This is a genomic window from Lentimonas sp. CC4 (assembly GCF_902728235.1).
GTDB lineage: Bacteria > Verrucomicrobiota > Verrucomicrobiia > Opitutales > Coraliomargaritaceae > Lentimonas.
Genome location: NZ_CACVBO010000002.1, coordinates 57,672 through 173,014, shown reverse-complemented (window position 1 = coordinate 173,014; position 115,343 = coordinate 57,672). Strand labels below are relative to the sequence as shown.

The window sequence follows — 115,343 nt, the reverse complement described above, 5'->3', positions numbered from 1 at the left end:
CCTGCTGTGGTTCAACCTGATTCCACCCGTCTAGCTCTGTATCCACAAAAAGGCCCTCGGATAATTTCCGAGGGCTTTTTGAAAATGTATCGACCTACGATCGAACTACTACGACCGACGACGGCGAAGCATCACAGCGCTCAACCCGAAGCAACCAGCGATCAATGCGTAAGCGCGCTGCTCAGGGATTGAGACTCTGACAGACATGCGATCGTCATCATACTCAATGGAAGCGCTCCGACCAGCTAAGCCAGTGTAGGTAATATTGTCTGTCCGATACGATCCAGTCACAGAACCAAATGTCACAAGATCGAACACACCCGATCCTGCAAAATGCGTCAGGTCGATATTCAACTCTGCACTCGACGCACCGATAGTGAATACGCCGCTTGTCGCAATCGAGCTAATGCCTGTGGAATCAAAAATGAAATTGACGCGACTTCCGTTTTCAAAGGAGGTATTTCCCACTGAAAAAGTCGCGGCATCACCCGTGAGCGTAAATAGTCCGAGTGCGTTCACATCGAAGCTGTCAGTGACTAGCCGTCCACCAGTGACCGTCAAGCTAGAGTCAGACGTCGCCCCAGCAGCGCTCGCCACCAAAAGTTCGCCACCATTCAATGTGCCTCCATTGAGAACTAGATGCCCACCACCGTGACCATTATTCCCTCCTAAGCGCCAGACATCGAAACCACTGATCGTGACATTATTGATGGTCAGAGTCACCTCTGCTCGTAAATTCACATCCGCTCCGCTGTCAGCAAATGTAAAATCGGCCGTCGGTGTATTCGAATCTTCTGCACCTACAAACAGTGCATTATCGTCTACAGCCAAGCCCGCAACCTCTCCATTCAGCCAATTCGCGGTATCATTCCAGTCGTCCGCGGTGCCACCACCAGTCCAAGAGGATGCCTGAACCAGCGAAGCGAGCGTAATGGCCAGAATGGAAATGATATACTTAGATCTTTGATTCTTCATAGAAAAATCAATAGTATCCGTTAATAGTAACATACGATACCCCAATATCGTGGGATAAATTCAAAAAAACGCTGTCGCTTCGTCGAAAAGCCTGAATACTAAGGATGCCTGCTAGTTCTGCCACGCAAATCATGCACTTCTTCCCTCTACTCTCAGTTTTCAAGCGATTCGCACACATTTGTTTTAAATGTTCGCTACTACTCTTCGTATTGATTCAGGTAAAAGGCGCAGACAAAGAGGCAATCGCGTTACAATCACTCTCGATCAATCAACTCGAAACGCAACTCGCGGATATGGAGAGTGAACACCAGCGACTCGCCAGTTTGAGTCTACGTAGTGGTTCTGGAACGATTGGCTATCGTTCGATGTGGCATCTGACGCCCCTGCAGAAGGAATGGGTCGAGATTGAATTGGGAGAAATATCCGAGATCGACCAAATCGTGCTTGTGCCTACTTTATGGCGTTCGTCACATATAAACTTTGATGCAGATGCGTTTCCTAAAAAATTTAAGATCATAGCTGGAACAGCTCGCACGTATCCAGAAGGAACGGTGATAGCCGAATACGATGGTGAAACTGCGAAAGAAATTGGCATCGCTCCCGTCATCATTCCCATCGAACCAACGACGATGGCCTCTTGGGTGCGCATCGAGACGAGTGAACTCTCACTCCGAGAATTCGATGACCGTTACATTTTCCAGCTCTCTGAACTACTCATATTTAGCGGCAATAGAAATTTAGCTCTCAAGCGTCCTGTGAAATACGCCAGTCAGACAGGAGATATACAACAACAAGCATGGGATGCACAGAATCTAACGGACGGCGCCACTCCTTACATGATGGATGCAGGTCATGGCTTAAATAGCTTAGCCTATATCACGCACCTTGAAGTCAACCCGACCTTTAACATAGACTTAGGTGAGTCCTATCCGGTTTCTCAAATCCATCTGCACGTCACCGAGCAGAGCGATACGGTGCCCCGAGCATCCGGCAACGAACCGGGCATCCCTAAACACTTAAAAATCGAAGGAGCCAACCAGGCAGATTTCTCGGATGCCATCTTACTCATCGATGAGCCCGAGATGCGCACACGCCCAAGTGCCCCGATATTGATGTGGAATCTACCACAGACCGAGTGTCGCTACATCCGTATTTATGATGGCAGCCAATCAACATCAACGAATGACGTGGATCGTCTCGGATTTGCCGAAGTCGAGATATTCTCAGGCGACCAAAATGTAGCTTTAGGCTCAGAAGTTACGGTCGATCTACTGCAACACATTGAATACCGAAAACCTCAGAGCCTAACTGATGGGAATAATCTTTACGGTGCGATATTACCGATTCGTCAGTGGATGGAAGAACTGTCACGCGGTCAGGAGTTGGAATATGCAATCCCTCGCGTGCAAGCGGAGCTCACCCAACGCTACCGCCATCAAAAAGCACAGTTGCGGATCATGGGGTGGCTGATCACTGCGCTCATTGCCGCAGTGATCATCGTATTTTTAATCAGTCATAACCTTCGGTTACGCCAATTCAGCTCGTTAAAGAAACGCATCGCTGCCGACCTGCACGATGAGTTAGGTGCCAACATTCACACGATTGGTTTACTCAGTGATGCCGCACAAGTCGCGCATGAGTCTCCCGACCAATTAAAGATGCTACACACTCGAATTCGTAATATTACCGAAAGCACGGGGCGCGCCATCGAGCACAGCACCAACATGCTGGAATCGACCGACATGAATATGGAACTCATTGAAGAATTCCGCCGCACCTCACGACGTTTCAGCGGGCAGGTCGCCTATCAACTGACAGTCACAGGAGAAGACGACTTAACAAACCTAAAGCCGAAGTCGTGCATGGATCTGCTGCTGTTCTATAAGGAATGCTTGGTCAATATTACACGCCACTCCTCTGCCACACAGATGACTGCTGAGCTGATCGGGGAAGGGAACCTGATTACACTCATCGTCACCGACAATGGCACGGGAATTGCCGAAACCAGCGACTCGGTAACGCCTTCTTCCTTGAAGCGCCGCGCGGATTTAATGAAAGCTCAATTAAGATCTGAAGGTTTACCCGAAGGCGGGACACGCATCACCCTTATTTACAAATCAAACAAACTCGGCTACATTCGATAACCCCCTCACCGCTCCAACTCCCAAATGAAGAAACCGATTTCCATCATCATCGTCGAAGATCATTTCGACTATCGCGACACACTTGAGCTGCTGTTAGGCAATATGCCTGAATTTGAAATCGCAGGCTCGTTCAACAGTGCCGAACAAGCACTGCGCGAACTAGAGAGCAATCAAAGCCAACCAGATCCTGAGATCATCTTATTAGACCTGAATTTACCAGGGATGTCGGGTATCGAGTTCATTCCATGGTGTCAGAAGTATTCACCCAAAAGTAAAATACTCGTCCTCAGCCAATCCAACCGTGAGTCCGATGTATTACGTGCCATTCAAAAAGGTGCTGATGGTTATCTGCTAAAATCATCTACCATGCATGTCATCGCCGAGGGCCTCAAAGCCGTGAGTTCAGGGGGCGCGATACTGGATCCTAATTTGGCGTCATTCATACTTAATGAGCTCAAAGCAAAAGCACCTCAAATTACAGTCTCTGGAGCGGATATCACCAAACGGGAATTGGATGTGCTCACACTGATTGCCGATGGCCACTCCCAAAAAGAAATAGGTGATCAACTAGCGATTACCAAATATACGGTGACCGATCATTTAAAGAGCATCTACGCAAAGCTCGGCGTCAAGAACGCGCCCCAAGCGGTGGCGGTAGCGTATAGACATGGGCTGTTCAAAGAGGATGGCGATCGCGACGGATAAAGACTAGCGTAGCGAATACTGACTTGGTTTCCTGTAGCGGATCCACGAAGCGGTTTCGGCTCACGTCGTGCTCGTGCTGAGGCTACGCAGGCCGAAACGGGGTTCCCCGTTCCGCTACACTGGGTTGCTGTCACAAATACGGACGTGTTTCCTTGTAGCGGACCCGCGAAGCGGTTCCGGCTCACGTCGTGCTCGCGCTGAGGCTCCGCAGGCCGAAACGGGTTCCCCGTTCCGCTACGCTGGGTTGCTGTCACAAATACGGACGTCCTTCCTTGTAGCGGATCCGCGAAGCGGTTTCGGCACACGTCGTGCTCGTGCTGAGGCTACGTAGGCCGAAACGGGGTTCCCCGTTCCGCGACGCTGGGTTGCTGTCGCGAATACGATCGTGTTAGCTTGTAGCGGATCCGCGAAGCGGTTTCGGCACCACATCGTGATCGCGATCCCGAAGAATGCTTGCCCTACGATTATAACGTTGGATACTACAAATTATGTCTCCAAACGAGTCATCTGCCCACAAGCAACGGCTACACCGCTTAGATCCCACGTTTTATAAGGATAAAGCATATGTCCACTGGACCTTCACGACTCACAAGCGACGAACAGGTTGGTTAACAGATTCCTTCTACCAATCCTTTCAGACTCAGTTCGCACACTTACTCGTGCGCTACCATCAGTGCTGCCCTGTTTACTGCTTCATGCCAGATCATGCACACTTCCTATTCGTTGGGCTAAACCATCGAAGTAACCAACTAGCGCTACTCCAGCAACTCACGCGGCAGTGGAATGAACTCATACAGCCCTATGAATTATCGCGTCAGGCCTACGACAACGTCCTAAGGGAACGCGACCGTCAACAAAGTGCCTTTGCAGATCTGGTGGGATATATTCTGAGAAAACCCGTTCGCAAAAATTTAGTCGAGCACTGGCAAGACTGGCCCTACAGCGGTTGTTCGCTCCCTGGATACCGAACCCTTGATCCAAGAAAAGATTATTTCTGGGAAAATTTCTGGAAAGGCTATCGCGAGCAAGCTGACTAGCTGAGCCTCCGCAGGCCGAAACGGGGTTCCCCGTTCTGCTACGCTGGGTTGCTGTCGCGAATACGGACGTGCTTCCATGTCGCGGATCCGCGAAGCGGTTTCGGCTCACGTCGTGCTCGTGCTGAGGCTACGCAAGCCGAAACGGGTTCCCCGTTCCGCTACACTGGTTGTAGACGTCGCTGATTCCGATGCGTATTCCTTTGTAGCGGATCCGCGAAGCGGTTTCGGCTCACGTCGTGCTCGTGCTGAGGCTACGCAGGCCGAAACGGGTTCCCCGTTCCGCTACACCATGCGTATGCAACCGCACCCTTAAAATCTAAACTACTGACTTAGTATTACTTCCAACGCGTAACCGTTTGCACCGGATTCCACTCCAGATAAATCGACCTTCAGCGCGTTTTCGGTCTGCTTCCAAGACAGGCTGACATCGCTGCCTAGCAAGCGAACTGCAACGACTTTGCCAGCCGATGCGTTGAGCGACTGAACCATTGCAACACCCTCTGCAGGCACCAGCGACATCACGTAAACCTTGTCCCCCTTGGCACTGAACCAGAACTCAGTCGGCTTCGATTCGCTGTCCTTCACCTGCTTCACGCCTTCACGGAAAGTCGTCCAACGCGTTGTGCCGAAAATCGCGTCGCGGTTCACCTTCACCCACTCTCCCACTTCGAGGAAACTTTGCACGCACGGTTCAGGCACTTTACCTTCACTGGTTGGACCAATGTTGAGCAAATAGTTGCCGCCTTTAGATACAATATCAACGAAGTTGCGTAGCAGTTGATTGCCGCTTTTCCAGTGGTGATCATATGCTTTAAAGCCCCAGGAGTGATTGGCGGTGCCACAGGTCTCAAAATGTTTTGCGGCCAGCTCACTGCCGGCAGGCGTCTTATTGTCGCCCGCGTCGATGTAATCGCCGAAGTCATAACCGACGCGACGATTTACCACAATGTTGGGGTTGAGATCATACACCAATTTATAGAAATCAAATGCCTGTCGCTCACTAATCAAACCATCACCATCGAACCAAATGAGACGTAAGTCGGGCAGCATTTCGACGAGTTCCTGAATCTGAGGATAAGCCTTCTGATCCAAATATTCGGCGTGCGTGTTGGGGCTGGGATCCCAGAGGTTTTTACCATTGGGCCGTGTCGGCACGCCATAGACATCGTTGGCTGCTTTGACATTGGCATAGTTGCCGTCACCGCCGTCGCCCCAGTCATTGCCATGCGAGTAATACACGCCGAAGTCGATGCCCTCGGCGCGGCAAGCGTCGTAGAGCTCTTTCACTAAATCGCCGTCATAGTCCGTCGCATCCGCAATGTCCCACTCCGAGCAGGCCGAGTCAAACAGCGCAAAGCCATCATGATGCTTCGACGTGATCACCACGTAATTCATGCCCGTATCCTTCGCGAGCTTGGCGATATTGACGGCAAAGGATTTGTCCGGATTAAAATTCTTCGCGTATTCGCGATACTCTTCGCGCGAAATTTGAAAGGCGAATTGAATCCATTCAGCGACACTAGGCCCCTGCCCTTCTTCAATACGTTGCCCCTCCCATGAGCCTGCGGCTGCCGAGTAAATGCCCCAGTGTATAAACATGCCGAAGCGCGCCTGTTGATACCACTCCATCGCAGCGACCTTGGCCGGAGACTGATGCATCTTCAACCAAGCGTCGTAGTATTTGTCCGAACTCAGGAAGATACGGCTACTGGTGTAACCATAGGGCACTAAGCGCGCCTTGATGATCGGCAAACTAGACTCCACGGTTAAGGTGTAAGTGCCAGCCTCCTCAATCGTCACTGGCTTCTTAAATTCCGAAACCAGCCCCTCTTCGATGATGTAAGTCTTCGTTAAGACATCGCCAACAAGTTCACCGTCCAGTCGTGCGACTCCGACGTGCTCTGCTTCTGCGCCATCGAGCGCCACCACCAACTGTAAGGTATATTTACCAGGATAGGTTAAGTCGAAGTCCCAACTGAGCTGACTTCCCTGCAGCTCAGCCTGAGGCGCTGGCATGATCACCGAGCTGTCTGCTCGCTGAGACACCGCTTCGGCTCCAAATAATGGATTTATCAAACAGAAGGAAAAAGCCAGCAACGCCGACTTCATGGATAAATTAGAGAGGGTTTTCATGTGTTTTAAAATCGATGCAGTTGCAGCATATATGAACTAGGGTGTAAATGTGTCATTGCGGAATGGATACGCAGGCAAGCCCGCACCATTCACTAGGTTCACTGTCGGTTTACCAGCAAAGGCGTAGCGCACATAGAGCGGCTGGTTGAGCTCGGCAGCACTCAATACGACCGTTTCGCCTTGAATCTGCGCAGTCGCAGGCACCCAGTTCGCAGAATCATCCGCGATCCAGAAACCAGAAGGCGCAGCGCCATCCGTCGTTGTCATGCCTGCAGCGTGTGTGAACTGCACCACGAGCGTGCCGCCCGTAGAGCTCACCTGCTGCATCACTGGCCCCTCAGCTTCAACCTCGATGCCCAAGGTATCGCGAGCGGCCAATAATGCGAGGCGCTCTCCTACCGGGAATTTGTCTCTGGGGTGAATGTTTTTCACATCTCCGAGGTCGATGGTGTTGGCGACTCCGGTGTTGGGTAATTCGAGTGCTTGCAGCTGCGACTCACGCATCCACCCCCACGAATGAGCGATGGGGCTTTCTGCTCCAGTTTGTGGGCCGGTCGGCAGTGCCTTGTAATAGCCAGGTAGCATGACAGCCAGAAATTGGAATTCATCCTGCCCCCACTCCTGCCGAGTGCGCTCGATCCATGCCTTCAAGGTGGCGCCATATTTAAGCATGCCGGAATTCCGCGAGAACCAGGGCGTCTCGATCATACCATGCATGGACTGCGTGTTGCGCTCCCCTTGATACCAGACGAGCCCACGGGCTGCATACGGTGCAAGTGGAGCCAGCATCGCGTTATACAATACATTCGTCTGGCGGCGCAGGAAGACGTCATCTCCTTTGGACCATGGCTTCTTGCCGTCGAGGATCGACTGTATGCGTTTTTGCGTCACCTCATCTGCATCAAACTCAGCCATCATGGTTTTAAAATGCGGCACCGTATCGACCATATCGCGTGGCATCCAGGCCTCCAGCGAGGAGCTCCCCCAGCAGGTCAGTAGAATGCCGATCGGCACATCCGCTTGTTGCTGCAGGCAATGCGCAAACGCGAAGGCGACTGCACTCGGCGGCGGAGTGTCACTCCACTGCCCTTCGCAACGTTCTTGCTCGGTAAACGCGACGGTGCGCTTCACCTCAAAACAGCGAATGTTTTGAGCATGTGGCACGAGCGCTTTTACTTTAGGCACGGAATTCACCGAAAATTGCATATTCGACTGACCGGAACAGATCCAAACCTCGCCGACCAACACGTCCGACAGGACTACTGGCTCATCATCCGATGCCGACGACGACACCGTCATCGCCCGCGGCTCAACACTCGCGGAGAGCGGAGACAATTTGAGCATCCACTTGCCATCCGCATCGGCAGTCGTCGCTTGCTCTTGGTCCGCAAAAACAACGGTGATCGATGTGCCTGGATCTGCGTTGCCCCAGACTGGAACAGGCATATCGCGCTGTAGGACCATGTGATCAGTGAATAGTGAACCTAAGTCCAGCGAGGCATAGATCGTATGCGCACCTAATAAGTAGGCCGCACAGAGTGAGAAGAGTCGTATTTTCATAATGGTGATCATTGTAGGGCTCGTGCTTACACGATGCCGTCACATGCTGCGGCGCTTTGCAAGCACAGGCCCTACTTTTTGAATTATGTGGGTTATTCGCCGTCCCATCGGTCAATCTTTAGGATGTAGCCTGCAGTCGAATCTTTGTCATGACACGCCAGAAATAGATATTCTGGTTCTCCATCCTTCCAGAGGATGTGTGGCCGCTCACTACGTGCCAATTCATGGCCGTAATAGATCTCGTTGGTCTGATAACCGACCTCAGGAATGCCCCAGTCAATCCCGTCCTCGGATTTATATATCAGCCCCGGGCGAAAGCCTCCGGACTTGATTTGATCGCCAGGCAACTGCCGCCCTTCAAGCATGGCCTTCACATCACGACGATCTTCTACGATCATGTAATAGGAATCGTTGTAATAAAACACATAAGGATCTTCGATATCGAGTTCTTGCTCGGCGTAGCTGATTACTGGATTGTTTGCGTAATTTACATACGGTCCATCCAGTTGATCGCTCTCAGCGAAAGACATTTCTCGGAAACTTTTCTTACCGTATTTATCCGTCATCGATTTGTAATAGATGCGGTATTTTCCCTCAGGGGTGACAACGAACGTGGGATTGGACGCATGCACAATATTAGCGCCATACATTTGACCGGAAGCTGGGATGATTGGATTATTCGGATTCTCCGTCCATGGACCGTCCGGCGATTTGGCCGTGGCCATACCAACCTCTTGCATCGATCCATTCGCATCTTTGTAGGGGTTATACAAATACACTAATACATAGGTGTCACCGACCTTAGAAATCTGCGGATTATGGTAGCCGATTTCATCACTGGCAAACAGATCGCCGACCAGCGTGTAAGGACCCTCAGGCTGATCCGCAGTCCAATGCACGATCCGGCTGTTACGCACCCAAACGCCATCATCCGGAATGATTGAGTTAAATACATGCAGCTTACCCGCGTCATCGTAGATCGGTGCCATGCACCAAGTCCACTCGTGCGCTTCAGAGGGCAAAATAAATGGGCCAGGGACCAGTGATTCGGAGAAAGAGGATTCCTCAAGCTCCGTTGCATTCAGTGAGATGGCTGAAGTCATCGCAGCTGCGAGCAGTAAAATTTTGTATTTCATATTCCTGATTCTATATAAGTGATGCGAGTCATCCCTCAAAGTAGATGAGAGCCCCGTAGCCTGAAGCTGTTGAATCGTCATTTGAACAGTGCCCTTAAGCAGAACTTCGATGCTTCGCGTATCTTACCTAACTCTAGCGAAGATCTGTATCCCCCATTTACGTTATATTTCAATGACTACGTGGAATGATGCTCACCGGCTCACAACGACAGGCCACGTCACGTATATACGTGATAGAATCCACTGACAACAACGGCTACAATGCAAACGATACGAACTGTAAGCGCACTACCACATCCGTAATCTCTCGGATCGGCCATCTCAACTCGTAACAGCCCCAACACTACCCACCTGAATTACGCCCGAGCGCGTAGCAGTGCTCTATGTCTTACAAAATCAAGCGATTGATTCTTACAGTTATTTGTGTCGCCGCACTGATTGCTCTAGTAGTCACGCAACTCGACACTCTCCCCAAAGCAGCCGAGCCAGTGCGCTCTGCTGTGCCTGAGTCGCTACCTGAACCCTCCGCATTGCGGGTAAAGGAGCCAATCGTCGCCCTTTTGCCTCAAGCAGACATGCAGCCGTTTCTGGATGAGCACTGCATCTCCTGTCACGGCCCCGAAAAGGAGAAAGGCGACCTGCGCCTAGATACAGTCGCATGGACACTTGATACTTTCGATACAGTGCAAGTATGGCAACATGTGCTCGAAGCGCTACAGGAAGGTGAAATGCCACCGGAGGAAGAGCCACGCCCTGCTTCAGATCAATTAAGTGCATTCATACAGTCACTCGACACTCAGTTAGAGTTGGCCGCGTTACACATCAAAGACCGCCCAGAGACGGCACCGGTAAACTTGGATGCTGATACAGACGAAGTGGATCATGTGATACACACCGAACTCGCAACCGCTCAACCAACGAATATCGAGCGGTCGGAATTGGAACCATTTATCGAAGCCAACTGCATCGCCTGCCATGGCCCGGAGAAGCAGAAAGGCGAAGTCCGTTTTGATACCATGTCCTGGCAAATCACAAACAACGACGAAGCCCAAAGGTGGCAGGACGTGCTCGACGTCCTCAACGCAGGTGAAATGCCCCCCGAGGAGGAACCTCGCCCCGAAGAGGAAGCACTGCTCAATACTCTCAATTCGCTCAATCGCACAATCGTCACTGCACGCAAACGGCTCACAGACCACGGCGGCGAGATTACGATGCGGCGTCTAAATCGTCGAGAGTATGCCAACACGATTCATGACCTATTCGGGCTCAAACTCTCTGTGCACGCCCTACCAGAAGACGACGATGCAGAGACCTATGATACCATCGGTGCGGACCAATTCTTCAGCTCCATACACTTCGATCGCTACCTAAGTTTAGGCACAAAGATCGCGCAAGAAGGCTTCAAATGGTCCAATCGACCACTCGAAAAACCAAAGACAAAGCAACACGAGCCCGAATCAGTCACCAAGAACTTACGAAAAAGCGTAAGTAAAGCAGATGAACAAATGGCCATGGTCAAAGCTGGAAAGACCTGGCAAGAGATCGGGTTCGCAGATGCAGGCGCCATGAAAATCTTCACCAGCCAATACAAAGGTCGCAATGCAGCACCTCGGAAATACATCTCCCAGCCAAATGCCGATACAGGCCAATATATTTATAATAACATCCGCAGCACAGACGACATCAGGGTGACTCTAGGGAATGACCCTCGTGGCACCTATCGTATCAAAATTCATGCAGGTGTCGTCGATGGCTCTCCAGCAGTTCGACAGTTTCTCAACATTCGAGACGAATCACCTCTAGGAGTCATAAAAGTTGAGGGCACAGAGCGTTCACCTCGGACAATTGAGATCTTAAGCGCACCGTCCATATTATCGCCGAGTAATCGTCCTAGCGTCACAATTTCAGAGTGCTCCCCTTACGAGAGCTTCTCGCGTGCGTTCGCAACGTATCTAGAGAAAATCCAAAGCGACAATACCTTCGCATCCATCTGGGTCGACTGGGTCGAGGTCGAAGGCCCCTTCTACTTTCAAAAAGAAAATTTCTTCGGCCAATTACTTAGCCCGAAAGGCCAAGACCTCGCTAAGCCCGCCCGCGCCCGAGAACTCATTACTCAATTTGCCTATGAAGCCTTCCGAAGAAGGCCTCCAGAGCCCGAATATATTAATCAATTGGTCGCCTTTTTCGAACAACGCATGCGCAGTGGTCAAAAATACCAAGACGCAATGAGCGAGACATTGGGGGTCGTCCTCACATCACCGAGCTTCATCTTCATCGAAGAAACCCCACAAGCACCAAGCTCTCGTCAACTTGATGCACGCGCCTTTGCCATACGCTTGGCATATTTCCTCTGGAGCTGCCCGCCGGATGACGAGCTCTACCGTGTTGCCGAGAATGGCTCGATTTTCGAACCGAATGCGCTGAAGAAGCAAATTCGCCGTATGCTCAATGACCGAAAGGCTGACGCATTTTATAGCGGATTCATGAGCCAATGGGCAGAGCTGGACCGGTTTGAAGCCATCTCCGTGGATCAGCATGAATACTACAGATTCAACCCCGGCATTCGTGACTCAGCGTATAAAGAAGTGATCGAGTTCTTCAAAGTGCTAGTCAAAGAAAACCTCCCCGTTCACAATCTAATCGACTCCAATTTTGTCGTGGTGAATGCACACCTTGCCAACCACTACGGGTTTAAGGGAGTCGACTCCAACGAATTCCAAAAAGTCTCAATCCCCGCCAACTCCTCGCGAGGCGGGCTCATTACACAAACCGCATTTCTTACAATTGGGTCGAATGGCGAACGTTCCTCGCCCGTCATTCGCGGCACCATGGTGCTCGATAAAATCCTCAACGATCCACCACCACCGCCGCCGCCCAACGTGCCAGAGCTCGGATCGACCGCCACTCGACAACTCACCAACCGCCAGATGGTGGAGTTACACCAAAAGCAGACTGTCTGTGCCTCCTGCCATAGCCGCATCGATCCGATTGGGTTCGGCATGGAAAACTATGATGCCATCGGCCAATGGCGCTACGAAGAGAGAGTCGGCGACGAAGCACTGCCCATTGAACAAGGCGGCAAGCTAGTCAGCGGCATGCACTATCAGGACATCAACGACCTGAAGCGCTTACTCACCACACAGAAGCACAAGTTAGCAAAAGGCATCATCGAATCCATGCTCTCTTACGGGCTGGGCCGCACCATCGAATTTTCTGATCACGAGCAAATCGACGAGCTCGTTCAACGCTGCCAACATGACGACTATGGGATGCAGACCATGATCTTTAAAGTCGTCACCAGCCCAATGTTTACCACCAAATAGCCGAAACCACATGAGCCAGTTCATCACCAACTCCATGACACGCCGCTCCTTCCTCAGGGCCAGTGGCACACTACTGTCCCTACCCTTCCTCGAAAGTGTGGCCTCAGCCCAGACCACTTCGACCACTCAAACCGCTGCGCCGAAGCGTATGATCTTCCTTGGTGGTGGCTTTGGCTTTACCAAGCAAACATTCTACCCCAAAGCTGCGGGTCGCTTTGCCGACATCGGTTTGACCGATGGCCTCATGCCATTGGAACGCCACATCAATGACTTCACCATGGTCTCGAACTTAACCAATGTGGGTGCAACCAACCCGCACGGAGGTAGCACATCCTACTTAACCGGCGCCAACGTCACAGGCACACCAGGAAAACGCTTCTATAACTCGATTTCCTGCGATCAACTCGCAGCGCAACAACTCGGGCAAGAGACACGCTTCGCATCGCTGGTGCTGTCTGCAAAGGAATCGGATGGCATGCAAAATTCAGGACATGGCAATGGCTTATCACTTTCATGGGACGACGTCGGCAAGCCAATGCCAGGCATGAATAAGCCAATAGAATTCTACCATAAAATATTTGCCAGCAATCAAGATTCGCGTGCCGAACTAGACGACCGACTAATCAAGAAGCAAAGTATTCTGGATATCGTGCGTATCAATGCCAGCGGGATGAAGCGCACGCTGAGCAAGAACGATCGCGAAAAGTTGGATGAATACTTCCAAGGCCTACGCCAAATCGAGCAAGGTCTACAGCGCCAAGCCAAATGGGCAGACATCGCCAAGCCGGATGCGCCCTATAATGCGCCTGGCAATGAGATCATGGGCGAAGAAGAAATCAAGCTGATGTATGATATGATGATCATCGCACTTCAGACTGACTCCACTCGTGTGATCACTTACCGTCAACCCGTGTGCTCGATGCTACTCAGTATCGGCCTCGCACTCAAAGCCCACTCGCTCAGTCACTATGGCTTTTCCTCCGCGCGCAGGCAGGCGTCCGAACAGCGCGATAAAAAGTGTATGGATCTATTTGCGCACTTCATCGATCGCCTCAAAGAGGCAAAGGACGTCGATGGCAGTCGTCTCTACGATAACTGTATCGTCAGTTACGGCAGCAATCTACGATCAGGGCACGAGCTCAAGAACGTGCCGGCCCTACTCTCCGGCGGAGGCGCGCAAAACATCAAGCACGGCAGTCATATCATACTCCCGAAAAAGGATACGCCCTTAGCAAATTACTGGCTCACACTCATGCAAGAAGCCGGCGTGAAGGTCAACCGATTCAGCCATAGCACTGGTCACTTGCCGGAGTTAGTCGGCGCTTGATTTGTGGAAAAAGCACAACGCAAAGTAGTCCGCATTGCTTTAGCAATGCGGGACCCATTGCTACCAACTGCACACCATCGCACTGCGAGTGATCAGCTAGATAAACCTCTCACACGATCATCATTTATGCTCTAAAATAAAGTCAATCGTGCTCTGAATGATTACAGTGCGGCCCGGTTCGATCGGAGTTTTACCGTCGGCTTGACGCCAGTTGTGTCCCGCATTCTTGATGATCATGATCTCGACGGGTGCATCGATGGTCTCTAATGCCTGCTCCATACGGTAAGCCTGCTTTACAGGAATCGTCGTATCGCCATCGCCCTGAATCATCAATAGCGCGGGACTGTCTTTGGTCAGGTAGTTCACAGGGCTCATCTCGCGGTAACGCCCCAACTTGTCTTGTGGCCCTGTATCCGAGCCCATGATACGTGGCCCGAAGCGATCTCTAAAGTTCTCACGATCGTCGTGGTTAAACAACTGCTCGTCTTCGAAATCGCATGGCCCATACCAGGAAACACCCGCCACGGTCTTATAGCTGTATTTCGCCAGTTCCGGATCACCCTGCAGACTCTCGGGCGGAGCCAGTAGCACCATTTGTGCGAGATGCCCACCGGCAGAATCGCCGAAGGTGTAGATCTTATTCGGATCAATTCCGAGCTCTTTACGATAAGCGGAAACGAAGCGAAGTGCATCCTTCGCATCGATCACACAGTCACGCATCGCAGTGTCCCCGCCCTTCTTAACCAATCGATAGCCAACCGAGAGCACGCAAAAACCCTCCTTTAGTAGCGCCTTGTGCACGACATTAAACGATGCATTGCCAGCGCCATGTTTGCTGCCAGCAGCCCACCCGCCACCGTGAGTATAAATAACCACAGGTTTTTCAGAACTGTCATCCACGTCTGGAAAATAGAAATCCAAAAACACATCTGCGTCCTCAGTTCGCTTAAACAAAACGTTACGCAGCTGCTTACCGGGACTGTCGATGTAGGCCAGCGGAATATGTCTCAGTTCTTCAATATCCAGTGCTCCATCCTTATTCGTATCGTGACGACCATTGCGCTTCCATTGGTCGCCATACTCATCCGCTTGAATCAGGCCATCTTGGTTCTTATCCAGACTAGCGAGGCGTTTCTGCACCTGTATTTCATTATACAGATCCGACGAATCCTTCAGAGGTTCAAGTGCATGAACACTCACTACACTAAGAAGTGCGAGTAAGGGTGTGAGGGTGTGTGTTAAATATTTCATGAGAGGTAGGTTCAGTTTAATCTTATATTCAGGAGTTAAAAGTAAGGAGTCAGAAATTAGTCTTTGGTAATGAAGCGCTTAGAGATTCGTCTGCCGTCGCGCTACCGAGCGCAGCGACACTTATTATGCCCTTGGGTGCAACCGAAGGGCGAAGCCATTTGGCGAATGGTGGATGGTTCATAAATCACTGATGATCAGCTCCTAAATCCTATCTTCTAACTACTCTTTTTAGTTTAATTCAGACCAAATGTGTTACAGTTTTCAGGTAAAGCCTTCACCGGGCCGACAATGGCCGATTCGACATCTTTTGCGTAGAAAATCGCTGCTTCGCCCTGCTTCAAATCAACCGCGAAGCGCCCATCGTCCAAACGCGTGACGGCTGACTTCGCAATGCCTTCAACGCGCGCCGGCTGGAAGTCTAACTTTAAGATGCAGGGTTCACCAGCAAGACTCTTTACAGACACAAACTGCGTGCGTCCGTCTGTGCGTGTCGCGCTCATTTCAAAACCGCCTTTCGCTAAGAGTCCTTCGAAGGAAAGGTTCTTCCATGCTTCAGGAACGGCAGGAAAGACGCGAATCGTATCGCCCCAGCTCTGTAGTAACATGAGTTGCATCGAATCGCACAGCGATAGTGGCGTCTCGGTCACTGGTTGAATGCGCCCCGTTTCGGTATACATTGTCGTCGGGTGAATCATTGCAGGATTATCAGGATATAGCTCCTGCATGTTCATAAAAATATCCAAATACTTCGCTGCCGTTTCGCCGTCGGCCTGCAAGGCATACATCGCGGCTGCCCCACTCCAGGAATAGCCCGCATTACCTCTGCCTGGATAATTGATCCAGTGATCGACCGAGTTCGCAATGAGTTCACGGTTCTCAGGCTGATCGATGTTAATCTCGCAGAGTGGATAAATCATCATCAAGTGCGAATAGTGACGGTGTGATTTCTCAAACGGAAAATCCTTTGCCACCATATATCCATCCTCATTGGTTGGATAGTCGACGAGACGAGCGACGACGTCCTTCCATTTAGGCAGCAGTGGATCGTTGAGCCCATAACGCTCATCGATTTCGATCAGCGTGTTACAGCCCCAGCGAAAGAGCGATAAATTGAAGTTACAATCCTCGCCAGAGCCATATTCGGGCGAACGTGTATAGGGCAAATGGATCTGTCCATCCTCCCCTTCCACCATAAAGTGCAGATAGGTGTTCACCGACTTCTTCAACAGTGGAAAGAACTGCTCCGTGGTGCGCTTGGCATCCATGGTGCGCTCCAGCATGAGCCAATAGTCATGACAGGTCCACAGCAGCTCGCCAGTAAAGCCAAGTCTCCCGGCAGGAAATGCACTCACAAAGGTCTGTGGCGCAATAGTCGACATCCCCGCACAATCATCGCCGTATTGCTCCGGCATGTTGGCAACCAACTGAGGTAGGCATTCATCGAGTTTTGTAAATAAGCTTTCGGCCACTTCCATACGGTTCGCTGTCGAGAGGAACCAGTAGGACAGCTGCGTGTTGAGATTAAACCAGCCATTCGCCCATGCGGTATTCTCGACCATCCATGGCCCCATCGTGTCCATATAGGCACGGCCTTGACGCGCCCCTGAGCCAAATTTGTAAACTTGAATCCAATAGAAGCTCTCCATTCGAGTATCATCTAGGCTGATGAAACTCTTCGGATAGTATTGATGCCACCACACACGGTGGCGCGTGACCAGGCTATCCAAGGACTCGCCTTCGATCGCCTGTAGGTGTGCAATCGCATCCTCCGTCGCGGTCTGCTCGGGATAGCTGTGCTCGATCGAGACGCGTAATTCTGTATGCCCATTCGCCTCGGCCTGAATAGTCCATGCGGTTCCCGTTTCCCCGCCCGCAGTCAACAACTGGCGTGATGTTTGAACCCCAGAGATCTCACTCAAAACTGGGTCTGGATTGTAGTTATACTTTGCAGACGCCCAACTTTTACGAGACGATGGTGCTTTGTCGCCTTGCAGTTTCACGGCGATCTCTGCCTGTAATCGCGCCGGCGCAATCGCCTTAAGCGGCACAAAGTCCAATTGAAGCGCTGACTCCGCCGCAGAGGGCTGCAGGTCGTAGAGAATCACCATATCTTCACTGTGCACAATCGCACGTAAATCAATATGGCCCTTATCTGTCAGCACACGTGCACGAGTCTCGGCATTATACAGATCCAAGCGCCCGTCAAAGCCGGTGATCTTCCCCACCGTTTTCAGCGTAAAATAACCATTTGGCAAACGAGACTGCGCGATAAAAGGCGTGATACCCTTTTGGTGATCTTCGACATCCGTGCGGCCGAGGCTAATGCGCAAGGTATGATCGTCCAATTGATGCAACATTGAGCCCAGCATCCCGTTGCCCATAAATGGCCCATCCTGCCAGGCTGTCGGCATTTCAGTCCAGACGAGGTCATGGCGCTCTAAAAACTTCGGCCAGTCCACTTCTGAGCGCACGGACGCGTTTGACGATAGGCACGTGAGGAGACTCACACAAACAAGGGATAAGGTAGCAGATAATTTCATGATAAAGTGCCCCCGACATGATCACACATAGGGGCGTTTATACTAGATCAACTACAGAAAACCGCTATCACGCGTTTACTCGATATCAAATCTATCTGCCTACTCGTGAATGGGCACTCCCGTGAAGCGATTGGCATCATATTCGAATCGTTATGCCAATGTAACCGCAAGATCACACTCGACACCAGAGCCCATCGAAATGGAGTAACTGTTAATCAGCATTAATTGATCAATTCCCCAGACACTCATTGCTTCGCTTTTATTTGTCTAATTCTCAGGCGTAGCGACCTTTATTATTTAGTTACTTTGTCACAGTTAAGGCAACTTGGTCGAACGGGGTCTTACGACTCGTAATCTCAGGATAACTGATCAGAAAGCCATTTTCGTCGGTCAGGTTGATAAAATAATGAGTGGTGCCTTCAGGCAACTGCACGAGCACCTTTCCATTGCCGATCAATTCTGCTGGTGCACGAAACCATTCTTCATATTTCTGCGCGCCATTGAGTGTATAAATCAAATCAGCGCGAATAACCTTTGCACCGTGCTCTTCATAGCGCACCCCAACCATCGCCCCCTGCTGCTTGGTTTCGAGCACCACTGGCACACGATCCTTGTTTGGTAACGCCTGCGCACAGTTCGGGTTCTTCCCCGGAAGGCTCGCATCCATTTCGGTCAGCATTCCAGTCAGCAAGCGGTTCATCTCCTGTGTTTTTTCAGGCATGGCCTTCGCTAGGCTTTTGGCTTCTTCGATATCGACGCGTTCTTGAGAACCGTTGCTTGAATCGTAGAGACGGTAAAGCTCGAGTGGCTCCAGGTTGAGCAAGGCATCGTATTTACGGATCAACTTGTAATCCCCCACACGCACTGTGCTCTCCATCGCGTAACCATGTGGGAAGTGCCACATCATCGTATCACGCACACTGCCATCGGCCTCTTTGACGAGTGTCGGATCCGTCGGGTCTTGGGTCAACAGTGGCAATAGATCGAGTCCGTCGAGGTTCTTTCCCTCAGGCTTTTCCGCACCGACCATCGATAGAATCGTTGGGTAAAAGTCCAAGCCATTAGCCATCACATCTGTCTGCACACCGGCAGGAATATTTGGCCCAACAATGATCAAAGGCACACGTGTGCCACCTTCTTTAGCGGAAATCTTACCACGATCCAGTGGGTTGTTGTCCGTATAGCGTTCCTTCGGACCGCCTTCCATGCCGCCGTTGTCGGAGGTGAAGATAATGAAGGTGTTTTCGCTCAACATATGCCCTGGCCAGCGCGGATCTTCAGTTGTCTCTAAGTATTTGAAGACTTGCCCCACATAGTAGTCCAGTGATTCCACCATCGCACCGTAGAATGGATTGAGTTGGCCGGCATCCTCCCGCTTTAAAACATGCTCGGGATCGGCTCCCATCTTATCAACATACTTCTGCAACAGCGCTTCGTTACGGGTGACCATCGGTGAGTGCACCAACCAAGTCGCATAATAGAGAAAGAACGGCTTATCCTTATTCTCTTTGATAAAAGTGAGCGCGTCATCGTTGGTCTGGTGAAATGGAAAACCATTCTCGTCGAGACGGAACGGATCATCCGCTGCGTCCGTGGCAAAGCCAGAGAGGCGATTCTTCATGCCACTGTGCGCACCACGTGAGCTACGCGTATAATCGAACCCGACATCCTCCGGCTGAGGAAAGGCATGGTGGTCGATTGCGATATGCCACTTCCCAGAGTGCCCCGTTACGTAGCCTTCTTGTTTCAATGCACGTGCGAGGGTAAACTCATCGGCTGGCATACGCCCGCTATACCAGGGGTCCATGGTCGCACGGTTCTTATTCAGGGCATACGGTGGATGTCCGCCGACGACGTGGGTCTTTTGCGCGCGGGCTGGATGGTTGCCGCTCATGATGGCGCAGCGTGACGGGGCGCAAGTCGGTGCCGGCGAATAGCCCTGCCAAAACATCACGCCCTTCTTGGCCAGCGCATCGATATTCGGCGTCTCATAAGGAGATGGCTCATCAATATCATAGCATTTCACATCCTGCCAACCGAGATCGTCGGTCAACAAGAGTAGAATATTGGGCTGCGCTGGGCGCGTGCTGGCTACAGATGTAGAGACCGCAGCCAGAAGAATTAGAATAGAACGCTTTAACATCATAAAAAGTAAAATTATTAAACGGGTAAACCGACGAGCCCATCATCCCAATGATCTCACCTATCCGATCAAATCGCTATCGCGCATTTACATGACAAAGCTTAGATTCTGAAAAATGGATCCTCATATTATATTCAGGAGTTAGAAGTTAGTAGTTAGGATGATTCGGTTCGGGAGGGATGAGCTCCGCCTCGTCTTGCGGTGTGTGGGTGCTTTGGTTGAGTGCTTTGGTTGAGTGCTGAGGCTCGGCTGACGGCAGCGTAGAACGCGGCAGGCAGCAGAGGCCATCCCTCCCCAAGTAACCCACACATTCGGGAGGGATGAGCTCCGCCTCGTCCTGCGGTGTGTGGGTGCTTTGGTTGAGTGCTGAGGTTCTGTGCTGAGGCTCGGCTGACGGCGCAGAGGCCATCCCTCCCCAAGCAACCCACACATTCGGGAGGGATGAGCTCCGCCTCGTCCTGCGGTGTGTGGGTGCTTTGGTTGAGTGCTTTGGTTCTGTGCTGAGGCTCGGCTGACAGCGCAGAGGCCATCCCTCCCCAAGCAACCCACACATTCGGGAGATGGCTCCGCCTCGTCCTGCGGTGTGTGGGTATCTCTCAGAGCAACCTCTCCACTTCTAAACGAATAAACACAGTTGAAAGGCCCGTGGTGTCGACAGTGCAAGTGACTTGCTCATACGCATCACCTAAATCCTCGGAGTCGACTTCGACGATTCCAGCACTCGACCACACTGAATCACTCAAATTTAATTTCATTTTGGGTGTATAAGTTAGTGGATCACTCTCTCCATCATCCTGTAAACGTCGATAGATGAAGGTGAGTGTATTAATTTCTTCAGTATCAACTTCAACAGATGGAAGCACCCCCGAGTCTGGTTGGTTCGGGTCGCCCCCTAAACCGTATTCTAAAAGATTTACAATCCCATCCAAATCTGGATCTGCAGTGATGGTTGCATCATTCAATCCACTTTCGTGCGCCCACACCACATAGCCATCGCTATCTGGAACAGTGACCTTCACATTGTCGATCGTTGCGGCTGGTGCGCTGCCGCTGAAGTTACGGGTAAAGCCCAATACGAGATAGTCATACGCTCCAAGCGTGCTTGGAGCCGTGGTAAACTCCGAGAGATCAAATGTTTTGGCATAGGAGTTCAGGCCTTGAAACCCCGACCGTGCCACGGCTGCATCAGCGGCGATGCCTTCCTCGCCAATAAAAGCTCCATTCAAATTCCCAAAATTATAGCCAGTCATGTAAGCCGGAGACGCCTTTTCCCACGCATTTCCATTAGACGCCCCATCGTTAATCATCGAGGTTGTCGCAGTCGAACTGTGGTCGACATACCCCCAAACATGCACGTAAAGCGTTTCATTCGCTTCAGCTAGCGTATAGTCAAAGCTCAGAGTAAACTGATCCACAGAGGCGTCATCCAAGGTCGAAAGATCGATAATGCATGCGGCAGCTCCTTCGCTTACCGTTGTATTTACCAGGCTGGAGTTACTCAGTTTGCCACTGGAAATAGTCCATGCGCTTTCACTTCCGACACAAAACCCCACACTATCTCGCTTGAGACCGTTTTTATCGAGTGATGCGATCGAGAAATCTTCACTAAAAATAGTAGTCTGTGGCGCAGGGTTTACATAAGGAAGTTCGACATATGGGAGTGCAAAACTCGAATCGAGCAAGCCATCGCTTGAAGTTCCGACATCTGGATAACTGACCAAAAAATCATTTTCATCAATTAGGTTAAACACATAGTGCGTCGTGCCCTCAGGCACGGTTGCCTCGGCGTGGCCGAGTTCTGTAATCGTTGCTGGCAATCGAAACCAAACTTCGCCACTTCCACCATTCAATGTGTATAGCAAATCGACCCGCGCCATGGCCGCTTTATCAGTCTCATACTCGACAAATACCAAACTTCCAGAGCCTCCAGTTGCAATCACTGCGGGAACAAACTCCTGATTGGGCAACGGAGTGGTGCAGTTTGGATTGTAAGACGGTATGTTGGCCCCAACTTCGGTGAGCCATGCGTCCAGCTCGTCGGCCAATTCAGTGGTCTTAGCTGTATTGGAATCCCACTGGTCGTTGACCTCTTCGATATCCACCCGATCACCATTAGTATCGTATAATTCATAGAGCCGATGCTGGTTGTTCGACGCATTATTCACATAATCGTAGTTTCTAAAGAGCTTCCATCCGCTCTTACGAATGGTGGAGTTCAGACGTGAGTTCGGAAAGTGCCAATACATGGTATCGCGCACTGCATCGTCCGCATCCGTCACTAACTCAGGATCTTGGGGATCGTCGAGCAGCAAGGTCGAGATGTCACAACCGTCCATCCCTTCGGGAATCGTAAGGCCTGCGAGCGACAGCATGGTCGGCATAAAGTCTAGTCCGTTGATCATCACTTCGCTTTCCGTGTTCGCAGCAATGCCGGGACCGATTGCAATAAACGGCACACGCAATCCGCCCTCCTCTTGAAAGATCTTTCCTTGATCCAAGGGATAGTTGTCCGTCACTTTCCCTTGGGGATCGCCATTTTCCATGCCGCCATTATCTGAGGTCAGGAAGACGTAGGTATTTTCAATCAACTTATGCCCCGGCCAGCGCGGGTCATCGGTCTCCTCTAAGTAGGTCATGATACGATGCACGTTGTAATCAAACATCTCCACCATCGCTGCGTAATAAGGATTATTCTGCCCAGGTGCAAAAAACTCATCGCCCGTGAGTGGATACTCATAGCCCATTTTGGCGGCATATTTGATCAGTAGCCTCTCAGTGCGAATATGCCAAGGGGCGTGCACCAGATAGGAGGCATAATAGCAAAAGAAAGGCTGATCCGCCGCGACCGCTTGATCCATGAAAATAAAGGCATTATCCGTCGTCTGATCCTGCGCGAATCCATTTTCGTCGAGATCCGAGGTAAAACCAGTGGTGCGATCCCCGAGAGTAAGCGTTACGCCGCGATCACCATCAGAATAATCAAATCCATGCTGTGTCGGATCATCCCCTTCAAGGTGCCACTTTCCGATATGACCGTTCATATACCCACTGGATCGAAGTAATTCCGGTAGGGTGACCTGCTCCAATTCCAATCGCCTCGTATGATATGGGTCCATCATACGGCTACTCAATGAGCTCGGCTGAGGGACAGTGGTGCCTCCACTCACAGTGGTGAAATTAAGACGCGCAGGATGATGGCCAGTGAGAATCGCAGCGCGACTCGGAGCGCAGACACAAGCTGGCGAATACGCCTGGAGGAACTTCGTGCCTTCCGTCGCCATTTGATCCATATACGGCGTTTCAAAGACCGAATACGGCGCTTCCGTGTCGTAATTCTTTATATCCTGCCAGCCGAGGTCGTCGGCCAAGATCATGACAAAGTTGGGTTGCTCAGGGCGATCCTGAGCAGACAGAACCGTATAGGATGCAGAGATCGCACACACAGCGACCAGACATACTTGGAACCGTCGAAATATCGATGGATGTATATTTATATTAGGTTTCATTAATGAGTTTAGACGATGCTAAAGCTTAAAGGTTCGGGCTGGTAGCCTGAGATCACAAGAGGAACAAAAAAGCCAGTGCATGAAAACATACACTGGCTAAGTAAAAGAATGAATGAGCAGTCTATCGGCGACGGCGCACCATCACTGCAACCAGTCCAGTCAAACCAGCGAGCAGTGCGTAAGTGCCTGGCTCGGGGATGGCTGTCAGATTGAAATTATCAACCGTAATCGACCCACTCGTTAATGTCGTGTCTACTCCGAAGACGACGGTCATGTAATCAAAATCCGTGATGTTAAATCCACCACTACCGAAACCAGAGATGTCGTAGGTCTGACTAAACGTGCCCGAAATATTGGTTAATGACGCAAGCGCTGTCCCAATACCCCCTGTAGGCGTCCCGCCGGTTCCCAAGAGGTAACCAGTTCCCAAATGCCCGTTAAAGTCATCAGCGGAAGTAGTCAGATATGAGCCATTCGTGCCAGTCAGACGAGATTGAAGACCTGACGTAAGAGGCCCTTCGTATCCGGCTACATAGAAATAGAGAGTGGCATCATCAGGCACTGTGTAGTCGAAAGAAATCGAGATTTCCGTCAAGCTCGTGTCCGACTCACTCACCGAAAACAAAAGCTCGACCGGAGTTTCATTATTTCCCTGACTCAAATCAGCGGTCAGCGCTCGTGCAGCGTCCGTTCCTGTGGTGTTCCAGTTATCATAACGTGACACCCAGTCGCCGACATCGGCCTCATAGTAGCGAATGCCAGAAGTAACGTTTGAAGATGAAAAATCATCATCGATAAGAACGGCTGCGGCATTCGAGACTTGAACCAGCGCGAGCGAAGCAGCGGCGAACATTATGCAGGTTGGGATATTTTTTTTCATAAGGTTTTTCGTTATTGTTATTCGTGTATTAAGTAGGAGTGAGACACTCTGAGACGGCTTTCTCATACGACTGTTACATAATAACATTATTGAAAATATACGTCTATAGAACGTATGTTCTATTCTGACTTGTTTTTCGCGATTCATAGGATGCATGGGGGCTCAAAACAGGTTGAGGTGGCGTCCTGCACGCCATTCGTAATCTGGGTTCAATCGATAGGACGCTAACGATCAAAGTCCAATGGACTTGCAGCATTCGTTGCCCTTCGTATGTGATCGACAAAAAGCCGACAGGGAGACCACTGCGCACCGGCGTTTTTTTATCCCTTAAAACAACGATGAGTAGCGACGACGGCCGAGAACGGATAACAACCCAGTCAATCCTGCCAGCAGCGCGTAGGCTCCATGCTCTGGAATCGTGACTAGCTTGACATTATCAATCGTTACCGAATCGGCCGTCAGTCCCACTGGCACGACTCTAGTAATACAGAGGACTAAGTAATCATATCCCGCAATATTGGTCGCCCCGCCACTGGTGATCGTCGACAGATCAAAGCGTTGTGATACACTGCCTGCTGCAGTTCCACCAAATGAAAACGCAGAAATAGCATCACCACGATTCGGCTCATCGACACCTTGCGCGGCACCAGTCACAAAATTGGTGATGGCCCATTTATCACTCGCGGGGGTGTTTGTATCCACACCGCGCCCACTTGTCCATGCGTTCCCATTGGTCGCTCCGGCATTAATCATATGAGAGCCACCTCTCGCGGCGTTCACCGTCGTATTATAACCAAAAATATTGAGATATAGCCCATCACTTCCTTGAGCTGTGAAATCAAACGAAATACTGAGCACAGTATCACTCGCAGTCAGTCCCAAGTCGGACAAATCAATCATATATGCAACACCACGATCACCGGCATCCACGTCGATCGATGTATTGGTCAAGGCTCCGCCTGAAATCTCCCAGGTTCCACCCGTTTGAACCCAGCCATTACCCACTTCCGAAAATACGGTTCCACTGGAAGACACACTGCCAGAGGCAAAATTGTCATCGATCAGGGTCACTGCAGCATGAGATGATACTGCAGCACATAAGCACACAGCTGAAAGGGATAAGAGTGGGACGGACATTTTCATGGCGATTGCTAGTGCGTTGATCCTGCAAGTCATGGCGACGACCACACACGGGGCGTTCATATCAACAGCTCAACAGTCTATCCTTTTACAGAAAACCTGTCTATAGAACGTATGTTCTATAGACAGGTTTTACGGTAGTTACTTCGCCTCAATTCGAAGGTCATCTTCACTCACTGGCGGCATCAGGCAGTCGTCGTATCAGAAAGGTTCTGTGTTGCCTCTCCGTCGCTTGGAATAATCTCCAAGTATTCTTGGGGAATGCCTAAAACCCGATAAAATTCAGATGGCACGGTAAGTTGGAATAATACGGTCGCAGTGAGTATTAATACTGATATACTTATTCGTCCATAGAACGTTTGTTCTATTATAAGAGTTCATGATTGAAGTTTGCATACACGGCACTTCGAATAGAGATTACAGACTCTCCTCCCCCTTTCCGATCCACGCACTTTTCCTCTCCAAATTCTGTCGATGCCGCCGCTTTATAGCCAGCTACTGTTTCTGTTTGCGCTGAGCCTCCTACCTTTCACCCAGGCAAGTGCTTCGGTGAACCTGGAGACTCTTAGCACAGATGAGCTAGAACAACGCGCGGCATCCATCCGTATTGAATTAGGCAACCTAGCACAATTTAGATTTCGCAGCGGAGTCGGTGCGACTGGCTTTCGGTCCGATTATTTCACTGAGCCGAGACAGCAGCAGTGGCTACAGGTTGAGCTACGAGAGCCAGCATTGATCGACCAAATAATTATTGTTCCCTCGATTACACGCGACAAAGTAAACGGTTTCCGTGCCAACGGGTTTCCTAAGGAATTCAGATTGTTTGCAGTGCCTCCTGAAGGTGGAGATGAGATATTACTAGCGACGGTTGAAGAAACCGACGAGCAACTCATCAGCATCGCCCCAAGGGTAATCTCAATTCCGCCAACGATGGCCTCATGGGTGCGGATCGAAACCGTCGAACTCTCGCGTAACACATTTGATAACAACTACTACCTAGAGCTCTCCGAGTTTATGGTGTTCAGCGGTCGCGAAAATGTCGCGCTTCGCAAACCGGTGAGCAGTCTAACCCCTGAGATGTCAACCGCACCACATCGGCAACCTCGTTTTGCGGTCGATGGCGACCTTCCCTACCTGATGGATGGCGCGAAGAGTGAATCCAGCATCGCGATGATCACTCCGACCAGTAGTGACCAGGTCAATACAATCACGATCGACTTAGAACGCAGCTGCACAGTGGACTCCATTCGTCTACATTCAGTCGAACTCAGCGATACCGTGCCCCAAGGCTTTGCCAAAAATCTTGGCACTCCAGAAAAAATTCAAGTCGAAGGCGCTGACAAAGAAGATTTCTCAGACGCGACACTACTGCTGGTCGATGACTATAGCTCCATCCATGAGTGTGGCCCCATCATCCATCGAGCGCTCAATAAGACTCAATGCCGCTACATTAAAGTAACCGAGCTCGAGCCCAATGCCTACGAGACGCACGGCACACAGAAAGCTATGTTCGGTTTCGCAGAAATTGAAATCTTCGCGGACGGGGTCAATGTCGCAAAACATAAGCCTGTCAGTGCGAATTTCGAGATTCGTAACCCCATCAGATCCTTCACCACGTTAACGGATGGGTTGAACTATTATGGCAACATCCTGCCACCGCTCGCATGGATGCAACAACTCGCACGTCGCGAACAATTGGAAACCGAACTCGTAACCATTGAGTCCCTTTTGAAGGCGCGTTATGCTGGCCAAAAACGTAACTTGGCGCTGATCGCATGGCTACTACCAGTTGCCGCCTTTTGCATCATCATCGCCTTCCTGCTTTACCGCATCACTCATCAAAGACAAATCGCTCATATCCGCGAACGATTTGCTGCCGACCTACACGATGAACTCGGAGCCAATATCCATGCGATCGGCCTACTCGGTGACTTAGCCAAGAACATGCTCAACGAACCCGAGCAACTCTCTGAGACTGTGGACGAGATTCGAGCGACCACCGAACGCACAGGCCAATCCATACGGCACTGCACTGACATGCAACAAGGCATACTAAGTGCCCATTTGGTGAACGATATGCGCCGCGTCGCTAAAAGTATCCTAATTGGCATCGACTATACCTTTGAAGTCGATGGCGAAGACGCCCTTGAATTATTAGCAGCACGTAGACGAGTCGATCTCTACCTATTCTTCAAGGAGAGCCTTGTGAATATCAGCCGACACGCCGATGCCACTCGATGCGAGATCAAGCTGGAATCGACGAATAAAGGCATCCAATTATCAATCAAAGACAATGGCTGTGGCCTCTCTGGCAGCTTCTCTGACGGTCTACCCAAATCACTCAAGCGCAGAGCACGCCTACTCAAAGCAACAGTGACCGTGAAGTCCGATAGCGCCACTGGCACCCACATCCTGCTACAAGTCCGCCCTTCGATTTCGATTTTCAACCGCACTTAATATGAAGCTAGAAGCCCTCATCCGAATAATGCTAGTCGAAGACAACCAAGAATACAGAAGTGTCTTGGAGCGAGTTATCAAGCACACTCCCAACATGGAATTGGTAAGTATGGCTGGCACGGCTGAACGCGGGATCAGTTACTTGGCGGCGAACCCCAAGACCATCAACCTCATTTTGTTGGATCTTCAGTTACCTGGAGCCTCTGGTCTCGATGCGATGGCTTCCTTACTGCAGCATGCGCCCGACGCTAAAATCATCGTCCTCACACAATCTAATCGAGAAGACGATCTTCTCAGTGCCATATCTCAAGGCGCTGCAGGCTACCTCCTTAAGTCATCTTCCGTAGAGGACATCCTAAATGGCATCCAAGCGGTTGCCGATGGAGGCTCCATCCTCCATCCTGAGATGGCCAAATACCTGCTCAATCATTTTAAGCACAAGAAAGGCGCCCCCGCAGACACTGAGACGCTCAGTGAAAGAGAAATTGAGGTGCTGAACCTAATCGCTGACGGACTCGTGAAAAAAGAAATCGCGGCGAAGCTCAACCTGAGCTTCTTCACCGTAGCTGCTCACATCAGAAACATCTACGAGAAGCTAGGCGTAGCCAACGCTCCACAAGCGATCGGCGTCGCATACAAAAAAAACATTTTAAAGTGATTGATGCACATCCATCGGTGCATTGTTGATACTAAATCCAGAAGTCGGAGGTCAGAGAACAGAAGCCAGTCGCTGAGGATTAGGCACTTAAAGCAATATTGCCCCTCGCCATTTGGCTTCGCCCTTCGGTTGAGTGTCGCTGCGCTCGGAAGGCGAAGCGCGAAAGTCCATAACTCGCTGAATCTCAAAACTGCCCTCTGTCATCTGTTTTCTGACTACTCTTTCTAGGTTGATCGCTGTTTTCAGCCGATCGCATAGAGAATCCGCCTCATTTTTAAAAGCACTTTTAGATACAAAGAATCCCGCCGCACCAAAAGGTGGACGGGATTGAATGAAATGATAGAGCTCCGGAAAAGAGCCTCTTATCGACGACGGCGAACCATCACGAAGACCAGTCCAGTCAAACCAGCAAGTAGTGCGTATGTGCCTGGCTCGGGGATGGCGGTCATGTTGAAATTATCAACCGTAATCGATCCGGCCGTTAATGTCGTGTCGATTCCAAAGACCACGGTCATGTAATCAAAATCAGCGATGCTAAATCCTCCACCACCGAAAGCAGAGATATTGTAGGTCTGATTAAACGTGCTCGAAGCATTGCTTAATGTCGCAAGCGCAGTAGCAGCCAACCCCGTAGGTGTCGCACCGCCTAGCAGAGTGTAACCGGCCCCCAAATGTCCGTCAAAATCATCACTGCCACCAAGCTGATATTCGCCATCCGTGCCAGTCAAACGGCCACTAAGGCCAGTCGTCAAAGGTCCTTCGTATCCAGCTACATAGAAAAAGAGAGTCGCATCTGCTGGCACTGTGTAGTCGAAAGAAATCGAAATTTCCGTCAGGCTCGTGTCCGATTCACTCACCGCAAACAAAAGCTCGACCGGAGTTTCGTTATTTCCTTGGCTCAAATCAGCGGTCAGCGCTCGGGCAGCGCCCGTTCCTGCGGTTGACCAGTTACTATAACGCGACACCCAGTCGCCGACGTTGCCATCAGAGTAGCGACTGCTACTTGTAACGCTTATCGTCGAAAAATCTTCATCGATAAGAACTGCTGCGGCATTCGAGGCTTGGACGAGCGCAAGCGATGCAACGGTAAAAATTAAACCAGTTGGTAATATTTTTTTCATAAGAGGAGGGGTATTCTCGTATTTATTTTGGGGCTACTGTAAGTTAGACAGTTGAAGTGCAACATATTATGCGATTATCAACAATAACATTATTAAATTAATTGCCTGAGCAGGATCCCCCTGCACCCGTAGAGCCAAATACTTGCGAAGTCATTTCAAGCAGAGAACAAACGCTGCAAAAGCGATCGATACGCTCACCGTGCGTTTCGCCGAAACCTCTCGCCCAATCGTGCTACTTCAGACGAATCTTAAAGCCAGTCACAAGTGAATCGGGCAAGTCCTTCGGTAACTTAATAGAAAGCCCGTCTGTGTTGCGATCCCATGCGATCGTCTCATCGCTGCCGAGCATGGTTACATCCTTGATTGATGCTTCAAGCAGTCCCCCACTCGCTAGCGTTTTAATCACAATATCTTCAGTGGGTGGAACGAGCACAAAAGCGTAAAGATCGCCGTCTTTTGTGGTGAAGCGAATATCTTGCTGGCTGAATGCCGTATGGTTCTCATTGCCCCGACCAAATTTAATGACGACAGGGCCTTCTCCGAAAACTTTCCATGGGCGAGAACCATAGATGCCTTCACCATTGATGTGCATGAGGTCGCGGAAGGCATTCAAATACTCCATCTGATTGTCCGGGATCGAGCCTTCCCCTGTCAGGGCGATGTTAAGCATGACTACACCATTCTTACTAATCGAATCGATGGCGTTGCCCACCATGGTCGGGATGCTCATCCGGTTTGTCGCCCCGTCGCGGTAAAACCATGTGCCAGAAAGATCAGTTGCCCACATCCATGGCTCGATCTCGATCTCGGCAGCACTGCCGCGCTCGAGATTATAAGTAAAAGCGCGGCGGTCGGCACTGCCGTTTTTAAAGGAGAGCACGACATCTTGCTTGCCGCCATTTTCCTGCAAATCCTTATTCACGTAATCAGTGAAGAGCTTGATGCCGAGTCCCTTCCCCGTCCCGATGGTGGGATACGGCGAGTCGTTGTTAAACATATCAGGGTCGTATTTCTCGATCACTTCCCAACAGCGCTCATACCAATGCTCGTTCCACGAGTCCTGCTTGGTATAACCCTTTGGGTCGTAATCCATATTAAATAAACTCCACTCCAGTGTGCCAGGCTCTTGGTATTGACGTGCGGAATTGAAGAACCGAGGAGACCAATACAAGTGCGTCGAGACCCCGAACTTAAGACCGTATTTCGTAGCGGCATCTTTCCACTCTTGGAGCGTGTCGCGCTTCGGCCCCATTTCGACGGAATTCCAAGGATGGGAGGAATCATACATGTCGAAATTATCATGATGTGTCGCCACTGGCATGATGAAATGAGCACCCACGTCCTTAACTAATGCGACCAACGCATCCGGATCCCAATTGTCTGCCGTAAAACGGGGAATGAGATCTTCGTAACCAAACTCTGCATGAGGCCCATAGTGCGTATCATGCCAATCCGTAAGGCGCTGCACTGCCTCCGGGTGCTTCGAAGCACTCAACTGCCCCTCAGTGCCATACATCCAAGCCCCATAGTGTGAGCCATCATGCGGACGACCATCATCGATCGACGAAGGAATACCCCAATGAAACCAAACCCCCAGCTTACCATCGACAAACCAATCCGGCACCTGATAGTTCGCCGCCAGCGACTCCCAATTCGCATCGATCGGTTGGATCAAATCGGTTTGTTCTGCAAAAGCAGATGTGAGACCTGCCAAGCTTAGAGTCAGTAAGAGTTTATATTGCATCGTTCTATAATCGTTTCTCAGGGGGATATTTCGAACAGTATAACACAGAGAAACTGGCACAATACCCCGCGTTCACGTGATAAACGAGAGGCTCCTTAAAAGATTACTTAGAAGTCAGGAGGCAGGAGTGAGAACTGCGGATCAGTGCCTTACACTATCCTTTGACATTTTCTGGTAGTATGTAGCCATCGAAGGGAAGACCACTGTGAATACTTTTCAGCTGTATTTGTTAACCGCCCGCTACGCTAGAGATCGCAGAGCACGCTGAGAGCTGACGCAGAGCATTTCACGCAGCCCGCCCCTTCTCCTCGGCGCACTCAGCGATCTCTGCGGTTAAACCTTTTTACCAGTTTTAGTCGCATGTTGGTATTACACATATATGACCGTTCGCCAGATTGGCGACAACATCGCACGCCCCTAGCCCTGCACCGCCAAAGACTAATATCCGACTCCTCCCTCTTAAGTCCTGAATATGGGATGATCTAAACATCACCAACAACGACGACAGGTAGAGTGTCAACCAGGACTAATCAAATAACCCGAGACGAAACGCCTTAGTGATCGCCGAAGGCGCGTTACGCACATTTAACTTTTCATAAATATGTCGAACATGAGTATCGACGGTCGAATACCCTATTCCCAGTTGGTCGCAGATTTCTTTCTTCACGAACCCTTCACTTAGAAGCACTAGCACTTCCATTTCCCGTTCACTCAGAGCAGATTCAAGCACCTCTTTGGGTAACTTAGTCTTCAGAGTGCTTAGCACATACTTAGCGACCGAAGGATCTAGACTCGCACCACCACCAGCGACGAGGCGTATTCCATCTTTGATCTCAGTTATGGTTGATGATTTTAACAAGTAACCAGCCGCTCCAAGTGAAATTGCCTTCAGCACATCTTCTTCCTTATCGGACTGCGTCAACATGATGACTTTCGCCTTCGGCATCGCTTCAATGAAATATGGTAACGCTTCGTGCCCACTCATCCCTGGAAGGCGTAGATCCAGTAATACAACATCAGGAAGCCTTGGCGAATTACCTTGCACACTACGCAACGCGATCTCGGCCGTCACAAACTCACTCATGAGCTCCAAGTCCTTGTCCCGTGATAAGGCCAAATCAATAACATCGCGATATTCGCGATTATCCTCAACTAACATGACTTGTATACATTCTTCCATTATAGAAATCCAAATTTTCGATTTTTAATCCTTAAATTGATTCGCGTGCCAGAACCAACTTCTGGCTGATCCACATTAAAATCAGCACGGAGCATACGTGCACGACGTGCAAGCGCCTTCGGCACTGATTCATTCAAACCATCACCATTATCCGTCACAGTCAGTCGAATGAAATTCGCATCCGCAATTAAGCGTGTCGAAACTCGAGTCGCCCCCGAATGACGAATAATATTCGTCAGTGCCTCTTTATAAAAAAGATATAGATCAAGCCGGGTGCGTCGTCTTATCTGCATTAAGAGCTGCTCCCCTTCGACTTCAAAACTATGTTGTAAATCGCCAAGTAAATGAGCGACATCCTGCCGCATCTCAGTAACCAAGTCCTCACAAAATCCGTCTGCCTCCAAAAGGTTCGCACAATTACTCGCAGCTTTACCAGTTCGCATCGTGAGTGCACGAATACGATCGACCGTATCGATCAGGTCTTCTCGGCTATCGACCGCATCCTTCGCTAAATCCCCCAATAAACCAATGGCATGTAGATTGGCGCCCAACTCATCATGTAAGTTTGCCGAGATCCGTTCACGAATCCTCACCTCTTGGCGTTGTCGCGCCATGCGAGAGTAAAAAACAGAAAATGCGATCCCGCCGGCAAGTAGCACCGCAATCCAAGCCAACCAGCGTAAATACATCTTCTGCTTCATATAACGTAGAGCCAGTTCAGCGACTATGATAGGACGTTCTGCCTCTAAGTCTCGCCGATAAGCCAATTGCTCCAGCCATGTGCGAACCGGCAAAATATTCCCATAGAGATTATTCCCGTCTGTTAAAGCCACTGCATTCTCCCTTTCCGAACTTAGCCGAATGTCTGTTGTCACTGGCTTACCCACTGCAACATTTCCTGAATCAGTCAAAAGCTCTATCTCGGCAAACCCAATTCGCGTGCCAGAAGTATTCACGGACTTAAACATATAGGGTTCAAGCGCGATTAAACGGACGTAGCGACAATATGTTTCTGAAAACGCCCACTCCATGATCGGTCCAGTCTGAAAGACATCTGTAAAACTAACATCCAGTAACACCGTTGCGTCCGAGAAATCCGACTGATGCGCCCCTTCTAATATAAACTGTCTGGGTATACCAAAATCACCGGGATAGGCCTGTGGCATGGTATCGCCCTGCCCGACTGCATGTAAACGCAGTCGGGACAAAGGATAATCCCCCTCCAAATCGATTGAAATCTGTGCGTTATCTCCAATGCCAACTCGACTGATCATTGGTAGACTCTTCTGTCCCTGCGCTGCATTCATTACGTAGGGTAAGATACCGTCAACCAACCACATCGGATTCCACGCATTACTGAAAAACCGATTTGGAGAGTTCGTCACTGGCTTGCGCAATGCTTGATTCTGCGGCCCCTCATAAACCATCATTTCAGCCAACTGTAGTATATATCTACCATCGCGCGCTCGTGTCGACAGTCGCGTCGCCTCTAAGCGCACCCATGACACTTCAATGGGATCAATCGGAAAAATGACAGGAGCAATACTTACTAAAGGTGATAGGCCTGAATCATATTCGACGATCACATGCCCCTCGGTATCCCCCTCAGAACCCGCCAAAATACGAAATGCACTCGGAAATGCATCAGCCACAAATCCTTGTTTCAGATCTCGCCAAACAGTTGGCACCAAAATAATTTGATCCACTAAGCAAGTTTGCTCTAAATCGATTCGAATCCACTCCAAGTGATCGGAGTCTTTATAGTTATCTGAACGATAACCAATCGCACCTACTCCTGTATTGAGACTTGAATGTGCCAACCCCTGCAACTTGCCATCGATCGCATCCACTCGAGCTTCTAACTCAGACAATGGTATGCCCGCGAGTGTAGTCTCTCCCGCTGTAGCAAACAACGAATTGAAACAAAGCAGGACAGCGATAAGCATCCGAAATCTAACTAAATATGTGATCAAAACAATGTGATAGGTTTAGTTATAAATTCAGCTAAGTCGACCAGTGAATATTTCAAGTTTTGAAGAATCATCCATATCACCGCCTTAGATCCGTGAGATACAACCACTACGCTCCACCCGACAAAGCCCCACCCTATCTGTGATATCCACCCAGAAAAACCAGAACACTACAACACTATAACTTACAGTTAACACACCTTCCATACTTATAGTGATTACGTGATCAATTAATACATTACGAGTCTCTGACACAAAGAGAGACGACGTCCACCGATAACACAACACTCGCCCGCTAGGGCCCGCTCTACCTCGGAATTATGTCCACGAAGCCTATATTCAGTGGGAACCGGCCATTTAATGACTCATTGCCGTTCCCCCCTACCCCGTCACCCTGCCCACACGCTACTTAGTAGGATAAATTAGCCACCACGGCTGCGGCCAGTAAAAGAGTCCTACTGCAATACAGTCCCGCAAGAACCAGATGTATCCAGTTCGCACAAACCCTGATCCTTAAACCGGTCCCCCCGGTTCAACACACCCTTACAGGATGAAGCACCCCACTCTCTAACAAGACAGAGACTGAGACAATATAGCATACGAGCAGAACACCTCTAAGCTTAAGATAAGACTGCTTATCTATATCTTATAGTATTATCAATTCACCAAGAAACCAACCAACTAAAATGCTTAATAAATATAAGAAACCATCAAACCCAAGAAAACAACCTGCCATCTTAAGATCTTAGCATGTTACTGTAACAACAAGTCCACAAGAAGTATACAGATACCACAAACACGACACACGACACCCAATCATCTCCTGCAAGACTATAAGTTGTGGATTTATATTATTAAGTATAAAGTAAGTCCCCATCTTATGGTGAATGCGTATAAACAAGACCCCTAACACCATCTAGTGACAGTAACACTATAACATACCATCACACTATATACAAAATGTCAGCCATGCAGAATCCTCCAATAAAACAACAGCAAGGATACTCATTTCCAAAATAGAAGCAGTGACAACTGCGAAGGACAATCACGTATCACACAACACTATAAGTTATACTATAAAACCATCTAAGCACCACCAATACAAACATTAACGACCCTAAACAGCCGACTTCATACACAGGGAGCCACGAACCATCACACCAGAAACCATAACACTATAAGTTATACACAAACCCACCGACACGACACCAAGAAAGCCAATAAGCTAACCCAATAAGATAATAAACAACGACCCAATAGTGCATAATAAACAGGCAAACCATACAATATATGAATGTATCAAGCACATCACTATAACTTACACAGTTCACTTACACCATAACAAGAAAACACAACAAATAGCATCAACAAACTATCTTATCTCTTGACCATCTCCACATCTTATAGTGTTATCCATCACGATGAAAAAAGTAATCGGATTCATGAATTTCAAGGGAGGCACTGGAAAAACCACTTTATCCTGCCTCACCGCATTATATCTAGCTGACAAGAAAAAGTCTCGCGTGCGCGTGCACGACCTAGACAAAGGAGGGGACACGGCACAGTTCGTAACAAACTTGGACCACGAAAACATGAGGTCGTTCGATATCAACGAAGACCAGGAGGCCTACGACTACATCATTGTCGACACTCCAGGTGGCATCACCTCAGATGAAATCGATCGAATTGCAGGCGTCTGCGACATCATCATCGTGCCATTTGCACTTTCGGCGACCGACATTCGTCGCACTAAACAAACAATCGACGCCCTCGCAGCTCCAGACAAAGTGCGACTTCTCTTTAATAAAGTGAAAGCACAGACCACTGCCTTTAAAGACAAGGGCAATGTGCTCGCAGCGCTCGGAGTTAAAGCACTCAAAAATCACGTTGGCGATCGAGTGGGCTACGGCTACGGACTCGCCAGCGGCGGTGATGCACTTCCATACACCTGCCAAAAAGAACTAGAACTCGTAATCAAGGAGATCATCAAATGAGCAAAGCAAAAAAACGCCCCGATTTAACTTCACTCATGGGAGGAGCCGTCCAAACCAGCGGTGCGACTCCCAAAGCAGAACCCACTCCAGCGCCAACCCCGGAACCTAAAACAGTCGAAATATCACCGGAAACCACTCCAGCAGTAGCCTCAACGTCCACGCAAAAGAGAGAAGTGCGCGAACCCGAAGCTCGGAGGGCACCAACCGCGGCTGAAAAACGCCCAACTCCAGCGAAACGAAAGCCAGCGACACCTGCAAAAAAGAAGAAATCAGACGACTACATGATGACGTCGATCGCATTCGATGCGGATGACATGCTCGATTTACAAGATGTAGCGATGTGCTTCATGCGTGAATCAAGATCGCTCAAATATCCGACACGAAATATGGTCGCGAAGGTCGGCATTAAGGCTGCACATATCTTAAGCCAGGAAGATCCGGAGCGCTTACTAGAATTGTTCGAGATGATACGCTCGAAAGATCGTCGTTATTCTGAAAATCGAGACTAAACCAATAATTTAGTAATACTATAACTTATATAGTATTACCATAAGCCGCAAAATTCAGACAGAGTAGGGTGTCTCTATAATCCCGGCGCACCGAGAAGGCAGATGTCGTTGACTGATGCCGAGTCTGTCCGAAGTGGGCGTCGTGATACGTAGAAAAACAATCACACCTAGAGCCGACATAATTTCAGAATGCAATCGAGTCGAAAATGAACTAACGCCTTTTTGATGAAAATATAAAATCCCTCGGATCTATATTGTTAGAACAAACGAAGAGCGGAACCAAAAAAGAGAGTAGGGGTTAATAACAAAATTAAAAACCTGATACGCCAACAATCCGTCAAATCCTGAAATTACAGCTAAAATTCGCGCTCTCAGATTCACATATTCTGTGGAATCCTACAGGACTACTATAATTATTCGATTCTGAGCGCCTTTAAAACAGCAATATTTACCGCTTAACCCGCTATTTAAAAGGGATTGCAGCCAATCACAAAAGTGCATGAAAAGTGGCAATTTTGAGCCATTTTTCCCGTATTTTCGGATAAATCATACGAAAATCACTATTTCTCACCAATTTGTGAGTCCCAGGGAATACAACGTCTGAAGTAAATGTGACGGTGCAATTTGAATGTGCTTTCTGGGAAAATCCAAGTCCGAAGGGAAGGGCGCCAATCTGAAGAGGGGAGCCTGCGACTCGCATCGAAATTTTAAGAGTGTCTACAGAACTTGCTGATATTTAGCAGAATCTTAAATAACAACGATTGTAATACTAAACAGAAAACACTCGATCATCCGGGATTTATTTCGAGAACAAATGAAGTCTTAATACGCCGTGTAAAATATCACCGATCATTGATATTTTTCATCATGCCACGCACACAACACAAGACCCGTAAATATCCTGCAGCCACGTCAGTGAAATCTCCATATGTTTACCGAGGAGCATTCATTTCTTATTTTTGAATTAGAACTCCACGTATTTTATTAAGACGTCGTTCGGATCTTATAAAATCTTGAAGAGGCGATAGAGTTTATTGCAAAACTGCAAACCGAGTCAGCTTGGGGTGATCTTCACTCAAAGCCGATGACGATTCATAACTATCTGAGAGTTCTTACTTTTCTATGCTACAGGTTCATACCTCGATCTTCGAAAGAGGGTAGATAAAAATCCACACGATGAACTCCCCAACGCTAGGCTACCGATGGCCACCTGCGACTCACGTGAATTCGAAAATCATAACCTGATTCCTATATCCATCAAGCGGTGCTGTGACTTACAACGGCCTCATCTACAAATAGGGCTGTCGGACACGGGTTAAACATTACCGGGTAAGTAATCATCCGCGGCTACATAGCCTCGACATCAAGCTATCTAGCGGATTACTTTGCTGATCTAGATAATCGCTTAACATATATCACGAAGGAGGAGCGCATGGCTAGATCCTCAAAGTGAACGAGTCGATTCGTTCCTTATTTCTCAACCTCACGGGCAAGCGTTATGTATGGATTCTGTAATTATCTGCGCGACTAAAACAATCATAAACCATTACCATACAACAAGATGATAAACGGTTAACATTGTAACTCCACAAGTTATAGTATTAATAAAATGTTACGATGACTTTAAATCCACGCACCTGATTCGCTGCCATTTTTTTGAATTCGGCTAGCAACCTCTTAACCGGCATGTCGTTTTAAGATTCATCTCGATGTAAGACCCAAGGTCCTCCCGCCTCCGATATAACTTGAAGTAAAGTTATATGAATTCTCGATGCTCTAGCCGGTTTCATAGGAACTAAAGAGAATGGCTAGAGCATGGGCATAGCGACAAAAAGCAGTCCCTGCGGCGGCTTCTTCACATCCATTCCACGCGTCATACCATTTGAACTGGTGCCAGGACCAATCGAGCGACGTCGAGATCTGTCACATGACTCCAGTCATTTCGGAGATCCCATTACCGAGCGCTTGTTGTAGGTCATTTCTAGTCAGCCGTTTCGTCCTACAAGGGGCTTGTCAGATTTTTGAGTCAGCATCCCACAAAGATGGAGAGGGAGCCTCTCTGCCTGAGCTTTACCCATAAGTTTGTATCTTCTTGTTTTCGCGATGAACGCGGTTCTTTGAGCTCCTCCCCAGCGAAGGGGAGGTGGCCCGTCTGCGGGGTCGGAGGGGTTTCCGGCGGGTTAGCCCAAAGAATCTGCTCATGTTGCGCGAAACCCTTCCGTCTCGGCGGACCGAGACACCTTCCCTTCGCAGGGAAGGAGCTTTTTACCACTAACTTCACACATTCTCAACTTATGCGTAAAGCTCAGTCTCTGCCCTACGCATTTAGGGATACATATGAAATCTGCCCCAGGTGTAGCAGAGAACCCCATCTACTTTTGTTATGGTCTGTCGCAAATAGGCTCAGGCGACTAGGTCCCTATATTCACAGTCGGTGCGGCAGATGTCTCTCATGATCTTTCAAGTGCCATTTTTGGTTCCATGAATTCGCAGAGGGCGATCAAAACCATTGAGCGCGTAAAATGATACCTTCAAAATCCATCCACCTTACCAGAGTCGCTCCCCCGAACCTGTTAACTATATTGCGAGTGTCAGATCATTTCTGCCGTGCAGTCTCATCGGTGATAACTGGCTGAGCCTGCTTGCTTGTATCTGTCATACTGGCCGAATTTGGCTTTTATCGACGCCCGAGGCATTGCTTGTTGAGCGGATATGCTGGAAGAGCGAGGGCGCTCTTAGTCAGGTGTTTATCAAGCGAAAATTGATCGATTCTAAAGAGCTCGATTTTCTGAGCGTGGATGCGGGATACTTGTGGTGCACACAATTTGCCATTTGATTTGTGACATCTCTCTCTCAGTCAAGAGGTCGATGTAGAAATCCCGGCCTGACACTTCTTCTACGACTCAAGCTAAGATCAACATAGCCGCAGCCATCGTTCAATAAGAAGCCTACTCCAGAGCGACGTGTGTTTACGGTATTTCTGAATCAGACGATCAATGCAATCTGGAGGCGTTTCGATCATAAGCCATCGGGAGATTTAACCAATTCTTTAGCTATCTTATAAGAGGCCTTTTAGGGATTCACATCGAGATCCAGCTTTCTGATCGGCAGATATCTGAACGCTGCGTGAACTGCGATTAAAGATTACGATGCTCTTAAACTGATCTCCCACGGTGTAGTAGGAGTCGGCGTGATTTTACTTTATGAGAAAAGTAGTTGGTTAGATTCTCGGTAGAATCATACCGAGAAATTGAAAAGATCTGAGGCAATATTCCGGAGATTTTACTAACAAGCTGTTAACAACTCAGTGATGCCGTTCATTGCTGAATCATTTTCTATGGGAAACTCGGTATTAGGTTTACAATCAGTTTTGCTTTAACCGCGGTCTGATTTTTAGAATACGAAAAGTTGCGGGTGGTGTGGATCTAATAAAATAAAAAGATGCTTAGTTTGCACTAATGGTGGTGCTACTGGTTTGATAGACACCTGGAATACAGTGCTTCAGTGTATGTTATTCTAAAAAATAGTTTTGGCTCCATGGGGGCCTAGACAATTTTTAAGATAATAATATTAAGACATATATTGAGACATATATTAAGAAGGGGAGCTCCATAATTTATATATTCCATTAATTAACAATGAATTAAGATATTCGTGATGTCTTAATCGATCACTTGTCCGTCTATTATTATCACTCTATCAGGGAGATCGATCACTCGCGATGGGAGTTTGATCACTCAGTCTGACTGGATTGATCACTCATTTAATTATGCCATTTTTAGGCATAAATGAAGGCCTTTCGTCTAAATTGATCACTCGCAATCGAGGCTGAATTTATAGTGCAAACTGGACTTTTTTATTAAAAAAATGGGGCGAACCCTAGGTCAATACGTCCAAAATGATCACTCTAAAATTTGGACCAAATGTCTAGATTGATCACTCATATTTAGCAATTTCAAACTAAACTAATAGAGCGTTATCTATCAGTGATCGTCCAAATTGATCACTTAAGAAATTCCTCTGAATGTCCATAATGATCACTATTGGATGTCTGGTCTGTCGCGATTAGAGAGTTAAGTTCATCCAAATTGATCACTCATTACTTTGAGTCGTTTGTCTAAATCTATCACTCAGGTGATAGATCAGTGTGATACTCTCCAAAAACGTAGGGGTGCAAACTGGACTTTTTTTCATGTCCAGATTGATCACTCGCTACGCATGTCTTGGTTCCTGACTGCGTGGCAGAGTTTTGCTTTATCCTTAAAAGAGTAGTTAGACGGAGGTCTGCGGCACGACTGAGCTCGCCGAAGTCCGTAGATGGCGAAGCAAGTCAGAAGACAGTAGTCAGAAGCTGAATATCAGTGTTTTATGAAGAATCTCCGATTCGCCAAATGGCTTCGCCCTTCGGTTGCACCCAAGGTGCATAATAAGTATCGCTACGCTCGGTAGGCGGCGTCAAATACTCTCGTAAGCGACTTCTGACCAAGGACTAATACTATCCTTTGACATTTTCTGGTAGTCTGTAGCCATCGAAGGGAAGACCACTGTGAATACTTTTCAGCTGTATTTGTTAACCGCCCGCTACGCTAGAGATCGCAGAGCACGCTTAGAGCTGACGCAGAGCATTCTCCCCATCTCCTCGGCGCACTCAGCGATCTCTGCGGTTAAACCTCTTTACCAGTTTTAGTCGCATGTTGGTATTACTCCTAACTCCTAACTCCTAACTCCTAACTCCTGAATCTAGGTTTATTCGATATCGGAGGTTGATGACGCGGCGTGTCCGCCTTTAGTGCTCTTCAAGTGTAGAGCCACCGTTCGATCCAAATCGATCAATGTTTGATTTGATTGGTATCTTGATTCGTAGCGGAACGAGGAACTCATTTCGACCGCAGCCCCAAACGCTCAGCACGAAACTGCTTCACGGCTCCGCGACTGCAGGCGTTTCACCAATTCGGGCAGGGCAGTGCCAGCGGGGTGAGCGATACATGTGAACTGCTCTTGCAGCTCAGTCGGGGGAAGTTCTGGATTGATCAGAAATTTGAGTGTGCCTTCGCGAGTGCCGCCAATAAGTCCGGCTGCGGGATATACTTGTAGGGAGGTGCCGACGACGATCAGGATATCGGCTGTTTGAACGATCGCTTCGGCGCGTTCGATGAGCGGCACACTTTCGCCAAACCAGACGATGTGTGGGCGTAGTTGGCTACCGAGTGCGCACTGGTCGCCAAGTTTGATGTCTTTGCCCTTCAGTGGGGTCAGGAGGCTTTCGTCGGCTGTGCTTCGGGCGATGTCGAGTTCTCCGTGTAGATGAACTACTGTGGTGGAGCCCGCCCGCTCGTGGAGATTATCGACATTCTGGGTGACAATGGTGACGCGGTGCGTGGTTTCCAGCTGCGCGAGCGCCAAATGACCTGCGTTCGGCTCGACCGTGTAGAGCTGGCGTCTGCGTTGGTTATAGAACTCGAGCACAAGCGCCGGGTTGCGCTGCCAACCTTCAGGGGTGGCAACATCTTCGATAGGATGATTTTCCCAAAGCCCATCGGCTGCTCGAAAGGTTTGGATGCCGCTTTCAGCACTGATGCCTGCTCCTGATAGGACGACGACGTGTTGTTGCTTTGCCTGGCTCACTATTATGCTAGCTCCTAACTACTCTTTTAAGGATTATGCGTTGAGTGTGCGAATGGCTTCTTTGATGAATCCGGTCAGCGCCTGCGGCTCTGAACTGGTGGTGCCTTCACGCACGGCGGCTTTATAGTCGGCGAGTGCTTGAGCGAATGCTTGCGCGTGCAGCAGTTGCTTTACCAAGCGTAGGTAGTGCTCCATTGAGCGCCAATTGAGACCGCTGGCATCGAGGTGTAGGCGGTCGTCGTCGTTGAGATCGACCTTATTTTTGCGGCCTTGATTGAGACGTGTCCAAAAGGTTTCGGGAGATTTCCCGCAGGCGAGCCATAGCTTAAAGGTTTCGCCATTTTCGAGACTGCTTTGCTCCAGCTTACGGGCGGGCAGCTTCTCAATGTAGATTAAGAATTCAGGTTCGCCGCGCGGTTTGCTTTGTAGCTTGGCGCGGATGCGTGTGCCCAAGACGCTTTCCAGCTTATCGAGCGCGTCGGCAACCGGCTGAAGCGCCGCCACCATCTTGGCGGGGCGATCGTAGGTATAAGTGGCCGCTCCTATCTGGCGAAGTAGGGTGCTCGCCTTGATCGTCAGGTGCTTGTGTCGACTGTTGTAGCCGCCAGCCAGTATGCGTGGCATGAGCTTCAACAAGACCGCACGTGCGATCCATGTGCCTGCTTTGAAGAATTGGCGGCAGTCGAAGGAGACATAATCTTCCGCCGTGGGGGCTAGAATATTAAAGGCGCTGCCGATGGTGAAGTTGCGATAGAATTTACCTGATTGCTCGCCGAGGTTGAGTGTGCGGCGTGTCGCTTCATAGTTGAGCATTGAGAGCCAATGCTCGGTGCCAGGAGCTGAACTACCGCGATGCTGTGGCAAAGTGTAGTGCATGTGCCGCCCGTAGGCTTTGCTGATCGCTTGGCCGAATTCTTTAGATTTTTTACCGCCGATGAGACTCTTGATCGATGTCTTTCGGGCGAGTTCAGCGGGATCTTTGATTTGAGGGAAGTCGGATGCTTTAGGGAATCCAGCCATGGCAAATGCAATATGGCGCAAGGTGACTTCGACCTCACGATCATCGATCGGAGCATTTTTGATCAGGCTATACAGGGCGATGAAATAGCCGAAGTCGCGGATCGTCATAACTTCGGGTGTGCGTTCAGGGCAACCTTCGCAAATACCAGTTTCAATGGTATAATTCTCGCTCTGGTGGGTCGCTTTCCAAGACTCCTGTGCGGTGAGCGGGAAAGCAAACACGCTGAGGAGGCGGCGTGGAAATTCGACGACGTAGAACGATGAACTGAAGTCCCGCAGATAGTCCGTGAGCATTTCGGTGCCCTCCGTGCGGATCGCCATTGGGTCGCGATTTAACGGTGGCGAGGCGGGCAGTGAAGCCTCTTGCTTTACTGCTGTCTTCTTTGCGGTTTGAGCAGGCTCAGCCACGGGAACTGGAATGACTTCCGGTTCATCAGTGGCAAATAGCTCAAACTGCTCGGTTGGGGGCATAGGGTGCGGCGTGTCTAGAAATTTAGGGTGCTTCTATCGTGGGGTAAATAGGGGCTAAGAGATGGCCATTTCGGTTTGTTTAGTAGTGTCCTCATCCTCGATAATATTTTTTGGCACTCGAATTCCTAGGCGGCGGATTTTTTCAACGCCTTTCTCAGTCAGTTCATATTCACCACGCCCTGAGAGCTTGCGTAAAATACCTTTTTTGAAGAGTGGGTTCACCAATGCTGCCGTGTTGTTACTCTTCGCCTCAAAGTAGCGACAGATCTGTGATTTCGTAGGGTAGGAGAGTGATTCCTTAAAATGTGCAAAGATGTAGCGAAGGATATCTTCCTGGCGGGGTGTCAGGGTTGGAAGCGGATCAATCAATCTAGCCATAGTGCCGACTTTGCGAGTCGTATTTCGCAAAGTCAAAGTAAATATACCGCATTTTGTTATTATTCCTTTATCACCTATTGAAGTCAATAAGTGCTGTATAACAGTCGCTTACGAAATCATTAAAAATACTCGGTGACTCTGGATAAAAATGTTAAGTTTGCACTGAATGACTTAAAAAATGCCGAGTTTGCACTAAAAAATGCGCTAAAAATGTTGAGATTGCACGGTTTTACCAAGAGTGGGTTAACCACGGCTTAAGTGTATTGAGTGATCCAATACCGCGGCGAGTTTAGTGCAAACTCAGCATATTTTATGAGTCATCTGAGGAGATCGTGCAAACTGGACATCATTTTTCACGCAGGTATGATTAAATATGCTGAGAGGGCACTGAATCCTGGAGAAATTTTGCCACATCTCGTGGTAAAATTCCGTAGTCTCGGTGATGTTCGACCAAATTGCTGATTCTTGGGTGCTCAACCATCAAGGCTATTCCATTTAGGTGACAAAAGTTGAATGGATTAGGTCAAAAACATGTCGAGTTTGCATGGTTTGACTACGGATATTAAAAAGATGTCGAGTTGGCACTATTTGGAGTCGATCGCAGTTTAATCTTAAAAACGCAGTGAACTGCTACGAAAATTTTGAAAGTGCGCGAAAATGGAGACTTCTGAGTTTTGAAGCAAATTCGCTAATCATCGCCATGCTCGTTCTAGCGTCATTTAGGGTCTTTTCATCGCCATCTCCGAAAAGACCTGCGTCGTCGTCAAGCAACTGGCGATTCCAGGTTTAAATCCATGCTGTAGGACACGGTTCTTTCCGAAGGAAAGCCCATGTTCAGTTCAACCAGCAGCTCGAACTACAGATGACCGACCTTACTCCGACGCGAGGTCGCCACGTTTTACATCAACAAACCGCTCGTTGGGATTTCGAACGGGTGACTTCACTAGGTTTTGCAACTTTATGAGATCATTGGTAAACAACTCCATTGCTGCTTACCAAAGAACGCGCACTTAGAGGTCTCTAGCTCGCATTTCTGTAAAGAAGAGATCTTTGCAATTCGCTAGTTGTTCTGGGATCTCAGTGTCGTCATCAATGAATTGTTCGATCCACTCAGTTGGATCGAGTGAAAGGAATTCAGGCTCCTTAAGATAGTTTTTGACAACGCGTGCCAGCACAACAGATGAAAAGAGCATCGCGCGTGTCGTGGCATCATCAGTCAGCTCTGGATGTGCTTTAAACTCTTCTTTAAAGACTTTTTGCTGATAGCTCGTGCGCTCTTTCTCTCCCCATGAATCAAATAATGTCTGACTGCGCGCTTGCTGGTCGTTTTTGATTTGAATGAAGGCATGTTTCAAAGCTTCACGCTTAATCTGAGCTGCGATTTGCTGCTCAGAGCGTTCGAGGTCACGTTGCTCCTTCGCTTCGGCGGCGATGCGCTCTGCACGCGACTGATAGCCAGCAGGGGCACTGTAACATTCTTCAATGGCACGACGCAAGTAACCTGCACGGTTCCGGATGCTTTTCGCATTTTTAGTCTCAATTAAATAATCGAGATAATCGATTTGTAGAATCAGGTCATTCTTAGGATATTTCGCGACGAGTTGAGAGGCAAAGGTCGATGAGATGCCGTGCTCACGTAGCTTCGCTTCCAGTGGTGGAACAGTCGAAGTATCAATGATTTCTCCATCCTTCCCTGGCATGCGTAGCAGATCAAATCGGATCAGGTGGGATCCCTTTTTTACCTTTGTAAAGCGTTCTTCTTTAGGGAGTTTTGTAATGAACTCGATCTCTTCGAGTTCTTTAATGGCTCCTAGGAGACGGCGTTTTAGAGGGCCGATTTCAGCGGCTCCGATGCCGAGTTTATTGTGCCCCAGTTCGATCACGTCGTAGGTGAGGGAGCGGCAGTTGCGGAAGTTACTGCCTAACAGACGGTAAAGTCGGCGTGCGATAGAGTTCCCCAGCTGAGCCATGGCCGCGCAGTCGATGGTGTGCAAGTTGCCGGCGACGAACGACGTAAAGGGCACAAAGTTCCAGATGATCTCGAATTTGCCGTTGTCCGTCTGCGGCTCCCTAAAATTATCGATGATATGGAAGTGCTCACTTTTGTAGCTGTCTGAATGATGAATATACCAACCTTTCTCGTAGGAAAGGTTCACGCGCGTCCATTTCATCAGGCTCTCTTTGATTCGGGCAAATCGTGTGCCGGAGGAGGTTTTGTTGCCCATCGCTTGATTCAACTCGTAGATGGAGAATTGGATCTTACGACTTTTGAAACTCGCTTTGGCGGTCAATTGCAGGAGTCCTAGGATGACATCGTCGTCAAATGCAGTAGGCAGCCCACGATCGGGGTCTGCTGAGATGCGTAGCTCTCGTTCAAAGGGGCGTCCATCACTATCAGTCCAGCGATCTTTAAAGACGAGCTCCGTGCAATCCTTGGGCGCCCTCTGGCTAAGGAGCGCAATTGGGAATTCGGCTAAATTACGTTCGTCCTTACCGAGCGAGATGATACCTGGCGAGTTTTCATCAGAAATATCAAGATCCAGGAATTCTGCTTGGATAATTTTTTCTTCTTCTGAGAGTTCGGGATCGTCTTCCATGGTATGTATTCGAAATGCGTTTTGGCTATGTTGCTGTTATTCTATATAAATATGAAAACAACAACAACAAAGGGAATTCGCAAGTTGCTGGTAATCAACGAAAATTCCGAATAAATGTGTTCGCTTTGCACTAAAGTGGCTAAATCGGTGTTCACTTTGCACTAAAATAGGGAACTGAATGTCGAGATTGCACCCGTTTGAATCGATATAAATGTCGAGTTTGCGCTAGCTGATTATAATAGATGTAGAGTTTGCACTTAGCTTTCTGAAATTATGTTAAGATTGCACTGCCAAAGCCGTTTTGAGGCCGAGTTTGCACTAATCTTGAAATTAGATGCTGAGTTTGCACTATTAGTTGCTGAGCTCATTTAGGTATCCATTGAGAGTTTGGCCGGTTTTTATGTGAATGACTGCAAACTCGACATTTTTTCTCCGACTGACTGAGGAATTTGCCACAGTGGTGTGAACTCAGCATTTTTTTGAATGCTTCCTAGTAAGGGAAGAATGATATCATCCTAGATTCGGCAGTTGGCATGGGCTCTGATTCTTAAACCGTCAATTAACGTCAATCCAGCCACTGCCAAAATGGCGAATGATCTAACACGCGATTCCTAGTTCGAGACGTCACTCAAGTATTTAAGCAGTATGTATTTAGAACCTCTGATTAACGGTTCAATTCATCTTTTCAGGATCAAAGAGTGGTTTGATTCGTGGCCTTGAAACTCTGTTTCGTGGGACTTCTTCGCTAGAAAACTTGATTTAGAGCTAATTTTGCGGGAGCTGGGGTCCGATTGCTTGACCTGAAGTCAACTAGTCGTCCGTATTTTTATGCTGAGTTTGCACCTCGCCGCTAAAGACATTCACATCATTGATACGCTCCGATTCATCAATGTCCTGCGCTTCATTTTGAATAATCGCACATACGAATTGATTAGGAAAACTATATGCGAGTTGGAGAAGGGTGACACTCGGGCCGCTAGGCTTACGTTTACTGATTTCCCAACCGCGTAGTGTGCTAGTTTCTACACCCAAAAGTCGGGCGAACACACTTTGAGACACGTTTAGATTGATACGAGTGAGATAAATTTTGTCCTGATTGAAGTAGGCGACGGCAGGTAATACTTTGCTGAACTGGGGGTTGATTCGTAAGAGTTGCATGACTCGAAGGGTGGCGTGGCTTGGGATACGCAGCCCGGCTTCATATTTTTTGATCGTGTCACTATGAACTCCTACCAAAGGACCGAACGCATGCACCTTCATATCAAAAGTTTTCCTAAGCGCGCGGATTTCTTTAGGCTGAAACATTTGCGGCTGCCTAATTTCAGGGCACTCAGGATCGCCGTGAGACAGAAAGGTATGATGTTTGGTAAATGCACCGCCGGTATGACTGCGTTTCGTTTGTTCTAATCGTATCTTACGGCGAATAAGGGCACCCGTTATTGGATTTTGATCCGATGAATTCTGAGTCATTTGTAGTTTCGATTGGAAGGGAAGGGGAGAGCGGGAGTTCAATAAACCTTAATGTGTATGAATCCAGACGGACAAGTCAACTTTAGGCATAGGGCATACGGCACCTTACATTTTATCTATTTGTTAAATGAATAGGCCAAATAATGAAATAGAAAATGGGGTTTCGACTGTTAAAATCAAAAAATCAATTAGTGCCCTATGTCGTATGGCAAATGACTTTATTCGGTTGTGTTATGATTCGTATTCTAAACGAATTGACTCTGTATACGCATCCTAGGCTGGGCGTTACAGTTAGTCATGACGCAACAAGTGCTGATCCAGTCTGTCCTGCAGTAGTAGCATTCCCGAAGTGAGGTCGGAAGTAATACTGACTGCTGCCAGCCATAACTAGCTGGGCTCATCTAAGGTTCGGTCGATGCCTGTGAATGCCGTAATGTTTGTTGCGATTGCATACGCTGAAATCCCCTCGCCATCCCGTCGTGGGGTATTGGGATCATATTACGCTAGGGGCCTTGGTTTATATGGCTCGATATCTCACTTTTACCTGGTTTCTCACGGAGTGCTTTATCATCAATTAAAGTAAATGCATCAGTAGATTTAATGCATACACATGATTGTGCTAAAGCTCAGAATCGGGTATTATTTGTCTGCTTAGCTCCAAATTATCCCCTGCGTGTCCTTTAAATGCAGGGCATATTAACCCGTTCTCCCTTGTGAAATTTAAGACTACTCAATTTCGTGAAATTCGATCAAAAGGTCGAATTCGTTGCCCTCAAGCCTCTACTTCGGGAGGTTTCGCACTCGTCATTGCATTAAGTTTGATGGCGTTTGTGCTACTTCTTATTCTGTCGATCAGCACGCTCGTTCAAGTAGAGCAGGCGAGTTCGGCCAATACGGTTGCTCGGATGAAGGCGCGCCAAGCAGCATTGTTGTCATTGGATCTGGCGATGGGTAAATTGCAGGAAACCGCTGGACTGGATCAACGTGTGACCGCTCCGGCTTCAGCGGCCGCGGGTATTGCTGGTGATGACAATGGCCCCAAGCAGCTCACTGGCGTCTGGCGTTCGTGGGAAGGGCTCGACCATGATAAGTCAACAGGTTTCCCGAAGAAGCCCGATTATGATTCTAAGATGGACACTGGAGTTCCGGATATAGATTCGACTGCACCTGAACGCTTTCTCGGATGGCTGGTTTCCTCTGCTTACGATCCTGCGTCATCAGACTACTTGGCGGGCGCCGATGCGCCTCCTAGTTTGACTAACGAAACTTCCACCGTGCCATTGCTTGCTAGTGGGAGTGTGATTCCTAACCCTGATCCCATCGATGTTAATGAGTCGGAGGACGTTGAAGTATATGTAGTGCCGACGGAAATAGAAGATGGTTCTGCTGCGATTGCATGGTGGATTTCAGGGGAGAATACCAAGGCCTTACTTCGCGAGAAGGATGAGATTGTATCCGGCGTAGATGAATGGGTGAAATGGGGGGATCGCCTGTCCAGCTCTGCGGGTCCTGATGTGAATGAGTTTAAGATTACAGATGTGGAGGATCTTGGGCGCGTGGTGAATCGCACTAGCCTTAATTTGATGGATAACACGATTCCGACAGGCAGCACGGTTTCAAGCACCTATTTTCATGATCTTACCGGTTATGCGCGTGGTTTGCTGACGAATACCGCGAATGGCGGCTGGCGTAGGGATATTTCATTAATGGCAGAGCAGTGGGAGACTCTCGCAAGCCCTGACGGAGGTGCTACTTACCCTTTTTATACTCGGAGTCCGGGGGATGAGACAGAGGCGTTACTGAACAGTGGAAATGTCGGGGGGTTGATCTATCCCTGGTCCGAGCAGCTGAACTTTGCTGCAGAAAATAGCAGCGGAAAATTGGCAGGAGGCCCTTCAGTGGGGTGGGCGGCGCTCGCTGATTTTGCGAACCAGTATAAGCAAATTACGTCCGGAGATGCATCGGGGAATGTGACCTTTTCTGCGGGTAGTAGTCTCGTAGGACCTGGAGTTTATCAGATGTCCACCGAAGCGCGGCGGGATAGTATTGTTCGCTCCCCCGTCCTTGCGCGTATGCATTGGGTGCTCAAATTTGAGTCAAAGCTGTTGACTGGCACCGATGCTACAGACGATCCTACAAATACGCATGGCGCATATTTGAATTTAACTCCCGTGGTAACCTTTTGGAATCCTTATAATGTATCCATCGATGCGGGTGGCACAAACACTAATTTTTGGATGCGTTTGCAAGAACAGCTCCCTTACAAGTTTAAATTTAATGTCGGAGGGGTGTCGCAAAATGGATTCTTCGCTCTGGACAAGTTAATCAACAAAACGAGCAACACGACTTTGAGGTTTCCGGCCGACGATGAAATCTGGCAGCCAGGTGAAGCACGCGTTTATAGTCCGCGCAACAGGAATGGGAATGACCTAAACATGCAAAGAGGGTATGAAAATGCGGTTGGTATTAGTGTCCGAATTAATTTAGAAGAAGCACAGCCAAATTCCGACAACGATGTTCCGATCAATGGTTTGGCTGATAGTCTATTTACGGTAGAGCTGGAAGGTAGCGGTGATTTCAAATGCCAAGTAAACGAATGGCCGGGGACTGGCGGCGGCACTGGTAATGGACGCTCAAATTCCGCGAGTATTCATTATAACATAACAGCGGCCGATGCTGCGATTTACTGGCCGACTCCAGATATTGCTAATGACATTCAGAAATTAAATCAGTTAGTCGTGAATGGTCCTTCACCGTTTATGATTATGATGCTCCAATTGCATAACATTACGGAGAATTCGGCAGGTGGAAGAGGTTATTCTCACCGCAAGGCCATTTCTGGAGTTACAAGTGATCAGGTTGATGGCTATTCGAAAGTAGCGCACTTAGATGCATTTCCTTATGACCTCATTTTTAAATACCCAAATCCCAGCGCCGGAACAGACGGGCTGCCGGTTGATGGAATCACTGCTGAGGACCCCTATAGTTTCATCGGCACGAGCCATAGTTCCTTTGACGGCTTGAAAAGCTTGATCGTTGGTGAGATACCCACAAAACCTCTTCGATCGTTAGGCGATCTGCAGCATTTTGATGTGGCTTACTTCAACGCTGTGCTACCGTTTGTTGCCAATCCGATAGGCAATAGTAATGCCAGCCAATGGATCGAACCGGATCAGGTATATATCGATAATGGTGCTCCGACCTCTCAACTTGCTTCGTATGATCATAGTTATGTGGCCAATCACCTGTTTTTTGACGACTGGTTTGTTTCGTCGATCGCACCCGAAACAAACGGCTATGATACCTATCCGGCTGGTTCTGAGATCAGGGGGATCGAAAAAGTCTACAGCGAATTTGCATCCGGAGATGTTCCGTTGCCGAATTCGGCTTATAAACCAGCTGATATATTGTCCAAAACCGACGCAAGCTCCGCTGCAGACGACCTGATTGTAGATAATACTGCATGGCATAGTGTCGCTTCCAAGCTGGAGGTTGACGGCATGTTTAATGTGAATTCGACTTCGGTGGAAGCATGGTCGGCGATGCTCAAACATATGCGGGAGGCGAAGGCTCCCTATGTTTCCAATAGCACGAGTGGCACGACCTATAGTGTTGAATTAGATGTTGGAAGTTCGGATGACAATTTTGTGAGTCGAACCAGCGTGGCAGGTGACCCCGCCGCGAATTTTTATGGGGATCCAAATGATACTCTTTACACCAAAGTCGGTATGCGGAAGAGTCTAACTAATGTGCAGATTGAGGCGCTCGCGACTGAGATTGTGAAACAGGTAAAAGAACGCGGGCCGTTCTTGTCACTTTCAGAGTTTGTAAACAGGCAGCTTAATACGGACAACTCGGCATCTAGCCTTGCTTTGGCAGGAGCAATTGAGTCTGCGTTAGTGGAGTTATCGACGAAAGGAGTGACCGAGAATCCATTCAAGGATTTGCAGGATACTTTTGCTGATGCTGTTGTGCCTGGAGGAGTGGGGCATTTGTTCGCTGCTGCTGCGGAAGGGAATTTAGCCTATGGTTTTCCGGGGTGGGTGCGCCAGGCAGATATTCTGAGGCCATTGGCTCCGGTGCTATCTGCGCGTGATGATACATTTGTTATTCGCGCTTACGGAGAGAGCAAAGATCCAATCACCGGTGAGGCTAAATCGGCGGCGTGGTGTGAAGCGGTTGTGCAGCGACGTGCAGATTATGTCGACCCAGATGCTGATGAGGCAACAGTCTTGCCAAGCGATGGCACGCTCGACTCTGAGGCCAACAAACGGTTCGGGAGACGTTTTAGAATTGTTTCGTTTCGGTGGTTGTCACCCGATGAAGTTTAGGATGAGATTAAGAACATGAGAGCTTGTATTTTGTTTTTGCTGTGTGGACTGCTGACATCGACGACTGTTGCCGCGGACAGGGTAGCTCGAATTCTGTATTATAACGCCCCAGCAGATGCTCCCGAAACCGCTTATGCGCATCAAGCGGGTAAAAAGCCGCAGGAAGTCGAACTTGGGCGTCATAATTTCTCAGAGTCGTTTAAATTGGCGGAGGAGACGAAGCATCTGTTTTTTTTACCGAATGCGTTGCCAGAAAACACGCCTGCGCCTTCCGGGGCACCTTCAGTGGAAATCCCGATTAGCTGGAATAAGGTTTTAATCATCGTCCTCGAAGATGAGTCAAATCCGACGCTCCCCATCCAGTTTAAGGCGATTAACGCCAATGATGACGCCTTTGGTCCGGGTGACACATGTTTTGTGAATTTCTCGAAGGTGACAGTTTTAGGGACTGTCGGAGATAAAGATTTAATATTGAAGCCAAGTGAGTTCGAAATCATTTCTCAGCCTCGAAAGGATCGGGGCATGTATCTTCAGAAGCTGGATGCCTATCATGAGGGCGAAAAGATAAGGAGACGCTTGGTTCAACAGAAATGCCAATATGACCCAAGCGAGCGTGTGCTTACCTTTATGATCGCGTCACCACCGCCACGAATGGTCAAGGTCTATTCGGCGCCAATCTTAGATTTTTAAAACTGTATTTAATATAATATTCGATGCTAAAGCTAATAAGCGTTTAGGACAGCGCTTTAATTTTGTATCCTTTCGGCATTTGCCCCACCACGAAGCTTAAGAAAGAAGATGAGAACCATAAAAGACTGTTTATTATTACTGTGTGGCTTGGCTGTATCCACAGTTTGTTCTGCTGATCGGGTGGCACGTATCATATATTATGGTGCACCTACCAATGCCCCACAGACCACATACGTCTATCAAGCAGATCAAGAGCCGCAAGAGATCCGTTTGGATAGTCATAATTTTTCGGAATCATTTGACTTGTCGCCGGGATCTAATCGCTTGGCATTTTTGCCGTCGCTATTGCCTGAGGACGCTCCTGTGCCTCAAGCGGCTCCCATGTTGAATATCCCTGAAGATTGGAATAAGGTGTTGATTCTTGCTTTTGAAGATAAAGAGAATCCCGTCTTGCCGATTCGTTTGAAGGCAATCAATGCGAATGAGAATGTCTTCGGTTCTGGAGATACTTTGTTCGTTAATTTTTCTGATGTGACTGTGGCTGGATATGTTGGAGACAAGAAGTTGATCTCCAAGCCTCGCTCGACAGCGCGAATTACTAATCCAAGGAGTGGTATCGGTAATTATATGATCAAGCTGGATGTCTTTGAGACTGACGAAAACATACGAAGAAGGTTGGTTCAGCAAAAATGTCAGTATAATCCCGCAATGCGTGTTGTCACATTTTTCGTTCCAATGCCACCGCCGCGAAAAGTTAAAGTCTATTCGGCTCCTATCTGGGATTTTTAGATGAGCGCAAGTCTACTTAATTGCGTGTAGTGGCTTGCTGTTTTTTAATCTCATTTCTTCAGTCCATGGCAGGGACGCTAGGTAATACTATCCTTTGACATTTTCTGGTAGTCTGTAGCCATCGAAGGGAAGACCACTGTGAATACTTTTCAGCTGTATTTGTTAACCGCCCGCTACGCTAGAGATCTCAGAGCACGCTGAGAGCTGACGCAGAGCATTTCACGCAGACCTCCCCATCTCCTCGGCGCACTCAGCGCACTCAGCGATCTCAGCGATCTCAGCGATCTCAGCGATCAAGCCTTTTTACCAGTTTTAGTCGCATGTTGGTATAATAATGAGCTAATTTGGCGTTTTGTTAGTTCTCGTAAGTTGCATGTGGCAAAGTGTCTGATTGTTACGGTGAACTTCTTGATGTGAAGTTGGATTATGCAAGGCTGGCGGGGTTGGCAACAGATGTTGTATTATTTATCCAGGGGAACCACATCAAGGAACGTCTGTGCTTTTTGTTATATTCCAAATGGTCACACTGCCATGACGTGTTGTGCGCCATACGTTGAATATAAGTGGCACCTTTTGCCGATTCCTCACAACTAACGGATGCTGTATTCAACGTGCAGTCCTTTCAATCGACAATGACACGCCCTGTTCCCACATTCACGTTATACAAATTAATGTGTATGCGTAGTAGTCGCTGAGGCGCTAATTTGGTATTTTATAGGCTGTCACGCCCCAACGTGCCTGTTTCTTCTATTTGCTCTTCTTATTTCTGTATGAAACTATGTTATTCATGGGGTGTTTCACATCATGACTATGACCTTAAATTTGAATCTAAAATTAGCGCTCGGCTTAACGAGTTGCTGTCTTGCGCTCACAGGCGCTGAAGCGAAATCCCTCGAAGGGAGTCGTCCGAATATTGTCTTCGTGATCACTGATGATCAGGGCATGGGTGATTTATCCTGTATGGGCAACGAAATCGTGCAGACACCGCACATTGACAAATTTTACGAGGCTTCGACGCGGTTTACCGATTTTCAGGTGAGCCCGACCTGCGCGCCGACGCGGGCTGCGATTATGAGTGGCCGCCCTCCTTTCAAGGTAGGGGTGACGCATACGATCTTACAGCGCGAACGGATGGCTCTGGATGTGGTGACAATGCCACAGGCACTACAGAGTGCAGGTTATGCGACTGGACTTTTTGGTAAATGGCACCTGGGCGATGAGGAAGCTTATTTGCCTCAGAGTCGTGGTTTCGATGAAGTGTTGATGCATGGTGCCGGCGGTATCGGCCAAGCCCAGTATGGTGATTTTCCTGCCAATAGTGAGAATACCTATTTCGATAACGTGTTGCTGCATAATGACACCGTGGTGAAGACCAAGGGGTTTTGCACGGATGTGTTTTTTCAAGCAGGGCTTGCATGGATTAAGCAACAGGAAGCTGCGGGCACGCCGTATTTCGCTTATATTTCGCTGAATGCACCACATGGGCCTTTCATCGCTCCAGCATCCTACAAGAAGCGCTTTCTGGATGAAGGTTATGATAAAAATACTGCTGCGCGCTATGGTATGATCGAGAACATTGACGACAACTTTGGTCTGTTGATGGAGAAGTTGGCCGAGTGGGACGCGTTGGAGAATACATTAGTCATTTTTCAGACTGATAATGGTATGTCGATGAAGCCGATCACAAAAAATGGCAAAAGTGTGGATCGTTTTAATGCGGGCATGAAGGGCGCAAAGAATTCGCCGCATGAAGGTGGCACCCACGTGCCTGCCTTCTGGTATTGGCAAGGAGTCTTAGGAGAAGGTGTGGATATTGATGACCTGACAGCTCATTTGGACCTCTATCCGACATTCGCGGCATTGGCGGGTGCGACACTTCCAGCTGATATGCAGGAGCTCGACGGACGTTCATTACTGCCACTGCTGGAAAATCCGGAGGCTGCGTGGCCGAACCGTGAGTTATTTGTGCACTGTGGCCGTTGGAATCCAGGTCAGCGCGATAAATTGAAATACAGACCAAGTGCGGTGCGCACGGAACGTTGGCGCTTTGTGAATAATCAGGAACTGTATGATATTTCAGTAGATCCAAAACAAACCACGGACGTTGCCGCCTCACACCCGGAGGTGATCGCTGAATTGCGCAAGTCTTATGAGGCTTGGTGGAACTCTGCGGTGCCGCTGATGGTCAATGAGGGGCTGCCGAAGGTAGAGCCCGAAGACCAACCATTTGCGATTCGTTACGATGAGCAACTCAAAGAACAGGGCATTCCCGAGTGGGCGCCCGAGGAACTATAACAATCGGAGATTTCTATTTTGAACAAAAAGCTACTTTCAATCCTATCGTCAGCTCTCATCAGCGCTTCATTGGTTTCATCCGCAGAGACTGCGATGGACAAGATGTGGGGCGATCGCAATGTTCGGGTCGATGTTGAATCGTCGGAGCGCGCTGCGCTGTTTCGTGATGGAAACTATGGAATGTTCATCCACTGGGGGCTATATTCCCAGCTAGGTGGCGAGTGGAAGGGGGAGACCTTCTACGGAATTGGTGAGTGGATCAAGCGGCAGATGGGCATTCCGACTGAGGAATACATGGCAATCGCCAACGACTTTAATCCAGTCGATTTCGATGCGAATGCGATTGTTGCTACCGCGAAGGCGGCAGGCATGAAATATATCATCATCACGTCGAAGCACCACGAGGGCTTTGCGATGTTTAAGTCGGCACACCCGTTCAACATCGTCGATGCGACACCCTTTGCACGCGACCCGATGCAGGAGTTGGCCGATGCGTGTCGAGCAGAAGGACTTGGTTTTGGTTTTTACTACTCGCACAACCAAGACTGGACCGCGCCGGGTGGAACAGGCGGCCCGGAGCTGAACCCAGATGGCTCTGAGGCTACTTTTGAGGAATACTTCCGCGAGAAGTGCTACCCTCAAGTGAAGGAAATATGCACCAATTACGGCCCCTTGAGTTTTGTGTGGTTTGATACACCACGTGGCATGCCCGAAGAGATGGTTGTGGAGTTGGCCGATCTCGTTCGCGAAACCCAGCCTGACGCGATGCTGTGCAGCCGCATCGGTTTCGGGATGGGGGACTATGTGAGTTTAGGAGACATGCAAGTGCCCGCCAGTAACCACGAAGGACTGTGGGAAACCTGTGACACCACGAATGATTCTTGGTCGTATGCGTGGTATGATAATAACTGGAAAGATGCGAAGACAATTCTTGGTCGATTGGTCGCAACCGTTGCGCGTGGCGGCACATATCTACTGAATGTAGGACCAGATGGTAAGGGACGCATTCCTGCGCCTGCAGTTAAGTATCTGGAACAAGCTGGCGACTGGATCAAACAAAACCCAGGCGTTGTTTATGCTGCGGATGCATCCCCTTGGGGAGCTGCATTACCTTGGGGCGATGTCACCATCCAAGGCGACCTGCTCAATTTGGTAGTGTTTGACTGGCCGAAGGATCACCGCATCTATCTGCCTGGCTTGAATACCGAGATTGAAAGTGCAACGCTCCGCACCGCCTCGGGTGAGTTGATTCCTCTGACTTGGACGAAGGTTGGTAATTGGTCCGCGATTGAAGGCGGGGAGTTGACCGCTGCACAAATTTCTGGGCTAGCTTCGGTGATTGAATTGAAACTTAAAGGTGATCTACAGGTCGATGCGGCGGGTGCCGTGCATCCGAACATTGAGACATTATTGCCGACTGAATTTGCGAGTGTCGAAGCGGCAAATCAGGAAGGCTCGCGTTGGATGGAAAAGTTTGGCGAGTGGAAGCATGTGACACAGGTGAATAAGTGGCGCGCAGATGGAATTGTTACTTGGGATATCGATGTGGCTGAGGCAGGGGACTACTACGTGTCGTTGAGCTATCTTGGTGTGGGCCGCGCGGTCTGGTCGATTGAGACGGATGAGGGCACGTTCCTTCAGAATCAGCAACCTGCGACTTCGGGCTACCACAGTAACCCGATGGGGCTCTTAAGTTTCAAGACACCGGGCAAACACACGATATCAGTGCGACTGGTCGATGGCGACCGCCTTGATACTAGTTTAAAGTCACTGTCGTTGTCACCCGTCAACGAGCTCTAAGTGGACTTAGATCAACTTGTTTATACATATTTAATCGATTGCGGAGTTTTACATGTTTTCCAGCTCCATACTGGAGAATTCCTTGTCTGATACATTATAATGAAAATCTTTAAATACCTGAGAACGTTGTTGCTCTGTCTCGGAGTCACACTTGTCTGCCTCGCTCAGTTGAAAGCAATAGAGTCTGCCGACTTCTACATCTCGACCGAAGGCTCCGACCAATGGTCGGGCACCTTAGACTTGCCAAACGCGGATCGTAGTGACGGTCCGTTTGCCACGTTGTCGCGTGCGCGCGATGCGGTTCGTGAGCTAAAGCAGAGTCGACCGGCTAAAGATATCGTGGTTCAGATTCGCGGTGGCTTGTATCCGCTTAGCGAGACGGTGATATTTGGCGTTGAAGACTCAGGCGAAGGCGCTGCTACCATTACCTATGAGGCTTACCCTGAAGAGTTACCGGTGTTTAGCTCGGGTAAAAAAATCGAGAGCTGGAAGAAAGTATCAGGTCCACTGCCTGGACTACCGGAAATCGCTCAGGATGAAGTCTGGGTCACGGATATCTCTGAGCAGTTCTTCACTCTATACGATGAGCAGGGCTTACTGCCACGCGCTCGTTCGGATGGTTTTATTCCTCTAGAAGGCGGATCAACAGATCGGGTGCACTATCCGGAGGGGACGCTGAAGAATTGGTCGAACCTTGAAGATGTAGAACTCGTGATACGCCCCCACCATGCGTGGGTGGTGAATATCCTACCGCTGAAGTCGGTCAATGAGCAGAAGCAGATGGCTCATACCTCGATTATCGCATCCTATGCAATGAGTCCACTGCACTACTTGCCCAACCTAGAGTCTTGTTGGGTTGAGAACGTGCTTGAAGCATTGGATCAACCTGGCGAGTGGGTCCTAAATACTCAGGAGCAGAAGCTCTATCTCTGGCCACGAAGCCAGTCATCGGTGCTGTTTCCTCAGTTGATCGAACTGATCCGAGTGGAAGGGGATATCGATGAAGAGGGGGCACAGGATATCCCGGTGCGAAATTTAGTTTTTAAAGGCCTGACCTTTTCACATGGCGAGCGCTACTCGATGAATAAAGGTGATACTGGTCTGCAGCATGATTGGGATTTCCAAGATAAGGCGACTGCGATGCTACGCTTTCGTGGTGCGGAGAACTGTGCAGTTGAGAATAGCCGGTTCATGCATACTGGCGGAGGTGCCATTCGTTTCGATTTACATGCTCAGAACAACCGTGTGGTTGGCAATTTGATTGAACATATCGGCGGCACAGGTGTGCTGCTCTGCGGCTATGGCCCAGGCACGAAGGATGTGAACCGCAACAATTTGGTTTATAATAATCACATCAATCATACCGGGCAGATTTATTCGCACTCACCGGGAATCTTAGTCTGGCAGAGCGGCGAGAATCGTGTCGCTAACAATTTGATTCATCACCAACCGTATGCGGGTATTATTATCTCCGGTGTGATCACTGATTTCTTTCACCGCTGGAAGCGCGAGATGTCGCCATCGATTCGTTGGCACGAGGTCGAAGGGGAGCGTGGCAAGCGTAGTATCGATGAAGTCCGCCCGTATTTGCATACCCATGACAATCAGATCGAATACAACGAGATTCACCATGTGATGCAGGAGTTGAACGACGGCAATGCCATCTATATTCGTGGTGCGGGACCAAATAATGTGATTCGTGGTAACTATATTCATCACATGCTGAGCTCGACCGTCATGCAGGCGGCGATTCGCACAGACGGCGGTCAGCGTGATACGCTCATTACCGAAAACTTAATTTATAAGTGTGTCTCTCAAGGGATGCAGGTGAAGTTGAATAACCGAGCCATCAATAACTTTATTATTGATATCCTACCAGGCACGCACGACGGCAAGAAGCGCCAAGTTTATATTAAGCTCTATGAAGGGCCGATGACAGGTGGTGCTTATGAGCGTAATGTATTCTACCATTCAGGTGATAAGACAAAGTTCTATCATGAGGGAAAAAGCCATCGCACGGAGGTGGGTGCTTACGCAAAGGACGCAGATACGGATTACAATATTTATTACTGCGTGGGTGATCCAGCAGTGAGCCAAGCCGTGTTGGATAAGAAGCAGCAAGAAGGTGTGGATGCACATAGTTTAGCCGTAGATCCGCTTTTTGTTGATTTGGAAAATGGCGATTTTGGCCTACTGCCTGAGTCACCAGCCTTAACGTTGGGCATCAAGCCTTTTGACCTCTCCAAGGTAGGGCTGATCAAATAATTGATACTGAGTTTTATGATGAAAAGAATGTTACTAGTGTTCGCTGCCTTATTGCAGTTCTGTGGGGTGGCTTTGGCTGACTCTACTAAGCCAAATGTGATTTTCATTTACGCGGATGACTGGGGATGGGGTGACCTCTCTAGCCATGATACGGATTGGCTAGACACTCCCCATCTAGATCGCTTGGCGGCAGAGGGAGTGGACTTCCAACAGTTTAATGTGCTGAACCCGATTTGTTCGCCAAGTCGCGTTGCGTCGATGACTGGACGCTTCTCATCACGTTTCGGGATCAACGATATTTTCAGTGGCGGCAGTCAGATGAAGGAACACCCAGATTGGTTGAACCCGAAGGCGCCGAATACTGCGCGCTATTTTAAAAATGCTGGCTACTATACTGGCCATGTCGGTAAGTGGCACATGGGGCGTCATGGTATCCCGGGTGCACCAGAGATTACTGACTATGGGTTTGACGAGTCGATTGCATACGCGGGACCAGGGCCTCAGTTGAACTATGAGCAAGTGGGTGATTACGCGGTGAAATTTATCGAAGAAAATAAGGATCGTCCGTTTTACCTGAATGTCTGGCTGCACGAAACACATTTACCGCATGAGCCAAGCGATGCATCGATGGAGAAATGGAAGCATTTGGACGAGCAGAAACAAGTGTATGCGGCTGTGATCTCCGATGGAGATAACAAGGTCGGCCAGGTGTTGGCTGCTCTGGACAAAGCAGGTATTGCTGACAACACGATCGTATTGTTTTCCAGTGATAATGGCCCCGAAGAGACGGGGACTGAAAATCGTAAAATGCGTAAGCGCAACGGTAAGACAGACAAGTATGCGTGGTGGTATAGTGTAGGCACGACCGGTGGTTTACGTGGAGGTAAGCGCAGTTTATATGAGGGTGGTGTTCGCACACCTTTCCTTGTCCGCTGGCCTGGGCATATTCCTGCTGGCACGATCAATAACACCACGGTGTTTACTGCGGTTGATTTGTTACCGACACTCTGTGCTGCTGCGGGCATTACACTTCCAGAAAATGCTGAGCTTGACGGTGAGAATTTGCTAGCTGCGTTTCAGGGTGAAAAGCCATTGCGCACCCGCCCAATCTTCTGGTTGAAGAGGGATCATATTAAGGAGCCTGACTTATGGCCACGCCTTGCAGTGCGTGATGGTGATTGGAAGTTGGTCACGACTTTCGAAGGAGACCGCACAGAGCTATACAATTTGGCTGAAAATCGCTCTGAGGATGCGAGCAATGATCTATCAAAACAGAATCCTGAGGTGGCTGCTCGCTTGAAGACGATGGTGTTTGACTGGTATGCAGAGCTGCCGACAGAGGCGGATCCTGCATGTATCTCTAAAACCTATCGTAAAAAAGAAAAGAAGGCAAAATAGTCCTGAACTGATTCCTAACCCCCATTATATATCCTATGAAAGTCCTTTTAGCCCTTATCGTGACCGCACTCCTAGTGCAGTTCTCTCTTCATGCAGCTCCTGAAAAGGGGTCCCTGGTCGAGCAGGATCGAACGCTGAGTTGGGAATTCACTCCGGACCCAGCTTTACCTAATGTCTTGATTCTGGGGGACTCGATTTCGATTGGTTATACTTTGCAGGTGCGCGAACTGTTGAAGGGGAAAGCAAACGTCTTCCGCCCCGTCAACAAGACGGGCAGTCGTCCTGCCAACTGTGGGGGCACAACCAAAGGTTTACGGTTTATCGACGGGTGGCTCTCGATGCAGAAATGGGATGTCATTCATTTCAACTGGGGGCTACATGATTTAAAGCATGTCAAAGAGGCCGGCAAGGATAGTAAGTCGAACGACCCGAACGATCCCGTGCAGGCTTCGCCCGAAGTCTATAAGCAAAACCTTGAGACCCTGACTGCAAAGATTCAAGCCACTGGTGCGTTGACGATCTTCGCCACGACAACGCCTGTTGTGCCTGGCACACTCAATCCATTGCGCACGCCAGAGGATCCTGCCCGCTATAATGCTGTAGCGGTGAGTGTCATGAAGTCTCGTGGTATTCGGATCAATGATCTCTATACCTATAGCATGTCACATTTAGATGAGTGGCAGCTGCCGAAGAACGTTCATTTCAAACCAGAAGGTTCGGCAGCATTGGCTGGTAAAGTCGCTCGTGTGATTGCAGACGAGTTGACCGTGCTTGCAGGTGGGAAACCTCAAAAGAAAGCAGTCAAATCAAATCACGTGAAGGACAAAGGGGCGAAGTATTTGGAGACCGGAGCTAAGCGAGCGCTCAATGTGGTTTATAAACAAGTGGGGAAGCGCAAGTTACAGTTCGACCTCTATTACCCAACCAACAACTCTAGCGGTGAGGCACCTCTGATTATCTACACGCATGGAGGCGGATGGGCCGCTGGTAGTCGTGCAGGCGTTACCAAAGATTTGTTTGCTCCGCTGTTCACACAGTTACTCGAAGAAGGCTTCGCTGTTGCGACTGTGGACTATCGATTGTTTAATAAGTCGGGTCTGGTTGCGATGCGCGATTGTGTGATCGATTCGAAAGATGCGGTGCGCTATTTAGCTAAAAATGCAGATGCTTTAGGTTTGGATGCAGACCGCTTCTACGTGTTTGGAGATTCAGCAGGGGGGCAAATTGCGCAGATGTTGTTACTATCGCCAGCAGACACATTGACCGGAGACCCGGAATTAGCTGAGGTGGATTACAATATTGTCGCGGGTGTTTCTTGGTATGGTCCGTGCGACTTTCGTGATATGAACCTGTTTAATTACGATGATCGTCCCGATTTTAAAGACCGCTTTGGCCCTCGTATTACACCGCAAGCAGTGACTGCTGCAGAGAAGAAGGAGCGTTACAAAGAGATGAGTCCGGTCATGTATTTAAAGCGCAAGAGTCCGCCTTTGTTGATGATTCAAGGAGACACCGACACGACGATTCCTGTCAAGCATGCCTACCGTATGCGAAAGCGCGCGCGAGCTCTGGAGGCACCAGTGGAGATTTTAATTGTTAAGAATGCAGGGCACAATTGGAGACGAGCTGGCGGTGATATAGAGCCATCCAAAGAAATTATCACGGAACGCACTGTCGCATTCTTCTGTCAGCATTGATCATCTTACAGCCAACTTTTCAACAAGAACCACCATTCCAAATTATCTATGAAACATCCAATGAAACGCATACTTTTACCTATGATCGCGCTGACCGCTGGGGCGCTGTCTGTCTCAGCCAATGCAAATACCAAAAAGGCGCCCAATCAGCCAAAGGGCGACGTCACCTTTGAATACCGCTTTGCGGACGATCTCAAGCAGACTCCGGACTCGATCGCTCGCCAAGAGCAGTGGTTTCGAGATGCGAAGTTTGGTGCCTTTATACACTTTGGCGTGTATTCGACGCTAGAGGGAGAATACGAAGGCCGCGGTAATGGCTTTCGTTATTCCGAGTGGATCCAGGTATCCGCACAAATGTCGGCAGACGAATACCGCAAAGTCGCTAAGACCTTTAACCCGGTTGATTTTGATGCCGACGAGTGGGCTAAGACCTTTAAGGATGCAGGCATTCAATATGTGGTGATCACTTCCAAGCACCACGACGGGTTCGCACTGTTTGATTCGATGGTGAGCGACTATAACATCGTCGATTATACGCCGTTTAAGCGCGATATCATTAAGGAATTGAGCGAAGCGTGCCACAAGCAGGGGCTCAAGTTCGGCGTCTATTATTCACATGCGCAAGACTGGGATGAGCCCGATGCACCCTATCTCAATACACGCACCAAGCGCAGTTTCTTACACCCGGAGCTCCCTGCAGACTTTGAGCCAGACTTTGATAGTTATCTCGCAGAGAAGAGCTTACCTCAGGTGGAAGAGTTGATGAAGAACTATGATCTCGATTTGATCTGGTTTGATACCCCCGTTGATATGACTTTTGAACGCGCAAAGCAGTTTACTGATATTGTGCGTCAGTATCGTCCGAACTGCTTGATCAATTCTCGTATTATCCACCGCGGTAAAGGGAAGATCCTACAGGAGAACTTAAAGCTCTTCGACTATGTGTCGATTGGTGATAAGGAAGTGCCGACCAAGAAGTTGCCGCTCTATGTGGAGTCGCCAGACAGCGTAAGCTCTTCCTTCGGTTATAAGACCAAAGGCAATCACTACTACCATACGGAGACAGAGATGATTCATCGCTTAGTGAACACCGTATGTGCGGGTGGCAATTCGCTGCTTAACAACGGCCCAATGGGGAACGGGCAGCTTGATCCCGAAGCAGTGCGCCTCTACGGCGTGATTGGTGACTGGCTCAAGGTGAACGGTGAATCGATCTACGGCACGGTTCGTAATCCGCTGCCAGAGCGTCCGGAGTGGGGCGATTGCTCTGCAAGTAAAGATGGTAAGACACTTTACCTACACGTGTTCGAATGGCCCGAATCCGGAAGCATTACGGTCGAGGATATGCCTGGCACTGCAACCGCAGCAGTGTTTTTGGCAAACGGCGAAGAAGCTACGATCTCTCAAGAAGGTGATATTTTGAAAGTCAACTTGCCCGATGCACCATTAGATGCATACGATACGGTGATTAAAGTTACCCTCTAACAAAAGGAACCCTTGCAAATGAAACCATTGATACTGATCGCCGCTGTGTTGGCTGCCCTTGTGCAGCCAGCGTTTTCCAAGAATACACCGAAACCCAATGTCGTGATCGTCATTACCGATGATCAAGGCTATGGTGATTTGGGGTTTACCGGAAACTCTGCGATTAAGACGCCGAACATCGATCGTTTGCGCAGCGAGGGCACTTTGCTGAACGACTTTCATGTTGATCCTACCTGTGCGCCTACGCGCTCAGCGTTGATGACTGGCCGCTATTCCAATCGCGTTGGCGTGTGGCATACGGTGCAAGGGCGTAATATGTTGCGCCGCCGCGAGGTCACGATGGCAAATATCTTTGGCGACAATGGCTATGCGACTGGCTTATTCGGCAAATGGCACCTGGGTGACGTGTATCCATACCGTCCTGAAGATCGCGGCTTTCAGCACACCGTTTATCATCAAGCCGGCGGTGTCGGGCAGGCTCCTGACTACTGGGGCAACGATTACTTCGACGATACTTATTTCGTCAATGGCAAGCCACAGCGCTTTGAAGGGTTTTGCACGGATGTATGGTTCGATGAAGGCATGAAATTCATTAAGGCGAACAAAGATAAGCCGTTCTTCGCTTATATTTCACTCAATGCCCCGCATAAGCCGCTCTATTGCCCACTTGAGTATAGTGATCCTTATGAGGGTGACCCACGTGTATCGTATCCAGAATTCTACGGTATGGTGACCAATATCGACGACAACATGGCCAAACTCATGGACATGCTAAAATCTGAAGGGTTAGCAGATAATACCATCCTGATTTTCATGACTGATAATGGCACTGCTGCAGGACTCAATGGTAAGGGCGGCGGCTACGATGGTGGCATGCGTGGTTCGAAAAATTCTGAATACGATGGTGGGCACCGTGTGCCGTTCATCCTTCGCTGGCCCAATGGTAAGATCGAAGCGGGAAAATCTGTCGAGCGCTTGACCGCACACATGGATATATTGCCAACTTTCATCGACCTCTGTGGGCTGAATGCGCCAGAGATCGATTTCGATGGCTCCAGTCTGCGTGAGCTCCTGTATACCGATGGCACCGAGTGGCCAGACCGTGCGTTTGTAGTCGAATCACAGCGTGTGGTCGATCCGATCAAATGGCGTAAGAGCGCGGTCATGACTGACCAGTGGCGCTTGATCAATGGCACGGAACTCTACGACATTGAAGCAGATCCAAAGCAGGCAAACGATGTCGCTGAGCAATACCCTGAAGTGTTTGAGCGTATGCGTGCCGAATACAACACATTCTGGGATGACGTATCTAAGGAGCACGACCTGATCAGTTACATGGTCATTGGTTCCGATGAGGCGCCGATCGTTACGCTCTCATCACACGATTGGCTACTCGATGAACTACCACCATGGAACCAAACCCACATTATCAATGGCGATGTCGCTGTGGAGTCGTTCTGGGCGCTTGAAGTCGAGCAAGCAGGTGAATACGAAATCTCTTTACGTCGCTGGCCAGTTGAAGCCGATAAAGGCATCAACGATGGCACCTACGGCAAAGCCTATAACTATAAGCAAGCACGGATGCGTATCGGTGAGGTCGATATCACTAAGGACATTCCTGCTGGCGCGAAAGAAGTGACTTTTAAAGTTACTTTGGAAAAAGGTGTGACCGAGTTGGCTCCACTTTTTATTGGCCCAGATGGATCCGCTACACCGTATTATGCGTATGTCACGCACCAGGCTAAGCCAGGTTGGCAAACTCCCGCAGGCATGGGCATGCCAGTTTACGATCCTACATTCGGCCGCGTGCCGCCGCAGGAAATCATTAAAGAACTTGGGGAGTAATCGCTGGTCGATTATTTACTGGGTGGGCTGCCTTAGCTGCCCCGCGCATTGCTAGTTGTTGTTAAGAGCTACCTATTTTATCTGTCGGCAGTAAAGCAGCCGTTCCCAGTTATCCTGATGAATTTTAAAGCAAAATATATCATCTCGTTCCTGCTCGGGAGCGCCTGTTTGGCAGCAGAACTGCCACCTTCCACTGGGCCGATTGAGCCCAATTGGGAGTCGATGGCTGAAAACTATGAAGTGCCGGAGTGGTTCGTTGATGGTAAGATCGGGGTATGGATGCACTGGGGGATTCCGTCCGCAGCTGGTGACGACCGTCCAAATGACGGTTCGTGGTATGGGCGTAATATGTATGGCGGTGGTAAGAAGCTCGCGAAAGAGCTATCTGCATGGCATACTGAACGTTACGGCCCTCCAGAAGAGTTTGGCTATGATCAATTGATTCCTTTGTTCAAAGCAGAGAATTGGGATCCTGATGCCTTGGTTGCTTTTGTTAAAGACAACGGTGCGCGTTTTGTGGTGCCTCGTGACTTGCCGGATGCGTTTGTCACTGGATTTAAGATTACGCTTAAGTAGTCATTTTCCATCTAGAGCTTACGTGTGTATCAAAAGTGTTGGTGACGTCGTTTGCCGCTGCCCCATCTCAAGAGCCGCAACGGCCGCCTAGACTCTTTGATGCGCATAAACGTGATCACCACAGTTTCTGTTTGATATTAGATCAGGGCTAATACGCTACAGGTCTTCATGTGTCTACGTGATGCAGGAATATGCATATACGCCATTACCATTGAGTGATGGATACTATAGAATACTGGACAAGCTGATGCGGTTAATTCAGTATCCTAATAAACTCTTACCCTACGACTTTTTTACCCTTTTTATAATGAGAATGCACTCACTTCGCCCTGCACTGATCCCTTCTATTATTATACTCGCAGTGTCTCTTGTGCATGCTGCTAACGGGGAGACTGTAGTAAAGTTTGAAGGCTTCACGAGTGGAGATGGCGAGAGTAACAACTTAATGGTGAACGGTTCGGGCGATCACCAGAAGGTAGTTCGAAGCGTCGAGCTCGTAGATGACGAGGATCAATTCACCTACAAGGTTACCTACTCTGGAGCGGATTATAATGGTGATTCACGTCAGGACACGTTGAGTTTTGACCTAAAGGCCATCGGTTATTGGAAAGGGGAAACTTCCACCTCCGAGGAACTCAAGGAAGAAACCTCAGCGCATATCGGGTCGGTGAAACTTGGCAGGTCTAAGTCGGTGTTGCAGCCTAAGCGTGGAGGGCGTGATACCTTCACTGTAGCTGGCAATATGAGCGTAGGAGATAGTCTCCAGTTTTCCGTAGAGAATGTATCGGTCAATATCGACGGATACTCTGCAGTTTTTAATGGCTTTAGTGGCTTCCAGATCCGTGAGACTGGTTCTAGTTATGGGCATATGGTTGTTGTCGGTGTCGGCGGGCCGAACTTACTCACACTGAGAACAAATGAGACTCTGGATGTGGATTTTGGTTTGGATGTTCATAAGACACTTACAGTGAGTGCGGCAGATGGCATCGGTTCGAACCCCCAGCGCTGGGGTGTGCAGAATTTGGAATTCGATATCACTGTGAGTGATAAGAAGTATGTGGATATCCCTGAGCCCGCAAGCTACGGGCTTCTTCTTTCTTTATCTGCGTTGTGCGTGACGATGTGTCGTCGCCCGCGTATGACACGGGGAATTGACCGCGTATGACACGGGGAATGTGTGGACGGGTTGAGAGGCATTAACGCGACGCTGAAACGCTTTAATCACAGCGACTTGTTTACTGTGACCGAATCGTTAACTGCTGGATCGGATTCCCTGGCTTGTTTCGTAGCGGAAGGGGAACTCATTTGGACCGCTGATTAAAGACGAGCGCTCTGCAAGAAACCGCTTCACGCCTCCGATAGATAGAAGTTCTATACCTCGCAGGCTCATCGAGCAGAACACAAGTAAAGGCAGCACATCTGTCGTATTTACGATGGAGTTCATGTCATTCCGGAGTAACGCATACACATGATTCATATCAATGCATATGCATGATAGGCGCAGAGCGGGAATCGTGGTAGGATTACATTTGAGTCCTATTCTATTGATTAGCGATTTATCCCCTCTCTGCCCCCAAATCCCCAAGTGCCCTGTGCGAGCTCTCGAACTCGATACCTTCCTGTCTATTCGTATGCCATGCGAGTCGTTTTTACATGACTTTGATGAGCGAATGGTGAGCTCACGTGAAGACAGCCCCTCACGATGAAATCTGCGAAACAACCCCTCCTTATAGTATTCGTTGGTTTATTATTCTGTGGAAGTGCTCAGGCGCAGATTGATGTGCCCACTCTCGGACAGGGAGAACGTGCGGATTGGCTGAGAGGCTCGTGGGGTGCGCTGTGGCTGCCGGAGAAGACCTTCAACGGTAATATCGAAGGTGTCACAATTGAGCCATTCTTAGCTCAAATTGATCATTTGAAGACGATTGATTTCGTTCAAATCGGTCTAGCCTGCCCGAGTATCTACTCTCCAGTGCATTCCGCTCCACATGCTATTATCGAGAGTCTTTGGCAGGGGGACATGGATGATAATGGCGATCCGCTCAACCTAGTGGTGCCACGTGCGTCCGCGGAAGACCCCTTTTTAAGCTGGATCGTCGCCATCGATGAGGCGGGGCTCAGAACGCAGGTGTATGTGAATTCTTACAATTTACTGGCACGCAACCCTGATAGTATTCCTGACGACTACCCTGAGCTGTCAGCTCGCTGGGAGGAATACTGCGATACCAATGAGGAAGTTCAGACTTTCATTAACAACCATCCGTATCTCTCAGTAGGTGATCCTGATCGTCGAAAATATATGTTCTGCTATGCAGAGTTTATCCTCAAAGAATACTCGATTCGTTATGGCGACTTGATTGACGCATGGCTGTTTGACTCAGCCGACAATATTATGGAAGCCTGTGGCGATGATGCAGGCAGTGGGGAATTGGATGATCAGAGGATCTACGAAGCCTTCGCGGATGCTTGCCATGCGGGTAATCCAAATGCAGCTGTTGCGTTTAATAACAGTGTCGGCACCGCAGCTAAGCCGTTTGCGACACCTTCGTTGTTTGATGACTATACCTTTGGGCATCCATTCGGCGGCGCGGGCGATATGGTCGAGACCGAGAGTTTGTATACGCGAAATTTTGGGATTTGTGAATATATGAGCCTTCACAATGGGCTGCCGTTTGCGACGACGGATACCAGAGATTGGAACGATGCGGTGGTGGGGCACTTCTTTCCCAAGCAGAGCACTACTTCTTGGAACGCTGGCGCGAATCCCTGTTTAACCGACGAGGAATTTGTGGAGTGGACCAGTGTTGGCATTACCAATGGCGGTTCCATCGCATGGGGCACTGCGCTCTGGTATGTGAACCTCGAAAATCCAGGTTATAATCTGACGCTGCGCGATTATGCATTGGTGCAGTTAGAACTGACGGATGATTCTTTGAGTGAACTTCAGTTTCCAGATGCACCGAACTGGAGGCGGGCTGACACACCATTGCCAGAGGCTACCCGTGATATTTCCTATAGTCATTCATTGACTGATGGGGTCGATTTTTGGGATCCTGCGGGTGGGGTGATTGACAGTTTGACATTGGTCGACGCACCATCGTGGCTCTCAATTGCGGAAACGAGTGCAGGCTCGGGAGTCTGGGAGTTGACAGGCACTCCGACGGAGACTGTCGCAACGGGTTACACTTTCGATCTCAGTATTACAAGTGGCGAGACGGAGTCATCGAGAACGGTGAAATTGGTAGTCAACGTGCCTATCTTTCCGACTGAGAGTCGGACGATTAGTGGCGGGGCCGTTTGGTCGGATTCGGCCCTTGAGTTGACTTACGATAATAATGGAACTGAGACTGATAATCGGGCGATCAGTTATTCCACTGAATCGTTTCAGTCGAGTAGTGGTTTTACCCTGACTGCCTATTACACCACCGGCGTGGTCGGTAATAATGCATCGCACAATTTATCGTTCGGCTTGGTGAGTGACGAGACTGACCTGTCTGCTTACGAGGGTTTCAATCCGTTTGCCGTCGATACCAGCGTTTATAGTATAGGCGTGAATGTGACTGCGAATCAGGGAGCGTCGGCACGCGGAGTGAATTTTACCAACGGAGCATCGACCACGACGCTCGATAGTGCGGGCACGAATGTGCAATTTGTGAAGAATGCTTCGACGCCCGTCGTGCTGGAGGTGTGGGAGAATGGCGGTTGGAGCTATTCGATCAATGGAGTGACTGAGGCGACTGGAGTCATCCCCGACGGCTTTGACTTGAGTCAGAGTTACCACGTGGTGGTGTATGGTCAGGACGAAAATGGGGCTGGTAAATCGATCCAATCGCTGAACTTGGAATCTCGAGCGATCGGCCTGCTGGCTGATTGGAATCTAGATGATATATCTACTGCCGTGGTCGAGGATGTTTCGGGCCATGGTTTTCATGGCGCTCTGATCAATGGCACTGCGGTGAGCGGTGTGAATGGCGGGGCAGTGGACTTCAATGGATTAGCTGGCGGTGTCACGCTCCCCGCTGCTGCCTTTGAGTCTATTAGCAACGAAGTGTCGATCGCGTTCTGGGTGTTTGGAGACAGCAATCACCCTCGGGCAGATACAGTTTTAAGTGCGGTGAATACGGATGGAGATCGGATGTTAAACATTCACCTGCCGTGGCAGAACTCTTTAGTGATTTGGGATGCTGGGAATAGCGGCGGCAAGAACTATGATCGTATTTCCAAGCTTGCCGAGCCTTCTGAATATATGGAGCGCTGGAATCATTGGGTATTTACTAAGAATGCAACCAGTGGGCTGATGGCGATTTATCTAAATGGTGCGCTCTGGCACAGTGAAACGGGTAATATCACCACGATCAGCGGGATTACGACGGATGTATTACTAGGCAACGACTTTGAGGGACGGGTCTATGATGGTGCCATTGATGCGCTGAAACTCTATGATGTCGCACTGGATGCGAGCGAGGTCACTGAACTCTATGAACAATACGAAGGATATGACGCATGGACTAGCCGTTACGCAGCTTTGGACGGCATTGATCAAGATGCGGATGACGATCAGGATGGCATGTCGAGCTTGTTAGAATACACACTGATGGGAAATCCCGTGGCACCAGATCAAGTGCTTTTGCCTGCGCTAGACGCTAGCGGAGAGAATTTTGTATTCACCTTTAATCGCCGTGCGGCGTCGGCCACTGATACCGCGCAGGTCTTCCAATACAGCCCGAATCTAGTGGACTGGTATGATCTGGACATCACTGGCGTGCCAGCATCCGAAGTCACTGTCGGTGATGCCTTCGCGAGTGTCGAGTCCGTGACCGTGACCGTGAGTAAAAGCGTAGCAGTGGATGGCCGCCTGTTTGGCCGTCTAAAGGTGGAAGCTCAGTAGACCTATCGTGAGAATTTTAAAAATGCATATACTCACGCGCGCCATGATTTTTGAAAAGTGCATTCAAGCACTTTCGCAATCCTATCGTAGGGGCTTTGCTTGCGAAGACCGCGCAAAGGCCGTAAGCACACGACGTCTTTCAACATCTCCTAAGCTCGTCGGTGCCGCACCTGTCCTCCGTAGCTCGTCGAGCGTAGGAGGAAGCATCACCCCTTCAGTGATTTCTGAATCATCAAGGATCACATTCGCTGATACGCGACTGTTTAGTTTGAATCGATTACAAGTGATAGCGCTCTATTTACTGGTCGTGTCGATGCTCCCAGCAGAGGTGCTGTATCAAGACTCCTTTGACGGCGACACGCTTGCGGTGAATTCAAATGGAATCGGCGGAGGAGCGATCAATGGCACGATTGAAGGCCACGCGTGGACTGATGATGGTGCGGCAACGCTTGTTACCAATGACTCAGAACCCGAGAAGCGGGCGCTGCTGTATTCTGCGAACACCTTCCAATCGGACCATGGTTTTAGGCTTACGGTCAACTATACGACAGGATCACTTGGAGATTCCGGAGCCCATAATCTTGCATTTGGCTTGATCGCCAGCGACACCGATCCATCGACCTATTCCGGATTCAACCCTTTTAAGATAGAGACTGGCGTCTACAGCATCGGAGTTAATTTGACGGCAAATGGCGGAGCGGAAGCCCAAGGGCTGAACTTCACCGATGGTGCCACGCGCACCACTCTGGATCAGTCTGGCAGTCGAGCCCAGTTCAAGTCGGGAGAAGCATGCGAAGTTTCCATTGAGATCGCTGAGGGAGGCTATTGGTGTTATCGGATTGACGGAGTCTACGAGTCCTCCGGAGTGTTACTTGAGGGTTTTGATCTTAGCCAGAATTACCATGTGGTAGTCTATGGGCAAGATGACGACGGGGGCGGTAAGTCGATTCAATCGATTCAATTGGAAACAGCACCCGCACCCGGTGAACGTGCAACCAAGCTAAGGGGCAGTTGGCATGGGGGCGAGGGGGACCTGGAGAGTATTAAAGACTTTAAAACGCTCGATGAAGTCGGGGTTAGATTTTCTGATGGCGCTTCACTGTCTGCCCAACATTACGTGCCGCATAAATTACTTGAGACGGTTGCACTTGAGGGAGTCGATGGTGCAGGCCCTTCAATCGATTACATCGTGGCGCCGACTTGGGGCAACCTCGCTCTGGACGAGCCTGAGAATGATGCTTTTCTCGATGAAATCTTAGAAATCAGAGCGGCTGGCTTCAGAGTCCATGCATATACAAATTCTGAAAACTTTGTAGGTTCAAATGGGGATTCCCTTCAAGAGTTTGTGGATCGTTGGATGGAATACTGTGATGCGGATCCAGATATGCAGGCATTCATCAACAGCCAACCTTTTCATACTGGAGTCTGGAATCAAACGACTCAGCAGTATGACGATGCCTCCGCGACCTATCCGAATCGTAAGTATATGTTCTGTTATGCCGAATTTGTGCTTAAGGACTATTCACTGCGTTATGGTAACTATATTGATGCGTGGATTTTTGATGATGGGGGAACCATGGAGCAGAATGGGGACAATGCGACGAGTGGAATCATAGAAGAGCAGCGAATTTATCAGGCCTTTGCGAATGCGGTGCGTGCCGGTAATCCAGACTGCCCGATCGCTTTTAATAATGGTCGTAGCACATTAAATTATAATTCCTTCCCATTTGCACATGCTGTCCGTTTTGATGACTTCACCTTTGGGCATGCTTTCGGGGGGAACAATGATCACGCGAGTAAGACAGGCACACAGTTTGCCAATAATTATAAGCATATAACGAGAATGACCGCGACAAACGGTTATGTTCATGACGGTGGCGCTTGGGAGTGGGATGATCTGATTGTCGGAAATATGCATTCTAAGCTGAGCACGACGGCATGGAAGTATGGGACTAACCAAGCATGGGAAGAAGCCGATTTCTTACAATGGAACTTAGAAGCGATGCAAGCGGGTGGGCACTTGACATGGAGTGGCTCAATCTGGAGGTCTAACCCCACGCTGCAAAGTTGGGCATACGACTTATTGAAAGCTCTGGATGATCACTTGGCCGAGTTTGAAAACCCTGGGGCGCCTAATTGGGCCAGAGCTTATACTCCCTTGCCAGATGCCTATATTGGCGTGCCCTATTCTCGTGCGATAGTGGAGGGCGTTGACTTCTGGGATCCTGAAGGTGATGCAATTCTGGATGTGCTGTTTGCAGAGAGTGCAGATGGAGTGCCATCGTGGTTGACTGTGCAGGAGGTGCCCGTGGATTCAGGCACTTGGGTTCTGTCGGGCACGCCAACGGAGACATCGGCTACAGAATATGATTTCAGGCTTCGTGCCACGGATGCGTCTGGTGGCAGAGATCGCTGGGTGAATCTAGTGGTGAACGCGATCCCATTCATGGACATGGAAAGCCGATCGATCAGCGGCGGTGCATCGTGGGTGCAAGTCGGACCAGAGCTAATCTACGATAGTGGCGGCACGAATTATCAAAACAGAGCGATTTGCTACTCGAGTGACGCGTATCAATCCGACTCTGGGCTTCGATTGACGGTGAATTATACCACAGGAAATATTGGCGATAGCGCGGCACATAACTTTTCCTTCGGATTGATTCGCACGGACACGGATCTCTCCACATATGCTGGTTTCAATCCCTTTAAGGCAGATACCAGTGTTTATAGTATCGGCGTCAATCTGACGGAGGATAGTGATGCGACAGCTCAAGGCTTGAACTTTACCAATGGGGCAACGCGCTCGACCTTGGATCAGTCTGGAGATAATATCCAATTTCCAGTCGATCACTCGACTACGGTGGTCATCGAGATTAGAAATAACGGGGCGTGGAGTTATTCAGTGTCTGGCGTGACGGAGGCATCTGGCATCATTCCCGAAGGGTTCGATCTCAGTCAGCAATATCGTGTGGCCGTCTATGGACAAGATGACAACGGCGATGGTAAATCCATTCAGTCGATCGAATTGGAATCCATATCGAATAGTCCGCCTGTTGCGGGCAACGTCGCTACGACAGTCGATGCAAACAGCTCAGTTGGTGTGACTCTCGTTGGCTCTGATGCTGAAGGCGACAGTCTGACGTATTCGATCTTGATCGCTCCCGAGAATGGCATCTTGAGTGGCATCGCTCCGAATCTGACTTACACGCCCAATCCGGACTATGTCGGCCTTGAATCATTTACTTACAAGGCCCACGACGGGGCAGCCGATAGCGAGGACGCGACGGTTCGAATTGCTGTCGGAGAGCCGTTTGGACTCGTTGCTGATTGGTCCTTAGATGATGTTTCCAGTGGGGAAGCTTTCGATGTGTCCGGCCATAATTTCCACGGCACACTGTTGAATGGCACCGGTGTGAGTGGAGTGCATGCCGATGCGGTGTATTTCAATGGAATGAATAGCACTGTTTCTATTCCGACCGAGGCTTTTGGATCTATTAGCGACGAAATCACAATCAGTCTGTGGGCGAATGGAGACGTTGCACAAGAGTTGGGGAATTCATTTATTTTCGCGACTGATAATAGTGGGGATCGAGTGCTCAACATACATCTCCCCTGGACGAATTCTAAGGTTTACTGGGATGCGGGGACAAGTGGTGGCACTGATTATGACCGCATCTCAACACCTGCCGTTGCCTCAGAGTTTATGGGGCGTTGGAATCACTGGACCTTCACGAAGAGCACAATCAGCGGGGAGATGAAGATCTATCTCAATGGGGCACTCTGGCATAGCGGAATAGAGAAGATCAAGCCGATCAGTGGTATTACAGAAGTCACCCTTGGGTCGAGTCAATCGGGGGCTCATTACCATGGTATGCTTGATGAGATCAGACTCTATAACACGGAGCTCACTGCATCTGAAGTGAGCGATCTCTACGACGCATACGAAGGCTATGAGGCGTGGACAAGTCGTCACCCGAGTCTGGTAGATCTGGAGCCGGATGCGGATGCCGATCAAGACGGCATCACTAGCTTGCTTGAATACACACTCAACGGCAGTCCGTTGGAGGCCGACCAAGTCATCTTACCGACGCTCGATGCTTCTGGTGAATACTTCGTTTTCACATTCACGCGTCGTGTGGAGTCCGCCAGCGATACCGCGCAAGTCTTTCAATACAGTTCGAACCTACTGAATTGGTATGATCTGAACATCACAGGGGACCGAGCCGCTGAAGTCAGTGTGGTCGACGGAATCACAGGCACCGAGGACGTAACAGTGACCGTGAGCAAAGACATGGCCGAGGATGGTCGACTCTTCGGACGCCTGCAGGTGGAAGCTAAGTAGATCCTACCGTGAAAATTTTAAAAATGTATATTCAAGCCATTTCGCAATGCTATCGTAGGGGCTTTGCTTGCGAAGACCGCACAAAGGCCGTAAGCACACGAGGTTTTTCAACATCTCCTAAGCTCGCGGGTGCTGCCCCTCGACCAGCCCAGAGCCTAGAGACAGTCGAAACGGCAAGCAGGCCCCTTACGAAAATGTCTGGATCATTAAGAATCACGTTGCCTCATATGCGGGCGTTTACTTTGAACCAATTACAAGTCATCGCGCTCTATTTACTGGTCGCTGCAATGCTCCCAGCAGAGGTGCTGTATCAAGACTCCTTTGACGGCGACACCCTTGCGGTGAATTCGAGCGGAATAGGTGGAGGAGCAGTCAATCGAACGATGTTCACTCATGCATGGACGGATGATGGGGACGCGACTTTCGTCCCGACAGGGACGAGTTATACGCGGAGGGCACTGTTGTATTCGGCGAATACGTTTCAATCTGACACAGGCTTCAAGCTGACTGTTCGCTATACAACTGGTTCGGTCGGAAATACTGCTGCTCATAACCTTTCCTTTGGCCTCATCAGTGGTGACACCGACCTATCAACCTACGGCGGCTTCAATCCTTTTCGTGTGGATACCAGTGTCTACAGTATTGGAGCGAATGTAACCGAAGATCAGGATGTGGCTTCGCAGGGTCTGAACTTTACCAACGGGTCGACAGTGACCACTTTGGATCAGTCAGGCACGCGCGCTCAGTTCCAAGCGGGTGAGACCTGTGAAGTCACCATCGAAATCGGCAAGGGCGGCTATTGGTGCTACCGTATCAACGGTGAATACGAAGCATCGGGTGTGCTGGCGGATGGCTTTGACTTAACCAAAGAGTATCACGTGGTCGTCTATGGTCAGGATGACAATGGTGGAGGGAAAGCCATTGAATCCATTCAGCTCGAAAGCGGCTATGCCAACGGCGAACGCGCCGCGCACATCAAAGGCACGTGGTCGGGTGGTTCGACGGTTGTCTGGCAGATGGCCGACTTCAAAACACACGACACCAAGCAAGTCACCTTTAACTCGGGCGCTTCAGAATCGGCGCTTCATTTTGCTCAAAGCAAGATTCTTGAGATCGTCGATCCGAGCCTCACGATCGTCCCGACGTGGGGAGATTTAAGCCAAGACGAGCCTGAGAATGACATCATGCTCGCAAAGATCCTCGAAATCAGGGAGGCCGGATTTTATGTAAAGGGCTACAGTAACTGTAAAAATCTCACCGGGGTGAATGGTGAGACCTATGAGGCGGCTGTCGCCGCATGGCAGAGCTACTGTGATACGGATCCTGAAATTCAGGCATTCATCGATAGCCAACCCTTTCACCGAGGCGTCTGGGACAGTGAGTCACAAACGTATATCGCAGATGCAGACGGAGACGGGGAGGACGATTATCCAGAACGTAAATACATGTTCTGTTATGCAGAATATGTCCTAAAAGATTACTCACTGCGCTATGGATCTCTCATTGACGAATGGATTTTTGATTCTGCGGATGACATGCCAGCGAATGGCGACAGTGACTCGAGCGGAATTATTGAGGAACAGCGAATTTACCAAGCATTCACCAACGCGATCCATGCGGGAAATCCTGAAATTCCAGTGGCCTATAATAATGGCCGAAGCACAGTGAATTATAACAGTTTTCCTTTTGCCGCGGCCGTGCAGTTTGAAGATTTCACCTTTGGGCATGCCTACGGGGGCAATAATGATCACGCCAGCGAAGACACTGGCACATTAGGCCGAAACTATAACCATGTGCTCCGCATGATGGAGACCGATGGTTACGTGCACGACGGGGGAGCCTGGACCTGGGACGACCTGATTGTCGGAAATTATCACTCCAAAGTCGCGACTACGAAATGGGAGGATGGTCCGACTAATGCTTGGGAAGGTAAGGAGAATGTGTTCTTGCAATGGAACTTAGAAGCACTGACTGCCGGTGGCTCCATGACATGGGGCGGTTCCACCTACGTCTCTCAAGGGGCAACGCAGGTCAGACCGTGGGCCTATGAATTGTTGAAACTGTTGGATGATCATTTGGCTCAATATCAAAACCCTGGTGCTCCTAATTGGACCAGAGCGCGAACCATCTTGCCTGAGGCAATCATTGGTCAGGTGTATTATCACGTGCTAGAAGAAGAAAAAGATTTTTGGGATCCTGAAGGCGATGTAATCGATGCCGTGTGGACTCAGACAGGAGCCCCCGTATGGTTGAGTATCTCTCAAGACCCAAATGATGCCAGCCGTTGGATCATGAGCGGTATTCCAACAGAGGCGGAAGTCACTTCCCATGAGTTTAGTCTGCAAGTCAGAGATGTGAACCTTGAGGCGAGATCTCGTGAAGTGGAACTAGAAGTGATCGAAAATTCCGTGACATTTGATAACACAGATGGTGGTGCACCCGTTTGGATTAGCAGCACGTTGAGCCTGCCAGACGCATATAAGCGTGAGGCATATGAATATCTGCTGAAGCGTGGTCAGGACTTTGAAGACTTCGATGGCGACACTCTGACCATGACAGTCGTGGCTGGAGTTTCCTGGCTGAGCTTGGAGCAAGTCGCCTCAGATATTTGGAAATTGAGTGGCACGCCAGACAGCTCAAATGCTGGACTCAATACCATCCAATTGGAATTGAGCGATGGTTCCCAATCCACTTCGGCCAGCTTGCAGATCACTGTGACCGATGCTCAATACCTGAGCATGGAGACCAATTCCATCAATGGTGGAGCCTATTGGACGACGCTGCCATTTGCATTGGGAACCGCGGATGAACTGAGTTACTCTAACAGCGGCAATAATTATGACTACCGTTCGCTCATGTATTCGAGTGAAACATTCCAATCCGACGGAGGTTTTACGCTCACAATCAACTATACAACGGGCACGATTGATAGCATTTTGGGGCATAATTTTTCCTTCGGTTTGATCAGTGCGGATACCGACGTAGCCAGCTATGCTGGGTTTAATCCATTTGCAGCAGATACCAGCGTTTACAGCTTGGGCGTGAATGTCATCGAAAACCGAGGACTCAACTTTACCGATGGCTCGTCTGTCACCACCCTTGATCAATCAGGAAGCAACGTTGATTTTGTTGCGGGGACTTCAACCGAAGTGATCATCGAGGTGGGGCCGAATGGGGCATGGACGTATTCAATCAATGGAATTGAAGAAGCATCAGGCGTTATTGCCGAAGGTTTTGACCTGAGCAAAGAGTATTATGTGGCCGTTTACGGTCAGGATGACAACGGCAATGGAAAGAGCATCCAGTCCATCGCATTGGATCTGAACACGGCTCCATTGGTTGGTATGCTGGCGGAGTGGAATTTTGATGCCGGAACCAGTAGCGCAGTGCTTGACTCTACGGCGCATTCCTTCGATGCAATCGCGTATAATGGGACGCTCGTCAGTGGACTCGTCGGTCAGGGCATGAGCTTTAACGGGAGTAGTTCGTATGTGGATCTGCCTGTGGAGGCCGTTTCTTTAATTAGTAATGAGATCACGGTATCGATGTGGGTGAATGGCGATGCGACGCAACCAGCTGCGGAGACCATTTTAAGTGCGATAGACAGCAGTGGAAATCGAGTGCTGAATATCCATCTCCCATGGAGTAGTTCCAAAGTTATTTGGGATGCAGGTAACAGCGGCGGCACGAATTACGACCGTATTTCTAAAGATGCCTTTGCTTCCGAATTCATGGGTCGATGGAACCACTGGGTCTTTACTAAAAGTGCGACAAGCGGGGAGATGGAGATTTATCTCAATGGATCACTCTGGCACAGCGGAACTGGTAAGGCGAGGTCGATGGATGGAATGACAGCAGCCTTTCTAGGAAGCGGTGACGGACAATCCCATTATAGTGGCATCATCGATGAAGTGAAACTCTACAATATCGCACTCAGCCCAGACGAGATCTCCGAGCTCTACAACGCATACGAAGGCTATGAAGCATGGACGAGTCGTCACCCAAACCTGGAAGAGATGGAGCTGATCGCGGATGCCGATCAGGACGGTATTACGAGCTTGCTTGAATACACACTCAACGGAAGTCCGTTGGAGGCAGATCAAGTAATATTGCCGACGCTGGATACGTCTGGTGCGTCTTTCGTTTTCACATTCACACGCCGTTCGGAGTCCGCGAGTGATACTTCGCAAGTCTTTCAATACAGCTCAAACCTACTGGATTGGTATGACCTCAATATCACAGGGGATCGCGCCTCTGAAGTCAGCGTGGTCGATGCCATCGACGACACCGAGGATGTGACAGTCACTGTGAGCAAAGACCTGGCAGTAGAGGGTCGACTCTTCGGACGCCTTCAGGTCGTTGCGGAGTAATTCTATTTTCATTCCCCATTTCCTCCTAATTGAAATCAAATATGTATCCCCCAGATGTCTAACCTCTGCTAGGTGCAGGTTCGTTCTAATAATGAGCGACACCTGATTCTACCGAACTCTCTCTTCCCCCTAAACCCCATTATTAGGCTCTGCGCACCGCGCATGTGCCCTTGAGTGCGCGTCTCCCCACGCCTTCAACCTCCCCCCCTCATTCATTAGAATTATTCTAGGCATGTCATGTCATGCGTCGCTATGCGATGCGTCACTGCAGCGTCAAAGTAACCATGCGTTGTCTTTGGTCGGATCCAGTGCGTCAGCGGTCTTTCCTTGTCATGAAATTTCCACCCTCAGTTAACCCCAAATCAAAGAATACCATATGAGATCTACAAACAGAAAACATGCAGCGCTATACATCGTGATAGCGTTGTTATCCATCATCCGATGCATGGCCATCGAAAATGGCGAACGAGCCAACTGGCTTCGTGGTGCATGGGGGGGCGTCTGGCTCCCCGAACAAATGCAAAACGGCGGTGTCGAGACCGTCTCGATTGACGACTTCCTAGAGCAGATAAGTGAGCTCAATACCATCGGTTACATTCAACTAAAGTTGACTGAAGCCTATATCTATTCACCCGTGCATACTGCACCGCATGATGTGCTGGAAAGCTTATGGGAAGGCGATACCGATGCGAATGGTGACCCGATCAATTTGATCGTTCCACGCGCTTCTTCGGGAGTGGATCCATTTTACAACTGGCTGATCGCGATCAAGGCTGCGGGCTTAAAGACGCAAGTCTATGTGAATAGCTCAAATATGCTGGAGCGCACAGGGATGAGCAACCCTGACTCTTTTTCAGAGGTTACGGCACGCTGGAAAGATTATTGCGATACAAACGCAGAGGTGGTTGCTTTTGTGAATAGTCACCCTGACATTGCTGCGGACGACCCAGAGAATCGGAAGTATATGTTCTGCTATGCGGAGTTTATCCTCAAAGAATATGCGATCCGTTACGGTGATTTAATCGATGGATGGATTTTTGATTCGGCAGATTATATGGTAGGTGCTGGAGACGATGCTACTAGCGGCGTTTGGGCTGATCAAAAAGTCTATGGAGCTTTTGCGGACGCCGTGCACGCGGGTAATCCATATGCGCCTGTGGCGTTTAACAACGGCCCGAACCGAGAGGATGATATTGAGAATCCATTTTCTGCGGCGACCCGTTATGATGATTACATGTTCGGCCACCCATACAACGGCGGTAAATCCATTGGCAGTGTCGACAACGGTGTATACGACCTACACTTGGCCTTGCTCAATTGGATCTATGATCGGTCCGGAAATGTGCACACCAATGATGGCCGCACTTGGGCCTTCGATAATAAAGTGGTGGGGCATTTTTACCCTCCAATGAGCACGACTTCTTGGAATTCAGGCATAACTGCCGCGTTGTCCGATGATGACTTTAATTGGTGGAATGAAATTGCCATCACTGGCGGTGGCTCGATCTCGTGGGGGCTGCCTTTAAATCGTTCCAATGTGAGTAATGCCTCTGGGCCGATTCTTACGGTGCGCGATTGGGCATTTTCCCAACTGGAAGGACTGGATGAGCATATGAGTCAGTTCGTGACTGGTATGTTCAACATAAAACAGGATATCGGTTCGCCTGCTTATTCGGGCAACAGTAGTTACACGCGCTCTAGCGGAAAATACATTATCAACGGATCGGGAGCAGATATATACGACGCAAGTGACAGTTTCTATTTCCCTTCCAAGTATCATGCAGGTGATGGCGAAGTCATTGCACGAGTGAACACCGTTGAGGACACGAACAAATGGGCCAAGGCGGGTGTGATGTTTCGCGCGAGCTCTGCAGCGGGTGCGGCAAACGTGTTGATCGCGGTTCGCCCTGATCGACGTGTGACGATGCAGTATCGCACTGCAACGAATGGCTCTACCGTTTCGCTCGGCACCATCGGCAATGCAACCGATACAAAATGGGTCAAACTGGTTCGTGATGGTTCGTTATATACGGGCTACTATTCGGCGGACGGTGAAGCATGGACGAAGGTCAGTGATGTCACCATCAGCGGCATGCCGAATATGTTGCTCGTCGGACTTGCTGTGACTTCGCACGATGTAGCGACCCGTTGCCGAGCTGCTATTTTCAATGTGTCGGTTTCTAGCCAACCGCTAGGCTTCTTCACGAGTGCCGTCAATGTCGGCTCGCCTGGTCTGTCGGGCAGCATGAGCCATGAGGACGGCGCATATGTGCTTGAAGGCAGTGGTAATGATATTTGGAGCACATCGGACAACTTCTTTTATACCTCACAGCTTCGCAATGGTGACCAGACGATGATTGCCCGTGTAGCTGACTTGGAAAATACCAATACATGGGCGAAGAGCGGCATCATGATGCGTGAGTCGCTCGATGCGAATGCAAAGCATGTGATGGTGGCGGTGCGTCCTGATAAAAAGGTCGCGATGTTCTGGCGCAATACCACAGGTGGCAGCTCTGCCTATTCTGGACTTGTCGGTGACACCACCAATGCGAAATGGGTCAAACTTGTGCGCAGTGGTGACTCGTTCACTGGGTATTACTCCACGAATGGCACGACTTGGACGACCCTCGCCACAAAGACGGTCTCCATGGCTGCAGATGTTGAGGTTGGCCTCGCGACTTGCTCGCATAGCAATGCGAGTCTCACCTCTTCGACATTCACAGATATCTCGATTGATTAAATAAATCTCTCGAGTCCTAAGCATTCGGAAAAAGGTCTCACCCCGAGTGAGAGTCACATCTCGCTCGGGGTTTTTCGTGTAATCCATTCCTTGTTTGAAGTCTGTGGGACTTCGATTCAGCAGTTCTGTGTGGTGCTTCGAAGCACCTAGTCGATGGAGCATTGAATTCATTGAGGCGAATGACGTATTCACGTAATATTCAAAGGTTAATAGCAATGTTACTGTGCTGTTGACGAAGTATTCCTTCGCTGTCCTCAAATCAGATAGAACATGAAATCCCATGCTGATCTGAAGAATCAGTTAGTTGCTCCCATGTCTTTATCAACACAAGTATTTTAATGAAGGTATTCTACCTAATCTGCATCGTTTGTTGCTTTTCACTATCTGCTCGAGCGGACTATGCCAGTGACCGCGCTGCGATAGTTGCGCTTGGCGATCTAACTGCGACGCCAACGATGTATGAGGTCGATACCAGCGATACGATTTACAAGTCGTCTGAAACGATCAAGAGCCTGACGCCCTCAGCGACCGAACAGACACTCGACTCGATCTTCTTTGAATCTGTGGACTACTCTGGTATTCCGACTACGAACCCCACCAGAGTGTATGCATTTGTTGGTATGCCACAATGGGAAGAGGGGGATGATCCTTTACCTGCGGTCGTTCTAGTTCATGGAGGATCCGGTATGGCGTATGCCACTTGGGCGAATCTCTGGGCTGAGCGCGGCTATGTCGCCATCGCGATCGATACCGAAGGTGCTTCCAATACTACTGGACGCCACAACAAGGGTGGGCCGCGCAGAACCGGCGTCTTCGACGAGTCCGACGTCGCCATCGAAGATCAATTTATGTATCACGCCACCGCTGGCGCGATCTTAGCGAACTCCTTATTGCGGAATCTTCCTTTCGTCGACGATACCAAGGTCGGTATCCACGGAGTCTCATGGGGCGGGGTGATTACCTCCAACGTCATCGGCGTGGATAGTCGCTTCGCTTTTGCGATTCCGACTTATGGCACTGGCCATATGTGGGATGGCATCGGGAAATGGCAGGAGGCGATTTCCGATGCGGGTGGCACGGACTACTATAAAAATGTGTGGGACCCGATGCTTTACCTCGAAAATGCGACGATGCCGATCATGTGGTTGACCTGGCTCAACGACAGCACGTTTAACATGGATTGTCAGGCCAATAGCTACAACCAAGCGCCCGGCACACGAATGGTCAGTATTATTCAAGGCATGAAACATTCCCATGCGTGGACTTGGTCACGAGCTGATTCCTATGATTTCGCGGACAGCATCGTTGGCAATAATCCTGGATCCGTAGGGCTGAGCGCAAATAACCCATGGTGTGTGCAACAGAGCCTGAGTCTGGTTGGTGATCAAGTGCAGGTGGAGTTTGAATCCACTAGACCGCTTACCAGCGCTACCTTGTATCACAGTAATCAGATGGGCGACATTAAGGCATTTTCGTGGACCACTGTTGCACTGACGGACTTTGCAGAAACGTCTCCTGACTCTGGAATCTGGCAGGGCACCGCGACGCTGCCATCGGACGCCACGGCGTGGTTTGTGAATGTGACTGCCGATACCTCGATTTTTGAGACAGCCTTCTTGGACGATGCCACGACTTACCTTTCTGAGACGATCTTTGTCAGTTCCCGCTTACAGGAAGTGGTGAATGTTGAGCAACCCAGTCTGGTAGCAATGGAGCTCGTGACAGGAGAGTCCAGTGCAACAGCCGAAGTGAGTGTCGACTTTACCGCAATCTATAATCTCGAAATCACATCCGTCGATTTCATCAATGAAACCCATGCTGGGGCGTTTTCAACGGATGAGCCTTTCATCTTTGGTTTGTTAACTGATACCGCCTTTGAGGTCGCTTTTGATAATACAGTCGCGGGGCTCGATGTTGGTGAAAGCGCTACCGCAACGTTACGTCTGACTTGGGTCGGTCTGGATAATGTGACGACGGAGACCATTGATATTCCGCTGAGTGCGACCGTTGTGAGCACACCGTCTGTGACCTACACATGGGATGGTGGCGGAACGAACAATAAATGGACCGTCGCTGAGAACTGGGTCGACGATGTGAGACCTGCTGCAAACAGCGACGTGGTCTTCTCGGATATCGGCGGCCTCAAGTGTAATCTCTTTTCCGACATTACGATCAGAAGCCTGACGTTTGATGAGTCGATCGATAGCACGTTCGAATTCAATGTTTTCAGGTCGAGTTCATATGTCCGGCACTTGACGTTGGACAATAGCGGCAGTCCTGCGATGGTGAGCGTCGAGTCGGGCTCGGAAGGTGAGTGCATGATCAGCGATTTAGAGACTGCGGGCTCACTCATTCTCAATGACAGTCTCGATATCGTTCACAACGGCAGCGGCAGCCTAACCTTTGATTTGACGATTGCTCAGCAGGATGGTGAAGCCAATGGAATCACCAAGTCGGGGGAGGGGGCAGTGATTCTGCAAGGCGCAAATACCTACACGGGTGATACCATCGTCGCAGCAGGCCGCTTGACGCTCGAATCGGGTGGTTCGCTCATGTTCGCTCCGACGATCAATGGCGCGAGCAATCAACTCGCAGGTGCGGGTGGTGGCACGGGCGCAGTGTCTTTGAACGGATCATTCTATGTTGAGTTAGGTGATGCCGACTCCACTCGTGGGAATCAATGGTTGTTAGTCGATGAAACTGACCTAGGTGTGACGTATGCAACTGACACTTTCAGTGTGAATAGCTCACTGGGCTCATTTTTAAACAATGCCGGAGTCTGGACATTGGATGATGGCAACATTCGTTGGCTCTATACCGAAGCAACGGGGCTTCTGGAAGTTACAACAGTATCTGCGGCCACTTACACTGCATGGGCATCCGGTTCATTCACGCATTCGTTTACCGAGTCTGGCGCATTGGTTGATTTTGATGGTGATGGGCTCAACAACTTATTGGAGTTCGTTTTTGGCGGCGATCCGACCATCAGTGAGACTGGGATCGCACCCACTGTGAGTGAATCGGACGGTGGCCTACTAATTCACTTCCGCCGTTCCGATGTGTCCAAGCAATCTCCATTCACTACAGTCACCGTTGAACTTTCGGACGATCTGACATTTACCGATCCTGCAAATGATATCGTGATTGGAAGCACCAGTGATAGTGGCCCGATTGGCGAAATTGGAGCCTCATACACGGTCACGAATAGCGATGGATTTGATCAAGTCGTAGTTACGATTCCGATGAATGGAATCTCTAGTCATTTCATTCGGCTTTCAGTGCCTCAACCTTAAGCGTGAGTGCCATTTGAGTGGCTGTGGTTCTGCAGTGTCTCTCACAAAGGCGCAAAGGCACAAAGCTGTTGAGTGTGATTTAAGTCGTTTAAATTATCCTAAATTCAGCAGTTGGCTTAGGCTCTGTTGTAGAAACCGTTAATGCACACGACGGAGCTCTGCGGCACGACTGAGCTCGCCGAAGTCCGGAGATGGCGAAGCAATTTACATTAATCAAGTAATACCAAAACACTGACTAAGTCTGGTAAAAAGAGTTTAACCGCAGAGCTCGCGGAGTGCGCAGAGGATTTGGAGAGGTTCTTTGAAATGCTCTGCGTCTGCTCTCTGCGTGCTCAGCGACCTCAAGCGTAGCGGGCGGTTAATTCTAAAAGGATGAGTTGGAACCGCGAATGGACGCGAATCAACGCGAATTTAAATGACCAAAATACTGATATTTCGGACAAGAGCTAATGAACCTATATTCAGGAGTTAGAAGTTAGGAGTCAGACTGAGGTCTGCCGTAGATGGCGTAGCAAGTTAGTCTTTGCTAGTGAGTCGCTTAGGATCAAGAATGCGGTTGCCAAATTGGCGAACTGCAACATCTATATAAGACACTGATCATCAGCTCCTAACTTCTAACTACTGCCTCCTAACTCCTCTTTTAAGGATGAAGGCTAGCATCACTCGCGTCATTAACTGTCAGTTGGAATCTTAGCTTTGTGCCTTCGCGCCTTTGTGAGAGATTACATTCGTTAAGCCAACGACTCGTCCGCCTTGCCTGGCGTAGGAGGAACCAGTTTCGATCTGTGCATGTGCTTTGATCATCACGCGAATGCGTCATTTTAATATATGTCAACTCGTGATGCATCGGGGGGGCGAATCAGTTATAATTCCTCCGATTGATATTCTGAGTTCTTTTGTCGAACGGTGTTCGAAGCTCCCCACCGGACCATCAATCAACACCTCAATTTCCCTCCCCATGATGAATTCTAAAAATCCCCTGTTTTCTGTTCGCTCGTGCCACGGCATTACTCGCCTCCGAGCTGCGCTGTCTCCCGTTGTATGTCTCGCAATTGCCTTCTGTGCGCTGCTGACGGCATCCCCCGTTGTGGCTCAGGATAAACCCGATGACATCTTGCTGGTTTCTGTCGGCGAGAGCGCAGACCGCTATTCGGATGTTGCGACTCACTTGCAGGGGCTACTTTCGGGGGCAACTGGTTATACTGCTGCACAAATCGATATTTTTGAGGATTCGACGATCGAGTCACTTGCAGATGGGTATTACGACCAGAATACAGCGGACAAAAACTTACGCGCCAAAGTGGTGGAGGGCTACGGGGCTGTCATTCTGATTCCCACCATCATACAGACACCAACAAAAACGATCGAATACGGGGAGTATGGTGGTGGTCCAACGAATGTCTATGACGACGCGCCATTTGATAACGAATACTTCGCTCCCGAAGTCTTTTACGAAGGCTGCACCCAGTTTTCGAAGCTCATTCTAGGCGCACAGAGCACGCCTATGATTTTCCTTCCAGGCAATCCCGACGAGCAGGTGAGTGATTACGGCCCAATCATGTATCGGGTCGCGAGTGGTGTCGCCATGGACCTGATTCCCGGCGCATATGCTCTGGATACCTACGGTGCGACGACTTCAACAAATGAGGCGTATCTCTATGCTGCCTGCATCTTCACCCAACTGACCGGTCTCAATGCGTCGGAATCTAGCTATTCCCCTGTATTGCCCTCAAGTGGAGATGCCACGACTCTAGGCAATACTGCTGAAACGACGGTCAACTTGCACGAAACAACCGTGCACTACACCACCAGCTACGAGAACGACGGCGCTGTCGTTTACCGGAGTCTTGATGTAACTCAGGCTCCGTTTAACGACGTTGTCCGCTACATGTATAAAGGTTCCAGCACGCACGACTGGACGAGCGATGCGCTGACTTTGATGATCAACAGCAATACCGCGACGACGAAAGCGGCACGCAAGCTGGGCATCAAATCGAATGGCTTTACTGGGGGAACAAGATATTGGCACCCTGATGACTTCGATTCTCAAGGGTTCAAGTTTGATTTGGAGCCGAACGAAGCCGCCTTCATGTATGTGTCGGGTTCCTGGGTAGGCGCGGATGCGCAAGATTGTATTGATCGAAATCAGTCCAACATGATTCCCTTTGCCTTTGATTGGATTAAGGCTTTTTATCTTACAAGTTCCAGCGGAACCGAGGCCACGGAAGCTGCCTTGGATTACCATGATTGTAATGAGTTGTATTTTAACTACGCCGAACGCGGCTGGAAGCTCATTCCGCTAACAATCGGAATGGGGCGCATCAATGAGGCCACGACGGATTTTGCAGCATCAGACGATGCGCTACACTGCTCAGATTTGTTGGTCTATATGAATGCCTATATGATGCTGAGTTCTTCGCTCGGCCAGCCCTTCCCACTGCTCACAGCAATTACGGAGGATGATATACACCGAGGATCTCACACTCTTGATGACATCAATGAGGCCTGCCTGATCGGGCACGACATCATCACGGAACTCGCATTTTTGTCGGAGACGGGTGCCTATGTCCCAGAGAGTGACCTTGAGATTACGACCGACTCGTTGCAAGGAGAGTTGATGGGGGTTCCATACACCAATCAGCTTGCGGCGACTGGGGGAGATGCAACGTATTCTTGGGAAGTCATCTCCAGTTTGGACCTTCCGTCTGGGCTGAGCCTGTCGAGCGATGGAGTGCTCTCTGGGTCGGCATATGAAGCGGGCACGTTTGGTGTGGGCTTCAAGGTGACCGATGGAACAGGTGCTTTCCGAAAAGTCGGTTTGAAGCTTACCATCGACCCAAACAGTGACCTGTCTATTGCGAACGACGACAGTATGGTCCTGTTGGAAAACACGACGAAGGATATTCTGCTGACGGGCACCGATTCGGAAGGCTCCACCAGCAACCTGTTTTATGTGGTGGCTGATGAGCCGACCAACGGCACCTTGAGCGGCACGGCACCGGCTCTGACCTATTCCCCAAATACGGATTTTGTGGGAGAAGACAGCTTTACCTTCACTGTCAGCGATGGCGTGAATTCCAGTGTGCCGGCGACGGTGTCGATTTTCGTTGGATCGGCGCAGACGAACCTTGAATTTGCGGATCTGAGTGCTGCCTTGTCTGAAAATACCTTGGTGGTGGGCGGTTCTGCAAACAATTTGATTGTTTCTGGGGCAGCTTCAGATTCCGACTATCTTTATTCGGTGTCCTACACCGGAGCGGACTATGATTTCGATGGACTCAACGACACGCTGACCTTCGACGTTCGGGTCAAGGCCTGGACCGGAGGAACGACAGCGCTGGGTATTGATGATGCCGGCAGCACCACGTCCGCATCAGCGACGATTGGTTTGAGTTCTGCGGCTGTTAATATTTCGGATGGCGCCCGTTTTACTGCGGGTGGTGATACCCAGATGCAGGATGGTGAAAGCCTGGAGTTCGTATTGGAAAATCCAGTAGTATCACTGACGGACGCAGGCAAAGTCGGCAGCGCGGTTTCAGCTGGTTTTAATGCGGCGCGATTGGTGGAAACTCACAATGGAAATTCCCATCAGACGATATTCGGTGCAGGCACAGAATTGCTGGGGTGGGACTGGGACGGTCCTTTTGATGTGAGCGACATCAGTGTTGGGGCAGGGTCACTCTATATATCTTCGGGGCTCACTACTAGCACTACTACCAGACCGTTCCATTGGGGCGTAGGGGATGTCGGTTTCGGGATCACCGTGTCGGTGACTGACAATTATGCGGCCTGGGCAGCCGACCACGGTCTCGCAGGGACTGATGCCCAGGCAGATGCCGACACCGAAAACGGCGGGGCAGGGGATGGCTATGCGAATCTGTTAGAATTTGCTTTGGGCATGGATCCAACTGTATCCGATGCTGGTTCGAAGGAATCGATTTATACCGAGGTGGTGGGTGCCTCGACTTATTTTGCGTATGCTTACGAACGCCGCACCGACTATCTGGCTCAAGGCCTGACTTATACGCTGGTCGTGTCGCCTGACCTGGTGACACCGTCCGCCGAGTCACCCTTTGACGTCAGCATCGGCGATGCAGTCGACGGCTTTCGGACGATCACCACTCGCTACCTAATCGAGGATGACGCTAAGTTCATTCAGTTGCAGGTGGATATGGACTAGGTGGTCGCTGGACTTAACGGGTAGTGTCATTCGCTGATTATATACTGTCGCTCATCAAGAATTGTGATTGTTGCTCAACACATTTGGGCGGGGACGAGCTCCGCCTCGTCCGCCGAACTTTAGGCTCTAGGCAATCAATCCCGGGAGTCGGTTGAGCTAAACTCCTTGTGGCTCTGGGTTGATTTCGAACTTTGGATATTCGGCGGAACGCTTACCTATGCAGATTGTAGCAGGTGTCGTTAGTTTTATGTGAAATGAACACGTATTTACGTGATGAGCTGGACGATTCGCAGATTCTGTGTATGTGTTTCTATAATGTTTAAGACTTTAGTCTCAACCTTATCAACCTCGTCATTCAACCCTACTGATTACCCTTATGAATGTTTCGCCAGAGCTTGAGCGCGCATACTTGCTTGATTGTGAATGCCTAGTTTTGGCTGCGGTGATAGCGCCTGATTCGCCCCTGTCACGTATACGCATGATAGGGGTATATGCGGATACGCGACTTTAACTCTACCTATAAAAAGCTATAGTATGCCACTCTCAACTAGAAACAGGTAACTGTTTCTCCTCCTCCTAAAAAAAAACGATGATCAAAATGCCCCTCAAAAACCTCACAACGTCCGCACTGCTTTTATCGGCAATGGCCGTTTGCTCTTTGAATGCGACGACATTCAATCTCGATGTTGATTTTGCCGCTGCAGGCAATTACACGAACGCCGTCGCTCAGGACGTAACAACATCAGTTAACTTCTTGGGAGCTACATTCGACATTGTTTACACACTCAATGCGACAGCTACTAGCACTGACTCAAACACTATAGTGGTTGTCTCAAACGGAACAACATATGGCGTCACTTCCGACACTGATAGTGTCAATCACACCTTAACTCTTGAAGCTGACACTGATGAGGGGATCGCGTTCCTCGGCCTCTCATTTAGCAACTTTCAGGACAACGGCAGCGGTATTACCCTTGGCGACCTTTCTGGCCTGCGTTGGAGCGCATTTACAGCGACTGCTGATGGCAACAACCCGGATAACGTATCTGTCTCTTACAATGGTTATGCTGCTGCTACCGCTTCGAGTATAAATCTCACTCCAGACGCTGGCTCAGTTCGTGACTTTACTGGACTAGCTAATTACAGTGAGAATGGTCAAGATTTGTATCTAATGACTACCGGCGCCAACAGTAGTAATCGATGGGGGATCGGTGCACTCACTGTTTCTTATGAAGCTGTCCCCGAGCCAAGTAGCTACGCGCTCCTCGCGGGTCTTCTCGGCTTAAGCGTCGTGATGGTTCGCCGTCGCAGCTAGTGCCTCGCGCTTAAGCAAAACTACTTCAAAGACTCCAAGTCCCGTGCGGGGCTTGGAGTCTTTTTGTGCCATTGAGGCTGGATTCGACTCTTCATGGGAGCTCTGTCTGCGGCTGGTGGACTCGCGGATAAAAGCATGGGCACACAAGCTACGCAGACTATCTGGAGTGGCTATCGACTGATTCTAAAGCTCAAAAGGAGATGGAGTTTTCGAAGATGTGTCGCGGATGGGCCTTAGGGTCCAAAAAGTTCAAGTGTGACTTACTTGAAAGTGAGGGTCTGTTGAAAGACGGCAGTTTCGAGAAGGTTCGCATGGAGGGGCAGGATTTACGTGAGGTGAATGAATTGATATGGGAGTCAGTTGTGGCACGTGGGCTAGAGCACGCCGAAAAGACTAGCACTTCGCTCAAGACCGACAAGAAGTCCGCCGAGTGGAAAGTGCGAATTGCTGCCGAACTAAAGCGCACCACGAGTGCACCGAGCACATGGATCGCCCAGAAGCTACACATGGGCGCTCCGCAATTAGTTGGCATCTACATCAAGCAGTGGGAACGCGACAATGATGGCCTAAAGCAGAAATAAATATGTAAACCTACGGAATGACCCCTTTAAGACTACCCTTATGTATGAAATTCTGCCCGAGCCTAGCCATGTGCACTTGGTTATTTGTGGATGCTCCGCGTGTCCAAGTTAGCGGCAAATGTGACGCCCGATTGACTTCGATCATGTATATGCGTGATCGAGGAGTATGTGCATGCGCGATTTTAATCTTACCTATAATTAGTTATAGTATGTGTCTCTCAAATTAAGATCTCGTTTGAAATTACAAACGATACCTCCACCCCCCCCCATAAACGATGAATAAACGAACCTCCCCGATTCTGTTCACTGCAGTAGCGCTTGCGCTGCTCAGCTCACAAGCCCATGCCGATTCAAGCAGCTGGGTCGGCACGACTGATGCTCAGTGGTCAGATCTAACAAACTGGTCAGGCGGAGCGGCGGTGCCAGGCACCACCGATACCGCTACTTTTAATGCAGCAGCCGGCGCTGGTGGCTCTGTCATTGATCTCGGTGGCGCGGTGACCGTCCAGACACTAGCATTTGATACCGCTACTGTTGCAGCCTATACGATCGGCACTGGCGCGGTTGGCACTGATACTTTGACGCTTGATAATGATGGCTCGATCACAGTGGGAGCAGACGTTGTAGCAGATCAAACTATCAATGCGAATGTTGTGCTTGGCAACACAGCGACTGCGAGCACTTACACTTTTACAAACGCAAGCGCCACGAATTCATTAAGTGTTGCAGGCAACATCACTGGAGGCGCTGCGGCGGCAAAGACCCTAGCGGTTACAGGCGCTGGCGCGACTAATTTGAGTGGAATCATCAGTGATGGCAGCGCAACTTCTTTAGCGATAACTAGCAGCGACGCAGGAACTTTAACACTCAGTGGTGTAAACACCTACAGTGGAGGCACGACGATCAATGCTGGAAGCACCATTCTAGCTGACAACAATCTGGCTTTAGGTTCCGGGACTGTTACCCTCACAGGCGACAATGCCATCTTAGCATTGGGGGATGGTGTTAACGTTGCTAACAGTCTTATTACTAACAATATTGGGGCCAATAAGACCTTAACTGTGTCTGGAACATCGGCGGAGTATTCGGGTGATATTTATAACGGAGAGGCGACCGGCGCGTTTAATTTAAATGCCGCTGCCGGACAGACTCTAACACTATCTGGGATTATTTCTTCCGGAGTTGGAAATGGTGATTTTACTTTGAATGGTTCGGGCACTGTGATTTTAACTGGAAATAATGATTTCACCAAAAATCTCAGTATGACTGGAGGAGGAGCCACGGTTCGCCTTGAGCATAATAATGCTGCTGGCACAGGAGATTTTGAGATGAGGAGCACTACAACAATAGAGGTTGCCAATGGCTTGACCGTTGCGAATGACATTGTTGCAACTTCTGGTGGCAACATTAAGACTCTTAAGTTAGAGACTGGCGCAACCTCTGCTGAATGGTCTGGTGACATTAATTCAGACGAACAATCTGGCTTCCTTCTGACTGCCGAAGGCGCTTCTGTATTTACGATTTCAGGAGATTTAACTCAGAATCGAGGTTTTTATAACGTGAATGGCGATGGAGAGGTTATTCTTTCTGGCGCGAATACCATTGAATTAAATTTCACAAATACGGGTGGCACGCTCACACTTGCTGAGACTGGTTCACTCCAATTCACTATTGGGGCTGCTGGTTCGAATAACGATATCGCTGGTGTGGGTGGAATACTGAATTTGGATGGTAGTTTCATTTTTGATCTGACTGGTGCATCGACCACCGTGGGTGACTCATGGATGGTCGTCGATGGCACCTTCACTGAAACATATGGCAACACCTTTGCTGTAGACAGCACTGTCGGCAGCTTCACTGACCTGGGTGGTGATGTTTGGGGCATTGTCGAAAATGGCGTCGGTTATGAGTTCTCTGAGCTTACTGGCGAATTGTCCGTTGTCGTTCCAGAACCAAGCACTTACGCGCTCCTCGCAGGCCTGCTCGGCTTGACCTACGCAATGGTTCGCCGTCGCAGATAGTTCGTTACATTCAAGCGATCCGTTTACAAAACTCCAAGTCCCGCGTGGGCTTGGAGTTTTTTTTGTGCCATTGAGCATGGGTTTGGCAGTTCACAAAGGCTCTGTATTTTTAACCGCGGATTACACGGATTATTAAGATTCTCCTGATCCGTGTTATCCGTGCAATCCGCGGTCAGTTCATAGTCCTTCATCCTAAAATCGGCAGTTGGAACCACGAATCAACACGAATAAGATTTATAAATGCTTCATATCCTGAGACAAAAATCCCTACAACTGCACAGTATTATTAGATTAAAACTTCGCCATATGGCTTCGCCCTTCGGTTGCAAGCGAAGGGCGAAGCCATTTGGCGAACGGCAACAGTTCGCATCAGACACAGATCATCAGCCCCTGACTTGCTTCGCCATCTACGACCTCCGTCTGCCTACTGACTTCTAACGACTCTTTTAAGGATTATAGTAGGTGGCACGGTAGGTAGGCTCATCCTGTAAATGACTCTTCGTATTAGTTTGTCTATGGTTGCCATTCTTGTCAGTTTTATGTTAAAAGCGTCGCCCATCTGCGCGATTTGATGGACTAATCCCCTTATATTGGTATCAATATTAGTTCTCAACTGACTGCTTCATCATTCAAATCTACCTTTTTTACCCCCGCATGAAAATTTCGCCAGAGCATGAGCGCGCACACTTGCTTGATTGTGAATGCTCAGTTTTGGCCACTGTGATAGCGCCTGATTCGCCCCTATCACGTATACGCATGATGGGGATATATGCGGATACGCGATTACAACTCTACCTATAAAAAGTTATAGTATGGCACTCTCAACTAGAAACAGGCAACTTTACACCTCCTAAAAACACTATGATCAATATACCCAAAAAAACCCTAGCTACGTCCGCACTGCTTTTATCGGCAATGGCAGTCTCCTCATCTGCAGCCACTATTGTTCTTGATATGCCAGGGGCATCTAACAATATTGCTACCGGATCTGTTGTTACGACGTCAACTGGGTTCGCAGGTGCTACGTTTGATATCCTTTACACTCTGAATGCCTTTGCAACAGATGTGACAGTCACTCCTTATTTTGACTCGAATGGAACTTACTTTGGCGTGGGCTCGACTAATGATGGTGGCACTAATGGGCAAAGGGAGTCTATTGATGGTGACGATGGGGAGGCGCTATCAATCACTGGCCTTACAATTGACAACTTCAATGCGGGGACGAGTGGACTTACAGAGGGAGATTTCAGTATCTCATTCGAATCATTCACGATCTTTAACGGAACCCATAGTGGTGATGGCGTTAACTTTTCCTTTGCCAGTTTTGATGCTGGAGATAATATTGCAAGCATTGCGAAACCCACAGTAGTGGATCTAACTGGTTATGCTGGTGTTTCTACTGCCACGGAATTGTATATAACACCTTATAGTGCTGCACGCTTGTCCGTCTCAGGGATCTCAGTATCAGTAATTCCAGAGCCCAGCAGTTACGCGCTGCTCGCTGGTTGCTTCGGATTGACAGCTGTCATGCTGCGCCGCCGCAAAGTGTAAGAGTGAATTCACACCTTCTTCAAAAACTCCAAGTCCCGCGTGGGCTTGGAGTTTTTTTGTGCCATTGATCCAGGTTTGGCAGTGCACGAAGGCTCTGTATTTTTAACCGCGGATTTCACGGATTATTGGGATTCTCCTGATCCGTGTTATCCGCGCAATCCGCGGTCAATTCATAGTTCTTCATCCTAGAATCGACAGTTGAGAGTGTCGCAAAAAGGCGCAAAGGACGCAGAATGTAGGAGACGATGCTCATGATCACTCTGTCACCTCTGGCCAAATTGGCGAAGCCTCCAAATGATTCAAATACATGGTTTTGCGTCTCTTGCGCCTTTTTTCGTCCATGAACTCATCTTGTTAGGTTCATGAATGGCCTCTCCGTCTGCCTACTGACTCTAGTGACTCCTTTAAGAATGGATGGATTCATCGACTCTTAAGTTGAGGTGATTATTGCTAACCTTACGTCCAAAGCATCACGTATTTACGCTATACTCTGGACAACCACTGTTTCATTTGTAACATAATCTGAGTGTTGAGGTGTGTCTCTCAACTCGTATCAAAACGCCACCCCATTTTTTACCCCATATGAATCTTGAACCTAAGCGCGTGCAGTTGCTTGCTCGAAATATCGATCCATATGCTACCTGATTTGCCTGCATCACGTATATGCATGACAAGGGAGTATGCGCACACGTGGTTTTTATTATGCCTATAAGTAGTTATAGTATGTAACTCTCACAATTAGAAAAAGATAACTGTTCCACCTCCTAATAATAACTAAACATATGATCAAAATACCCAGAAAAACACTAACAACATCCGCACTGCTTTTATCGGCAGTTGCAGTTTCCTCGGTGCAAGGAGCAGAGACTCTGAGCATTACAAACATGAACAATGCTGACGGAGTTGCGAACACATTGTTAATCGATGGCAGCGCAGCAGACAGCGTCGTCAGAACTCTCGATACTAGCAGCGGTTTCAACCAATATGTTTTTGCAGTGACCTATTCGGCCGCGGATTTTAATAGTGATGCCGTCAACGACACTCTGACCTTTAATGTGCGGGTTTCCGGTTCGACAGGAAACACGCAAAGCTCGGGCTTTGTGGCCGGTGGCGTTCAGACCGGAACGGGTGGATCGGTGACGCTCGCAGACCCTCTAGGCGGGATTAATGTTTCGCTCGAAGGGACTCGTTTCGGAACAGATGGCAACATCAACGCCGGGCAGACGCTTCTTTTTACAGTGGAAGATATCTTAGTGAATGGTTCCGCTCTAGGCAACACATTCGGCGGTTTTACTGCGGCCGCTCTCCAACAGACCTCGGGAACCGGAAACAGCCATGTTGCTATCGTGGGTGTTGGGACAGGACTGGATGCGGTTGAGTGGGGCACCAACACAGGGATCACTGTAGCGAACCCTGACCAGCTGTATATTACCGGTGGTGCGACGCTGAACACTGGCGCAACCCGGCAAAACAACTGGGCCGTAACAAACATTGATTTCGGCATGACAGTCGTCCCCGAGCCAAGCAGCTACGCACTTCTTGCCGGCCTTGCTGGCTTGAGCTTCGTAATGCTTCGCCGCCGCCAAGCGTAGTTGTCAATACGATCCTACTTTTCAAAAACTCCAAGTCCCGCGTGGACTTGGAGTTTTTTTGTGCCATTGAGCATGGGTTTGGCAGTGAACGAAGGCTCTGTATTTTTAACCGCGGATTACACGGATTATTAAGATTCTCCTGATCCGTGTTATCCGTGCAATCCGCGGTCAGTTCATAGTCCTTCATCCTAAAATCGGCAGTTCGGGTAGCCGCAAAAAGGCGCAAAAGACGCAGAATATAGGAGACGATGCTCATGATCACTCTGTCACCTCTCGCCAAATTGGCGAAGCCTCCAAATGATTCAAATGCATGGTTTTGCGTTTCTTGCGCCTTTTTTCGGCTATGAACTCATTTTGTTAGGTTCATGAATGGCCTCTCCGTCTGCCTACTGACTCTAACGACTCCTTCAAGAATGGATGGATTCATCGACTCTTAAATTGAGGTGATTATTGCTAATCTTACGTCCGATGCATCGCGTATTTACGCTATACTCTGGACAACCAGTGTTTCATTTGTATCATAATTCCAGTGTTGAGGTTTGTCTCTCAACTCGTATCGAAACGCCACCCCATTTTTTACCCCATATGAATCTTGAACCTAAGCGCGTGCAGTTGCTTGCTCGTTCGATGTATCAGCAAATCTACAAGTCCATCCACCCCTCCTTATCATGTATACGCGTGATAGAGGTATATGCGCATACGTGATTCTTATTTTACCTATAAGTTGTTATAGTATGGAATTATCGATTCGAAAATACGTATCCGTATCGTTAAAAAACAATTTTAGAGCGCCGACTCTCAGATATCTAAGAAAAAACCTCCTAAAACACAAAACCCATAAAATACCTATGATGAAAAAAACTCTCTTAACAATAAGTGCAGGCCTAGTGCTAGCAGTTGCCGCACAAGCTCAAACTGTCGTCTATCAAGACACCTTTGATAACGATACCCTCGCTGTAAATACTGGGGGGACAGGCGGCGGTCTGACCAGCAGAGCCCTCCGCGGTGGAACAGGCTACAATTTCGAAGATAACGGCATTATGCAGTATAACGCAAGTGCCACCCACTACCTGAACCGTGCGATTGCCTACAACACGACGAATAGTTTTCAGTCGACAACAGGCTTTGAATTAGCCGTTGATTATTTGTGGACCAGTGAGCTTGGAGCGAGCCATTTAGGCTTCGGTATCGTGAGCACCGATACAGATATGGGTGCATATACTGGCTTGAACCCATACTCAGGCGATACTAGCGTTTACAGCTTTGGCGTTAATACACTGACTGGGCTTTCTTTCACAGATGGTTCAACCGTTACGAATCTGGGCACAGCTGGGTCTCTTGGGACGGCAGCCACTAGCAAGTCGGTTGTGATGAGCGTTGTCTCCGATGGAGCGGGCGGTGCAAATTGGGCTTGGACACTTGACAGTGTTGACATGGGTTCTGGCAATATCGCGGTGTTTGATTTCAGCAAGTCCTTTAAGTTTGTCGCTTACGGTCAGGACGATCAGGGCGACAAGAGTATCCAAGGTGTGACACTGACTGCAGTTCCCGAACCAAGCAGCTACGCACTACTTGCTGGCCTTCTAGGCTTGAGCTACGTGATGGTTCGCCGTCGCAGCTAGGGCATCGCACTTAAGCAAACCTTCTTCAAAAACTCCAAGTCCCGTGCGCGGCTTGGAGTTTTTTTGTGCGCTAGAACTGCTGACGGATAACATTTACTAATGCTGCTCTGTTTCTGAATGACTGCCTCTGCTCATTTTACAGCTTGGCTTGAGCTGACGAGGCTTGTCCGTAATTATCTTTAGTTGTGAGATCTCTTGGCATTTATCTCTAGGGGAGATGACTTCGGTGATCTCCCCTTACTCCTTTTTTTGATTAAAAAATCACCGAAAACCCCTATCTACGAAATATGAATACAAATGCAATCCCCCTCATTGCAGTCAGTGCGGTCGCTGTGCTTTCCTTTTCAGCGACAACGAGTGCTGGAACTCATGTTTCAACCGGACCGACTGTCTCTACGGATTACAAAACAGGTAGTATTACTTTTGTTTCGGCAACACAGACGCTTGGCCGTGCGACGTTCAACATTTCGTATGATGTGCTCGCGACCTCTGTGGATGACTCTCCCAATGTGCACTCTGATCCAAGCGGTGTTTGGGGTATTTATTCGCCAGAGAGCGACGCAAACCCAGCGCATGGAGTCACTTTCGATGGTGACCAAGAGGAGGCTGCTACGCTTGGGAATTTGCGAGTGACCTCTTTTAGTGACGGTGGTGGCGACTTGACGAGCGATGATATTGCTTTGTCCTTCCATAGTGTCGTTGTTTCTATCGCACATCATAATCCCGATCGTGTGGGGGTTTCGGTGAACGGAAGCGAGCCCATTGTTCTCGGTCGTCAAGATGAGGAATCTAGCACAGTCGTGCTTGCTGATGTGGTCGGCGCGACTTCACCGGTGGGGAGCTTCGGTTTGTTTTCTTTTTTTAATCTCAACAAAGCGAACCGTTGGGCTGTTAGTGATGTGGTGGTCCATTACACCGATATTCCTGAGCCCCGGGCCTATGCATTGTTTGCTGGTCTTCTTGGCTTGAGTTGTGTGCTGGTGCGTCGCCGTAGGGTAAATTGATCGGGTAGCCGTCTATAATTTTAAGCGCTTGTAGCTGAATGCCGCCCGCGTTTTTTGTGCAGAGCCTTCAGGTATGCGTTTCGCGCCACAGTAAAGCCGAGTTCATAAAGGCTTTGTCTAATTTAATCGCGGATTATTGGGAGCCTCCTGATCCGTGTTATCCGTGCAATCTGCGGTTAATTCACGTCCTTCATGTCTGCCTCTCCGTATCCATCGACAGCATGGGCGTGCCATCGCTACAATCGATGGATGCATTTCAATGTATTGGGCCTCATCCTCATTCGATCCGTATTCGGGTGGACTCAATCTGCCTCGTATCAAACCTTTACGCAGCCGCGATTTCCCTATTCATTCGTGTGTATGATTCGACCGCTGCTGTGTTTTGCTCTATTGCTTTGTTGTTCCGTGCTTGAGGCAGCATTGGGTGGTTCGGCGATTTCCGAGTTGGAAGCTCGGAAGGAAGTGATCGAGCAAGAACTGACCCGTTTGTCGCGCCCCAGTTTACGTGGGGGAGTGGGGGCGATCGGCTACCACACGGCAGCGTTCTCACATGCGGATAATGATTTCTGGGTCGAAATCGACCTGAAGGGCGAACACTCGATCAATGAGATCGTGCTAGTGCCGGTTCTTTGGCGTGATATGGAAGAGGGCTTTCAGGCGGATGCCTTTCCCGAGGCCTTTCGTGTGCTTGCAGGCACTACAGAGGATCGCGAGGGCCAGGTCGTTGCCGAATTTCAACAAGAGGAGGGGCAAATTATTGGCATTACGCCATTGGTCATACCGTTCCCCGAAACGGTGGCGTCTTGGGTGAGGATTGAAGTGACCCGCATGAGCCGGCGGATTCATGATGGCAAATACGTCTTTCAGTTATCTGAAATTATGGTTTTTGGTGAGGGGCAGAACATCGCCTTGCGCAAGCCGATCAGTGCAGTCTTCCCCAAGCCGCGCGATCCTTCCGGTGCGTGGGATGAGCGCTTTCTCGTCGATGGGGCGACGCCCTATATTATGAATTCGGCACGGGGGCAGCCGAGCCTTGCCTACTTAGGTGATTTCGGTGCGGCGCCGACGCTGCTCATTGATTTAGGCGAATCTTACCCGATTTCCGAAATACGGCTGCATGCAGTTGAGCAGAGTAATACCGTGCCGCAGGCCTTTGTCGGTGATTTAGGTATCCCGAAGCACTTTAAGGTGGAGGGGGCGAATTCGCCAGACTTTGAGGATGCGGTGGTCTTGGTGGAGCATCAATCTGCCAATCTGTCGGGGATGGGGCCGATCATGATGTGGAGTTTCCCTGAGGTGAGTTGTCGCTATGTTAGAATCGTGACGCTAGAACAGGGCCTGTCGTTTGGTATTTCTGAGCGACTCTCACGGATCGGGTTTGCTGAGATCGAATTGATGTCGGCAGGGGAAAATGTGGCGCAAGGTAAGCGAGCGTGGACAGAGCCAGCTATGCGCAGCCACCGTGATGCCATGTCACTCACGGACGGGCGTAATCTCTATGGTGAGATCCTGCCCATTCAGGCATGGTTAAAGGAATTAGCGAAACGCCGCGATTTGGAGGCTGAGTGGGTCGGTTTGAGTAAAGAGCTCAGTCGGCGGTATGCGCTACAGAAGCAGATGCTCATTTGGTTGGGGCGTATTTCCGGGGTGCTACTGTTTGCAATTGTGGTCGTGGCGCTCTACGGACGTATGCAGCGCATCCGTAATGAAACTAAGGTGCGTGAGCGCATTGCAGCGAACCTCCACGACGAGTTGGGCGCCAATTTGCATGCCATCGGTATGTGGAGCGATATTGCACAGGAGTCCGTCAATTCGCCAGAGCCGCTGATAGAAAGCCTGAAGCGTATCCGTGGCTTAACGGAGCGCACGGGTGCTTCGGCACGGTTCTGTTCGAACATGCTTGAGGCAAAAGGGGTCTGTGAAGTGCTTGTGGATGACATGAAGCGCGAAGCGTCCCGATTACTGGCAGACATATCGTTCGAAATCTCATTTGAGAATGAAGCGCAGCTGAATCGTGTGATACGCAGAAAGCGCATCGATATCTTTTTGTTTTTTAAAGAATCGCTGGCGAATATCATTCGCCATGGCCAGGCGAGCACTGCCACGATTCATATGTCTGCGAACGATAAAGAAGTTGCCCTTGCGATTGCAGATGATGGTTGTGGATTTTCCGGTGGTCTGCCAAATTCCTTAAAACGCCGCGCAAAACTGATGCGTGCTGAGGCGGGAGTGGATCACCCCAAAGAAGGTGGCACCCGTATTTGGCTCAAGCTGAAGGTGAAACGAAAAACTTTTATTAAAGAATAATACTATGAAAATGCCTACGAGAATAATGTTGGTTGAGGACAATGACGAATACCGTGACGTCATTAAATTTGCCATAGACCGAGAAGAAGACCTTGAATTGTTCAGCCAATTTGGAACTGCGGAAATGGCGATCAGCAGTATCGATAAAATTCGCTCTACGATCGTGCCACAGGTGATTCTGCTGGACCTACGTTTGCCAGGATTGAGTGGATTGGAGGCGATCCCATATTTCAAAGAGCGTTTGCCGGAGGTGAAAATCATCGTGCTGAGTCAATCGAACGCTGAGTCTGATGTCGTGCGATCCATTGCGCTCGGAGCGTCTGGATATTTGTTGAAATCGTCCACGATTCAGCAGGTGAAAGATAGCATTCGCAATGTAATGGAGGGGGGCGCAAGTATTGATCCCGCAGTGGCTCAGTATCTCGTCAAGCGTCTCAGGGATCGTCCGACACCGCTAGTATCGACCAAGTTACTTTCGGAGCGCGAGCTGCAAGTCTTAGAGCTGTTGGCAGATGGGCTTCAAAAGCGAGAGATCGGCAAAAAATTGTTTATTAGTTACCCCACGGTCGATGCGCATGTGCGCCATATTTATGAGAAGCTCGACGTAAAGAATGCGCCCTCAGCAGTGAGGCGAGCCTATCGTATGGGCGTCTTTACTGCCGATGAGTGGCTGTAGATTGGAGTAAAAGGCATGTGTTTGGTGTGGCGGAACTGGGAACCGGTTTCGGTCTGTGTGAGTGCTTTGGTTTCTGCGCCGAAATGGCTGCGACAGAGATAAACGCGCCTCTTCGCTCTACGCCAAAGGCACCCACCTTCACCAAAGGCCTCGGCGCGTCCTACACCAATAAATGACAGCTTTGAAACATTTTCAAAACGGCACCCGACGTAAATACATGATTAGAATATACGTGAATACGTGCTATGCTATGAGTGCTGCATCTGGTATGCTAACCGTTGCTCAAACGGGGTAGCGGATATTGTGTGTGATGTGCTCAACTTTTCGCTGTTACCGACCATTAAATTTACCAAATTAGAAGGAATGACGATGAACAGATTAAAACTTCAACGATTGGCTAGCTTAGCGCTCCTATTGGTTGCGATCCCGCTTGCCGCAGATGCGAAAGCACAGAACCAGTCTCAACCGAACATTGTGGTCTTTGTGGCCGATGATATGGGTTGGGGAGATTCCGGAACCTACGGCAACGAACTAATCCAGACTCCGAACATGGATAAGTTGGCCTCGCAGGGTGTGAAGCTGATGCAATGCTACTCTGCCGCGGGTGTCTGTTCGCCCTCGCGCTCCGCGATTCTTACTGGTCGCACGCCGTATCGTAATGGTGTTTATCGCCATTTATCAGGTAAAGGCCCAGCCTACCTTCGCGAGAGCGAGATCACTTACCCAGAACTCTTGCAGGCAGCTGGCTACGAAACCTGCCATGTCGGCAAGTGGCACTTGCTCTCTCAGCAACAGTGGAACAACGCTGACTTTCCGCAGCCTGGTGATCACGGCTACGATTACTGGATGTCGACGCACAATAACGCTGCGCCAAGCCATAAGAACCCGAAGAATTTCGTGCGCAATGGCGAGCTTGTCGGCACGACACAAGGCTACTCCGCTCAGCTAGTTGCTGGAGAGGCGGAGCATTGGTTGAAGGACATTCGCAACCCAGATAAACCCTTTGCTCTGTCAGTTTGGATACATGAGCCGCATTCACCAATCGCGACCGATCCACGTTTTCAATCGCTCTATAAAGGCCACAAAAACAGCAAATATATGGGCAATATCACACAACTCGACAATGCGCTGGGAATGGTGATGGATACGCTCGACGAGATCGGTGTGAGCGATAATACCTTTTTCTTTTTTACCTCAGATAATGGACCGGTGTCTGCATATGGTGGCACTACTGGTGGCTTACGTGGCAACAAGCGCAGTGAGTATGAAGGGGGCATTCGTGTTCCAGGCTTGGCTCGCTGGCCGGGGCACATCAAGCCAGGCAGCGTCAGTGAGGTGCCAGTGATCGGTAGTGATATCTTTACGACGGTGTTGGACATTACAGGCATTCCAGTGCCCTCCGACCGCACCATCGATGGTGCCAGTATGCTACCAGCGCTCGCAGGTCAGCCGATTAAGCGTGAGATGCCCATGTTCTGGCGCACGCACGTATCCAAGCCAGATGAGCGGGTTGCCATGCGCATTGGCGATTGGAAAATCGTAGGCGATGAGACCTTAACCAAATTTCAGCTCTACAATATCCCAGAAGATATGAAGGAGGAGAATGATCTGGCCCAGAAGATGCCTGAGAAGACTGAGGAAATGAAAGAGATCCTCTTAAATCTATGGGCAGGTATCGTCGAAGAAGGTCCCAATGAATGGTGGGAGAGTGACAAGCAGCGCTCCAAGTTTGGCGGAAAGATCAGCTACTAAGGTGCGGTGCTCCTTGCACTGATCACTTGGTAAGGGTAGGGGCTTTGCTTGCAAAGCCCACGAGCTCACGAAGTTCCGAACCCATATCCATAGTTCGCGGGTGCCACCTATTTGGCTAGCTCAGGGTCTAGTGCAAGCAAGGCTCTTGTAGAGTCTTGTGTCCGTGAAACTTGCTAATCTTAATGCTCGCCAGCATCGCACGAGTGGAATGTTTTTCTCTTATGAAGAAATTACTGTTTGCCTGTCTCGCGCTGAGCGCGACTACCTGTTTCGCACAACACCGTCTGTTGGTGAGCGGGTGCGCTTATGGTGAAGTAGCGGTCTATGCCGCGGATGGCACGAAAGAGTGGAGTATTGCTGAAAAGAATGAGGCTGATGACGCATGGCTCTTGCCGAACAACGATGTAGTGATGGCCTACAAATATGGCGTGCGTATTATTCGGCCTGATTGGGAGAGTGGTTCGGGCGCGGAGACTCTGAAGGATCGCCCGACGCCGAATGGTGGTGAAACACATAGTTGCCAGCCGTTGCCAGGTGGTGGCTTCCTGATCGGGGAGAGCTGGAATGGGCATTCAGCGATCGTTGAACTCGATGCAGAACTCAAGGAGACCAAGCGCATTGAGCTCAAGGGGCTTGGCGGCAAGCATTCCTCCTTTCGACAAATCCGAAAAACTCCGCAGAATACTTATTTGGTCACGCAACAAAAGAAGGGCGGCCAGGCGATGGAAGTGAATTCGGCAGGCGAAATTATCCGCCGCTTTCCGGATGGACGATTTGTTGCCGAGCGACTTGAAAACGGCAACACCTTGATAGCTGGTGGCGATAGTCATCGGATTATTGAAGTTGATGCGGAGGGTCAGGTGGTCTGGGCGCTTGAGCAAAACGACTTGGACGGTGTTTCCATAGGCTTTGCGGCAGGAGTTCAGCGATTACCGAACGGTAACACCATCTTTTGCAACTGGGGAGGTCATGGCGGCACTGCGGGCGCGTCTATTATTGAAGTATCGCCTAATAAGAAGATTGTTTGGTCGACCTCACCGGGGAAGCCGAACCGTATCGCAAACGTGAAGGTGCTGTAATGGCAAAGTGCCCATTCTAGGGGCGCGGGCACCTGCGAGACAGCCACTTATGCCTGCTCTCTCGTTTCGGTGATCATCTACAGTATATGATTTTAATGTGTATGCGTCATAGGCGCTAGCCTGCAGATCGGGTATAGTAAATGGCTACTACAGTCTGGGTCGATGGGTGCCTTAATCCACGCCAAGGACGGTTGCGTTATAGACTATAAAAATGATTATTCGAATATGCATGTTTTTGATGCTCGCACTCGTTGCGAGCGCCGAGGTGAAGCCAAACATCATCTTCCTATTGGCAGATGACCAGAACTTTGGTTCGATCGGAATTTACGGAAATCCAGAAGTGCAAACTCCCAATATGGATAAGCTTGGGCATGACGGGCTGATTTTTGACAAGCACTACAATACGACCGCGATCTGCATGGCCAGCCGAGCGACTGCTTTTACTGGGATGTATGAATACAAGACTGGCACGAATTTCCAACACAGCCATATGCGCCCTGAAATTTGGGCGAAGTCTTACCCTGTGCTGCTCCGCGAGGCGGGGTATCTGACGGCGTTCGCAGGTAAATTTGGTTTGGATGTCTACGGGCTAGGGCCGAAGGGCAAGCAGGGCATGCCCGAGGGAGATTTTGACATCTGGGGCGGTGCTCCTGGACAGTCGGAGTATGCTACCAAGAAAAATGCCTCGATGGCGAAATATGCGCAGGAGTATCCACATTCGACTTTGTCGTATGGAGCCTTTGGTTGTGATGTGATCCGCGAGGCTGCGGAACTGAAAAAGCCCTTTTGCTTGTCTATCAGTTTCAAAGCTCCGCACCGCCCGGCGACGCCCGACCCACAGTTTGATCACATTTACGCAGGAAAGACTTTTACCAAGCCAGCTAACTACGGACGTGAGCATAGTGAGCACCTTTCGCCGCAAAGTAAGACTGGTCGTCAGTATGTTCGCTTCGAACAGTGGGGCTACGATACCGATTATGACGCGGTCATGGCGACCTACTATCAGCAGATCTATGCCATCGATGTGGCCCTGGGGATGATCCGTGATGAGTTGGAGGCACAAGGGATGGCTGATAATACCGTAATCATCTACACCAGCGACAACGGCTTCCTTTGCGGTGCGCATGGCTATGGCTCTAAAGTCTTACCCTTGGAAGAATCGGCGCGTGCGCCTCTGATGGTGTATGATCCACGTAGCGGCAATGCAGGCAAAGGTCTTCGGACGACTGCTTTGACAGGAAATATTGATTTTGCGCCAACGATTTTAGATTTAGCTGGAGTGCCAGTGCCAGAAAATATGGATGGCGAAAGCCTCTTGTCCGTGTTGGAAGAGCCGACAGCCTCGCACCATCAACAACTGGCTTTTATGAATCTCTATGGAGATGTGCCGACTAAGAATCTGACCGTCTTAACTGAAGAGGTGAAATACACCTACTGGTGGTATGGCGATGCGACGATGGAACCGACTGAGGAACTCTTTCAATTGAAAAAAGATCCCCTTGAGTTAACGAATTTAGCAAAAAACCCAGAGGCAGAACCGCTCCTCCAGAAAATGCGGAAAAAATACGACGAGGAGCTGGAGTTGTGGAAGGAGCAGGCGGAAGACGCTTACACTCAATATGTTCCGCTCTTTGATCGCACTATACCTTGGGAGCAGAAGGAGTTCAAGAATACCAAGGGCAACACTAAATAAGAGACCTATTTTGATGAATAATATAATGAAGAACAAATTTAAAGTGCTACAGCTCGGTGTGCTGCTTAGCTTCGCATGGTGTAGTCAAGCGATTGGCATCGAGACGTCTAAGTTTTGCAAGGCTCAGACGCCTGTCGGTTATATCTTAGAGTCAGACGAAGAATCTTGGACTTGGGGCATGGCTCCGATCTACGATGAGGATGGAAAGCTGCATATTTTTAATTCAGTGATCCCAAATGATGGCAGCTGGATTCGGCACAGTAAGATTGTGCATTGGGTCGCTGATCAAGCTGAAGGACCACACACTTTGCTGGGAGATGTCTTCGTGAGTGAAGACGCGAGTTACCATAACCCGCAAATCTCGAAAGTAGGAGACACCTACGTGTTGGTGTTTCTATTGAATAAGCATACTGAGGGCGGGTCTAAGCAAGAGGTCGGCATCGCCACTTCCAAATCGCTTTACGGCCCATGGACAGAGAGCCCACTCAACCCAGTGATCCCTGCTTCGGGAAAGATGGGGGACTATAATATCGTCCACGCCTCAAACCCGAGCTTTGTGGTCGCTCCCGATGGTAGCTACCGCATCTATTATAAATCAATGACAGATCGGTATCCGATAAAGACAGGCTTTCGCGAAATGTCCTTTGCTGTGAGTGATAAGCTTGAGGGACCATATGTAAATTACGAAGGGAATCCCGTGATCACTTACATCGAAGATGGGGTTGATATGGAAGATCCTTACGCATTCTATTATAATGGCATGTATTACATGATCGTTGAGGATCGTCAGGGTATTAAGAACATGCTCGAAGGGAACCCGATTCCTGCGGATGAGTTGAAGAAGGGTGGCTATCGCCCTGGCTTGATTTATAAGTCAGAAGACGGCATCAACTGGGGAGAGCCCATGGTCGGTTACCTGACAAACGAGGCTTATTTCGGAGACCCATTGGCACGTAGCGAGCGTCCGAGTATTCTTTGGAAGGATGGAAAGCCTGAGTATCTTTTCCTTTCTTGCCATGATGACAAACCGTCGGCCGGATATTTGCTTAAACTGGATGACTGGGACGGCGAATAAATGAAAAGTAAGTTACTATGCCTAGGAGCAGTTCTGTGCGTGTTTTCCAGTGCTGCGGTTATCGCCGGACAGCTGGCAGGTAGTCGCCCGAATATCATCTTGGTCATGACTGATGACCAAGGGATGGGGGATCTGTCCTGCATGGGCAACCAAGTCGTTCAGACTCCGAATATTGATCGCTTTCATGATAAGGGGGTGCGGTTCACTGATTTTCAGGTCAGTCCGACCTGTGCTCCGACACGTGCGGCGTTGATGAGTGGACGCGCGCCGTTTAAGAACGGCGTGACACACACCATCTATCAGCGAGAGCGTATGGCTCTAGATGCTTTCACGCTCCCGCAAGCACTGCAAAGTGCTGGTTATGCCACAGGTATTTTTGGAAAGTGGCATCTTGGCGATGAAGAGGAGTATCTCCCCGGGAATCGTGGATTCGATGAGGCATTGATACACGGAGCAGGTGGTATTGGGCAGGTGCGACTTGGCGATTTTCCGCCGAATGGAGAGAACCTCTATTTTGACAATGTCCTACTGCATAATGAAACCATCGTGCAGACCAAAGGCTTTTGCACCGACCTGTTTTTCGAGTCTGGCTTGGCTTGGATTAAGCAGCAGATCGCCGCACGCAAACCGTATTTTGCATATATCGCTCTGAATGCACCGCACGCACCACTCGTCGCTCCAGAGCAATATACCAAGCGCTTTAGAGAGCTCGGCTATGACAAAGGCACAGCTGGTCGTTATGGTATGATCGAAAATATTGATGATAATTTCGGTCAGATGCTCGCAACGCTCGACAAGTGGGATGCGTTGGAGAATACACTCGTCATTTTCATGACCGACAACGGTGCGACGCACTTAAGCGGTAAGCTCAATGGCAAGAAGCTTAAACATTTCAATGCACACCTAAAAGGTGGTAAGAATTCACCAGATGAGGGTGGCTCGCATGTTCCAGCATTTTGGCAGTGGCAGGGCATGCTGGAGGGCGACGTGGATATCGATGTGCTGACCGCACATCTCGATCTCTATCAGACTTTCTGTGAGTTGGCGGGTGTTCAGTTGCCGGCACAAATGCAAGAGTTGGATGGGCGTTCTTTAGTGCCGCTTCTCAAAGACCCGAAGGCTGTGTGGCCTGATCGTGAGCTGTTCTTCCACTGTGGACGGTGGAACCCTGGAAAGCGTGATCGTGCTCAATATAAAGATTGTGCCGTGCGTAGCGAACGTTGGCGTTTAGTGAATAATAAGGAACTCTACGATATCTCGGCAGATCCTTATCAGAAAAAAGATGTGGCGCAGTCCTATCCAGAAGTCGTTGCGCAACTCAGTAAGTCGTATGACCAATGGTGGGAGTCGGTCTTGCCGCTGATGGTGAACGAGGGGCTACCTCGACTGCGTGAAGAAGAGTTTCCATTGAACATTCGCTACTACAAGCAGTTGAAGGAAAAAGGCATTCCAGATTGGGCGCCGGAACCGCTATAGTTCGATTTCGCTTAGCTTCGTGTGAGCACGCGTCGGCGTAGTGCTCACACGCTAAACTCGCGGTTGATTCTACAACTGAGCACTCGGCGAGTGGTAGTTTAATTTTCAGGTGAAGGAAAGCCCGCCGACGCCTTAGGCGAAGGTGGTGTGCCTCTCGATCTGTTGCTGTAGTAGCCTTTAGTGTGTGGCTGCGAAGGCGATTGAGAGGCACCAAGGCTTTTGCCAGGCAAAGCAAGTCAGGAGGAAGGAGTTAGAAGCTGAGCCTCAGTGTTTTATGGCGCCTTATACCAACATGCGACTAAAACTGGTAAAAAGGTTTAACCGCAGAGATCGCTGAGTGCGCCGAGGAGAAGGGGCGGGCTGCGTGAAATGCTCTGCGTCAGCTCTCAGCGTGCTCTGCGATCTCTAGCGTAGCGGGCGGTTAACAAATACAGCTGAAAAGTATTCACAGTGGTCTTCTCTTCGATGGCTACATACTACCAGAAAATGTCAAAGGATAGTATTAGACGCTCGCCAAATGGCTTCCGCCCTTCGGTTGCACCCAAAGGCATAATAAGTGTCGCTGCGCTCGGCGGGCGGCTATAGCCGATAATCTACAAAGACTTCATAATCAAAGACTAACTTGCTACGCCATCTACGGCAGAGCTCGTCCCGCCAGAATATTTTATATTAAAAAATCTCTTTTAATGTTCAAGGACGCGCTTGATCTCACCTATCTGCAGATGCCAATGGCTTCAGTGGAAGAGGGCGCGTTTGGCGCGAGGTGGAGCACTGGGGCAGCACGGCCTGTGATACGCAAAGAACCGCGTTCTGCACCTTGGACGGATTTTTTTAGAAAAGAACTTGTGACCTATCCATACGGATAGGTCACAAGTAGTGGGGTTTGTGGTAATATGCATTCTTCAGATTTACCAACCCTCAACGAGTCACGCTAATAAATATGAAAATTGCACTGATATACCTTATTCCAGTGATAGACGTTTCTTTGGGGGCCTGCTATATTACTTCCATCAGGTGATCTGACACTTATAGATTTTTTCAAGGGGATGAGGTTTGGGGAAACCTCTGAGGGAAGGAGCACTACGCTGGTATATGTTACTGGCGTCGTGCTCCTTTTTTTGTTTAAATATTCAAAGAGCAGATGTCCGCAAGCTTCAGACTATCAGTTGTTTATATCATAGTTCTATAATTCGGCAGTTGGTATGGGCTCTGGTTCTTGAACCGTTAATCCTAAATTCGGCAGTAGGCTTAGTTTTAGAAACCACGAATGCACACGAATTTACACGACGGAGCTCAGTCGTGCCGCAGACCTCCGTCTGACTTCCTAACTTCTAACTCCTGAATCTAGGATGAACGAACCACCCCCAGTTGATAACGCCTCTAGAATACCGATCGCACGGGCGTGCGTCTATCACGCAGATATATCCGACCAAGGATCATTTAGTGAATACGATCAGCTTACGCAGTTCATTCGGGCTTAAGTCACCTCCATTAATCAGATTCACCATCATATTGAGTGGTTGCATACTTTTCACATCATTACGGTCATTTCCTATGATGAAGATCACTTTGGTATTTTCAGGCCTCGAAACGCCAAATTTCTTAAAGAGTGCATACGATTGTTTGACGATATCCGTGCTAGGAAATGCGACATTGGGCTCGACCATGAAATAAATAGTATCCGGAGCAGGCTCGAGCTTGTAGGCGGAATTAAGCGCACCCCAGTATTGAGTCCCTAAAATAAAGGCACCCCCTTTTTTGCCGAGCTGTCTCTGGGACTCAATGATTGCACCTTTGGCCTTTGGATTAATCCGCTGCAGCTCTTTAACCAAGGTAGCAACGCCACTCCCACCGGGGCTCAACCAGGTGTCGCGTTTGATACCTTTGGGCCACCAAAAGTCAAATTTCGTGGGGTCTTTTTGCTTCTGTCCTTTCGCCGGAATCCCGCGCATCCCGGCATCTTTACCGCCGAAATAAATAACTGCCAATCGGGCGAACATGCTATCCTTCATCGAATCAATCGTCTTTAATAGTTCGGCTCGTGTTCTAGAAAAAACATTCGAACCAGAACCAGTCCGATCCAGTAAAATAACGATGTTGTTTCCGCCTTCGACACCAAAGAAACTAACATCGACACGGTCCATAATGCCCCCGCCAAGCTCACCGAGCCCACCTCCAAAGCCACGACCAAAGGCGACATCGGACTCTTCCATGACGATTGCAGGCACCGACATGTTTTGAGGGTTCTGAGCAGCTAAAGGTTGAGGGCGAGGCAGACTCTTTTGTGAGCGCTTCGTTGTCGGCGGTGGCGGTGGAGGCGGTGGCGGCTTGGCCATCTCCACTACAGGTGGGGCTTCAAATTCAGGTTCTGGGCTAAGCACTTCGATAATTTTAATCGCAGCAAGGCCACCGAGCCCTAACACGTGCACAATCACGGTGATGGCAATGACCATGAAGACGGTGCCACGTTTCTTCCGAGTATTCAGCGGTTTACCTAGTGCGTGTTCGTTGTGCGGCAGCGGATGTTCTGTCTCGTGTGGCATTCTTTGGTATCAGTTATAAAATGAATGAAATGGATTAGTCTTCTCGGCCCAGGAATTCTTTAACGTCTGGATGTAGTCTTTCTAGGAAGGCTTTATCCTGATCGCTTAATGGGCGCGTGGAGAAAATCTTTAATCCCGGAACACCTTGTTCTTCGATCAGTATGTAAGCGCCAAAGTCCCCGCCGGGCACCTCGGAAATGAAGATCTCGACATCGGTATTGACACCTTCTCTCAAGTTGAACCAATCGCCAGTTAACGCGTAGAAAGCCTTTTTAAATCCGAAATAAGTCATCGCGGCCTCTGTATCTTTTTTGAATTGTGAGGCACTTTGCCTCCACGCGCTGTAGTTTGGATTGCCTGCAACAACGACAGACCCATCGAGCACAACTTTTCCATTGATACGGACGATCAACACATCGTCTGCACGGCCGACCAGCCGGAACGTTCCTGTTTTTTGTGGCTTATAACTGCCCGTGTAATGGACGCCAATCATTGTGGGTTTGATTTCGTCTTCAACGCCGAATGACTTGGGTGCAATTGCCGCAGAGCCAAAGGGGATAATGAAGTAAGATCCGTAGAGGTTCTGTTCCGCCTTATAGAAATTCCGATCTAGTTGCTGTAAATCAAATCGATCTGAAAACTTACGAACTGTAGGCTGAAAGAAGGGGATCAGTGGCATGTTTGTGCTCTTCTTCATCGCGGGCAGATTCTTCACCGGCTTGGCATACTTATCTCGTTTAAAGTCGAACAGTGTGCCCTTCAGCGTGCCCTCCAAAGCACGGTCAAAGCCGAAACTACTCAAATTAACGCGATCGACCATACCTCCGCCAAGTTCGCCTAGTCCGTCTCCCATGCCACGGCCAAATGAGACATCAGATTCTTGCATGACGATTGCTGGAACCGACATATCTTGAGGGTTTTGTGCGGCTAATGGTTGAGGTCGCGGAAGACTTCGCTGTGTCCGCTTGGTTGTGGGTGGGGGAGGAGGTGGCGGTGGGGGAATTTCTATCTCCACGATCGGAGGTGCTTCAAATTCAGGTTCGGGGTTGAACACCTCAATGATTTTAATCGCAGCGAG

65 protein-coding genes (1 of these 65 only partly in view) are annotated in these 115,343 nt (G+C 49.4%); 43 read left to right on the top strand and 22 right to left on the bottom strand.

The genetic code is table 11. From position 1 onward, the window contains the following. Positions 1 to 108: 108 nt before the first annotated feature. The gene (locus GZZ87_RS17545; protein WP_162024871.1) at positions 109 to 975 is read right to left on the bottom strand and encodes a hypothetical protein; all 867 of its coding nucleotides are present in this window, start codon (positions 973 to 975) and stop codon (positions 109 to 111) included. A 104-nt stretch (positions 976 to 1,079) separates the two neighbouring features. Between GZZ87_RS17545 and GZZ87_RS17540 the strand changes: the two genes are divergently transcribed. The 4 genes from GZZ87_RS17540 to GZZ87_RS17525 all read left to right on the top strand — a co-directional run bounded on the left by GZZ87_RS17540 (position 1,080) and on the right by GZZ87_RS17525 (position 5,174). Continuing rightward, on the top strand, positions 1,080 to 3,119 hold the full coding sequence (locus GZZ87_RS17540; protein ID WP_162024872.1) for a hypothetical protein: 2,040 nt from the start codon (positions 1,080 to 1,082) through the stop codon (positions 3,117 to 3,119). Between the two features lie 24 nt (positions 3,120 to 3,143). Continuing rightward, a complete protein-coding gene (locus GZZ87_RS17535) occupies positions 3,144 to 3,824 on the top strand; it encodes a response regulator transcription factor (RefSeq protein WP_162024873.1) in 681 nt (226 codons plus the stop codon). A gap of 488 nt (positions 3,825 to 4,312) precedes the next feature. Then, the gene (locus GZZ87_RS17530) at positions 4,313 to 4,861 is read left to right on the top strand and encodes a hypothetical protein (protein ID WP_162024874.1); all 549 of its coding nucleotides are present in this window, start codon (positions 4,313 to 4,315) and stop codon (positions 4,859 to 4,861) included. 76 nt (positions 4,862 to 4,937) lie between these two features. After that, complete coding sequence (locus GZZ87_RS17525; protein ID WP_162024875.1) at positions 4,938 to 5,174, top strand: hypothetical protein; 237 nt, start codon at positions 4,938 to 4,940, stop codon at positions 5,172 to 5,174. Positions 5,175 to 5,182: 8 nt separating this feature from the next. Here the strand turns inward: GZZ87_RS17525 and GZZ87_RS17520 are convergent, their stop codons facing one another. From GZZ87_RS17520 to GZZ87_RS17510, 3 genes are all read right to left on the bottom strand, one after another. Then, positions 5,183 to 6,994 (bottom strand): alpha-L-fucosidase, encoded by a 1,812-nt coding sequence (locus GZZ87_RS17520; RefSeq protein ID WP_162024876.1) that lies wholly within the window; start codon positions 6,992 to 6,994, stop codon positions 5,183 to 5,185. Positions 6,995 to 7,030: 36 nt separating this feature from the next. Beyond that, on the bottom strand, positions 7,031 to 8,554 hold the full coding sequence (locus GZZ87_RS17515) for a sialate O-acetylesterase (RefSeq protein ID WP_244648062.1): 1,524 nt from the start codon (positions 8,552 to 8,554) through the stop codon (positions 7,031 to 7,033). Positions 8,555 to 8,646: 92 nt separating this feature from the next. Continuing rightward, a complete protein-coding gene (locus GZZ87_RS17510; protein WP_162024878.1) occupies positions 8,647 to 9,690 on the bottom strand; it encodes a glycoside hydrolase family protein in 1,044 nt (347 codons plus the stop codon). 383 nt (positions 9,691 to 10,073) lie between these two features. Between GZZ87_RS17510 and GZZ87_RS17505 the strand changes: the two genes are divergently transcribed. After that, positions 10,074 to 13,013: a DUF1592 domain-containing protein gene (locus GZZ87_RS17505; RefSeq protein WP_162024879.1), complete on the top strand. Its 2,940-nt coding sequence runs from the start codon at positions 10,074 to 10,076 to the stop codon at positions 13,011 to 13,013. A gap of 10 nt (positions 13,014 to 13,023) precedes the next feature. Then, a complete protein-coding gene (locus tag GZZ87_RS17500; protein WP_162024880.1) occupies positions 13,024 to 14,340 on the top strand; it encodes a DUF1552 domain-containing protein in 1,317 nt (438 codons plus the stop codon). 120 nt (positions 14,341 to 14,460) lie between these two features. On the opposite strand, the gene GZZ87_RS17495 is transcribed toward GZZ87_RS17500, so the two are convergent. The 7 genes from GZZ87_RS17495 to GZZ87_RS17465 form a co-directional block, all read right to left on the bottom strand. Further along, entirely contained in the window at positions 14,461 to 15,591 is a 1,131-nt protein-coding gene (locus GZZ87_RS17495; RefSeq protein ID WP_162051138.1) for an alpha/beta hydrolase, read from the bottom strand. A 233-nt stretch (positions 15,592 to 15,824) separates the two neighbouring features. Next, positions 15,825 to 18,131 carry a glycoside hydrolase family 95-like protein gene (locus tag GZZ87_RS17490; protein WP_162024881.1) on the bottom strand — a complete coding sequence of 769 codons (2,307 nt, stop codon included), beginning with the start codon at positions 18,129 to 18,131 and terminating at the stop codon, positions 15,825 to 15,827. A gap of 301 nt (positions 18,132 to 18,432) precedes the next feature. Next, a complete protein-coding gene (locus GZZ87_RS17485) occupies positions 18,433 to 20,274 on the bottom strand; it encodes a sulfatase (RefSeq protein WP_244648084.1) in 1,842 nt (613 codons plus the stop codon). A gap of 148 nt (positions 20,275 to 20,422) precedes the next feature. Then, positions 20,423 to 20,683, bottom strand: coding sequence for a hypothetical protein (locus GZZ87_RS17480; RefSeq protein WP_162024883.1), 261 nt, complete (start codon positions 20,681 to 20,683; stop codon positions 20,423 to 20,425). A gap of 187 nt (positions 20,684 to 20,870) precedes the next feature. Further along, positions 20,871 to 23,780, bottom strand: coding sequence for a sulfatase (locus tag GZZ87_RS17475; RefSeq protein WP_162024884.1), 2,910 nt, complete (start codon positions 23,778 to 23,780; stop codon positions 20,871 to 20,873). Positions 23,781 to 23,901: 121 nt separating this feature from the next. Further along, positions 23,902 to 24,660 (bottom strand): PEP-CTERM sorting domain-containing protein, encoded by a 759-nt coding sequence (locus GZZ87_RS17470; RefSeq protein WP_162024885.1) that lies wholly within the window; start codon positions 24,658 to 24,660, stop codon positions 23,902 to 23,904. Between the two features lie 327 nt (positions 24,661 to 24,987). Continuing rightward, entirely contained in the window at positions 24,988 to 25,863 is an 876-nt protein-coding gene (locus GZZ87_RS17465; RefSeq protein ID WP_162024886.1) for a hypothetical protein, read from the bottom strand. A 411-nt stretch (positions 25,864 to 26,274) separates the two neighbouring features. Between GZZ87_RS17465 and GZZ87_RS17460 the strand changes: the two genes are divergently transcribed. Then, positions 26,275 to 28,257: a histidine kinase gene (locus GZZ87_RS17460; RefSeq protein WP_162024887.1), complete on the top strand. Its 1,983-nt coding sequence runs from the start codon at positions 26,275 to 26,277 to the stop codon at positions 28,255 to 28,257. 1 nt (position 28,258) lies between these two features. Further along, positions 28,259 to 28,915: a response regulator transcription factor gene (locus GZZ87_RS17455; RefSeq protein ID WP_162024888.1), complete on the top strand. Its 657-nt coding sequence runs from the start codon at positions 28,259 to 28,261 to the stop codon at positions 28,913 to 28,915. A 362-nt stretch (positions 28,916 to 29,277) separates the two neighbouring features. Here GZZ87_RS17455 and GZZ87_RS17450 read toward each other — a convergent pair whose 3' ends face one another. The 4 genes from GZZ87_RS17450 to GZZ87_RS17435 all read right to left on the bottom strand — a co-directional run bounded on the left by GZZ87_RS17450 (position 29,278) and on the right by GZZ87_RS17435 (position 34,906). Next, positions 29,278 to 30,036 (bottom strand): PEP-CTERM sorting domain-containing protein, encoded by a 759-nt coding sequence (locus GZZ87_RS17450; RefSeq protein ID WP_162024889.1) that lies wholly within the window; start codon positions 30,034 to 30,036, stop codon positions 29,278 to 29,280. 232 nt (positions 30,037 to 30,268) lie between these two features. Further along, positions 30,269 to 31,780 (bottom strand): alpha-L-fucosidase, encoded by a 1,512-nt coding sequence (locus tag GZZ87_RS17445; RefSeq protein WP_162024890.1) that lies wholly within the window; start codon positions 31,778 to 31,780, stop codon positions 30,269 to 30,271. 526 nt (positions 31,781 to 32,306) lie between these two features. Then, positions 32,307 to 32,960 carry a response regulator transcription factor gene (locus tag GZZ87_RS17440; protein WP_162028231.1) on the bottom strand — a complete coding sequence of 218 codons (654 nt, stop codon included), beginning with the start codon at positions 32,958 to 32,960 and terminating at the stop codon, positions 32,307 to 32,309. After that, the gene (locus GZZ87_RS17435; protein ID WP_162028230.1) at positions 32,960 to 34,906 is read right to left on the bottom strand and encodes an ATP-binding protein; all 1,947 of its coding nucleotides are present in this window, start codon (positions 34,904 to 34,906) and stop codon (positions 32,960 to 32,962) included. The genes GZZ87_RS17440 and GZZ87_RS17435 overlap by 1 nt, the downstream gene beginning before the upstream one ends. Before the next feature lie 1,445 nt (positions 34,907 to 36,351). Here GZZ87_RS17435 and GZZ87_RS17430 point away from each other — a divergent pair. The 3 genes from GZZ87_RS17430 to GZZ87_RS17420 all read left to right on the top strand — a co-directional run bounded on the left by GZZ87_RS17430 (position 36,352) and on the right by GZZ87_RS17420 (position 39,407). Beyond that, positions 36,352 to 36,924: a ParA family protein gene (locus GZZ87_RS17430; protein WP_162028229.1), complete on the top strand. Its 573-nt coding sequence runs from the start codon at positions 36,352 to 36,354 to the stop codon at positions 36,922 to 36,924. Beyond that, on the top strand, positions 36,921 to 37,433 hold the full coding sequence (locus GZZ87_RS17425) for a hypothetical protein (protein ID WP_162028227.1): 513 nt from the start codon (positions 36,921 to 36,923) through the stop codon (positions 37,431 to 37,433). The genes GZZ87_RS17430 and GZZ87_RS17425 overlap by 4 nt, the downstream gene beginning before the upstream one ends. A 1,815-nt stretch (positions 37,434 to 39,248) precedes the next feature. Beyond that, positions 39,249 to 39,407: a hypothetical protein gene (locus GZZ87_RS17420; RefSeq protein ID WP_162028228.1), complete on the top strand. Its 159-nt coding sequence runs from the start codon at positions 39,249 to 39,251 to the stop codon at positions 39,405 to 39,407. Between the two features lie 2,928 nt (positions 39,408 to 42,335). On the opposite strand, the gene GZZ87_RS17415 is transcribed toward GZZ87_RS17420, so the two are convergent. The 5 genes from GZZ87_RS17415 to GZZ87_RS17395 form a co-directional block, all read right to left on the bottom strand. Further along, positions 42,336 to 43,058, bottom strand: a complete 723-nt coding sequence (locus tag GZZ87_RS17415) for an NAD-dependent deacylase (protein WP_162027002.1) — start codon at positions 43,056 to 43,058, stop codon at positions 42,336 to 42,338. Positions 43,059 to 43,091: 33 nt separating this feature from the next. Then, positions 43,092 to 44,549: a hypothetical protein gene (locus GZZ87_RS17410; RefSeq protein ID WP_162027001.1), complete on the bottom strand. Its 1,458-nt coding sequence runs from the start codon at positions 44,547 to 44,549 to the stop codon at positions 43,092 to 43,094. Positions 44,550 to 44,603: 54 nt separating this feature from the next. Then, entirely contained in the window at positions 44,604 to 44,927 is a 324-nt protein-coding gene (locus GZZ87_RS17405; RefSeq protein WP_162027000.1) for a hypothetical protein, read from the bottom strand. Between the two features lie 1,010 nt (positions 44,928 to 45,937). Next, positions 45,938 to 47,524 carry a replication initiator protein A gene (locus tag GZZ87_RS17400; protein WP_162026999.1) on the bottom strand — a complete coding sequence of 529 codons (1,587 nt, stop codon included), beginning with the start codon at positions 47,522 to 47,524 and terminating at the stop codon, positions 45,938 to 45,940. A gap of 810 nt (positions 47,525 to 48,334) precedes the next feature. Continuing rightward, entirely contained in the window at positions 48,335 to 48,994 is a 660-nt protein-coding gene (locus GZZ87_RS17395; protein WP_162026998.1) for a hypothetical protein, read from the bottom strand. A gap of 713 nt (positions 48,995 to 49,707) precedes the next feature. Here GZZ87_RS17395 and GZZ87_RS17390 point away from each other — a divergent pair. The 32 genes from GZZ87_RS17390 to GZZ87_RS17230 all read left to right on the top strand — a co-directional run bounded on the left by GZZ87_RS17390 (position 49,708) and on the right by GZZ87_RS17230 (position 111,722). Next, on the top strand, positions 49,708 to 53,325 hold the full coding sequence (locus tag GZZ87_RS17390) for a hypothetical protein (protein ID WP_162026997.1): 3,618 nt from the start codon (positions 49,708 to 49,710) through the stop codon (positions 53,323 to 53,325). A gap of 15 nt (positions 53,326 to 53,340) precedes the next feature. Further along, entirely contained in the window at positions 53,341 to 54,015 is a 675-nt protein-coding gene (locus GZZ87_RS17385) for a hypothetical protein (RefSeq protein WP_162026996.1), read from the top strand. Positions 54,016 to 54,123: 108 nt separating this feature from the next. Then, on the top strand, positions 54,124 to 54,804 hold the full coding sequence (locus GZZ87_RS17380) for a hypothetical protein (protein ID WP_162026995.1): 681 nt from the start codon (positions 54,124 to 54,126) through the stop codon (positions 54,802 to 54,804). 804 nt (positions 54,805 to 55,608) lie between these two features. Then, positions 55,609 to 57,099 carry an arylsulfatase gene (locus GZZ87_RS17375; protein WP_244654008.1) on the top strand — a complete coding sequence of 497 codons (1,491 nt, stop codon included), beginning with the start codon at positions 55,609 to 55,611 and terminating at the stop codon, positions 57,097 to 57,099. 18 nt (positions 57,100 to 57,117) lie between these two features. Beyond that, positions 57,118 to 58,899 carry an alpha-L-fucosidase gene (locus tag GZZ87_RS17370; RefSeq protein WP_244648019.1) on the top strand — a complete coding sequence of 594 codons (1,782 nt, stop codon included), beginning with the start codon at positions 57,118 to 57,120 and terminating at the stop codon, positions 58,897 to 58,899. A 99-nt stretch (positions 58,900 to 58,998) separates the two neighbouring features. Continuing rightward, the gene (locus GZZ87_RS17365) at positions 58,999 to 61,164 is read left to right on the top strand and encodes a right-handed parallel beta-helix repeat-containing protein (protein ID WP_162026994.1); all 2,166 of its coding nucleotides are present in this window, start codon (positions 58,999 to 59,001) and stop codon (positions 61,162 to 61,164) included. A gap of 27 nt (positions 61,165 to 61,191) precedes the next feature. Beyond that, positions 61,192 to 62,562 carry a sulfatase-like hydrolase/transferase gene (locus GZZ87_RS17360; protein WP_162026993.1) on the top strand — a complete coding sequence of 457 codons (1,371 nt, stop codon included), beginning with the start codon at positions 61,192 to 61,194 and terminating at the stop codon, positions 62,560 to 62,562. A 35-nt stretch (positions 62,563 to 62,597) separates the two neighbouring features. After that, positions 62,598 to 64,259 carry an alpha/beta hydrolase fold domain-containing protein gene (locus tag GZZ87_RS19980; RefSeq protein ID WP_348534080.1) on the top strand — a complete coding sequence of 554 codons (1,662 nt, stop codon included), beginning with the start codon at positions 62,598 to 62,600 and terminating at the stop codon, positions 64,257 to 64,259. Between the two features lie 60 nt (positions 64,260 to 64,319). Continuing rightward, the gene (locus GZZ87_RS17350; protein WP_162029429.1) at positions 64,320 to 65,744 is read left to right on the top strand and encodes an alpha-L-fucosidase; all 1,425 of its coding nucleotides are present in this window, start codon (positions 64,320 to 64,322) and stop codon (positions 65,742 to 65,744) included. 18 nt (positions 65,745 to 65,762) lie between these two features. Further along, positions 65,763 to 67,589 (top strand): arylsulfatase, encoded by a 1,827-nt coding sequence (locus GZZ87_RS17345; RefSeq protein WP_162026991.1) that lies wholly within the window; start codon positions 65,763 to 65,765, stop codon positions 67,587 to 67,589. A gap of 117 nt (positions 67,590 to 67,706) precedes the next feature. Continuing rightward, on the top strand, positions 67,707 to 68,165 hold the full coding sequence (locus GZZ87_RS17340) for an alpha-L-fucosidase (RefSeq protein ID WP_162026990.1): 459 nt from the start codon (positions 67,707 to 67,709) through the stop codon (positions 68,163 to 68,165). Between the two features lie 313 nt (positions 68,166 to 68,478). Then, positions 68,479 to 69,330, top strand: coding sequence for a hypothetical protein (locus GZZ87_RS17335; protein WP_162051181.1), 852 nt, complete (start codon positions 68,479 to 68,481; stop codon positions 69,328 to 69,330). A 537-nt stretch (positions 69,331 to 69,867) separates the two neighbouring features. After that, positions 69,868 to 73,053 carry a LamG domain-containing protein gene (locus GZZ87_RS17330; protein ID WP_162026988.1) on the top strand — a complete coding sequence of 1,062 codons (3,186 nt, stop codon included), beginning with the start codon at positions 69,868 to 69,870 and terminating at the stop codon, positions 73,051 to 73,053. A 22-nt stretch (positions 73,054 to 73,075) separates the two neighbouring features. Then, the gene (locus tag GZZ87_RS17325; RefSeq protein ID WP_162026987.1) at positions 73,076 to 77,395 is read left to right on the top strand and encodes a LamG-like jellyroll fold domain-containing protein; all 4,320 of its coding nucleotides are present in this window, start codon (positions 73,076 to 73,078) and stop codon (positions 77,393 to 77,395) included. Positions 77,396 to 77,589: 194 nt separating this feature from the next. Further along, positions 77,590 to 81,765 carry a LamG-like jellyroll fold domain-containing protein gene (locus GZZ87_RS17320; RefSeq protein WP_162026986.1) on the top strand — a complete coding sequence of 1,392 codons (4,176 nt, stop codon included), beginning with the start codon at positions 77,590 to 77,592 and terminating at the stop codon, positions 81,763 to 81,765. A gap of 445 nt (positions 81,766 to 82,210) precedes the next feature. After that, positions 82,211 to 84,505, top strand: a complete 2,295-nt coding sequence (locus GZZ87_RS17315; protein ID WP_162026985.1) for a DUF1349 domain-containing protein — start codon at positions 82,211 to 82,213, stop codon at positions 84,503 to 84,505. Positions 84,506 to 84,843: 338 nt separating this feature from the next. After that, positions 84,844 to 87,798: an autotransporter-associated beta strand repeat-containing protein gene (locus GZZ87_RS17310; protein ID WP_162026984.1), complete on the top strand. Its 2,955-nt coding sequence runs from the start codon at positions 84,844 to 84,846 to the stop codon at positions 87,796 to 87,798. Between the two features lie 958 nt (positions 87,799 to 88,756). Beyond that, positions 88,757 to 91,978 (top strand): Ig-like domain-containing protein, encoded by a 3,222-nt coding sequence (locus tag GZZ87_RS17305; RefSeq protein WP_162026983.1) that lies wholly within the window; start codon positions 88,757 to 88,759, stop codon positions 91,976 to 91,978. A gap of 589 nt (positions 91,979 to 92,567) precedes the next feature. Further along, positions 92,568 to 93,293 (top strand): PEP-CTERM sorting domain-containing protein, encoded by a 726-nt coding sequence (locus GZZ87_RS17300; protein ID WP_162051180.1) that lies wholly within the window; start codon positions 92,568 to 92,570, stop codon positions 93,291 to 93,293. A gap of 200 nt (positions 93,294 to 93,493) precedes the next feature. Next, positions 93,494 to 93,874 carry a hypothetical protein gene (locus GZZ87_RS17295; RefSeq protein ID WP_162026981.1) on the top strand — a complete coding sequence of 127 codons (381 nt, stop codon included), beginning with the start codon at positions 93,494 to 93,496 and terminating at the stop codon, positions 93,872 to 93,874. 275 nt (positions 93,875 to 94,149) lie between these two features. Then, positions 94,150 to 95,895: an autotransporter-associated beta strand repeat-containing protein gene (locus GZZ87_RS17290; RefSeq protein WP_162027004.1), complete on the top strand. Its 1,746-nt coding sequence runs from the start codon at positions 94,150 to 94,152 to the stop codon at positions 95,893 to 95,895. An 861-nt stretch (positions 95,896 to 96,756) separates the two neighbouring features. Next, positions 96,757 to 97,446: a PEP-CTERM sorting domain-containing protein gene (locus GZZ87_RS17285; protein WP_162026980.1), complete on the top strand. Its 690-nt coding sequence runs from the start codon at positions 96,757 to 96,759 to the stop codon at positions 97,444 to 97,446. A 782-nt stretch (positions 97,447 to 98,228) separates the two neighbouring features. Next, positions 98,229 to 99,038 carry a PEP-CTERM sorting domain-containing protein gene (locus GZZ87_RS17275; protein ID WP_162051178.1) on the top strand — a complete coding sequence of 270 codons (810 nt, stop codon included), beginning with the start codon at positions 98,229 to 98,231 and terminating at the stop codon, positions 99,036 to 99,038. 848 nt (positions 99,039 to 99,886) lie between these two features. Beyond that, the gene (locus tag GZZ87_RS17270) at positions 99,887 to 100,660 is read left to right on the top strand and encodes a PEP-CTERM sorting domain-containing protein (RefSeq protein ID WP_162026977.1); all 774 of its coding nucleotides are present in this window, start codon (positions 99,887 to 99,889) and stop codon (positions 100,658 to 100,660) included. Positions 100,661 to 100,947: 287 nt separating this feature from the next. Continuing rightward, positions 100,948 to 101,664 (top strand): hypothetical protein, encoded by a 717-nt coding sequence (locus tag GZZ87_RS17265; protein ID WP_162026976.1) that lies wholly within the window; start codon positions 100,948 to 100,950, stop codon positions 101,662 to 101,664. 360 nt (positions 101,665 to 102,024) lie between these two features. Then, the gene (locus GZZ87_RS17260) at positions 102,025 to 103,971 is read left to right on the top strand and encodes a histidine kinase (RefSeq protein ID WP_162026975.1); all 1,947 of its coding nucleotides are present in this window, start codon (positions 102,025 to 102,027) and stop codon (positions 103,969 to 103,971) included. 10 nt (positions 103,972 to 103,981) lie between these two features. Next, positions 103,982 to 104,647, top strand: a complete 666-nt coding sequence (locus tag GZZ87_RS17255; RefSeq protein WP_244648018.1) for a response regulator transcription factor — start codon at positions 103,982 to 103,984, stop codon at positions 104,645 to 104,647. A 369-nt stretch (positions 104,648 to 105,016) separates the two neighbouring features. Next, positions 105,017 to 106,399: a sulfatase-like hydrolase/transferase gene (locus GZZ87_RS17250; RefSeq protein WP_244648017.1), complete on the top strand. Its 1,383-nt coding sequence runs from the start codon at positions 105,017 to 105,019 to the stop codon at positions 106,397 to 106,399. A 221-nt stretch (positions 106,400 to 106,620) separates the two neighbouring features. After that, positions 106,621 to 107,478 (top strand): hypothetical protein, encoded by an 858-nt coding sequence (locus tag GZZ87_RS17245; protein WP_162026973.1) that lies wholly within the window; start codon positions 106,621 to 106,623, stop codon positions 107,476 to 107,478. Between the two features lie 211 nt (positions 107,479 to 107,689). After that, positions 107,690 to 109,171, top strand: coding sequence for a sulfatase (locus GZZ87_RS17240; RefSeq protein ID WP_162026972.1), 1,482 nt, complete (start codon positions 107,690 to 107,692; stop codon positions 109,169 to 109,171). A gap of 25 nt (positions 109,172 to 109,196) precedes the next feature. After that, the gene (locus GZZ87_RS17235; RefSeq protein WP_162026971.1) at positions 109,197 to 110,246 is read left to right on the top strand and encodes a glycoside hydrolase family protein; all 1,050 of its coding nucleotides are present in this window, start codon (positions 109,197 to 109,199) and stop codon (positions 110,244 to 110,246) included. After that, positions 110,247 to 111,722 (top strand): arylsulfatase, encoded by a 1,476-nt coding sequence (locus GZZ87_RS17230; protein ID WP_162026970.1) that lies wholly within the window; start codon positions 110,247 to 110,249, stop codon positions 111,720 to 111,722. 1,436 nt (positions 111,723 to 113,158) lie between these two features. Here GZZ87_RS17230 and GZZ87_RS17225 read toward each other — a convergent pair. Together GZZ87_RS17225 and GZZ87_RS17220 are read right to left on the bottom strand one after the other, a co-directional pair. Next, a complete protein-coding gene (locus GZZ87_RS17225; RefSeq protein WP_162027831.1) occupies positions 113,159 to 114,265 on the bottom strand; it encodes a hypothetical protein in 1,107 nt (368 codons plus the stop codon). 34 nt (positions 114,266 to 114,299) lie between these two features. Next, positions 114,300 to 115,343, bottom strand: partial view of a hypothetical protein gene (locus GZZ87_RS17220; protein ID WP_162027832.1) — the 3' portion only. Its footprint extends 120 nt past the window's final position; 1,044 of the gene's 1,164 nt are visible here — the last part of the coding sequence; its start codon lies off the right edge, out of view; its stop codon occupies positions 114,300 to 114,302.

Coding starts and splice junctions, on each gene's coding strand:
- GZZ87_RS17545 (WP_162024871.1), bottom strand. CDS start 975: ATGAAGAATCAAAGATCTAAGTATATCATTTCCATTCTGGCCATTACG.
- GZZ87_RS17540 (WP_162024872.1), top strand. CDS start 1,080: ATGCCTGCTAGTTCTGCCACGCAAATCATGCACTTCTTCCCTCTACTC.
- GZZ87_RS17535 (WP_162024873.1), top strand. CDS start 3,144: ATGAAGAAACCGATTTCCATCATCATCGTCGAAGATCATTTCGACTAT.
- GZZ87_RS17530 (WP_162024874.1), top strand. CDS start 4,313: ATGTCTCCAAACGAGTCATCTGCCCACAAGCAACGGCTACACCGCTTA.
- GZZ87_RS17525 (WP_162024875.1), top strand. CDS start 4,938: ATGTCGCGGATCCGCGAAGCGGTTTCGGCTCACGTCGTGCTCGTGCTG.
- GZZ87_RS17520 (WP_162024876.1), bottom strand. CDS start 6,994: ATGAAAACCCTCTCTAATTTATCCATGAAGTCGGCGTTGCTGGCTTTT.
- GZZ87_RS17515 (WP_244648062.1), bottom strand. CDS start 8,554: ATGAAAATACGACTCTTCTCACTCTGTGCGGCCTACTTATTAGGTGCG.
- GZZ87_RS17510 (WP_162024878.1), bottom strand. CDS start 9,690: ATGAAATACAAAATTTTACTGCTCGCAGCTGCGATGACTTCAGCCATC.
- GZZ87_RS17505 (WP_162024879.1), top strand. CDS start 10,074: ATGTCTTACAAAATCAAGCGATTGATTCTTACAGTTATTTGTGTCGCC.
- GZZ87_RS17500 (WP_162024880.1), top strand. CDS start 13,024: ATGAGCCAGTTCATCACCAACTCCATGACACGCCGCTCCTTCCTCAGG.
- GZZ87_RS17495 (WP_162051138.1), bottom strand. CDS start 15,591: ATGAAATATTTAACACACACCCTCACACCCTTACTCGCACTTCTTAGT.
- GZZ87_RS17490 (WP_162024881.1), bottom strand. CDS start 18,131: ATGAAATTATCTGCTACCTTATCCCTTGTTTGTGTGAGTCTCCTCACG.
- GZZ87_RS17485 (WP_244648084.1), bottom strand. CDS start 20,274: ATGTTAAAGCGTTCTATTCTAATTCTTCTGGCTGCGGTCTCTACATCT.
- GZZ87_RS17480 (WP_162024883.1), bottom strand. CDS start 20,683: ATGGCCTCTGCGCCGTCAGCCGAGCCTCAGCACAGAACCTCAGCACTC.
- GZZ87_RS17475 (WP_162024884.1), bottom strand. CDS start 23,780: ATGAAACCTAATATAAATATACATCCATCGATATTTCGACGGTTCCAA.
- GZZ87_RS17470 (WP_162024885.1), bottom strand. CDS start 24,660: ATGAAAAAAAATATCCCAACCTGCATAATGTTCGCCGCTGCTTCGCTC.
- GZZ87_RS17465 (WP_162024886.1), bottom strand. CDS start 25,863: ATGAACGCCCCGTGTGTGGTCGTCGCCATGACTTGCAGGATCAACGCA.
- GZZ87_RS17460 (WP_162024887.1), top strand. CDS start 26,275: ATGCCGCCGCTTTATAGCCAGCTACTGTTTCTGTTTGCGCTGAGCCTC.
- GZZ87_RS17455 (WP_162024888.1), top strand. CDS start 28,259: ATGAAGCTAGAAGCCCTCATCCGAATAATGCTAGTCGAAGACAACCAA.
- GZZ87_RS17450 (WP_162024889.1), bottom strand. CDS start 30,036: ATGAAAAAAATATTACCAACTGGTTTAATTTTTACCGTTGCATCGCTT.
- GZZ87_RS17445 (WP_162024890.1), bottom strand. CDS start 31,780: ATGCAATATAAACTCTTACTGACTCTAAGCTTGGCAGGTCTCACATCT.
- GZZ87_RS17440 (WP_162028231.1), bottom strand. CDS start 32,960: ATGGAAGAATGTATACAAGTCATGTTAGTTGAGGATAATCGCGAATAT.
- GZZ87_RS17435 (WP_162028230.1), bottom strand. CDS start 34,906: ATGCTTATCGCTGTCCTGCTTTGTTTCAATTCGTTGTTTGCTACAGCG.
- GZZ87_RS17430 (WP_162028229.1), top strand. CDS start 36,352: ATGAAAAAAGTAATCGGATTCATGAATTTCAAGGGAGGCACTGGAAAA.
- GZZ87_RS17425 (WP_162028227.1), top strand. CDS start 36,921: ATGAGCAAAGCAAAAAAACGCCCCGATTTAACTTCACTCATGGGAGGA.
- GZZ87_RS17420 (WP_162028228.1), top strand. CDS start 39,249: ATGGGCATAGCGACAAAAAGCAGTCCCTGCGGCGGCTTCTTCACATCC.
- GZZ87_RS17410 (WP_162027001.1), bottom strand. CDS start 44,549: ATGCCCCCAACCGAGCAGTTTGAGCTATTTGCCACTGATGAACCGGAA.
- GZZ87_RS17405 (WP_162027000.1), bottom strand. CDS start 44,927: ATGGCTAGATTGATTGATCCGCTTCCAACCCTGACACCCCGCCAGGAA.
- GZZ87_RS17400 (WP_162026999.1), bottom strand. CDS start 47,524: ATGGAAGACGATCCCGAACTCTCAGAAGAAGAAAAAATTATCCAAGCA.
- GZZ87_RS17395 (WP_162026998.1), bottom strand. CDS start 48,994: ATGACTCAGAATTCATCGGATCAAAATCCAATAACGGGTGCCCTTATT.
- GZZ87_RS17385 (WP_162026996.1), top strand. CDS start 53,341: ATGAGAGCTTGTATTTTGTTTTTGCTGTGTGGACTGCTGACATCGACG.
- GZZ87_RS17380 (WP_162026995.1), top strand. CDS start 54,124: ATGAGAACCATAAAAGACTGTTTATTATTACTGTGTGGCTTGGCTGTA.
- GZZ87_RS17375 (WP_244654008.1), top strand. CDS start 55,609: ATGACTATGACCTTAAATTTGAATCTAAAATTAGCGCTCGGCTTAACG.
- GZZ87_RS17365 (WP_162026994.1), top strand. CDS start 58,999: ATGAAAATCTTTAAATACCTGAGAACGTTGTTGCTCTGTCTCGGAGTC.
- GZZ87_RS17360 (WP_162026993.1), top strand. CDS start 61,192: ATGTTACTAGTGTTCGCTGCCTTATTGCAGTTCTGTGGGGTGGCTTTG.
- GZZ87_RS19980 (WP_348534080.1), top strand. CDS start 62,598: ATGAAAGTCCTTTTAGCCCTTATCGTGACCGCACTCCTAGTGCAGTTC.
- GZZ87_RS17350 (WP_162029429.1), top strand. CDS start 64,320: ATGAAACGCATACTTTTACCTATGATCGCGCTGACCGCTGGGGCGCTG.
- GZZ87_RS17345 (WP_162026991.1), top strand. CDS start 65,763: ATGAAACCATTGATACTGATCGCCGCTGTGTTGGCTGCCCTTGTGCAG.
- GZZ87_RS17340 (WP_162026990.1), top strand. CDS start 67,707: ATGAATTTTAAAGCAAAATATATCATCTCGTTCCTGCTCGGGAGCGCC.
- GZZ87_RS17335 (WP_162051181.1), top strand. CDS start 68,479: ATGCACTCACTTCGCCCTGCACTGATCCCTTCTATTATTATACTCGCA.
- GZZ87_RS17330 (WP_162026988.1), top strand. CDS start 69,868: ATGAAATCTGCGAAACAACCCCTCCTTATAGTATTCGTTGGTTTATTA.
- GZZ87_RS17325 (WP_162026987.1), top strand. CDS start 73,076: ATGCATATACTCACGCGCGCCATGATTTTTGAAAAGTGCATTCAAGCA.
- GZZ87_RS17320 (WP_162026986.1), top strand. CDS start 77,590: ATGTCTGGATCATTAAGAATCACGTTGCCTCATATGCGGGCGTTTACT.
- GZZ87_RS17315 (WP_162026985.1), top strand. CDS start 82,211: ATGGCCATCGAAAATGGCGAACGAGCCAACTGGCTTCGTGGTGCATGG.
- GZZ87_RS17310 (WP_162026984.1), top strand. CDS start 84,844: ATGAAGGTATTCTACCTAATCTGCATCGTTTGTTGCTTTTCACTATCT.
- GZZ87_RS17305 (WP_162026983.1), top strand. CDS start 88,757: ATGATGAATTCTAAAAATCCCCTGTTTTCTGTTCGCTCGTGCCACGGC.
- GZZ87_RS17300 (WP_162051180.1), top strand. CDS start 92,568: ATGATCAAAATGCCCCTCAAAAACCTCACAACGTCCGCACTGCTTTTA.
- GZZ87_RS17295 (WP_162026981.1), top strand. CDS start 93,494: ATGGAGTTTTCGAAGATGTGTCGCGGATGGGCCTTAGGGTCCAAAAAG.
- GZZ87_RS17290 (WP_162027004.1), top strand. CDS start 94,150: ATGAATAAACGAACCTCCCCGATTCTGTTCACTGCAGTAGCGCTTGCG.
- GZZ87_RS17285 (WP_162026980.1), top strand. CDS start 96,757: ATGATCAATATACCCAAAAAAACCCTAGCTACGTCCGCACTGCTTTTA.
- GZZ87_RS17275 (WP_162051178.1), top strand. CDS start 98,229: ATGATCAAAATACCCAGAAAAACACTAACAACATCCGCACTGCTTTTA.
- GZZ87_RS17270 (WP_162026977.1), top strand. CDS start 99,887: ATGATGAAAAAAACTCTCTTAACAATAAGTGCAGGCCTAGTGCTAGCA.
- GZZ87_RS17265 (WP_162026976.1), top strand. CDS start 100,948: ATGAATACAAATGCAATCCCCCTCATTGCAGTCAGTGCGGTCGCTGTG.
- GZZ87_RS17260 (WP_162026975.1), top strand. CDS start 102,025: ATGATTCGACCGCTGCTGTGTTTTGCTCTATTGCTTTGTTGTTCCGTG.
- GZZ87_RS17255 (WP_244648018.1), top strand. CDS start 103,982: ATGCCTACGAGAATAATGTTGGTTGAGGACAATGACGAATACCGTGAC.
- GZZ87_RS17250 (WP_244648017.1), top strand. CDS start 105,017: ATGAACAGATTAAAACTTCAACGATTGGCTAGCTTAGCGCTCCTATTG.
- GZZ87_RS17245 (WP_162026973.1), top strand. CDS start 106,621: ATGAAGAAATTACTGTTTGCCTGTCTCGCGCTGAGCGCGACTACCTGT.
- GZZ87_RS17240 (WP_162026972.1), top strand. CDS start 107,690: ATGATTATTCGAATATGCATGTTTTTGATGCTCGCACTCGTTGCGAGC.
- GZZ87_RS17235 (WP_162026971.1), top strand. CDS start 109,197: ATGAAGAACAAATTTAAAGTGCTACAGCTCGGTGTGCTGCTTAGCTTC.
- GZZ87_RS17230 (WP_162026970.1), top strand. CDS start 110,247: ATGAAAAGTAAGTTACTATGCCTAGGAGCAGTTCTGTGCGTGTTTTCC.
- GZZ87_RS17225 (WP_162027831.1), bottom strand. CDS start 114,265: ATGCCACACGAGACAGAACATCCGCTGCCGCACAACGAACACGCACTA.